Source organism: Bacillus cereus group sp. N31 (assembly GCF_016483245.1).
GTDB lineage: Bacteria > Bacillota > Bacilli > Bacillales > Bacillaceae_G > Bacillus_A > Bacillus_A toyonensis.
Map to the genome: position 1 here is coordinate 1 of NZ_JAEHCH010000025.1, position 86,745 is coordinate 86,745.

Consider the following 86,745-nt stretch of genomic DNA (forward strand, 5'->3'; position numbering starts at 1 on the left):
CATTAGCTCAGTTGGTAGAGCATCTGACTTTTAATCAGAGGGTCGAAGGTTCGAATCCTTCATGGCTCACCATTTTCGCGGAAGTAGTTCAGTGGTAGAATACAACCTTGCCAAGGTTGGGGTCGCGGGTTCGAATCCCGTCTTCCGCTTTATTACTACGGGGCCTTAGCTCAGCTGGGAGAGCGCCTGCCTTGCACGCAGGAGGTCAGCGGTTCGATCCCGCTAGGCTCCATATAAATAGAGAAAGTGTACATCATATGATGTACGCTTTTTTTGTGTTTAAAAAGACAACTTTCATATTTGTCGTTTAAAATGAAGAAAACGTAAAAATAAAGGATGGGGGATAATTGTGAAAGTTGTCATTGCATCTGATTCATACAAAGAAAGTCTAAAGGCTATAGAAGTATGTGAAGCTATTGAAAGAGGTTTTGGAGCAATTTTTCCTAAAGCAGAGTATGTAAAAATACCAATTGGAGATGGTGGTGAAGGAACTGTTGATTCACTTGTTGATGCCACAGGAGGAAGCGTTGTATCACTTTATGTGACAGGACCGCTTAGAGAAGGCGTACAAGCTTTTTATGGCATTTCTACAGATAAAAAGACAGCGTTTATTGAAATGGCATCGGCATCTGGACTACAACTCGTACCGGTTGAAAAGCGAAATCCATTCATTACAACGTCAAAAGGGACAGGAGAGCTTATATTACATGCGCTAGACCAAGGAGTTAAGCATATTATTTTGGGGCTTGGAGGAAGCGCTACAAATGATGGTGGAGCAGGTATGTTATCGGCTTTAGGAGTAAGGTTTATAGATGAAAAGGGTGAAGCAATAGATCCATCTGGAGGAACATTACATTCGATTGTCACGATTGATTTTTCACGAATGGATTCACGCCTAAAGGAGATAACGATAGAAGCGGCGTGTGATGTAAATAATCCATTAGTCGGAATGAGAGGGGCATCTTTCGTATTTGGTGCTCAAAAGGGTGGGGATGTAGAGATGCTGAAAAGGCTAGATGAGAATTTAAAGCATTATGCGACTATTCTTAAACGATATGTATCTTTGGATGTATCTGAAATACCTGGTGCAGGAGCGGCAGGAGGTATGGGAGCAGCTGTTATTGCAGTGTTAAAGGGAAGCTTACGAAAGGGTATTGAAATTGTATTGGATCATACAAATTTTGATAAGCATATAGAAGATGCGGATTTAATTATAACTGGTGAAGGTAGAATAGATGAACAAACAGCATATGGAAAGGCTCCTGTTGGTGTCGCGGGGCGAGCGAAACGTCTTCATATCCCTGTGATTGCTATAGGAGGATCGGTATCTCCAAATTATCCAGTTGTTTACGAAAAGGGAATCGATGCAGTATTTAGTATTACGCCTTTTCCAATGGCACTAGACGAGGCATATAAGATGGCAAAAGAGAATATTGAAATGACAGCAAGAAATATTGCAGCAGTATGGAAAATTGCATCGAAAAAACACTTCTAAATGTAGAAGTGTTTTTTATTATTATCTAATAATAATGATAGCAGTTGTTTCATTAAGTTAACTTTATACATAAAATGGTCTTAAGATTTGGATTTCAACATAAATATAAGTGAATAAATTGTATATCCATACAGAAAAATGTCGAGTTGAGTCAGAGTATATAAAAGATTTAAAATATTTAGTGAAGGCATAAAAGGGGGATACTATCTATGAAAAAAGAAATCTCAGTTATTGGAGTTCCAATGGATTTAGGACAGATGCGTCGTGGAGTTGATATGGGCCCGAGCGCGATCCGTTATGCAGGGGTAATTGAAAGAATTGAAGAAATTGGATATAACGTTAAAGATATGGGAGATATATGTATAGAGAGAGAAAAAGAAGTTGATGAAAATACAAAATTAAGAAACCTTACACAAGTTGCGACTGTATGTAATGAATTGGCAAGTAAGGTGGATCATATTATAGAAGAAGGTCGTTTTCCACTTGTATTAGGTGGTGACCATAGTATCGCAATTGGTACACTAGCTGGTGTGGCAAAACATTATAAAAATTTAGGTGTTATTTGGTATGATGCACATGGAGATTTAAATACGGAGGAAACTTCACCATCTGGTAATATTCATGGAATGTCACTTGCAGCAAGTTTAGGCTATGGACATCCCACGCTTGTAGACTTATACGGGGCATATCCAAAGGTGAAAAAAGAGAACGTTGTAATTATCGGTGCACGTGCATTGGATGAAGGAGAAAAAGACTTTATTCGCAATGAAGGTATTAAAGTATTCTCAATGCATGAAATTGATCGTATGGGTATGACGGCTGTTATGGAAGAAACAATTGCTTATTTATCTCATACTGATGGTGTACATCTATCATTAGATTTAGATGGTCTTGATCCTCATGATGCACCGGGAGTTGGAACGCCTGTAATTGGTGGTCTATCGTATCGTGAAAGTCATTTAGCGATGGAAATGTTAGCGGAAGCTGATATTGTTACATCTGCTGAGTTTGTTGAAGTAAATACGATTTTAGATGAGAGAAATAGAACGGCAACAACCGCGGTTGCTTTAATGGGTTCTTTATTCGGTGAAAAACTAAAATAAATGTAAGAAAAGCAACTGAGAAGTTGCTTTTTTTATTTGAAAATAGACGTATAATAATGATTTATATTATACTGTACGATAAGATTGTTTGACATCTTACCAATTTGATCTAAAGGGGGTTGTTTGTAATTGTCGTTTGTTTCATGTATGGTATAATTAACTAGTTGTTGGAAATACATACAGATAGAGCATAAAACAATATTTCAATATATGGATAGAATTGCTCGTAAGTAGGAGGAAGGGTTAGCATGCCTTTTGAAGATACGACCATTTTGAAATATCTTAGTACGGTATTAGATATTGCCGTTGTATGGTTTATTATATATAAGCTAATTCTTATAATCCGAGGGACAAAAGCTGTTCAACTTTTAAAGGGGATTACAGTTATTATTGTCGTTCGGATGATTAGTATTTTCCTTGAATTGCATACGCTTTATTGGCTAACGGAACAAGTATTAACGTGGGGATTTTTAGCCGTTATTATTATCTTCCAGCCAGAATTGCGAAGAGCACTTGAGCAGCTAGGACGCGGAAGTTTATTTTCGCGTGTTGGAACTCAGGAGGATGATGAACCTGAAATTGTTGCAACATCGATAGCAAAAGCAACGGAATATATGGGAAAACGTAGAATTGGTGCATTAATTACGTTGTCAAAAGAGACCGGAATGGGTGATTATGTGGAAACGGGTATTCCGTTAAATGCAAATGTATCATCGGAGTTACTCATTAATATTTTCATTCCAAATACGCCTCTTCACGACGGAGCCGTAATTATGCAAGGAAGTACAATTAAAGCAGCGGCTTGTTATCTTCCATTATCAGAAAGCCCCTTTATTTCTAAAGAGTTAGGAACAAGGCATCGTGCTGCAATGGGAGTTAGTGAAGTCACTGATAGTATTACGGTAGTTGTATCTGAAGAAACAGGCCAAATTTCTTTAACGAAAAATGGTAAGTTGCATCGTGATTTGAAGACAGAACAACTGAAGGATATGTTATTAGCAGAATTTAGTGGGAACGAAAAAACGACTTCTTCGTCTTTATGGAATTGGAGGAGAAAGCGTCATGGATAAGTTAATGGAGAATCATTGGTTTTTAAAAGGAATCTCATTACTATTGGCGTGTATGCTTTTTATGTCCGCAACTTTAACTGAAAAGAATACGACATCGGGTATATTACCTTTCGCAAATGATACGAAAGAAACATTAACTAATCATGCTATTAACCTTAAGTATGATGAAGATAAATATATTGTAAGTGGTATTCCGGCAGAGGGCGTTAAGGTGAAGTTAGAAGGCCCAAAAGCAGCAGTTGCTACAGCAAAAGCAAAAAAACAATTTGATATAACGGTTGATTTGCGAGATAGTCCAAAAGGGACTTATGAAGTTTCTTTGAAAACGAACGGGCTTCCAGATGATGTGAAGGGAACAGTTCAGCCATCAACAATTAAAGTTACTCTTCATGAAAAAGCGAGAAAATATGTTCATGTAGACTTAAAGTTATCAAATGAGGATCAGATGCCAGCGGGTGCTACTCTCGAAAAATCAAACATTAAACCTGATACTGTTGAGGTAGTTGGGACGAAAGAAGAAATCGAAAGTATTTCATCTGCTAAGGCGTATATTGATTTAAAAGGTGTTAATAAAACTGTTACAAAAACAGCTGAAGTTACATTATACAATAAAGAAGGAAAACGTTTAAATGTAAGAACAAGTCCATCTAAAATTAGTGTAACGTTGAATGTGGCGACGCAAGCTACGGCCAATAATACGGAAAAAACTGTTCCTGTAACGTATACGAAAAAGGGGAGTTTACCAGAAGGATTGGCCGTTACAAATATTAGCGTTGAACCGAGAGAAGTAACGATAGCGGGTCCAAAAGATATTTTGGATAATATACAATCGATAGAGGGGGTCGAAGTAGATCTTAGTCAATTGACTGAGTCTACAACATTCGATACCTCTGTTTTATTGCCAAAGGGTGTAACGAGTTCTAAACCAAATCAAGTGAAGGTTTCCGTAGGGGTACAAAAAGTAAAACAAACGAAAACTAGAACAATTGAAGGTGTCTCGATTCAAAAAAATGGAGTTTCTAAAGATGTCACTGCTCAGCTACTTTCGCCACAGGATGGAAAGATAAGCGTTGATATTTCAGGAGAAGCAAGTATAGTAGATAAAATAACAGCTGCTCAAATAACAGCGGTAATTAATTTGCAAAATGTATCGCCAGGGACGAAGGATGTTTCGATTCAAGTGAGCGGTCCTGGTAATATTTCAATAGAGCCAAAACAAAAAAGTGCTAAAGTTACTATTGTGAAGAAAGAAAAGCCAGATCAAGAAGTACAGGGTAATGGTGAACAACCAGATTCAAATAATAATCAAGATAATCAAACTGAAAAACCAAAAGATCCTGAAACTAATCCAGAAAAAGACCAGGACAAAGAAAAAGAAAAAGACAAAGATAAAGATAAAGAACTTAGTCAAGAACCAACAGTAGATAATCAAAAAGAGCAAGAAAAAGGAGCGAATCATAATGGGTAAATATTTTGGTACAGATGGAGTACGTGGAGTTGCGAATGAGGAACTAACACCTGAATTAGCTTTCAAAATTGGACGTTTTGGTGGTTATGTATTAACAAAAGATACAGATCGTCCAAAAGTAATTATCGGTCGTGATACACGTGTATCTGGTCATATGTTAGAAGGAGCTTTAGTAGCAGGTCTATTATCAACTGGAGCAGAAGTAATGCGCCTTGGTGTTATTTCTACACCGGGTGTTGCTTATTTAACAAAGGCGTTAGGTGCACAAGCGGGTGTGATGATTTCTGCATCTCATAATCCGGTACAAGATAACGGAATTAAATTCTTCGGTTCAGACGGTTTTAAATTAACAGATGAGCAAGAAGCAGAAATCGAAGCTTTATTAGACAAAGAAGTTGATGAATTGCCACGTCCAACAGGTACTAACCTTGGACAAGTGAGCGATTACTTTGAAGGTGGACAAAAATATTTACAATACATTAAACAAACTGTAGAAGAAGATTTCTCTGGTTTACATATCGCTTTAGATTGTGCACATGGTGCAACGTCTTCTTTAGCGCCGTACTTATTTGCGGATTTAGAAGCTGATATTTCAACAATGGGAACTTCACCGAATGGTATGAATATTAACGCTGGAGTAGGTTCTACGCATCCTGAAGGCCTAGCAGAATTAGTGAAAGAAAAAGGTGCTGATATCGGTCTTGCTTTTGATGGTGATGGTGACCGTTTAATCGCTGTAGATGAAAAAGGAAACATCGTTGATGGCGATCAAATTATGTTTATTTGTGCGAAGTACATGAAAGAAACTGGCCAACTAAAGCACAATACAGTTGTTTCAACTGTTATGAGTAACTTAGGTTTCTACAAAGCACTTGAAGCAAACAATATTACAAGTGACAAAACTGCAGTTGGTGATCGCTACGTAATGGAAGAAATGAAACGCGGTGGTTACAACTTAGGCGGAGAACAATCAGGTCACATTATCTTACTTGATTACATTACAACTGGTGATGGAATGTTAAGTGCACTTCAACTTGTAAACATCATGAAAATGACGAAAAAGCCATTATCTGAGCTTGCAGGAGAAATGACTAAATTCCCACAATTACTAGTAAATGTTCGTGTAACAGATAAAAAATTAGCATTAGAAAATGAAAAAATTAAAGAAATTATTCGTGTTGTAGAAGAAGAAATGAACGGTGATGGCCGCATTCTTGTTCGTCCATCTGGAACAGAACCGCTTATTCGTGTAATGGCAGAAGCACCGACACAAGAAGTTTGTAATGCATATGTACATCGTATTGTAGAAGTTGTTAAAGCTGAAGTTGGCGCTTAATAATTTGTTGAATTTATTTTAAAAGGAGCACAAGAAGTGCTCCTTTTTCATATGTTTTAAAGACGATGAAAAAAATTTCATTGACGGTTTATAATGTTTGTTATAAGATTGTCTTGTTCTTTTTCTCAAAGTAAATGTTGTAAATTATAAAAGCGCCAGAACTACAAGTAGTGTAGTTGACGAGGTGGAGTTTTATCGAGATTTCGGCGGATGACTCCCGGTTGTTCATCATAACCGCAAGCTTTTACTTAAATCATTAAGGTGACTTAATGGACAAAGGTGAAAGTGTGATGAGAGAAAAGGAACGGATGAAAACTAGCTGTATAAGTATATACGGACTTAAACCCAATCGAGAGGAAGGTGAAAGCCGTTACAAGCTTACAGGGCTAGCAATATGTAATCCGTTTTTTAGTATAAATAAAAATGGTATCGGACTATGTCGTTACATGTTCGCAGAGCAGTGTAAGCATTTGTAACGGCGACTAAACATGTGTGGAATCGTAGGATTTATTGGAGAACAAGATGCAAAGGAAATTTTATTAAAAGGTTTAGAAAAACTAGAATATCGTGGATATGATTCAGCAGGTATTGCAGTACAAGCAGAGAACGGTGTTGTTGTGTACAAAGAAAAAGGCCGTATTGCAAAACTTCGCGAAATCGTAGATGAGAACGTAGCAGCAAGCGTAGGTATCGGACATACACGCTGGGCTACACACGGTGTTCCAAGTAAGGTAAACGCGCATCCGCATCAAAGTACATCAAAGCGCTTTACACTAGTTCATAACGGTGTAATTGAAAACTATGAATTAGTGAAAAAGGAATATTTACAAGATGTAACGTTCGTAAGTGAAACAGATACAGAAATTATCGTACAGCTTATGGAACAACAAGTGAGCACAGGATTAAGTGTAGAAGAAGCGTTCCGTAATACGCTATCTCTTTTACATGGCTCTTATGCAATCGGATTACTTGATGCTGAAAATCCAAACATGATTTATGTTGCTAAAAACAAAAGCCCGCTATTAGTAGGTGTTGGTGACAACTTTAATGTTGTGGCGAGCGACGCTATGGCGATGTTACAAGTTACAGATCAATTTATTGAGTTAATGGATAAAGAAATCGTAATCGTAACGAAAGAAAGCATTACAATTAAAAACTTACAAGGTGAAACGATTGAACGTGCACCGTTTACAGCGGAATTAGATGCAAGTGACATTGAAAAGGGAACATACCCTCATTTCATGCTTAAAGAAATTGATGAGCAACCACTTGTAATCCGTAATATTATTCAAAAGTATCAAGATGAAAATGGCGAAATTGAATTAGATCAAGATATCCGCAACGCGATTTTAGATAGCGATCGTATTTACATCATTGCATGTGGAACGAGTTATCATGCAGGTCTTGTTGGAAAACAATTTATCGAGAAGTTTGCAAAAACACCAGTTGAAGTACACGTAGCAAGTGAATTCTCTTACAACATGCCATTATTAACAGAAAGACCATTCTTCATTTACATTTCACAAAGTGGTGAAACAGCTGATAGCCGTGCAGTACTTGTGCAAACAAATGAAATGGGTCATAAAGCATTAACAATTACAAACGTACCTGGTTCTACGCTTTCTCGTGAAGCTGACTATACACTTCCACTATACGCTGGACCAGAAATTGCGGTTGCATCAACGAAAGCTTACACAGCACAACTTGCAGTACTTTCAATCTTAGCGGCTGACATTGCTAAAGCAAAAGGTGAAGTTCTTGATTTCGACTTAACACACGAACTAGGAATTGTAGCAAATGCAATGATAGAACTTTGTGATCAAAAAGAAGAAATGGACGCATTAGCAAAACAATTTTTAGCAACAACGCGTAACTGTTTCTTCATCGGACGTAGCGTAGACTTCTACGTAGGATTAGAAGGTGCGTTAAAACTAAAAGAAATCTCTTACATCCAAGCAGAAGGATTTGCTGGAGGAGAATTAAAACACGGTACAATCGCTTTAATCGAAAATGGTACACCAGTTATCGCACTTGCTACACAAGAGCACGTAAACCTTGGAATTCGCGGTAACGTGAAAGAAGTAGTAGCACGCGGAGCTAACCCATGTATCATCTCAATGAAAGGCTTAGAAATGGAAGGAGACAGCTTCGTATTACCAGCTGTACACGAAGCACTAGCACCGCTAGTAGCAGTTATTCCATTACAACTTATCTCATACTACGCAGCACTTCACCGCGAGTGTGACGTTGATAAGCCACGTAACTTAGCTAAATCTGTTACGGTTGAGTAGAAGGTTGGTAGATTTGAAATAAATTTGTGAAGCCTCACCCCTTTGGATATTTTTATCTAAAGGGGTGTTTTTGTGTCCAAAAGAAAGAGAACATTTAAAATCGATAAGTGGATTAAAGAGGAGCGAGGAACTAGCAGTGGGAATGGACAGAAGCCCTACTGATTAAAGGTTCACTTTATCGGATTTGGAACGAAATCACTTTTGTTTATCTGAATTTTCTAGTAATATTTTAAGTATTCATGAACAGTTTTCTTTATTACTACAAGAAAAGACGATTGTTATTGCTGAAGAGCTTGGGATGAAACACCTAGCTGATCCAATTGAACGGGAATCTTGGGAGTGTAGATGCATTAATTGACTAGACATGACGAGGGGTGTTTATTAATGAAAGTGAAAGAAAAAACATATTTAAGTATAGAAGAGATTATTTCATTACCGGCCTTATCAAGTACAAATATAAGTGATGATGGCAAAAATGTAGCGTTTGTTAAAAAGACAGCTAACTGGAAAGACAATACATATAGAAATCATGTATGGATATATGAAAAGGAAAAGGGGAAGAGTTACCCATTAACAATTGGAGATATAGATAGTACACATCCATTATGGTCTCCAGATTCTAAGGGTATCGCATATCTTAGCCCTGTTGGAGATGGGAAAAATCAGATCTTTTTTAAGTCACTAGACGGCTATAGTGAGGTTCAAATTACTGATGAGAAAGAAGGAGTCAGTAATTTCAAATGGGAGCCTACTGGTAAAGGTTTTTATTATATTGCACAGTCAAAAGAATGTGAGGAAATAAAGAAACGTAAGGAACGATATGGAGATTTCCATCATGTAGGTAAGGAACATTGGAATAATTGTTTATACTACATTGAAATAGAAAAAGTGAAACAAAATGATAAACAGGAACGGAAGGTTAGCGGTGTTTATCAACTAACGGACGGTAAGGATTTTTATATACATAACTTTGATATTTCAAATGATGAGAAAAAGGTTGTATGTATGGTTACACCAAACTTAAACGATTATATGAATGGTGATCTATATATATTAGATGTTGAAGCTGAGGAACTGCAAAAGATGAATGTAGATAAGTTGTTGGGCGGGAGCGTTTGCTTTTCTCCTGAGGGCGATAAAATATGTTACTCAGCAAGCATAAGAGAGAAGGATTACTATAGAAATCATATACAAGATAATACATTAGAGATATATGATATGAATACTGGAGAGGTAATTCAACCTTTAACAAATTTTGATAGTACGGTTATGCCATTACAGTGGACAGCTAAAGGAATTTTAATTAGATGGCAGGATAAAACGAATTACCTTATTGGCTTGCTATGTGAGGATGGCACTGTGGAAATGTTAAGTGAAACAGTAGATGGGTTTATAATGGATGCCTCTATAACAAGAGATGGCAATCATATAACCTATAATAAGGCTATAACAAATGAAACCTTTGAAATCTATTTGGATGATAAAAAAATAACGAATGAAAATAGCTTTTTCGAAGGGAAACTTAAAAGTAACAGGGAAATCATCTCATGGCAAAGTTGCGATGGTCTTGAAATAGAGGGTGTGTTATCAACACCAGTAGGGTTTGACTCAAATAAAAAATATCCTTTATTATTAGTAATTCATGGTGGTCCGGCTTGGGCATCATTTCCGATATTTTCAGACTGCTTCAATGAGAAATATCCGATTGAACAGTTTATCGAAAAAGGCTTTATCGTTTTAGAACCAAACTATAGAGGAAGTTCTGGTTATGGCAATGAATTTTTAAAAGCAAACTATAGAAAACAGGGAATTGCTGATTATGATGATGTTATATCTGGAGTAGATGCACTAGTTGAAAAAGGGATTGTAGATAAAGATAGAGTAGGAGTTATGGGATGGAGTAACGGAGGATATATATCAGCTTTCTGTTCTACATTTAGTAGTAGATTTAAAGCTATTTCAGTTGGAGGTGGAATTACGAACTGGAGTACTCATTATGTAAATACAGATATCCCTTACTTTATTAGAATGTATTTAGGAAATACTCCATGGAATGATCCAGAGATATATAAGAAGACATCACCAATGACATATATTAAATCAGCCTGTACGCCTACCTTAATTCAACATGGGGAAAAGGATGTAAGGATTCCAATTACAAATGCATATGAGCTATATGAAGGGTTAAGAGATATGGAAGTTGATACAGAGTTAATTATATTTAAAGGAATGGCATATAGTCCTAATCAGCCAGGAGTGAATGTAGCTATTATGAAGCAGAACTTGATGTGGTTTTCACATTATATTCTTGGGGAAAGTATGGATGGATTTCGTACTATATAATGGATATTCATACAGGGATTTTTCGTTGTGCAATCGGGTCATATTGTTGAAAAAGAGATACAACAAATTATATAATTTGTTGTAAACTGCATGCAAACCATTATGATTATAAGGAAATGTAATTCGGAGGACTAATATGACAGAAAATAAAAATGTGTTACCAGTAGAACAGCGTGAAGAATTATTCAAAGTATTGAAAGCTCGTTTTGAGAAGAATATGAATCGTCATGAAGGTCTTGAATGGGCTAAAGTTGAAGCGAAGCTGGATGTTAATGCTGAGAAATTATGGTCACTTAATGAAATGGAAGTAACTGGCGGTGAGCCGGATGTTGTTGGTTATGATAAAGAGAAGGACGAGTATACTTTCTATGATTGTTCAAAGGAGAGTCCTAAAGGCCGCAGAAGTCTTTGTTATGATCTTGAAGCGTTAGAGTCAAGAAAAAAACATAAACCAGAAAATAATGTCATTGATGTGGCAACTGCTATGGGCATTGAATTATTAACTGAAGAACAATATCGAGATTTGCAACAAATTGGGGATTTCGATATGAAATCATCAAGCTGGGTACAAACGCCTTCAGATATTCGCGAACTCGGTGGCGCTCTATTTTGCGATTATCGCTTTGGACACGTTTTTGTGTACCACAATGGAGCAGATTCCTATTATGCTGCTAGAGGGTTTCGCGGTTCGTTAAGAATTTAAATTTAGAGTAAGTAAGAAAAGAGCCTATACTTAGGCTCTTTTCTTACTTATATTTTAAAAGTAAACTGTTACTACGCAGTTTTACTTAATTTATATGTTTCGTGGTTGTTTTTCCGGAAAAGTTTAGGGAAAACATAACCGTCTAATCCAATACGTCCAGCATTATGACCTGCAACTAAAATGAACATAGTTAAAACAAGCATGTTTGGGTTTACACTAACAGTTCCACTTAATAAGAATGAAAGATTCATTATGATTCCAAAGAATGCAGCAGTTTTTGTTAATCCACCTAAAATTAAACCTAAACCTACTAAGATTTCTCCCCATTGTACGAAAAAGCTAAATAAGTCTGCGTGTGGAAGAACAAAGTTTTGAAGGAAATCCGCCCACCAGCCTTGTACTGCGGGGTGATCGCCTGATGCTTGGGCGATGGCGCCTTTGAGGAAACCGCTGGCATCAAAAGATTGTCCTAAAACTTTGCCTATTCCAGCAGTAATCCAAGAATATCCTATGTAAAGACGTAAAAGTAATAATATGAAAGTAGCACGTTTATCAGTTCTTAAAAAATTGATAACCATTGAAATCCCTCCAATATTGTATTTACATGTTTATTATATATCCATTGTGAATAAATTCACAATGGAGGAAATGTGAACGAATATATGTTGTGAGTAATTGTTTTATTTTTTGTAACATTTCATCTTTTTTGATAGACTAATAATAGAGATATATCAAAAGGAGGCAAAGACTAGATATGTGGATGAACTTGTAATGATTAGCAATTGGATAGATTATTTTTCTCTCATAAGTGAGGGTTTATTTAGCTATCTGTAAATCATTCAAGGACTGCATATTTGGCGTAGTCATTCCTTCGGTAAGGATAGGCCTATTATGTATCTATCTTTTTTGTGGGGAAATTTATATCTCTCATATAAAATATGCGTCCTTTAAAATTGGAGGAGTATATGATGAATCAATTAAAAAATAAAGTAGCAGTTGTTACAGGTGTAAGTCGTCTAGACGGTATAGGAGCAGCTATTTGTAAAGAATTAGCTGAGGCTGGATACGATATATTTTTTACGTATTGGACAGAGTATGATAAAGAGATGCCTTGGGGCGTTGAGCAAAGTGAACAAATACAATTAAAAGAAGAGTTACTACAAAACGGTGTCAAAGTATCGAGCATGGAGTTAGATTTAACTCAAAATGATGCACCGAAAGAGCTTATAAATAGGGTTACTGAACAACTAGGCTACCCTCATATATTAATTAATAATGCAGCATATTCTACGAATAATGATTTCTCTAATTTGTCTGCTGAAGAGCTGGATAAGCATTACATGGTAAATGTTCGTGCGACTACATTGTTAAGTAGTCAATTTGCCCGAGGATTTGATAAGAAATTTGGTGGTAGAATTGTGAATATGACTTCGGGGCAATTTCAAGGGCCTATGGCAGGAGAACTGGCGTATGCAACAACGAAAGGAGCTATTGATGCTCTTACTAGTACGTTGTCAGCAGAAGTAGCCCATTTAGGAATAACAGTGAATGCAATTAACCCAGGTCCAACTAGTACAGGATGGATGACTGAAGAGATAAAGCAAGGATTAAAGCCGATGTTTCCTTTTGGCAGGATTGGTGAGCCAAAGGATGCAGCTAGACTCATAAAGTTTTTAGTAAGTGAAGAAGCAGAGTGGATTACGGGGCAAGTGATTCATTCGGAAGGTGGATTTAAAAGGTAAAAAGAAGGCATCTCCTTCCGGTGAGATGCCTTCTTTCTAATCTTTCTTCAATCTTCGTGCAACACCATTCCCTAAAGATTGTAATCCTTGAACGAGGATAATTAAAATAAAGACGGTTGCATACATTACTTCAGGTTCATAGCGTAAATGTCCGAAGCGATATGCCAAGTCCCCTAGCCCGCCAGCGCCTACAAGACCAGCCATCGCTGTTGCGCCAATTAAGCCGATTGTTGCGATCGTTAATCCGAGCACAAGAGATGGGCGTGCTTCTTTAACCATGACGTGCCAAATAATTTTTATAGTAGAGACTCCCATTGCTTGGTAAGCTTCAATAACACCACGATCCACTTCTAGTAAAGCTGTCTCCATTAAGCGTGCAATATAAGGAGCTGTGAAGACGACAAGTGGTACGATAACACCTTGCACGCCAATGGATGTTCCCATTAGAAACTTCGTAAAAGGTAAAATGAAGAATAATAGAATGATAAATGGAAGAGAGCGAATGACATTAATAACTGTATTAAGAATAGGATAGATAAGTTTATTTTCTCGCTGTCCACCAGGTCTCGTCAAAACAAGTGTAACGCCGAGCGGTAATGCGATAAGGATAGAGATAAGTAATGAAATAGATGTCATTTGAAATGTTTGAATTGTTGCTTCCCATATGACTTTACCCCATTCATCCAAAAAGGACTTGTTTTCCATAGTCTGTTTTCCCTCCCTCTACGATGATACCTTTCTCTTGTAAGAATGCTAAAGCACGGTTTACTTCATTTTTTTCACCTTGCATATGAACGACAAGTTTCCCATATGCCTCATGTTTTAACTGCGTAATATTACCGGATAAAATATTTGGATATACTTGGTAACATTTTGTAGCGACAGCTAGTGCTGGTTCTCCTGAAGAACTTCCTATAAAAGAAAGTGTTACAATTTCACCAGTAGTTTGTAGTTCTTTTTGTACTTCTTCTGGAATTTTAGCTGCAAATGCGCTATTTACAAACTTCTTCGTTGTTACATGTTGTGAGTTTGTGAAAATATCTTTTACAGTCCCGCTTTCGACTACAGATCCATGCTCCATAACGGCAACCTGGTCACAAATACGCTGGATGACATTCATTTCATGTGTAATGAGTAAAATCGTAATTCCAATTTCTTCATTAATTTTTAGTAATAAATCAAGAATAGAATCAGTTGTTTCTGGATCTAATGCACTCGTTGCTTCATCACTTAATAAAACCTCTGGTTCATGTGATAGTGCACGAGCGATGGCAACACGTTGTTTCTGGCCGCCAGAAAGTTCGCTTGGATAAGCATCTTTACGGTTAAAAAGATCCACGATGCATAAATATTTTTCTACTCTTTTTTCAATTTCCTCTTTTGGAATGCCAGCAAGGCGTAACGGCAATGCGATATTTTCATAAACGGTAACAGTTTTAAGTAAATTGAATCCTTGAAAAATCATTCCGATTTTTTGCCTCGCTTTTGCTAGTTCTTTTGTTGATAAAGTGGTTAAGTCTTGGTTGTTTACGATGATGTTTCCTGTCGTTGGTTTTTCTAATAAATTTACACAGCGAATTAATGTGCTTTTACCAGCGCCGCTATACCCAATGATTCCAAATACCTCGCCTTTTTCTACTTTAAGGGAAGTAGACTTAAGAGCCTCAACAGTCCCTTTTTTTGTTGTAAATACTTTGGAGACGTTTTTTAATTCAATCATTATCGTCAGCTCCTACCAAGATGGTAAAACTGAACCATCAAATTTTTTCTCGATAAATTCTTTTACTTCTTTAGATTGATAAGCTTTCTTTAATTTACTTACAACAGCATCATCTTTATTTTCAGTACGAACAACGACCCAGTTCACGTATGGTGAATCTTTTCCTTCGCGGAAAATGGAATCTTTCGCTGGATTTAGTTTTGCACCTAATGCAAAGTTTGTGTTAATTGCAGCTGCTTTCACTTCACTTAATTGCGTTGGTAATTGAGAAGCTTCTAATTCAACAATCTTTAAATTTTTCGGGTTTTCAATTACATCCTTTGCAGTCGCTTTTTCTGTAGCCTTTGGATCAACTTTTAAAACCCCTGCTTTTTCAAATAATTTTAAAGCTCGAAGTTCATTCGTTGGGTCATTTGGTACAGCGATTGCATCGCCCTCTTTTAATTCTTTTACATCTTTTAAGCTTTTAGAATATACGCCCATTGGGAATGTTACTGTTGAAAATACTTCAGTTAATTTCATATTGCGTTCGGTTTTAAATACATCTAAATATGATTTCGTTTGATAGCTATTTACATCAAGACTTTTTTCATCTAACGAAACGTTTGGTGCTACGTAATCATTAAATATTTTTATATCAATGTCGAGACCGTCTTTTGCCGCAACTTCTTTAACCTTCTCAAAAATTTGTTCATGTGGTCCACCTGTTACACCGACAGTAATCTTTTTCTCGTCTAATATTTTTACATCTTTATCTGAATTTGCGCCACATGCGCCTAATAATAATACTGCTCCGCTTACAATGCTCAATAATACTTTCTTCATCTATAATGCCCCCTTAATATACGTTCCAAAATAAAAAGCACCTCTCAAAATAAGAGAGGTGCCGAATAGACGAAATAGGTTCCTCTCTTATCTTCCAAAACGAAAACTCGTTTTGCAGGAATTAGCACCTTAGCTTATACGTTATAAGCTCGGTTGCCGGGCATCATCGGGCCAGTCCCTCCGCCACTCTTGATAAGAGTATGTATATGTAGTTTTTAAATATGGTACTAATAGTAAATCTTACAAAAGGAATTGTCAATGTTATTTTCTGAATATATTTTATTTTAAGGTAATCGAAACGTTTCCTTTCTTATGGCCCATTTCTACATACGTATGGGCTTCTGCAACTTCTTCTAATCGGTAAGTTCTATCAATAACAGGTTTTAGCTTTTCTGTTTCAACTAGTTGTTTTAGTAGGTTCATATCTTCTTTACTGACCTTTGCCATCATTCCGTTAACAGATACATATTTTCCATTAGGCATTAATGCGTCTGTACAAAGAGACTTTTTATACTTTCCAACTGCATCAAATATAATATCGTAGTGCTCGCCCTGCTTAGTAAAATCTTCTTTCGTATAATCAATTACTTTATCAGCCCCTAAAGATTGCACTAGTTTAAAATTTGAATTACTACAAACAGCTGTAACGGTCGCGCCGAAATATTTAGCAAGTTGTACAGCAGCTGTTCCTACTGATCCAGATGCGCCGTATATTAGCACTTGTTGCCCCCTTTTTATCCGGGCCTTTCTTAGGAAATGTAGTGCCGAAGTTCCGCCAAAGGGAATAACTGCTGCTTCCTCATACGTCACATTATTAGGTTTTAATGCTATCAATCCACTTTCATGCACGCATGTGTATTCGGCATAACCACCAAGGTTTAGTTCTGTTAATGCAAAAACCGGGTCTCCTTTTTTAAATTGAGTTACATCTGTTCCAATTTCTTCGATTTCACCAGATAACTCTACGCCGAGTATAGGTTTTCTCGGTTTTCTAAAACCTAATATGATCCGCATAGGAACCCAAAATAAGAGGGGACTATTAAAGCCACGTATTCTACAATCTCCAGTCGATACACTTGTTGCGCGAATTTTAACTAATACTTCGTTCTTTTTAGGTTTAGGTTTTTCTACATTTTGAAGCTGGAGAACGTTTGGTGGTCCATATTGTGTACAAATAATCGCCTTCATAATAACCTCCTGAAATGAGTTGTTATTATTTACATCATATTTAAGATCTTCATTAAACATGTCGCTATATAGAGAATATAGATTAAAAATTATATAGATTTCATAGGAAAAGAGGTGATATTATTTTGGGAAAGGGGGCGACATTATGAAAAAAATTATTTTTGTTTCAAGTTTAGTACTTGCAATCAGTCTAGGGGTAGGGTGTAGTAATGAAAAAACAGCAAAGACGGATGAGCCGAAAAAAGAATCAGTTCAAAAAGAAAAGGAATTAGCAGCGAAGGATGTTTTCAAGAAAACGAACGAAGCTTTTAAAAATGAAGAGCATGTAACGATGACATATGGTGTAGGGGTAAAAGCTGAGGGAACAGAGATGGACATATTAAAGGCTAAGATGCAATTAGAGCCAAAGACAAAAAATTCTCGTTCTGAAATGAATATTTCCGGTACAGATGTTGTAGTGTATACTGTGGATGGTAAAGTTGCTGGTGAGGTAAAAAACCCTAATACAGGAGAAGTTATAACCGTACCAGAGGAGCAATTAAACGCTGGTGGAATGAAAGCGACTCAAGATATTATAGATAAGTTAGAAGTACCGGAAGTAGTTTTAGATAAAATGAAGATGGAGAAAAGCGGAGATAAATATAAACTGAAATTTACATTAAAAGGGCAAGAAACAGAAAGTATGTTAACTAGCATGGATGAAACGCAGAAGAAAATGTTACAAGCACAAAATGCGAAGATAGAAGAAGTGGATGCAGAATATATCATTACAAAAGATTTTAAATATGAATCAGCAAAGATAGACATGATTATGAGTAGTAATGGCAAGGATAAAGCACACATTATTACGAACGCAAAATATACGTCGTACGAAAAGTTTGACCCAATAAAATTGCCAGCAGCAAAGTAATAGTTTCGATGAGGGGGGACCTAAAATAAGGACCCTCTTTTTTGTATACTTTCTTCATAGGAAAATAGGTACAATATGAAGAGGAAAAGATGTAGAAGAGGAGAGTGTCATTTGAAAAAAAGAAAGATGACGGTGGTCATTGTAGCTTATACAGTGTTGCTTGCAACATCTGTAAATACATATAAAGAGCAACTAAAGCACCCTATTATGAGCGATGTAGGAAAGTTGCTTCCAACGAAAATTAAACGTGTTGAACATGCTGAGGATGAACGTTCATTAAAACAGGTGGTGAAAGATGCAAATACTTCCGGAGAGAAAATTTCCATTGCAGGTATGCAACATAGCCAAGGCGGACAGACGTACTATCCGAACGGTACGATGCTTGATATGAAAGAGTATAATAAAATATTAGCATTCGATCCAGAGAAGAAGCGGATTACAGTTCAAAGTGGTGTCACGTGGAATGATATCCAGAAGAAAATTAATCCATACGGTCTTGCAGTTCAAGTGATGCAATCTCAAAACATTTTTACTGTTGGTGGTTCATTAAGTGTAAATGTACATGGGCGTGATATTCGTCATGAAGCATTGATTGATACAGTAGAGTCATTTAGATTGTTAATGGCAGATGGCACGGTACGTAATATAAGTAGAGAAGAAAATGCAGAGTTATTTCCATATGTCATAGGTGGTTACGGGTTATTTGGTGTCATTTTAGATGTGACATTAAAGCTAACTGATGATGAATTATATGAAATGCATACGAGAATGATAGACTATAAAGAATACACGTCTTACTTCAAAGAGAAAGTGAAAAAAGAAGAAAATGTTCGTATGCACTTAGCACGTATTTCTGTTGCTCCAAACTCATTTTTAAAAGAGATGTATGTGACGGATTATGCATTGACACAAAATCAAAATATGAGAGAAGAGTACAGTGAATTAAAAGAAGAAAATATTATAGCTGCGCCGAAATTTTTGCTTGGATTATCACGTTATAGTGATTGGGGAAAGAATACATTTTGGGATATACAAAGAAGTTATTTTGAACGTACAGATGGACAGTTTGAGACGCGGAATAATGTTATGAGATCAGATAGTACTTTTATGGAATATGAAAATCCGAACCTTACAGAAGTGCTACAAGAATACTTTGTGCCTATAGATTCCTTCACGGAATATATAGATGATTTACGTGCCGTATTAAGTGAAGAAGAACTGAACTTGCTCAATATTACGATTCGTTACGTGGAAAAGAATGAAAATGCAGTTTTATCCTATGCAAAAGATGATATGTTTGCACTGGTGCTTTTAATTAACCAAGGACGCTCCGAGAGTGAGGTGAAGAAAACAGAGGATGTCATTCGGAAGATGATTGATGTTACTTTAAAACATAACGGTAGTTATTATTTACCGTATTATTCTTATCCAACGAAAGAACAGCTAAAGAAAGCATATCCTCGTATAGAAGAATTTCTTCAGAAGAAGAAGGAAGTGGATCCAGAAGAGAGATTTGTGAATTTATTTTATAGGGAGTATACGAAATGACATATAGAAGATTTGTAGCCTCACAAAGCATCATTATGATGGCAGGAAGTATGGTATTTCCTTTTTACATTTTATTGCTTCGGAATGTTGGAAATAGCTTCTCACAGTTTGGGTGGGCTTATGGCTTATTTGCATTAACTTCAGCACTTGTATATCCGTTAGTAGGGAAGGCGTCTGATAGAGTAGGTGATCAAAAATTATTAATAATATACGCTTGGTCCATGGCGATATTAATGCTTTGTTTTCCAATTGCAACGGAAGTCTGGCATGTGTATATTCTTCAAGTTGTAATGGGAGTTTTAGGTGCTGTGCAGCGTAATACTGAGAAAACGTCGTTAGCACGAAAGGTTGTGCAGGAAAAGGCTGGTTATGAGATTGGAAAATACCATGTGTGGACATCAATTGGAGGCGCAGTAGCGATTATTGTAACGGGGTATTTAGTAGATTTCTTTACGATTGGTACGATTTTTTATATTGCATCTATCTTATATGTAGTAAGTGGAGTTGTATTAAGTAGTAAAAAAATATAACCATTCCTATTTTTACCTAAATACCCTTTGTTTGTTATACTAAAAGGGAAGACAAAAGAAAAGGGGACATTGCCTTTGATGAAATTTTTAGTTTTAGCTATTCTCACTTTGTTTTTGATTCCATGGACAAGAAGCGGTAGTAAACTTCGAGCAGTGGATAAGAAGGGGGATGAGAAGGTTGTAAAGGGTAAGAAATCATCCATTTTAGTTATTCCTGTTTTATTTTGGATAGGTATTGCAATCTATGAATATTTTTGGCTAATTGATGATCGAGCAGATTCGATTCTTACTCATTATTCTGTTGCAGTAGCAATTTTAATTGGGCTTGTTTTATTTTCACAAGATCAGATAGGGAAATTAGAAGGTACATTAAAAGGTCTTCTAATGTTTGTTTTACTTGCAAGTTACGGCTATTTTGGTTATTTGCACGATATAGTAATCACGCAAAAGAAATATGATTCTGTTGTTAAGGTAGAGAAAGATATTTCAGAGCCATTTACTGAAAATGATCAGCCGTTTACAGTGCCGCCAAAGACAGCGGAGAATAAGATGAAAAAAGTATTTGGGGATATTCCGAAAGTAGCTTATTTTGAGCTAGGAGAATTAACGCCACAAATGGTAAACGGTGAGGCTTTATATGTAGCGCCGATTGAAGTTTCAGGGTTTTTTAAAGCACGTAAAGCTGAAACAATTCCAGGGTACGTAACGATGTCAGGTACGAACCCTGATGCCGAAGCGAAACTGCATCTCGGTTATAAGATGAAATACGTGCCAAGCATGTTTTTCGGGAATAATTTAGAGCGTGTCGTACGAAATTCCGAACCAAATTTAATCTTTAAGGGGAAACCTAAATTTGAAGTTGATGATAAAGGGAAACCGTATTATACAATGACATATGGTGAATTTATTTCAGGGAGATCTGGATTTGAGGTAGAGGGTGTTGTTGTAGTAGATGCACAAACAGGTGAAGTGAAAAGATATGATAAAGGAAAGGCACCTAAATTTGTTGATGGTGTATTGAATCATGAGACCGCATCTACATTAAATACGTATTTCGGTAAATATATTCACGGATTTTGGAATACAAAATTCTCGCAAACTGATATGAAGATTCCGACTGAGTGGGGGACGAAAGAAGGAGTGACACCAATCTTCGGTAAGGATGGAACGCTATATTACTTTACTGATTTCACCTCTCCAAAAGAAGGAGTAGATTCTGCGTTAGGTTATTCACTTATTGATGCACGTACAGGTAAGTTGTATTACTATAACGGAAAAGAAGTAAAGGGAATTATGGATGGTTCAGCTGCTTCAGAAGTGGTGGATAATTCCTTTAAAAGAGAGAAATGGCATGGAACGATGCCGGTTATTTATAACGTGTACGGTAAACCTTCTTGGATTGTACCTGTTATTGATGACGGGGGATTAGTACGTGCTCATACTGTCATCTATGCTTCTAATGCAAAAATATTTGCAACAGGTTCGACGCAAAAAGAAGCTCTTGAGAATTATAAAAATGCGCTAAGCGGGAGTGGAGATTCATTTAGACCAACTTCGAGTGGAAAAGAAGCGCAAAAAGAAGGTATTGTACAGCGAGTATATAAAGAAAAATCAGGTGAAAATACAATTGTGTACGTACTGTTAGAAAATGAACAAAAAGTATTTATGATACCTGCGAAAAAATTCCCATATGCTATGTTTACAGAAGTGGGAGATCCAATTCAAATCACATACTTAGATACAGGAGAAGCGATGTCTTCCGTATCTAAATTTACAAATAGCAACTTGAAAAAGTAAAGCGATAGAATTTCTATCGCTTTTTTTTTACATTATGAAAGAGGAAAATGCGCTATACTTGACGTATGTTTATGTTGTAACTATAATTGTTACGATTCATTATGTATACGAAAGGGTGAATGGAAAAAGTGAATGAAGTTAATCACGAAATATGTAAACCTGTAAAGATGAACAGGTTATGGATGATTCTTGTATTAGGAACACTTACGGCAATTGGGCCGTTATCTATTGATATGTATTTGCCTTCGTTACCGAAATTAACGGATGATTTACAAACGGGTGCATCCCTTGCGCAGCTTACGTTGACAGCATGTTTACTTGGGCTTTCAGTAGGACAATTATTTGTCGGTTCAATTAGTGATATTTACGGAAGGCGCAAACCTCTTATTATGGCTCTTATTATTTATGTTGCTTCTTCATTACTTTGTGCTGTAGCACCGTCTATTTGGACTTTAGTGCTTTTACGTTTCTTACAAGGCGCTTCGGGCTCTGCTGGTATCGTTATATCCCGTGCAATGGTAAGAGATATGTACTCAGGTTCTGAAATGACGAAGTTTTTCTCATTACTTATGTTAGTAAACGGAGCAGCACCTATTTTGGCCCCGATTATCGGGGGGCAATTATTACAGTTTACAACGTGGCGTGGTGTCTTTATCGTTCTTGGAGCAATTAGTGTATTTATGTTAATCTCGGCTACTTTCGTATTACGTGAAACATTACCTCCTGAAGAAAGAGAGACAGGTGGTTTGTCAGGAACATTGGCGACATACGGAAAGCTTCTGAAAGATCGCTTGTTTATGGGATATGCATTGTCACAAGGATTAGTAACAGCGGCAATGTTTGCCTACATTTCGGGATCACCATTTGTGTTGCAAAATATATACGGGGCATCACCACAGCAGTTTAGTTTATTCTTTGCGATTAACGGTATCGGTATTATTATTGCCAGCCAAGTTACTGGTCGTTTAGCAGGAAAAGTGAATGAGAAAACATTATTTGTTTCCGGTATTATTATCGCCGCTGTTGGTGGCTTATCTCTACTACTTACAATCGTATTAGGAATAGGTTTCATTGGTGTTTTATGCTCGTTATTCCTTGTTGTATCAAGTGTTGGGGTTGTATCGACAACCGGCTTCTCGTTAGCAATGAGAAATCAAAAACAAGCGGCAGGAACAGCATCAGCTTTACTAGGCTTATTACAGTTTATTTCAGGGGCACTTGTTGCACCATTAGTAGGTATTGGTGGAAGTAATACGGCATTGCCGATGGGTATTGTGATAGCTCTTTGTGAAATTGGTGCTGTATTATGTTATCTATTTATGGCCAGAAGAAGTGAAAAGCAGTTTGAACTGCAACAAAGACAAAATTTAGAAGCTTAAATTATAAAAAAGAGTTGATTCAAATATTTTTGAATCAACTCTTTTTTCATTTCTTTGAAATAACTCATACAGCTTTGTAAGGTGATGCAAAAGTTATTTGCATAAAGTGACGATACTGTGACAAAAATGTTGGTATATATATTAAGGTATCCTCTTAAGTGTAAAAAGTAGGGCGTTCTCGGTATAATAACAAGTGGAGATAAAAGAAACTATAGATAGAAGTAGATGTAGATAAAAGGAGAAAAAGAGATGAAGAAGGTTTTGGGTATTGCTGTAATGGGAAGTATGATTCTGCTAGCGGGGTGTAATGGAAATAAAGATACGAAAGAACCGAAAGAGAAGGTAGAGCAATCTACAGAACAAACAGAAGAGATGAAAGAATACCTTGCAGTACATGAAAAATATGATATAAAAATGAATAAAGAAATCAATAAAGCACTGCAGTTATTTGAAGTGGCAAAGGAAAAGGGCGGTAAGGAAATAACGAATGCTACATATAAAGAAGATGTGCAAAAAGTAACAACGAGCATGTTAGAAGATATTGATAATATACGTAAAGAAATTCATGTTCCGAAGTCGAAAGAGCAAGAACATGAGGTATATGTTGGTTTCTTGAATGAATCGGAACAAGCGATGAAAAAATTACAGAAGTTAGCTAAAGAAGAAGATTCATCATTAATTCGTGATATAGAAATTAATTTTGCAACAGCATCGACATACTATAAACGTTTTCAAACAGAAACGAAAAAATAACCTTGCACATGCAAGGTTATTTTTTCTTCTTACCATCACCATCTTCATCTTCGTATACTAACACTTTCTGCTCTTCGTGAAATTCGGAAATAGTTTGTCCGGTAATATTATCGAAGGGTGTGTAAAAAGAAGTAACGCTTTTCTTTTTAATGAAAAGTTTATAAAATCCAATGATAACAAGTATGACAATTGTTAATGGCAGTCCTATAGTTGCTAGAAGTAAGGAATCCATCATATAGCTCCTTTAATATCATTTCTTTATATTATAAACAAAAAACTGCGATTTAGATAAATGGCCTCATTAAAAACTGATTTTTCTAAATATATCCAATTTGATTGACTTTTCATTTTTTCAGAATTATAATTCGAAATATACAATTTGAACCAAATAATAATATAGCAATTTACTTATCCAGAGAGGTAGAGGGACTGGCCCTATGACACCTCAGCAGCGGGTTCTGTAATAGGAACACCGTGCTAATTCCAGCAAGCAAGTCTTGAAAGATAAGTGATGGGCCTTTGTTTATTAAGCCTTGATCTTATTTTTTAAGATCAAGGCTTTTTGTATTCTAAAAAGAGAAAAGGGAGTAATGGAAAAAGTACGTTCATAAAACTAAGTAAATATATATGTTTAGGGGGTTATTGAAGTGTATGTAATTAAAAAATTATCGGTTATGGTGTTCACACTATGGGTTATTACGACAGTAACATTTCTAATTATGCATATCATTCCGGGAGATCCATTTTCATCAGATGCAAAAATCTTTCCTGAAGAAGTGATTCAAAACATGAGAGCGAAGTATCACCTTGATGAACCGTTGTGGAATCAATATGTTGCTTATTTAGACGGTGTAGTTCATTTTGATTTTGGTGAATCTGTTCAATCAACCGGGCAAGGTGTATCAGAAATTATAACAACTGGCTTTGGTCCATCAGCAATTATTGGTCTACAAGCACTTGTTATTTCATTGTTAGTCGGAATTGCTGCAGGTACATTTGCTGCTCTATATCATGGGAAAGTAATTGACTATAGTGTGAGTTTGCTCGCAATTCTCGGTATTTCTATTCCAAGTTTTATTTTAGCACCACTATTTATACAAGTATTCGCTATTCAATTTGAGCTTTTACCAGTAGCGTCTTGGGGAACATTCGAACATACCGTATTACCATCTTTCGCATTGGCGTTAGGTCCAATTGCGGTTATTACAAGGTTTGTTCGTTCTAATATGATCGAAGTATTGCAGAGTGATTATATTAAGCTAGCAAGAGCGAAAGGCATACCAATTAAGAAGATTATTATAAGACATGCTCTTCGAAATGCGATTGTTCCAGTACTTACATTTGTTGGACCGTTAATGGCTGGACTTTTAACAGGGACTTTCGTTATTGAAAAAATCTTTTCAATTCCTGGCCTAGGAAAATATTTTGTAGATAGTATTTTTAACCGAGACTATCCGGTGATTATGGGAACAACAATCTTCTATAGTGCATTATTAATTACTTGTATCTTCATTACAGATATTATTCACCGCATTGTTGATCCGCGTATTCGTTCTATTACATAAGGAGGGGGGATATTTAAATGGGAGCTTATGAAATTAATGAACAGTTATTAACGAAAGAAGAGAAAAAAGAATTAACGATAAATAAAAATCAGCAAACGATTAGCAGAAAGAAAGAAGTGTTTCGTAAGTTTATATCGAATCCAATCGCAGTTTTAGGAACAGTGACGTTATTGCTAATTATTGTTTTCTCGCTTATTGGCGAAAGTTTAACTTCATTTACTGCGAGTGAACAAGTAAAAGAGGCAACAAATTTACCGCCGAGTAGTGAACATTGGTTTGGAACAGATGATCTAGGGAGAGATATTTGGGCACGTACTTGGGCTGGTGGGAAGATTTCACTAACAGTTGGATTAGTAGCAGCTGCCCTCGATATAGGGATTGGTGTACTGATTGGTGGATTTAGTGGATATGTGAGAGGGCGTAATCGCCTTGGAACGTTAATTGATGAGTGGATTATAAGAGGAATTGAAGTATTATATGGCATCCCATATTTACTAATTGTTATTTTACTATTAATTGTTATGAAACCAGGTCTTTTCACCATTATTATCGCCCTTGCATTAACGGGATGGATTGGAATGGCTCGTCTCATTCGAGCACAAGTATTGTCTTTAAAACAACGAGAGTTTGTTATTGCAGCAGAGCGATTAGGTACATCACATATGAAAATTATATATGGGCATTTAATTCCGAATTTAACAGGGATTATTATCGTCAATTTATCATTTACAATTCCAGCAGCTATTTTTTCAGAATCATTTTTAAGCTTTATAGGACTTGGGGTACAATCACCAGCGGCAAGTTGGGGGACGATGACGAATGATGCACTCGGGACATTATTGAGCGGAGAATGGTGGCAGCTATTTTTCCCGGCAATCATGATTGCACTCATTATGTTCGCATTTAATGCAATTGGTGATGGTTTGCAAGATGCAATTGATCCAAAAATCGTAAAACGGAATCGAAAGGAGAAAAAACATGGGACAGCTCTTATCTTTAGAAAACGTAACGTTAGCCGTTGAAAAAGAGAATAGTAAGCAAGCAATTGTGAAACATGTTTCCTTTTCTATTAACGAAGGTGAAATAGTTGCACTTGTAGGAGAAAGTGGTTCAGGAAAAAGTGTTACAGCACAATCCATTATCGGCTTGAATCAAGAATCAATTCATATCGATGATGGAAATGTATCTTTCCAATCAAAGGAATTAACGAATTTACAAGAATTAGAATGGAATCAAATTCGCGGAAAAGATATTTCCTTTATATTTCAAGATCCGCTTTCATCTTTAAACCCAACGATGAAGGTAGGCAAACAAATTACAGAAGTAATTTTGCAACATGGGGAAAAATCGAAAAGAGAAGCAAAGGGAATTGCGATTAACTTGCTAAAAGATTTAGGGATACATGAAGCAGAGAAACGCTTTGAGCAATACCCACATCAATTAAGTGGGGGGATGAGGCAACGTATTTGCTTAGCAATTGCATTTGCTTGTCATCCAAAGCTTGTAATTGCAGACGAGCCGACAACAGCGTTAGATGTAACGATTCAGAAACAAATTATGGGGCTATTAAAAGAAAGAAAAGAAAAACAAAATACGAGTATTTTATTAATTACACATGATTTGGCACTTGTACGTGAAGTAGCTGATCGAGTAGTTGTTATGTACGGGGGACGTGTTGTTGAAAAAGGAACGATACAGGAGGTAATAGGTTCTCCTAAACATCCATATACGAAAAGCTTATTACAAGCAATTCCGAATATGGATGATTCCGAAAAGGTATTACGTGCTATAGAAGGAACGACACCTTCCATTGAAACATTAAATAGCTTTGGTTGTCCTTTTGTAAATCGTTGCCCAGTAGCGATAAAAGAATGTATTCATCGTTTCCCAGAGAGAACAACATATTCTAAGGAGCATAGTTCACATTGTTGGCAGCATGTTCTAGAGCATAATAAAGCGAAATCAAAAGAGAAGGTGAATGCCTCATGACGACAGATTTAATTACTGTAAAGCAAGTAACGAAAACATATGGAAGTAAAAGTAAAGAAATCACAGCGTTAAAAGACATATCACTTTCTATCCCGAAAGGAACAACACTTGGCATTATTGGTGAAAGTGGTTCAGGAAAAACAACACTTGGAAAGCTCATAGCGGGGATTGAGAGTCCAACGTCTGGTGAAATTAATTATAACGGTCAAGTTGTTCACACGCTGAAGTCAGCTCATAAGCGAGATTTTTTACAGAAAGTACAGTTCATTTTTCAAGATTCCACAGCTGCATTAAATCCGCGCTGGAAAGTACGCGATAGTGTAACGGAAGGTTATATTTCATTCGGTTTAGGTGATAAAGGGCTGAAGGATAAAGTAGCAGGTGATGCGCTAGAGCGTGTTGGATTAGATAGAAGATATATTGATCGATATCCGCATGAATTTAGCGGAGGACAACGTCAACGTATCGCTATTGCAAGAGCGTTATTGTGTGAGCCAGAAGCATTGATTCTTGATGAACCAATTTCAGCATTAGACGTTTCATTGCAAATTCAAATTGTACATCTGTTGCAAAAAATTCAAAAGGAACAAGGCTATACATATTTGTTTATCGCACATGATTTACCGATGGTTCACTATTTATGTGAAAAAGTGGCTGTTTTATATAAAGGAGAACTTGTTGAATCTGGAAATACGGACGAAGTATTCCGTAATCCACAACATTCTTATACAAAAACATTATTAGCATCAACACCAAAAATTTTAGGTTAAAGGAGAATGTAGGATGAAGAAGTTTTTACTGTTTATCATTATGACTGTTTTAGCAATTACTTCGGTCGCTTGCGGTAAGAAAGAGACGCAAAAGGCGAGTGCTGGTAAGGGAGAAGGCGATCGATTAGTAACGAATATTAGTAGTGATCCGTATACCCTTGATTCTGCCATTGCGACAGATAGCACGTCAGGTTATATAATTGGGCAGTTGTTTTCAAGTTTATATACGCAAGATAGTGATGGGAAATATCAAAATGAATTAGCAGAGAAAGAAGAAGTAAATGCTGATGGAACTGAATATACAATCCATTTGAAGAAAGATATTAAATGGTCAAATGGTTCTCCTATTACGGCAAATGATTTTGAATTTGCATGGAAGCGATTATTAAATCCGAAAACGGGTTCTATGAATGCGACAGAAATGTATTTTATTAAAGGGGCAGAGGCATATAATACTGGAAAAGGTGAAGAGGGACAAGTTGGTATTCAAGTCGTTGATCCTCAAACATTAAAGGTAACTCTTGAACATCCAGTTGCTTCTATTAAACAAAAATTAGCAAGCTCACTATTTATTCCATTATCTAAAAAGTCAATTGATGATAATAATAAATTAAAAACAGATCCAAAAGAGTTAATTACGAATGGGCCATTCACGTTAAAAGAGTGGAAGCATAACCAGGCAATTACAGTACAAAAAAATAAAGAATTCTACGATAAAAAGGTAACTCTAAAAGAAATTGAGTTTCGTATTATTCCAGACTCTAAAACAGCGTATCAATTATTTAAATCAAAAGAATTAGATTTACTAAGTAGCTTACCACAAGAGATGATTGAAAAAGAAAAAGGAAATAAAGAATATAAGCGTGTTGCAGGATTCTCATCTTATATTTACTCGTTTAACGTAGAAAAAGAGCCGTTTACAAATGCGAAGGTACGTAAAGCATTTTCATTAGCGGTTGATCGCAAATTTATCGTTGAAAAATTGTATAAAAATAATGCGCAAGAAGCATATGCATTCGTTCCAGAAGGAGCAAAAACACAAAGTGGCCGTGATTTCCGTAAAGAAAAAGGTGATTACGTTAAATTTGATCCAGCAGAAGCGAAAAAATTATTAGAAGAAGGTATGAAAGAACAAGGATGGTCTACATTACCTGAAGTAACATTAAAATTCACTACAGATACACAACATAAAAAAGTAGCAGAAGCAATGCAAGAAATGTTTAAGAAAAATCTTGGCGTAGATATTAAATTAGAAAATAAAGAGTGGAAGAGTTACATCGACACATACAAGCAAAGTGATTTCCAATTAGCCTATATGGGGTGGGGCGGCTCTTTATTAGATCCAATTACTAAACTAGATTTATATGCAGGTGATGGTCCGAATAACTATGCAAAATGGCATAATAAAGAATTTGACGCTTTAGTAAAAGAAGCAAAAGTTGAACAAAACGAAGATAAGCGTTTTGACTTATTGCATAAAGCGGAAGATATTATGTTTACAGATTCACCATTAATCCCAATTATTTTCCCAAGTGCTTCATATTTACAAAAACCATCAGTATCCGGTGTCCAATTCATTATCGGTTCTAGTCCAGAACTAAGGTACGCAAAAATTAAAAAATAAAGAAGTAGGCAACCGCCTACTTCTTTATTTTATTTCTCTTTTATATTCTTTTTTCGTTCCATCAGAGAAGACAACTTCTAAATCGAATTTTTGATAGTCTTTATCAAGTTTGAACACGTTCACTACTTGATCGATTACTTCTTGGTCAGCAGTATCTTTATCAAATTTTAATTCTTGTAGAAGTGGGCTTAATTTTGTGATAGCCTCGTCTCCTGTTAATTTTACATCTGCTTTATGATCTTCAATTTTTGCTTCCATTTTCTTATCAGCTGCTACATTTTTATAGTCTGCTTCGTAGTCTTTCTTTGTATCTTGGTAGTCTGCCTTTAAATCGAATTCATTGAAGTTTAGTTTTAAATCTGCAGGAGCCTCATTTTTTGCTTCTTCAGTCGTCTTTTTATTAGAAGTTGTGTCTTCTTTTGCAGGAGCTTTACATCCTGTTAATGCAGGTACTAGCATAAGAGCTAATAAAACTGATAGTAGAATTCTCATTATAAATTCCTCCTTATGTAAATTCGTTCTATACAAGTTTTTCCCAAAAACATGTAATTATGTATGTGTTGAAAATAAATTATTATCCTGCAGTCATAAGGGCTAATCCGCAATTTAAATCAAAAACGATTTGTATGTATATGGTAAATTGAAGTTGTGAGGGAGGGACTAAAATGCATGAAGAATATAAAGAGATAATAAAAAAATCAATTGAATATATAGAGAATCACTTACATGAGGAGCTTACAACAGAAAGAGTGGCATCTCACAGTGCAGTATCGATGTACCATTTTCATCGCATCTTTCAAAGATATGTTGGGATGAGTGTAACGGATTATGTTCGTAAGAGAAGATTAACTCATGCTGCACAAGATTTGGTCTCGACTGAAAGAGCGGTCATTAATATTGCAGTGCAATACGGTTTTTCCTCACAAGAGGCATTTACTAGAGCTTTTAAAAGAATGTTTCAATTACCACCAAAAAAATATCGAAAGTATTTCCAGTCATTTTATATAGAAAGAGAGGGGATTTCAATGGAAAAAGGTATACCGAAAGGATGGGTATTAAGTGGAAGTCATCCCGCTGAATATGAGATGGGTTTAGATTACGAAATTGCTCATCAAGGAAAAGTATCTGCATATATAAAAGCAAAAGAGAACGTTACGCACGGAGGATTTTCAACATTAATGCAAATGTTTCGAGCGGATAACTATGTAGGTAAGAGATTACGTTTAACAGCATTTATTAAGAGTGAGAATGTAAAAGATTGGGCAGGATTGTGGATGCGAGTAGATGGAAAAAATACGGAGCCGATTGCTATGGATAACATGCAAAATCGTCCAATTAAAAATACGAATAACTGGCAATCGTACTCGGTTGTATTAGATATAAAAGAAGAAGCACTTGGTATTGCATTTGGTGTTTTATTATCAGGAGAAGGTTGTGTCTGGCTAGATAGTATTCGATTTGATGAGGTGGATGGAAAAATTCCTGTAACGGATTTGGCAGAAAGTTTTTATAAAACTCTTCTAGAAGAGCCAATGAACCTGCAATTTGAAGAAATGGAAAAAGAATGAGATAAGGAGAAAATGTATGCTCCAATATGTAAAACTAATAAGTATTAGTTTAGTAGCGTCATCTTGTATTATGGGAATTAACTATTTAATTAGCTATCTTTGGTCAGGGCATATACCTTCTTTGACGTGGAAAACATATTTGATATTTGCATTTATATTTATTATGAGTTTTAGTTCAATACAAAAAGATGGGAAAGAGGATTGTTGACAATAGTCTTCTTCGCATTTCTTTAACACAAATGTTTATTCCTATATGTGGGATTATTTCCCGCAACATGCGTAGCGAATGGCTACTACAAAATAATATTTGCCGGAGTTAATTTAGAGAAAATATTATCTCATTATTATTTATTAGACTAGTTACACAATTAGTAGCGGGGCTCACTATAGGTATAAAAGAAATGATAAAGGACAGAGACCTTGTAATTAATGAAGTACACAGTAAAAAGGTATCCTTCAATTGGATACCTTTTTATTAGTACTTATTATTTTGCAACTTCTGCCCACTTGTAGTTAAATTCACCGCCGAAGTCAGTTGTTACAAGTCCTTTAATGAAAGAGCGTTGTAAGTAAGAGCGACCTTGTTGGTACAAAGGAGCGACAGCGCCATCTTGTAATAAGATTTTTTCAGCTTGTTTCATTGCTTCCCAGCGTGCTTTTTCATCGCCAGCTAAATCTGTTTTCACTTTATGAATTAGCTCGTCGTACTCTTTGTTAGAGTATTTATCAAAGTTATAAGCACTATCTGTTGTGAATAAATCTAAGAATGTAATAGGATCAGCGAAGTCAGGACCCCAGCCATCAATTCCGATTTCATAATCACCACTTAATAGTAATTTCAACTGTTGTTTACGTGGTTGTGGCTTTAAATTCACTGTTAATCCATCTAGATTCTTTTCCAGTTCACCTTTTAAATATTCGCCAGTCTTTTTAGCTAAAGCATTATCACTTGTTAATAGTTCAAGTGTTACTTTGTCAGTACTAAGTTCTTGCTTCGCTTTTTTCCAGTTTTCTTTCGCTGATTTCACATCATCTTTGACTAGGTTTCCGTTTTCTTTGCGGAAGTCAGTGCCCTCTGGGCTCTTTGCAAATTTCGCAGGAACCATTCCTTCAGCTGGAACAGCACCGTTATTTAAAATTGTTTCTACGTATGCTTTTTTATTCATTGCGCCGTTAATAGCAAGGCGTGCATGTTGATTTTTTAATACTTCATTTTTTTGATTGAGTCGTAAAAATTGAATGCCGACTTCAGCACGTTCTTTGAAGTTTGGATCGCCCTTATATTTATCAACAAACTCCGCAGTTAAAGCAACACGGTCAATTTGTCCTGAATCATATAAGTTAACTTCTGTAGACTTATCTTTAACGACATTGAAGTTGATTTCTTCTAATTTTACTGTTTTAGCATCCCAATAGTTAGGATTCTTCTTTAATTGGAAGCCTTGTTCGTGCTTCCAGTTATCTAATGTGAAAGCACCGTTGTAGATTAAATGATTTGTTTCTAAACCGTATTTATCACCTTGCGATTTTAAGTAATCTTCATTAATTGGTAAGAATGTTGCAAATGTCGTTAAGCTTAAGAAGTAGGGAACAGGACGGTCTAGTTGTACTTCTAAAGTTTTGTCATCAAGGGCTTTGACACCTAATTGATCAAGTGGTAATTGTTTTTGATTTATTTGTTTTGCATTCTTTATATCGAAGAATAAGAATGCGTATTCGGCAGCTGTTTCAGGATTTACGGCACGTTGCCAAGCGAAGACGAAGTCTTTTGCTGTAACAGGAGTACCGTTTGACCATTTCGAATCACGAAGATGGAATGTATATTTTGTTTTATCAGGACTAACGTCAACCGACTCAGCGACACCAGGAATTGGTTTATTATCTTCGCCCATTGCATATAAACCTTCAAAAACATTTCGCATTACGTTCATGGATTCCCCATCCGTTGCTTTTGCAACATCCATTGTTGGAATTTCTGAAGCGAATGATAAGTTAATTGCTTGTTTATCAGGTACTTTATCGTTTGCTTTCGCTCTGCTTGCATTATCTTTATTTCCCCCGCAAGCAGTTAGTAATAGACTTGCCCCTAAAACAGATGCAACAACAGGTACAACTTTTTTCTTCATTGTTCGTTCCTCCCTAAATGTGTTGTTCGTAACGTCATAATGTCCATGTCTTGAAGTAGCTATAGAAGGAGATAAAACCTATTATAAATATTTGTTTATAGGTAATCAGGTGTTCTATATGTATATACATGTTGAGCTATAATCTATCGTTATATGTTTCAACTTAGTAGACATTATATTTTGATGGTGAAATATTTTGTTTCTTTGATTATTTAGAATATTAACACTGGAAAGAACTATATGTCAATAATAAAAATAGAATGTTAATTTCTTAGAATAATATATTAAAAAAGTATATTCTCTTGTGTGAGAGAACCTACTTTTAATATATTTTGCTAAAAAAACAATTGGTGTGGGCTAATAATAAGTGGGGATGAAGACCCCCCACTTATTAAGGTTTTACTTTATTTTTCAATTTTTGCCCACTTGAAGTTTAATTGACCTGCAAAGTCTACTTGCACAATTCCTTTCACATAAGAACGTTCTAAATAAGATTCGCCTTTTTGGTAAAGAGGAGCGATAACAGAGTCTTTAAATAATATTTTCTCGGATTCTAGTAATGCTTCCCAGCGAGCTTTTTCATCACCAGCTAAAGTTGTTTTCACTTTTGCTATTGTTTCATCGAATTCCTTATTAGAGTAATGATCTAAGTTGTAAGGGTTATTCGTTGTAAACAATTCAAGGAATGTAATTGGATCAGCAAAGTCAGGGCTCCAACCATCAATTCCGATTTCGTAGTCACCTTTTAATAAGAGTGAAACTTGTTGTTTACGTGGTTGCGGTTTTATATTTACTGTTAAGCCCTCTAAATTCTTTTCTAATTGACCTTTTAGAAACTCACCAGTCTTCTTCTCAAGGTCACTGTCACTTGTTAATAATTCTAATGTTATCTTTTCAGAACCTAGTTCTTTTTTTGCTTTTTTCCATAATTCTTGTGCAGATTTCGTATCAACTTTTGTTAAATCGCCGTTTGTAGCACGGAAGTCTTTTCCATCAGGACCTTTTGCAAAGTTTTTTGGCACAAGACCAAAGGTTGGTGTAGAGCCATCATTTAATAACGTATTGACAAAGGACTTTCGATCAATCGTTTGATCAATTGCTTGGCGTGCAGAAACGTTTTGAAGTACTTTGTTTTGTTGATTCATACGTAAAAATTGTACCCCTACGTTCGGACGTTCTTTAAAATTAGCATCCTTTTTATATTTATCAACGAAGTCAGATGTTAGTTTTATACGGTCTAATTGTTTAGATTCGAATAAATTTACTTCTGTTGATTTTTCTTTTACGATGTTGAAATTGATTTCTTCGATTTTGACAGTATCTTTATCCCAGTAGGTAGGGTTTTTCTTAAATTTAAAGCTTTGTTCATGCTTCCAATCACTTAGTGTAAAAGCTCCGTTATACAAAATTGTATTATCTTCTAAAGCGTACTTATCACCTTGTGTTTTAAAGAATTCCTCGCTAATTGGTAGAAATGTTGGGAACGCCGTTAAGCTAATAAAGTACGGAACAGGACGCTCTAATTCTACCTCAAACGTATGGTCATCAACTGCTTTTACACCAAGTTGATCGGCTGGAAGCTCTTTGTTGTTAATTTGTTTTGCGTTTTTAATATCAAAGAATAAAAATGCATATTCAGAGGCTGTTGCTGGGTCAACAGCTCTTTGCCAAGCGAAGACGAAATCTTTCGCTGTAACAGGAGTACCGTTTGACCATTTTGAATCTCGCAGGTGGAATGTGTACTTCGTTTTATCGCCACTTACTTCATGGGATTTTGCAACGCCAGGGACAGGTTTGTTACCTTCACCAAGATTATACAAACCTTCAAATACGTTTCTCATTACTTGACCGGAATCAGTATCTGTAGCACGAGCTGTATCCATTGTTCGTATTTCAGAAGGTGAAGATAAGTTTAAAACCTGTTTACTAGGTGCCTCGTCTTTTGCATTTGCTCCGCTAGCTTCGTTTTTATAACTACCGCAACCAGTTAATAAAATACTTACTCCTACAACTGATGCGATACCGGGTACAAACTTCTTTTTCATTCGATTTTCCTCCTAAATAATTAATAAGATTGGATGATGATGAGGGAAATGAAAAAAAAAAAATCCCTCTTTTCTGATTGAGAAAGAGGGATTTTCACATACAAGTTATGTACCCGTATATAAACGAAGTCCCTCATTCTATCTTTCAAGCATAAAGCTTGCAGGAAGTGGCACAGTATTCAAAATGAACCTGCTGCCGAGGTTTCAAAGGGCCAGTCCCTCCACCTCTCTTGATACAATGAGTAAACGAATAAATTTTATTAATTTTTGTGTTTCTTTGATAATTCAAAATCTTACACCTTGGATAATGAAGTGTCAATCAAACGGAATATAGTTTAAATTTTCAGTTTTCTAAAGTGAAAAAAACCACTGCACATGGCAGTGGTTTTTCTACTAGAAGTTAAAGTTATCTGGATCTGGACCGACGCGATGATTTTCATTCAAAGCTTGAATTGCTTTCATATCATCCGAGCTTAATTCAAAATCGAAGATGTTTGCATTTTCAATAATGCGGTGCTCTTTAATTGATTTAGGAATCGTTACAACTTCATTTTGTAAATCCCAGCGTAAAATAACTTGTGCAGTTGATTTACTATATTTTGTCGCAATTTCTTGTAATGTTGGATGATCCAGTAGTTGCCCTTGCATTAATGGTGACCAAGCCTCGAGCTGGATGTTATGTTTTTTACAGAAAGCATGTAATTCTTCTTGTGCTAAACGAGGGTGGTATTCCACTTGGTTGACCATTGGCTTAATTTCAGCAATTTCAAATACGTCTTGTAAGTGGTGAATGTGGAAATTACTCACACCGATAGCACGAACGCGACCATCTTTATAAAGCTTTTCTAACGCTTTCCATGATTCAGTATATTTCTCTTTTACAGGCCAATGTACTAAATATAAATCTAAATATTCTAGGCCTAATTTCTCTAATGTAGTTTCAAATGCTTGAAGTGTTGTTTCATAACCTTGATCGCTATTCCATACTTTTGAAGTGATAAATAGCTCTTCACGAGGAATACCAGATTCGCGAATTGCTTGACCAACGCCTTCTTCATTTTGATAGATTGCTGCAGTATCGATGCTGCGGTATCCGTTTTTAATAGCTGCTTTTACAGAATCAATTACTTCTGATCCGTCCTCTACTTTAAACACACCTAAACCGAACCAAGGCATTTTTACACCATTATGTAATGTTGTATAGTCTTTTAAACTTGTTAAATTCATATTATTTCCCCCTAGCTTTTTTATTTGTTGCTTCAACTGCTTGTTGAATGACTTCTGAAAAATTATTTTCATATAGAACTTTTAAGCCTTCAGCAGTTGAACCTCCTGGTGTTGTTACTTGTTCTCGGAGCATAGCTGGATCTTCGTTTTGTTGGAGCATAGCGGCAGAACCAGCAATCATTTGAATGACAAGGTGGTTTGCCGTTTTCTCATCAATTCCATAGTTTTTCGTCGCTTCAATTAAACCTTCAGCAAAGTGATAGAGAAAAGCAGGTGCACTACCAGTAATGGCGGTAAGTTGATGAACTTCCTCTTCAGTACAAAACTGTGAGGTACCAATACCTTTTAAAAGGAGTTGTAGCGTTTCTTGATGCGTTTCACCTACGGAATGTCCCGTCGTATATAAGGAGATGGACTTTCCGATTTCGGCAGCTGTATTTGGCATAATCCAGGCAACAGGTGTCCCTTGAGGAAGCCTTTTTTCTAAATAAGATGGTCCAATCCCGGCAGCAACGGTCACAACGAATTGCTCAGTTAGAAGAGGAGATAACTCCTGTAATAACTGTTCATGTGCAGCTGGTGGCATTGCTAAAACAATCGTATCAACGGATGTAATATGCTGCTTCCAGTCTGTAGTGATGGACACATTATATCGCCCTTGTAATTGTTCTAGTTTTTCTATGTTGCTTCGGTTGGAAACGATAATTTCTTCGATATATTCTTTACTCGTTTTAAGTAACCCGGAGAAGATAGCTTCTGCCATACGACCGGCACCAATAAATAAAATTCGATGTTTAGTAAGCATATCCTTTATTCCCTTCTAGTAGAGATATGTTATAAAAAACGATACCATTTTTAAGAGAATTTTGTAAAAAGAAAAGACTTACCGTATATGGAATAGATAATGAGGGGGTTTTTGAATAAGGGAATTCATGATAAAAATAAGAGGAGTTCCTTATACTGGTGATATGGAATTTATTACACATCTGGGGAGAGATAAATATGGTTAGAAGTCCACTTTTTTTACTCATTTCTAGTATTATTTGCGTATTGGTTGGATTTTACATTCAATCGAGTTATATTGAAATTTTCGCATCGGTTATGGGGATTGTTAATGTTTGGTTATTAGCAAGAGAAAAAGTATCCAACTTTTTATTTGGTATGATTACTGTTACGTTATTTCTGTATATTTTCATTATACAAGGTTTATATGCAATGGCAGTATTAGCAGTCTTTCAATTTATATTTAATGTATATGGTTGGTATTATTGGATTGCACGTAGTGGGGAAGAAGAGGTAAAAGCAACTGTTCGTTTAGATTTAAAGGGGTGGACCTTTTATATAATTTTTATTTTAGTTGCTTGGGGCTATTATCAAGTCCGTTATTTAGAATCAACAAGTCCATATTTAGACGCTTTAAATGCTGTATTAGGATTAGTAGCTCAATTTATGCTAAGTCGAAAAATCTTAGAGAACTGGCATTTATGGATTTTGTATAACGTAGTTAACATTGTAATTTATATTTCCACTGGTTTATATGTCATGCTAATATTAGCTGTTATTAATCTCTTTATATGTGTAGCTGGTTTGCTAGAGTGGAAGAAGAACTATAAAGGACAAGTGCGTGTAAATAATTATATTTAGAAAATAATTAAAATCGAAAAAACCCCTGGGACACATATGCCTCAGGGGTTTTTAATAGAATATAAGTTTATGCTTTTGTTAGACCAAGTAATACAGCGCCGCCGATAATTAAAACACTACCTAGTGCAATAAAGATCAATTGACGTTTTGTTTTCTTTTCACCTAAGAAGACAATCGCACCGAATGTCGAGATAACGATTCCAGTTTGAGATAATGGGAAGCTTGTCGCTACTCCGACACGTGGTAATGAAAGAAGTAAGAATAAGTTTCCTGTTCCCCAAAGTAAACCAGATAAAGCATTACGAATTGCATATTTGTTAAATGGCTTATGTTTAGATGTCAGTACAACCGCACCGACAAACATACCAACTGCTTGTGGTAAAATAGCAGACCAACCATCAATGTTATACCAACGAATAATAATTACATATACAAGATAGCCGAAAGTAGAAACAATTAGAGTAAGAAGTCCTTTTTTCAATTGTCCTGGTGGCTGTGCATTTTCTTTATCATCTAATGATGTGAATACAACACCAACTACGATTAATAGGATTGCAATCGTTCCCATAATGATCGTTGTTGTAGTAGTCCACTCGCGGAAAGCGATAACTCCAAAGATAGAAGTTGCAACAAGTTGCATACCAGTAGAAATCGTTACAGTAGTAGAAACACCTAACTTTTCAACTGTTTTTAATTGGTTTACTTGTCCTAAAGCCCAGAATAAACCTGAAATAAAACCAACAATCAAGATTGTCATTGTTAAAGCTGGTTGAGTAAATACATACATAACTGTTGCGAAGAATAGAGCACCGATTGTCATACCTACCGTTTGGCTATATGCACCACCGCCCATTTTTACGCTTACTAATAAGATGTTTCCCCATGCAATTGCAGGAAGAAGCGCTAATAAAATGTCCATTACAAGACTCCCTTCGGTTTGCTATACCAATATAATTACATATCGTTCTAACGATCGGTAATGCCCCACTAATAGAGTAGAAGATTACCGATCGCTAAAACAGGATGAAGAATTCACGATATAAATGCGTTTTCATTTCTTCATTTTTTCAAACACCTCCATATAATAACAGGAAATTGCCTATTTTAGAAAGTAAATTCAAATAGAATGTATATTTAAATAAAAGGTAAAATTCAGTCACTTTATATAGTATTTTTTATTTCCTAAGAAATAAAAAAGCAGCTTTTGTCGAAAGCTGCTTTAAGAATTAGTAATTTTTTTATTAATGAGCTGAATACATAGGAGAAATATGAGTGACATACTGATAGTGATAATTACAAGTGTCCAAGCGAGTTGCATATTACTTGCATCAATGGCCATATAAATTGCTGTTGGGATTGTCTGTGTTTTGCCAGGAATATTCCCAGCAAACATGAGTGTAGCACCAAATTCTCCTAGTGCACGAACAAAGCTTAAGATCATACCGCTTAGTAATGCAGGAAATGCAAGCGGTAGTGTAACGTGTAGAAAAACTTGATATTCACTGGCGCCGAGATCGCGAGCGCCCTCTTCAATTTGTACATTTGCGATCGAAAATCCTGTTTTTGCTGATTGATACATGAGCGGAAATGCGACAACTGTAGAAGCAATGATAGCAGCAGTAGATGTGAACATAATGGACTGCTGAAATAACGATTCTATCCACTTTCCAATGGGGCTGTTATTTCCAAAAATAATAATGAGAAAAAAGCCGATTACAGTTGGCGGAAGTACCATTGGTAATAAGAAAATAGTTTCTAGTATTACTTTATATCTCCATGAGGAGCGTGCTAGTGACCGACCGATAATCGTTCCTAAAATTGTGACGATAATGGTGGCGTATGCAGCTACTCGTAAAGATAAAAAGACAGGTGACAAAATATCATCAAAGTTCATGGCAATTATGATAGGACTGTAAATCCATATTTCTTAAAGATAGATTGTGCATCTGTTGACTGCAAATATTCATAAAATGAATTCGCCTCTTTCTTATGCTTCGATTCTTTTATAACGCCTAAAGGATAATGGATTGGCTCATGAGAAGTAGCTGCTGCCGTCTCGCCAATTTTTACTTTGTCTGAAATGAGAGCATCTGTTTTGTATACAATACCAGCATCGACATTACCTGTTTCTACATATGTTAACACTTGGCGAACATCTTTTGTAAATACGATTTTATTTTGAATGTCATTCCAAAGATTTTCATGTGTGAGAGAAGCCTTTGCATATTTCCCAGCGGGTACAGATTCAGGTGTACCAAGTGCGATTTTTTTGATTTTCTCATCTTTTAAATCTTGAATTTTTGTAAGAGAGCTATCTTTTGGGACGACTAGAACTAGTTCATTTCCAAGAAGGTTTTTTCCTTCTTTTTCATTAATGAATCCTTTTTTAACAAGTGTTTGGAATTTATCTTCTGCTGCAGAGAAGAATAAATCAGCAGGCGCACCTTGTTCGATTTGTTGTTGAAGTGCACCAGAAGCACCGAAGTTAAAAGAAAGTTTAATATTAGGCTTTTTCTCTTTATATTGTTTTTCAATTTCTTTTAATGCATCTTGTAAGCTAGCAGCAGCTGATATAGTCAGTTCGACTGTTTTTCCCTCTTTAGCAACTGACTTCTCTTTCTTTTCCCCGCTTGTACAAGCAGCACTAAATATAAGAAGGAAAGAAAGTATAAGTGCCCCAATAGATCGTAATGTGAATTTGTTCATAAAAAAATCCCCTTTCGTTTTGACATAATTAATTATAACTAAATATAAATAATTATAACTAGTTATAATTGAATATAATTTGAACAATATGGTTGTTTTTAAAAAATAGGAGAAATATTCTTTTCTTTGTTACAATGAAGGAAGAAAGTGAGGAATCGTCTATGGATCATCATTCCTACACAACGGAAGAAGTAGCGAAGCGATTAAAAGTATCAAAACTAACTGTATACGACTTAATTAAAAAAGGAGAACTTCCTTCTTATAGAGTTGGTAGACAGATGCGCATTGATACAGCGGATTTAGAACAATATATAAAGCAAATGAAAACAGGAAAGATACAAGTTACTTCTGTAAAGAATGACGATAGTAGTATCTTGAATACATGCATCATTAGCGGGCAAGAACTAACGTTAGATATGTTGGCAAAACGTATAGAAAATCGATTGCTAAATTCTAATGTATTAAGAGCGTATCAAGGTAGTTTAACAAGTTTAGTGAAGATGTACCAAGGAGAAGGAAGTGTAGTTAGTTTACACTTATTTGATGGTGAAACGGGTACATATAATGTTCCTTACGTAAAACGTATTTTAGTTGGACAACCATGTATTATGATCAATTTATTGGCAAGAAATGTGGGGTTTTATGTTCAAAAAGGAAACCCAAAGAAAATAAAGACATGGGCTGACATATCCGGGTCCTCTATAAAATTTGTAAATCGAGAAAAAGGCTCTGGTATTAGGGTGCTAGTGGATGAACAATTACGAATTCAAAAGTTAAATAAAGAACATATTAGTGGATATGAATGGGAAGAATCGAGTCATCTTGGTGTTGCCACGCAAGTTGCGAACGGAAAAGCTGATGTTGGGGTAGGGTCGGAAAAGGTTTCGCAAATTGTAAATGTAGACTTTATTCCGATAATGAAAGAACAGTATGATTTAGTAATTTTGAAGAATAAAGACAATGAAGAACTTATTGAAGTGATGAAAGACATTCTGCAATCGGAAGAATTTCATAATGAGTTAAAAGCGATTGGCGGATACGATATTATGAAAACAGGCCAAATTATATATGAAACAAACTAAAAAGCTGCTTGTCTATAAGACGAGCAGCTTTTTTTATATATAAAGGGGTTTGGGGAAACGAATTGTTAAATAAGACTTTGAGCAAGTGTGTAAATGAAAGCTGTAAGAAGAGTCGCTCCACTTGCAAGTCCGATAAAGTCTGATTTGTTGAAAGTAATGTTGTTCATTATAATCTCTCCTTATTTGTTTAATGTAGTTGCAACTGCTTTTGCATCGACAAGTGCGGATAGCACCATGCCCATTGTGTTAAAAAAATTGTTTGATTTCATTTTGTTCATCATGCGTATCCGCTCCTTTTCGAATTGTTGTTGCCCTGCTTTATGTCTTAATTATAGGGAAAATGATGAACTACAACTATCGAATTATCTTACGGGAGACTTACACTTTTGTAAGAAAAAAAGACATTCGTGTAAGAATGTCTTTTAAAGCATATTGATGTGATGATGCTCTTCAATTGTTTTTAAAAAGCTACGCATTGAATTGGTCATGTAGCTATCTTTGCGGCGTATGAAAACAGTTGAAATACTACCGTATTTCTCGGGAATCGGATGACAGTGTACTTTACCTGCTGTAGAAAGATGTTGTACCGCGGACTGGGGCACGAGTGTAATCCCAAGACCGAGTGCTACACTATTTAATATTGTTTCTAATATGTTAAATTCCATAATTCTTTTTGGTAGCAAACCTTCATCTTTAAGCCATCGTTCTAGTTTGTAACGGTATCCACACCCTTGATTAAAAACGAGTAAGGGCGTCGTAGTAAATTCTTCTATATGAAAAGCTTTATTTTGTGTCACGAGCATTAATTTTTCTGTACTAACATCGTATTGTTCAATTAGTGGATGCTTAATAGGACCTGATATAAAGGCGCCATCTAATTGATGGTCAAGGACTTCTCTAATAAGTTCTTCAGTTAGACCAGCTTGTAATGATAAATCAACGTTTGGATAGCTTTTATAGTAAGAAGACAAAATGGTAGGCAATGTACTTACTGTTTCGACTGTACCGATTTTTAATATGCCAGAGGGAGTTTCATTATCTAAAAATACTTGTTTTAGCTCGTCAACATCTTGCAAAATTTTATTAACATAAACGAGCATTTTTCTTCCTTCAGCTGTTAAAGTCATGCCTCGTTTATGACGGTAAAAGAGCGGTGTTTTTAGCTCGTTTTCTAATTGTTTAATACGTGCGGTTACATTTGATTGTACATAATTTAATTCCTTTGCTGCGCCGCTTACACTACCGCGATCGGCAACGCTTTGGAAGATTTGTAAGTCTCGTAATTCCATTGTATGCTCCCCCTTGATGTTAACTATCATTATAAATGATAGTTAACATCATTTTGAATCGTTTTACGTGATATGTTTTTTCTTTTACAATTCTCTTTGTGCAAATAGAAAGAAGCGGGGGATTATGGTGAGAAGAGGTCAAATAGTAATAGGAGCTTTGGCATGTTTAATTGCAAGTATGTCATGGGGAGCGATGTTTCCGGTTGCTGATCATGCGCTAGAATACATAGATCCATTTTATTTTTCACTTATTCGTTATGGAGCAGTGGCGATAGTACTGATTGTATTATTGTTAATGAAAGAAGGGAAACAGGCATTTCGTTTAGAAGGAAGGGGAAAGTTACTCGTCTTTTTTGGAACGATGGCGTTTACTGTATATAATGTACTCATATTTTTAGGTCAAATGTTAATGGGAAAATCAGGTGTAATGGTAGCCTCCATTATGGAAGCACTCATGCCGATGATTTCCATTTGTATTTTATGGGGATATAAGCATATAAAACCGAAAAAATATATGATAACGAGCATGATTATCGCTTTTGTAGGAGCTGTGTTTGTTATTACGAAAGGTGATATGAGTTTCTTTTTAACATTGAAAGATAACATGTTTTCACTAGCGTTTATATTTATTGGTGTTGTAGGTTGGGTTATTTATACGATGGGTGGTCAAACGTGTAGCGATTGGTCAACATTACGCTATTCTACATTGACGTGTGTATTTGGTACGACTGTCACAGGAATTATAACTGTAATGATTACGGTGCTTGGGTATGTTCCAGTCCCAAGTATGGGAACAATTTCTATCGTGAAGTATGATTTGTTATTTATGATGACATTACCAGGAATCATAGCGCTACTCGCTTGGAATTACGGTGTGAAAATCTTATCATCGATTAACGGCATTTTATTTATTAATTTTGTACCCATTACGACTTTGATTATTATGATGATACAAGGGTATCAAATAACAATGTTTGATATTGTAGGAACTTTACTTGTTATTGCAGCACTTATTCGCAATAACGTTTGTCAGAGAAAAGAAGAAAATATAAATAAGCAAGTTTTACAAGAAGAGCAATTACGCCAAGCGGTTTAATAGGCAATTGGAGGATTTAACATGTTAGAAAGTTTATTGTTTTTCTTCGCCGTCGGAGTTGCGTGCGAGCTTGCAGCAATTAATCGAAATGGTCGTAAGAAGGTAAAACAACAAGCTGAACTGATACAGCTTTTAAAAGAGTTAAAAGAAAGAAAAATCTAAAAAGACGACCGGGCATAGACGGTCGTCTTTTTCTATATATAAAGGGGAAAGGGGACACAAAGTTTATATAAGCGTAGCAGCGTAAATAAAAGCAGTAAGAAGAAGAGAGCCGCTAGCTAGTCCTAAAAAATCTAATTTGTTAAAAGTGATGTTATTCATAATACACTCTCCTTACTTGTTTAATGTAGAAGCAACAGATTTTGCATCGATAAGAGCGGACAATACCATGCCCATTGTATTCGTAAATTTGTTGTTCTTCATTTTGTTCATCATATCGATCCACTCCTTTGCAAATGGTTGCCCTGTTTCTGACTTAATTGTATAAGATATTGGGGAGAGTCACTATCGAATTAGCTTACAAGAAAATTACACTTTTGTAAGAATTGAAATTTAACAATAAATACTTATTTTTATTACCAACTCCTAAAACTTAGTGTTATAATCATTGTAAGAAAATGATTATACTTCGGATATTTAGAAAGGAACGAAACAAATGTATAAACCAATTACATTTTCGTTGAAATATATATTTAAAATGGCTGGGAAAGTAGAAGTACAAGGGAGAGAGAAATTACCGGAAGGCGGCCCTTACGTTGTTGCGTGTACACATACGAGTTTTATGGACGTTTTAATGTTAGCAACTGGGATGTATCCAACCCAAATTCATTACATGGCCAAAAAAGAATTATTTGAAGGGAAATTCAAAAACTGGTTCTTTAAAAATGTAAATGCATTTCCGGTAGATCGTGCGAATCCAGGGCCGAGCACATTAAAAATTCCATCGCGTTTATTAAAAGAGGGAAAAGTAGTAGGGATTTTCCCAAGTGGAACGAGATCAACAGAAGACGTTTCATTAAAAGCGGGGGCTGTTACGATTGCACTGCGTTCTAACGTTCCATTAGTGCCGGCAGCTTATATTGGTCCATCAAGTGTAAAAGAATTAATAAAAGGAAAAAAAGCGCAATTAGTTTTTGGAGATCCGATTCAAATTGATGCCGGAGAACAAATAGATCGAAAAACGGCTATGAAAATGATGACGGATCAATTAAACGAAAAATTTGAAGAACTAAAGGAAACTTTGCAATCGAAACAAAAGTAAAAAAGACGACCGGGCATAGACGGTCGTCTTTTTCTATATATAAAGGGGAAAGGGGACACAAAGTTTATATAAGCGTAGCAGCGTAAATAAAAGCAGTAAGAAGAAGAGAGCCGCTAGCTAGTCCTAAAAAATCTAATTTGTTAAAAGTGATGTTATTCATAATACACTCTCCTTACTTGTTTAATGTAGAAGCAACAGATTTTGCATCGATAAGAGCGGACAATACCATGCCCATTGTATTCGTAAATTTGTTGTTCTTCATTTTGTTCATCATATTAATCCGCTCCTTTTCGAATAGTTGTTGCCCTGTTTCTGACTTAATTGTATAAGATATTGGGAAGAGTCACTATCGAATTAGCTGACAGGAAAATTACACTTTTGTAAGAAAAACGAATGAAAGTGTAATGATGAGAAGATTTGACATATGTTCATGGAATTCATTAAGTTAAAAGGAGAGGTGAGTGTATGGCTAATATTAAAGATATCGCAAAGATGGCCGGAGTTTCAGTTACGACCGTTTCGAGGGTGCTAAATGATCACCCATATGTAAGTGAAGAAAAAAGGAAAGCGGTTATTGAGATAGTTGAGAAGTTGAATTACTCACAAAACGCAAACGCTGTTCATTTATCCAAAGGGAAGACGAATATTGTTGGTGTAATTTTACCTTACATTAATCATCCGTGTTTTGATGCGATGGTAGGTGGAATGATGGAGGTGGCGTTAGCTCATAATTACAGGGTGTTACTTTGCCAAACGAATTACAATAAAAAAGAAGAAATGAAAAGTTTACATATGCTCAAAACAAAACAATTGGACGGCCTTATTATTTGCTCGCGTGCGAATGATTGGGAAACGATAGAACCGTATGCTTCTTACGGCACAATAATTGCTTGTGAAGATAATGATATTTCAAATATCTCAAGTGTATATACAAATCATTCGGCAGCCTTTCAGTTAGGAATGAATTATCTTATTGAAAAAGGTTATAAAAAAATTGGTTATTGTACGGGAAGGAAGTTAGGGCCAAGTAGTCAAAAACGTTTTGATGTTTATAAACATCAATTACAATCCATAGATGAAGAGGTTAATGAAGAGTGGATTTTTACAGAATGTTTTACATTAGAAGATGGTGTGAGAGCGGCTCATAAGTTAAAGGAGATGCAGGTCCTCCCAGAAGCGTTAATAGTAGCAGGAGATGAAGTTGCGATTGGGATTATGACAGAAGTTGAAAAGTTAGGTATTCAAGTTCCTGAGGATTTGGCGATTATTGGTTTTGATAATCAACCTATTTCACAAGTGTTACAGTTGACAACGATTGATCAAAATTTAAAGGAGATAGGCAAAAACGCTTTTGAAATGTTTTATAGGCAAGTGAGCAACGAGAGTTATAAACAAGAAAAGGTGGAGATTCCGTATGAACTTGTGGAACGCTCTACAGTTTAGTCTTAATCCGTTATGTGTATAATTGCATAACGGATTATTTTTTGAAATGTCTTTGACAGGAAACGCGTTTCATACTTTATAAAAGAGTTAAACCGGTCTGTAATAATCCATGGATTCTTTTCAAGTGTTAAAACAATGAATAGAATTTGGAGGAATATGCATGAATGAACTTTTATCGAGTATGAAAAAATATGTAGAGGATGACGAAAAGATTTTAGCTGTTGTGGTAGGGATATTTGAGAAGGATGATTTTACCGTAGCTTACCGGCATGGGATTTTCGCTGCTACTACTAGACGTCTCCTTTTTTACGGGAAATTTTCGGGCTACCCTGCAATATTTGAAGAGTATCCGTATTTGCATATAGATGACATAGATCTCTGTCCATATTTTGAATTTACTTGTAATCATGAAAGGGTTAGAGCTAGGTATATTCAGAAAGGGAATGTGGAGCGATTTGTTCGTGCAGTTAGAGAAAATATGAATAATTAATCAACCCTTTGTTTAAACATAATATCTCGATCTTTAAGAGGTAAAATGCGGAATAAAAACCACTTCTAAACCTCTAGGAGATAGTGATACAATGTCAAATGGGGGAGGGTATGAATTATGGTTAATCAACGTATAAAGGAAATAACACTAATTACAATTGGTTCATTATTATTCGCAATTGGTATTAATTACTTTGCAATTCCAAACCGTTTATCGGAAGGTGGAATTATTGGTTTAACGGTTGTTACGTACTACTTATTTGATTGGTCACCAGGGATTGTGAACTTTGCTATAAATGCAGTTTTACTAGCTATTGGTTATAAGTTTTTTGATAAAAAAACGATGGTTTATACGATTTTAGGGATTGTAGAAACATCCTTGTTTTTATATGTTACAGAACATATTGAGTATCATGTAAATAGTGATACGCTATTAGCAGCTTTATTTGCTGGTTTGTTTGTAGGTATCGGATTAGGCTGTATGTTCAAAGCTGGAGGTACATCAGGAGGATCGGCAATTTTAGCACAGTTAGCAAATCAATATTTAGGGTGGAGCGTTGGTAAAGGCGTACTTATTATTGATATCGTTGTAATTGCTGGTTCTGTATTTATAATAGGACAAGAAAAAGCGATGTACACACTTGTTGCAGTATTCATCGGTGCGAAAGTGATTGATTTCATTGTAGAAGGAATGGATACAAAAACGGCTGTTACAATCATTTCAAATCAACCAGATTTAATACGTGAGGCTATTACGAAAAACATGACACGCGGTGTCACTGTATTAGAAGGACGCGGCGGATATACTGGAAAAAATAAAGAAGTTTTATATGTTGTTATTAATAAACAAGAGCTTGTTAAGTTAAAGCAAGTTATTAGCCGAGTAGATGAAGATGCTTTCGTTGTTATTCATGATGTGCGTGATGTGCTTGGTGGGGGCTTTAAAGCGAGCTAAAAGGTGAACGAGTAAAATCGTTCACCTTTTTTTATTCTTACAAAAATGTAAGTGTAATGTAATGAGATTCAATAGTAGATTTTATTGCTTCTTTTTAAAATGGATGTATATATATCCTGCAGAGGAGGAATGTTTATTGTGAAGAAAAAAATGATCACTACTATAATAGCGATGCTAGTGATAGTAGTAATGTTACTGCCTACGAAACTTGGACCAGTTATTGATAAATATAATCCGCTTTATAAGACGAAAGAATACTATACGGTTGTGAATACAATTGGTCAGCATGTTGGTGATGAGTGGTATGAATATGAATTTATTGCATTTGACGAACGTGGAAGAGAACAAAAAATAAAGAAGACTGTTAAGCATATGTTAAAGAGAGATGAAGCATTAAAAGTGTACGCAAAAGGACGATACGGCGAGTCAATTGAAGAAATTGAAGCTGTAAATATTCCTATTAATGCGAAGAGTAAACTTTTAGCGATGAGATAGCGAAATATACCCCTGCCTATTTTTTGTCGAAAATCAAAATACTAGGTAGGGGTATTTTGAGGTTCGTAAAAAAGCCTTAGTCCATATGGGCTAAGGCTTTTTTTATTATATAAAGGGGAAGGGGGTACATTGTAGTAGCATGAGTGAAAGGTATAAGAAGAGTAGCTACTAGCAATGTAATTTGGTTATGTGAGCGTTCTTCTTATTTGGCTTACTTTCTAACTGTATTGTACGAAATATAGATATGGAAAACTATCGAATTACATTACGCATAGCTTACAAACATGTAAGCCTTCTGTAATGTAATTCGATAGTTAAAAGATAGTAAATTTAATATAGTATAAGTAGAAAGTCTAATGTATTACTTTCTGTTTGTAATGTAAGGAAGAATGAAAAACCAACTACTTTTTAATAACCCTCATCTGTATGTAGATGGGGCTCTTTTTATAAACCTTACAACATTGTAAGGTTTACGTAAGTTAATTCGATAGTAAATTTGTCATATTTTTTGCATAATAGATACAAATAGATGAAAATAATTAGGGATTTAGTAAGAAGGGAGAAAAATGGGATGCGTAAAGAAGAAGTAGTGAGGTTTCCAATTAAAGATTTCTGTAGCTACTTTACTGTTGCCGTAGTATGTATTGGATTATTTGATATCATAACAAACTTAATTGTTAAATAATATAGATGATAAAACAAGAAGGGGGTTCCTTTCTTGTTTTTTTTATGGAGGAATAAAGATGAAGTGGATTGATAGCCATATACATGTTGATCAATATAAGGATGAAGAGAAAAGTAGATTACTTAAAGATTTGGAAAATAGTAAAGAGGTAAAGGGGCTTATTGCGGTATCTATGAATTATCAATCATGTAAGGAAACTTTATCTTTAGGAAAGAAATTCTCTTTCATACACCCAGCAATAGGATTTCATCCGGAGCAACCGATTCATAAAGAAGAATGTGAGCGCATATTCAAATTAATTGAAGCTCATGCTGAGGAAATCATTGCGATTGGTGAAGTGGGCTTGCCGTATTATTTAACGAAAGAAGATGAAGGGGTTACTATAGATTCATACGTGGCGATATTGAGACGATTTATAGAACTAGCTAGTGAATATGATTTGCCCATTGTATTACACGCAGTTTATGAAGATGCCGATATTGTATGTGATTTACTTGAAGAATATAAAATTTCACGTGCACACTTCCATTGGTTTAAAGGAAATGAAGCGACAATGGGACGGATGGTGAGGAATGGTTATTATATTTCTATCACACCAGATGTTGTACATAAGGAGAAAATTAGAAAGATCGTTTCGTATTATCCACTGGAATATATGATGGTAGAAACGGATGGACCGTGGGAATTTCAAGAGAATACTATAACACACCCTTGTATGATTAAAGATGTATTAGAAGAAGTTAGTGTAATAAAAAAAATTCCAGTAGAGAAAGTTGCAGAACAAATATATAAGAATACAGTTCGCTTTTATCGATTGACTGAATCCTAAAAAACACCAAGCAGCTCGCTTAGTGTTTTTTATTAGGATTCTAATTTTTTCGCACGTCTTAATAATAATAGAAAGACAATAATAACGAACCCAAGTATAAGGAAGAATCCATATTGTTTTATATAATCAATTACGTCATTTGCACTAGTTGGTTTTTCAACGTGGATACCGTCTTTATTAGTAGTAATATGAATATCTTTCATTTTTACTTCATTCGTTTCTTTTTGTAAATCAATCCACTCTATGTTTGGAATACTCTCTAGATCTTTTAATACTTCTTTTAATGGTTTCACACCTAAGTAAGGATGATAGAATGCACCAATAACTCCATCGGATAATTTAGCAACAGATAAAGCACGCTCTTTCATTTGGGCAATAGCTCGTGGTTTATCTTCTTCAATAAATCCAACTGTTTCAGGCATTAATTTCATTCCATGTAGAAATGATGGTGTACTTCTATACGCTGGAGAGTGCATGGATTTCCAAGTTGTATCACTTAACTGCAGTTGACCTACATAAGTTGAAAAGTACTTTGATAAGATTTCATAACCTTTTTGAGACATTGTGTAATGAGGTGCTTCAAATGCGACAGGATATAGTTTAGCATCTACAAGTTCTTGGATACCTTTTTCAATATGATCTGTCGTATATTTTTCTTCAAATGCTTCACCTTTTTTTACATATTGGTTATATGCCTCTATATTTGGGAAATTCTCTTTTGTTTTTGGCTTTTCATGCTTCGGTTGACAAATGGGTTGATCAGTTTTTACGTCCCAAAATTCAAACCCTTCACCAGTTTCACTGTCATAAAATTGGTGAGTATAACCATGCATAATAATTGCTGCACCATCATCTTGCATAGAGCGTAAAAGATCGACTAGTTCGGGTTTATCTTTTAAATGTAGTGTTTCATCTGTCTCTGGATCTGTATATACAGGAATAACAGTTATCATGTAAGGAATCTTTTTCTTCTTTAATAAGTCGGCAATATCCTGTAATTGATTTATATCTGCAGCTGGGTGAACATCCTCGAGGCGTAAATAGGCTAATTTTTTATTAGTTTCAGGTTTTTGTTTAAAATAAGAAAATAAGCTTTCGCCAATATAATAAGATATCCAATCAAAGAGGTTGGAAGTTGCAACGTAATACGAATTGTTTTGCTGTACAATTAATGGATAAGTATTATTGTCTCTTAAGGCATGGGCAAGAATTGTTCCATTTGTATCAAGTTGTTTAACTGATCTCTCTTCCTCTAATGTCTTCTTTAGCTTACGTGTTGGATATTCAATTTTATCAGAGTTTATATCTTCGTTTTTAAGTGTGATGAACGAAAAACGATTAGATAACTGTTCTATGTTTTGACCTAAAACTAGTAGTGGTCCGGGGAAGCTTTCTAGAAATTCTTTTGCTTCAGTAGAAAGTTCTTCTTGTTTTTCACCCATGTAAATAACGTGTGTATACGAAGATTTATCAGTTACTTCAGATAACTGTTTTATATTTTTAATTGTTATATCATTAGTGAAATGTCCTACTTGTGTATTAAGTATTTGGATATCACTTGTAATTTGATCATCATTTGAACTGTATAAAATAAGGACTTTCGACTTTTCGGTTTTTTGTGCGGAAATAGGGACAGGAATTAATAGTAGTAAACTGAATAAGAGTAATAGCCATTTTTTCATATTATTATTCTCCTAGTTTATATTTAGAATTCAATTTACAATTATATACAAAAAATAAGTTATAGTCTATGAAAGTTACATTTTTGCACGTATTTACCAAATGTTTTTTCACAAAATAGGCCTAAAGCATGATGATAATATGTATAGTTATTTGCTATGATAAAAGAGTAAGAGAATGATAGAACATAGGTAATTGTAAAGGGAAGGCTGAAAGGGGACAAATTTCAGCGGAGAAAGAGGTAGAGGTAGTGAAGAAATTCTTTGTAGGATTTTTAGTCGTTCTTGGGGTGTATTTATATTTCCAAGGAAAGTCTGAAGGAATGGATAAGCTAGTGAAAGAGACAAGCTATGTTGATTCAGAAGAAGCAAAACAGATGAAACAAATTATTATAGAGGAAGCAAAGAAAGTAAATCTTCCAGAATGGATACCTCTTACAATTGCCGAACATGAAAGTCGATTGAATCCAAGAAGTATTGGAGACAACGGAACTTCATTCGGATTGTTTCAATTGCACCGTGGTGGTGGACTTGCGCCAGATCATTTAACTGATGAAGAGTTGAAAGACCCACGTACAAATGCACAAATTGCAATGCCGCATTTGGTGAAGGGATATAAGCGCGGGGTGCAAAGAGGTTTGACTGATTTTGCATTATTGAAATATGTAGCGAATACATCGGGATGGCCAGGGAATTTAGGACCAGAGTGGACGGATAATAATATGAAGTATAACGTTGGATTAGAGAACGTATACTATCGAAATAAAGGTGTACTAAAAGAGTAGGTTTTCGATACCTACTCTATTTTTTTATGGATATTTTTGTCTTCCTGCCTTGTGAAGTACTGCGCTAGTTGTATGTTCACTTCTTCTAGTTTTGTAGAAACTTGTGGTATTTTATATCCTACATACAACGGTGAAACGACAAACCTAGGAACAACTTTACAAATAATTTTTCCGTTTAAGTGATAGAAGAATAAGTTATAACTGCTACACCCTTTATGGAAATCTGTCAGTATGTAACGTACAGTTTGCTGAATGTAATTTGCCATTTCATCTATACATGCAATATCATCAATGATTATATTGAATTCAGTAAAACCGATAATAGGACGCTCTGAAATATTGAGTTCAATACGTTCATTTTTTTGAACAATTATCCCTTGGAAATTTTCCTCTTCAATATTCTCGAGATAGTCTACATGTTTCATTCCGATAATTTGCATGTGTGCATGATGCAAACTTCCGCCTGAAAATGGACCATGATTTTTGTATAAAATTACAGATGAAAAGTCTTCGTTTTCCTGTAACTTTAACCAATGTTGAATAGAGAAATGAATTAGTTTTCGCATATGCTCTTCTGTATATGTTGCGATATGATCTTCACAATTATCCGTTTCGATTAACACGGTTTGAAATGTATCTTTTAATGTAGGGAATTTATTTTTCAACCAAATAATTGAGCCCTCAGTTTCTAAAATATCCGTTAAATTTTCTCTATCGCAAAATGGACATGCAGCGCTTCTGTTCCGAATGCTTTCTGGTTTTTGTTTACCGATATCGTTTAAAAAATATAGTTGTTGTGTATCCATTTGTATATACCCCTTTAAAATATGTGTAAAAATCCCGCTTAATACATTCGGGGAAAGGAGGAGGAAATCCTTTAAAGTGAATAGGGAAAAATAAAAGACAAGATATCCTCATTACGATAGGGTATCTTGTCTTTTATTTTTTCTTTTTCTTTAATAATGTGTATGGATAATATAGAGTATTTTCACTATGTTTCGTTTTTCTATTTTTTATTGTGTATAAGGCGATTGCTGTACTTGTGATTATAATAATGGCTTTCTTCATATTCATATACCCCTTTTTATTGTTGGTTTAATTCTTGGCTAACTGCCTTTGCATCGACTAAAGCGTGTAAGATCATTTTCACCATGTTCATCATATTTCTTCACTCCTTTTTATAGTTCATTTAGTTCTTTTACAACTGCTTGTCCGTTCACTAATACCTCAAAGATTGCTTTTACGATTTCTTTCATCATGATTGTTTCCTCCTTTTGTTTGTCTCTCTTGTTTACATCTTTATTGTATAGGGAGGCATCTTTTCGTACTATCGCTTTCCATTACGTGAACATAACAGTTTTGTAAGATTTGATGTCACTTATTGAAATGTTTAGTCTATCTTCATTATTTTCAGAAAAATGACTATTCAAACATAAAATAGGGAAGTATAATAAAGAAGTAAGTATTAAATTCCGTACGAAAGGGGTGAATGAGATGAAACGTTCTTTAGCTGCGCGTGCCAAATTTTTAGATTTTATCTATTTTTGTCGTGCGATTTTTCATGATGTAATTGTTAACGGGATACGTCTGCCCTTTTTTAACAATTGCATAGTAGCTATTGAACGATAGAAATCTCTTCACCCATTTTTAATAAACGTGTGAAAAGGGAGCTATTTAGCTTCCTTTTTCTATGTCGAAAATCATGGGGAATGTTTCTTTCCCATGGTTTTTTTATATTGAAAGGAGTACGGAAAATGACAATTTGTAGTGTAAATAATGTAACGAAATCTTTTGGTGGAAACATCATATTTGAAAATATATCGCTTGAAATAAAGAATGGTGAACGTGTTGGTTTAGTTGGCCGTAACGGTAGTGGGAAGACAACAATCTTTGGTCTTCTAACAGGGATGGAGAATGTGGATGCAGGAGCCGTTCATATGAAGAAAGGTACACGTATTGGTCATGTCGCACAAATTCCAAAGTTTGATGAGGGCATGACTGTATACGATGTATTGGGTTCCGCCTTTAAAGTAGAAAAGGAATTAGAAAAAGAAATGCGTGTTTTAGAAAAAAATATGACGGAGGAACGGGAAGCGTCTGCTTTGCAAAAACTGATGGAGAGGTACGGTGTAATTCAAGAAAAATTTACGTTTCTTGGTGGTTATGAAATAGAGGCAAATATTATGAAGGTAGCAAATGGTCTACAAGTGACGGAACTATTCCTCCGATCATTTCTAGAATTAAGCGGAGGAGAACAGACAAAGGTAAGCCTTGCGTATATGCTATTGCAGAAACCAGATTTACTTCTATTAGATGAACCGACAAATCATTTGGATTTATTTGCAGTCGAATGGTTAGAGCAATTTTTAAAAGAATACACCGGAACAGTTATGGTTATTTCACATGATCGCTATTTCCTTGATGAAGTTGTAACGAAAGTTTTTGATTTAGAAGATGGAGAAATTCACGTGTATCATACGAATTATTCTCAGTTTGTTGAGGAGAAGGAAGAAAGGTTGCTTCATGAGTTTCAGGCTTATCAAGAACAGCAAAAGAAAATAAAGAAAATGAAAGAAGCAATTAAGCGTCTACGTGAATGGGCAAATCAAGCGAATCCGCCGAATGAAGGACTCCATAAGAGAGCGAGAAATATGGAACGTGCGTTAGAACGTATGGAGAAGTTAAAGAGACCGATTTTAGAACGAAAACAGATGGGACTTCAGTTTGAAGGGCAAGAGAGAAGCGGGAAAGATGTTGTTGTAATGAAAGAAGTGAGTAAAGGTTTTTCTGACAAACCTTTATTTGAACAAGCGAATTTACATGTTCGTTTTCAGGAGCGTGCGGCTATCGTTGGTCGTAATGGCACAGGGAAGACTACGCTACTAAAATTACTATTAGAAGAAATAGAGCCAGATGCTGGTGAAATTCGGATGGGTAGTAGTGTCAAAATTGGTTATTTATCGCAGCATGCGTACGGAAATATGAAGAGTAATGTATTGGAAGCTTTCAGAGAGTATGTAGCTGTAACAGAGGGAGAAGCAAGACATATATTAGCTAAGTTTTTATTTTATGGTCCAGCTGTGTTTAAGAATGTAACGCAACTGAGCGGTGGAGAAAAAATGAGGCTAAGACTGGCGCAACTTATGTATCAAGACATCAATTTTTTAATTTTAGATGAGCCGACAAACCATCTTGATATTGAATCAAGGGAAGTTTTAGAGGAAGCTCTTGAGCAATATAATGGAACGATTTTAGCTGTTTCACATGATCGTTATTTTTTAAATAAGTTATTTGAAAAGACGTATTGGATTGATGAACGCAAATTATTTGAGTTTGCAGGGAACTATGCATGGGCTCGTCAAAAGTGGGAGGAAAGGATTGAGAAGCAAGTAATAAAGCAGAAACCTCAAGGGAGAAAAAGTATTGAAACAGTCCCTGTAAAAAAGAAAGAAGCTAGGAATATTGAGGGGATTGAAACCGAGTTAATGCGTGTAGAAGAAGATATATATGCACTTGAATGTAAAATGGAACATGTAGCTGATGTTGAAATGCTTGAACAATTGTATGAAGAAAAAACGAAAAAAGAGTTGTTACGAGCGGAGTTATATAATGAGTTAGATAATATTGTGGGGTAAAGAGTAGAAAGCTAATTCCTTTCAGTTTTGCTGAAGGGATTAGCTTTCTTTTTTTTATAACTATATTTTACTGTAAGAGATAAATGAAAAAGTGTGTTTCACGTGAAACAGTAACTTGGGTAAATCTTTGTTACGCATCTTGCATAGGTTGTGAAACATATGCAATGGTGAGGCAAAATATATATGTTATTAGTAGATTTTCGATAGGATTAATTACGAAAGTAAAGGCTAATTATTTCCCGAGACATAAGTATGTATGATGGAAATCTGAGATTGAAAATAAAAAAGAAAGCAGAGTCACAGCTTTACGCGCTGAACTCTGCTTTCTTTTTGTGTGGTATCTTCTTTTGTTGAAATGATAATAGCGATCCCGAGCATAATAAAAAAAGCTAAAAAGAGGACGAATTTTGGGAAGAAAGGGAATAGTAATAGCGCCCCGACTATCATAATTGTTAATAACACGTAGTGCAGGACATATTGGAATAGGTTGTCCATGTTTTCGCCCCCTTTTTGGTAATTGATTATTAGTATTCTATGTTTCATGCTGAAGGAATAGAAGTAGTTTTTATGTTTTTTAATATAAAATGTGGATGCATAAACTAAAAAACATTAGAAACGATACATATTGAAAACGAAAAGGGACTTATAAAAAAAGCTATAGTAGGGGTTGAGTGAAGATAACTACAACGATATGTAGTTTCCTAAATTAAATAAACAATATTTTTGAAAAAAACCATAAAAATATTTATTTAGAAAGAATTGACAAAATATATTGAAAGTTATAAGCTATTAACCATAAAGTCTACCGGAAAAGTCGGAATAAGATTGTTACCCCTCAAAAACATCTATTTTTTTACGATTAAAACCGACTTTTCCGATTGGCTATAAATGTTGCTGTGGGAGGCATACATAGGGCAAGCAGTTCATAAGGTGTAATTATTAAAAAAAAGTTAGGGTGGGGACAATGAAGAAAAAGACGAAAAAATGGGCTGGTGTATTTTCGGTATTAATGAGTAGTTCGCTTGTGCTATCTGCTTGTGGGGGACAGGAAGATACGGCTTCTACAGAATCGGTTAAACAACAAGATTTAAAAAATATAAAAATTGAAAAGATCGCTGCGACAGATAAAACGAAAGTACCAGATAAAGCGAAGAATAGAAAAGATACGCTAGTAGTTGGTATTAGTAAACCTGGCGGCGTATTTTTACCATATTTCCAACAAAATGGTTGGGATGGAAACGTGACTTCAGTGATTTTTGCATCTCTTGTATCAACGGATAAACAAGGGAAACCAATTCCGGAATTAGCGGAGAAGTGGGACGTTTCTTCTGATCAGTTAACATATACATTCCATTTACGTAAAGACTTAAAATTTAGCGATGGATCGCCATTAACAGCAGATGATGTAGCGTTCACATTGACGCTTTTACATGATAAGGCATATGAAGGTGAAATAGATATCTCTCAATATGCGGTTAAAGGTGGTAAAGAATATAAAGAAGGAAAGGCAACTTCTATTGAAGGTATTCAAGTTGTTGATCCACAAACAATTAAAATTACCACTGAAAAAGTTAATTCACAAGCTATATTTGTTTTAGGTGGTACAGTATTATCAAAAGCTTATTACGGAAAAGATTACAAACAAAATACAAGTTTAGATTACTTAAAAGAGTTATATGGAAAACCGATAGCTGCGGGTCCATATAAATTTGAAAAGTATATCCCGGGGCAAGAAGTTCGATTTGTAGCAAATGAAAATTATTATGCGGGCAAACCCAAAATTCCAAACTTCATTTATAAAATTACTTCTGGCGATACGAAGCTTCAATTATTCCAAACAGGTGAGGTTGACTACACTGGCCTAGGTACTGGTGATGAAATTCTTGAACAGGCTAAGGGTTTAGAATTTGCGAATATCCAAATCGAAACAGCAGCGTCATTTAGTTATATTTATATGAATAATAATAAGCCGTACTTAAAGGATAAAAAGGTTCGCCAAGCACTTATTTACGGATTAGATCGTAAAAAATATGTTGATACAGCATTGAAAGGATACGGTACGGTAGCTAATGTACCAATTCATCCAACTTCTTGGGCTTATACGGAAGAAGGAGTTAATAAATATGAATACGACAAAGAAAAAGCGAAAAAATTATTAGATGAAGCAGGATGGAAAGTTGGTTCGGATGGAGTTCGTGAAAAAGATGGTCAAAAATTAAAGCTTTCTTATTTCGGCCCAAGTTCGGCTAAAGATAGTGATTTATTAATTCCAATTGCGAAAGAGAATTATAAAGAAATAGGTGTAGAATTTAATCCAGAATTTATGGACTTTAATACTATGCTTTCGAAGGTAAATAAAGGTGACTATGATTTAGCTTCTGTTTCGACACCGATTACAAGTGATCCGAGTGAAACAGCTGGTGAATATTTGTCTGGTGTCAATGATAAGAGTCTTGGTTATAAAAATGCGAAAGTAGATGAGTTAATTAAAAAAGGTATTGAGACAGTTGATATTGAAAAACGTAAACCTATTTATAAAGAATTATATAAAGAGTTAAGTGATGACCCACCAGTAATTCTATTAAACTACCGTAGAACAATTACTGGTTATAACGGGAATATAAAAGGAATTGACTCTGAAAAATACAATAGTATTAGCGCAAACTTACCAGTTTTATCATTTGAAAAATAACGATAAGGATGTATAAATAGAAGACATTTTTTCATTCGGTTAGTAATGTACCGCTTTGAAAAAATGTTCTTCTATTTTAGGCATAAGATTGGAGAGAAAAAGGGTGAAAACATATATCGTTCGTAGGTTGTTACAAATGATTCCTACACTGTTCGGAACATCAATTGTTATTTTCTTCCTGTTTGCGCTTCTTCCAGGAGACTATATTGATTCAAATCCAAAGATTACACCTGAAAGGGCAGCTGAACTTAGGGAATTATATGGATTAAATAAGCCAATTGTTGAGCGTTATTTTCATTGGTTAGGTAATGCATTGCAAGGGGATTTTGGTTTTTCGCTTCAATATCAGGAACCTGTAACGTCATTATTAAATAAATTTATTTGGAATTCTTTTAGTGTAGCTGTTATTGCATTGTTTTTTATTTGGCTAATTGCACTTATTATCGGCGTATTCTCAGCGACGAAGCAACATTCTTTATTCGATAAACTTGTAACAATTGGTGTCTTTGCAGCAATGTCATTTCCTTCATTCTTTATCGGTTTGTTTTTAATTAAGGTGTTCGCGGTGGACTTTAAGTTATTACCGATAGGCGGAATGATTGATGTCGGGAGTAATTCGACTGGATTAGCTTACGTAATAGAAGTTGCCAAGCATATGGTTTTACCAGTATTTATTTTGACTCTTCTTGGTGTGGGTTCATTAACTCGTTACTTTAGAACAAGCATGCTAGAGGTTGTAAGGCAAGATTACATACGAACAGCACGGGCGAAAGGTTTAAAGGAGAAGACTGTTATTTATAAGCATGCGTTAAAAAATGCAATATTACCGGCGATTACGTTATTAGCATTTGAATTACCAGGTTTATTTTCGGGAGCAATTATTATTGAACAAATTTTTAACTGGCCAGGGATTGGTAATATTCAATTAGAAGCACTAAATTTTCGTGATTATACAGTATTAATGGCATTTACGATGTTTCTTTCTTGTTTAACAATTATTTCAAACTTTTTCGCTGATATCGTATATGCAGTTGTTGATCCACGTATTCGGTTGAAGTAAGGGGGGATTAGATGGAAACTGTTACAGCAATTACAGAGAAAAAAGAAAAAAAGAGAAGAAATGAATCATCACCATGGCGACAGGCTCTTAAAAAAATAAAGAGAAATAAGATGGCACTCGTGGGGTTTTATGCACTAATGTTTATGTTTTTATTTTGTTTTGTCGGTCCGCTCTTTTCGCCATATGCATCAGGGAAAATACAAGTCGCTTTAATTAACAAACCACCTAGTTTTTCACATTGGCTCGGTACAGATCAATTGGGAAGAGATATTTTAACGAGACTTATGCAAGCAGGACGCATTTCATTAACAATTGGATTAGCTTCAATGGTCTTATCGGTTATACTTGGAGCTTTATTAGGAGCTATTGCAGGTTTTTATCGCGGGATTGTCGACAATATTATTATGCGTCTTGCAGATATTTTAATGTCGATGCCGGGATTGCCGTTGCTTATTATAATGGGAGCTATTTTATCAGAATGGAAAGTACCATCTGATTATCGTCTTTATGTCATTATGATTATTTTAAGTTTAGTAGGTTGGCCAGGACTTGCACGTCTTGTAAGAGGTCAAATTTTATCACTCAGGGAGCAAGCATTTATGCAAGCTGCTGATGTGTTAGGAATAAAAGATTACCGGAAAATTATATATCATTTAATCCCTAATGTTTTACCGATCTTAATTGTTGTATCCACATTAGGTGTTGCAGGCTCTATTTTAGGGGAATCCGCACTAAGCTACTTAGGTCTCGGAGTCGTCCCGCCTACACCATCATGGGGAAATATGATTAGTGCAGCTAACTCATTAATCGATTTCCAAAAGCGTCCGTGGTTATGGATTCCGCCCGGTTTTGCAATTTTTATAACAGTTGTATCAATTAATTTACTTGGTGATGCACTTCGTGATGCGTTAGATCCAAAGATGAGACGGTAGGTGAGGGAATATGAGTAAAGCGGTAGTAGAGCTGAAAGATTTGCAAACACATTTTCAGACAGAAGAAGGAACAGTAAAGGCTGTTAATCATGTTAGCTTTGCAGTTCGAGAAGGTGAAACAGTTTGTGTTGTAGGTGAATCGGGTTGCGGAAAGAGTGTAACGGCGCTATCGATTATGGGACTTATTGCTGAATCAGGAAGTGTAGTAGGTGGAGACATTTTATATGAAGGAAAAAGTCTTTTAGGTATGAAAGAGAAAGAGCTTCGTAGTTTACGAGGAAATGATATTGCGATGATATTCCAAGAGCCGATGACATCACTGAATCCCGTCTTCACTGTAGGAGAACAAATTGTAGAAACGTTAAGAGAGCATGAATTACTTAGTAAAAATGAGGCGTATAAAAAGGCAATCGAATTAATTCGTAAAGTTGGTATAGCTCGTGCGGATGAAATTGTCCATTCGTATCCACATGAACTAAGCGGAGGCATGTTACAACGCATTATGATTGCTGTTGCGCTTAGTTGTAATCCTAAGTTATTAATTGCAGATGAACCGACAACTGCTCTTGATGTTACGATTCAAGCTCAAATATTAGACTTACTAAGACAGATAAAAGAGGAATTTAAAACATCGATTTTATTAATTACACATGATTTAGGCGTTGTAGCAGAAATGGCTGATTACGTTGTCGTTATGTATGGCGGAAAAGTTATTGAGGAAGCTCCAGTACTAGAGATATTCCAAAATCCGAAACATCCGTATACGAAAGGTTTGTTGAAATCAAAACCGGTAATGGGAAAACGAATAGATAAACTATATTCTATTCCAGGGCAAGTTCCGAATTTAGTTGGCTTAGGTGAATTTTGCTATTTTAGTGGTCGTTGTGAGCATTGTATGGAAATATGTAAAGAAGAGGCACCAAATTTGAATGTGCACGATGAGAACCATAAAGTAGCTTGCTGGTTATATGAGGAGCGTGCGGAACAATGAGTGAACCATTATTAGAAGTGAAAAACTTAAAGACGTATTTTCCAATTAAGGGCGGCATATTTAGTAGAACGATTGGACATGTAAAGGCAGTTGATGGAGTAAGTTTTACTATTAATAAAGGTGAAGTGTTTGGCCTAGTTGGAGAATCAGGAAGTGGAAAAACAACGATAGGAAAAACAATTTTACGTCTCGTCCAAAAAACGGAGGGAGAAGTAAAGTTTAAAGGGCACGATGTTTATTCCTTATCCAAGGAGGAATTGAGAAAACATCGCCCTAATATGCAGCTTGTTTTTCAAGATCCATTTAGTTCATTAAACCCAAGAATGAGAATTGGAGAAGCACTTGGTGAGCCGATGTTGGCTCACGGACTAGCGACGAAAGAAAATGTTCGTGCAAAGGTGATAGAAGTATTGGAGTTATGTGGTTTAGCTCCGTATCATATTGACCGGTATCCTCATGAGTTTTCTGGTGGGCAACGTCAGCGTATCGTTATCGCAAGAGCTATGGTATTAAATCCAGAATTCATTGTAGCTGACGAACCTGTGGCAGCACTAGATGTATCTATTCAAGCACAAATCATTAATTTATTTAGTGAGTTACAGGAGAAAAAGGGATTATCTTATTTATTCATTTCACATGATTTAAGTGTTGTGGAACATTTATGTACAAAAATAGGAATTATGTATTTAGGAACGATTGTAGAAACGGCACCGCGTGATGAGTTATTTACGAATCCACTTCATCCGTATACAAAAGCATTGTTATCAGCTGTGCCAATACCAGATCCAACAGTGAAGCGGGAGCGAATTATACTAGAGGGGGATATTCCCAGTCCAGCAAATCCACCTTCAGGTTGTCGTTTTCATACACGCTGCCCGTTTGCGACAGATGTTTGTACACAAACGGTACCAGAGTTTCGTAATGTTGGTGAAGATCATTTTGTTGCTTGTCATCATGTATAAAAGAGAAGGACCCTTTCAGAAGTTGAAAGGGTCTTTTTTTTATTTACTAGATAAAGTTTGTTTTAAAACAAATTGCTCGATTGCATGGGCAACACCATGTTCATTGTTTGTTAATGTTACAACGTCACATAATTTTTTTACATCTTCTTCAGCATTTCCCATTGCAACAGATAAACCAGCAACTTCTAACATTGGTACATCATTAAAATTATCACCAATAGCAATTGTATCTTCAATTGGTATATTAAAATGAGCTGCCATCTGCTGTAGCCCATTTCCTTTATGGCCATTCTTATCCATAATTTCTAAATTAGTAGGAGCAGATGCTGTAACCATAATAGCAGTGTCTTCTTGTAACATACTTAATAACTGGGCGCGATGACCTGCATTGAACGTTAAAATGAAGAATTTAGATATTTCGAGTTCTTGATTGTTTACAACATCTTCGATTTTTTGGAAATCAGTAATTAGGTTTGATTTCTTTTGTTTTTCTGTAATTCTTTCGAGTTCTTCTAATGTAACATCTAGCGCATGCTTGTTTTCTTCGAATGCCTGCATCACTTGATCTTGCCATGTAGAAGGAGAGTAAACCCCTTTATTTGTATATAGCTTATATGGAAAACCTTCAGCTTCTAGTAATTTTGCAAGTTTGTATACTTTATCGTTTTGTAAACAACGCGAGTTAATTACTTTTCCATCCACGTAAACAATTGCCCCATTGCTTGCTCCAACTGGAAGAGATAATTGGTATTCTTCCAATAGTTTTAAAGCATCCTCTTTTGCGCGGCCAGAACAAATCATTACAATATGTCCAGCTTCTTGTGCAGTTTGGATTGCTTGTAAGTTCTCTTTGGAGATTTCAAGATTAGATGATAGTAGTGTACCATCCATATCTAATGCGATTAATTTCAAAATGACCACCTCTTTGTTTTTATTATACATAGTTATATAGAGGAAACATATAAACTTATCTTGGAAAGATAGTATTTTGTCCTATAGTGTACCATCCAGTGAAAACCTAGTAGATTCAACCTTACTTATTAAAGATTCACCTTGATTTGTAACAAAAGTAGAGAGGAATATAGTTATATTTAGGTTTATGACTGTAATGTTACACGAATGTTACAAACGTGAATGTAGTGGAAAATGCATTGAAATAGGGTCTTTAAGGGTGTTTATAAAAAAACGTAAAAAAAATGTAATAAAATTTACGTAATCATATTGCAACGTAATAATAGTTATGTTACATTAATGTTACAAACGTTACGTTATCAAATTCAATGTAACGGTAACATAAAAACTATGAAAAAAACATTTCTTAGAAATTACATATAGAAAACGTATTCAAAGGGAGGATAAATGATATGAAAGAGCAAGTATTACAAGTAACAAAAGGTGACTTCGTAGGATCAGCAAGTGGAGCGGTAGTATTAACAGCATTAATCGTATTTCTATCAAGCGTATTAGTATAATAGAAGTTCTGTAACAAAAGATAAATGAAGGGAGAATGAAAGATATGAAAGAGCAAGTATTACAAGTAACAAAAGGTGACTTCGTAGGATCAGCAAGTGGAGCAGTAGTGTTAACGGCATTAATCGTATTTCTATCAAGCGTATTAGTATAATAAAAGTTTTAAATTGTACAAAATGAAAGGAGAATGAGGAATATGAACAGTGAACAAGTGTTACAAGTAACAAAAACAGATTTATTAGGATCATTAGGCGGAGCAGTAATATTAACATCGTTTATTCTATTCCTTGCAAATATATTAGTATGAGAAATATAAATACAATCATTCAAAAAAAATAAAGACTCTAACGTATTAGTAAGTAGTTAATATGTTGGAGTCTTTTTTGTTTTCCCCTCATATATACTTTCAAGTATGAATATTTTCCCCTTACTTTAAAGAGAAAAAAGTCGAATTTTATATGTAAGAAAAAAAGAGGAATTTGACAGAAAAGATAGAAAATTTTAAAGGTCAGAAATTGTTAGCCTGCTAACTAATTTCTATAAATTGATATTGGAAGCGTTTTCGGTTGGTTTTAAGTATGGACCATTTAATCTATTTACAGGGGGATGAAGATATTATGAAACAAAAATCTATGGATACGCTAGCTGCACAAATGGAGGACTTTTTTCCGGTACGTGATGTAGATCATTTGGAGTTTTACGTAGGGAATGCAAAACAATCGAGTTATTACCTTGCGAGAGCGTTCGGATTCAAAATTGTGGCTTACTCTGGATTAGAAACAGGAAACCGTGAAAAGGTATCTTATGTTCTTGTGCAAAAAAATATGCGTTTTGTTGTGTCCGGGGCCCTAGGTAGCGATAATCGTATCGCAGAGTTTGTAAAAACTCATGGTGATGGTGTAAAAGACGTTGCATTACTTGTCGATGACGTTGATAAGGCTTACTCGGAAGCGGTGAAACGTGGTGCCGTCGCAATTGCTCCACCTGAGGAGTTAACAGATGAGGATGGTACATTGAAAAAAGCAGTTATTGGTACGTATGGTGATACAATTCACACGCTTGTAGAGCGTAAAAATTATAAAGGAACATTTATGCCAGGATTCCAAAAGGTTGAGTTTAATATTCCATTTGAAGAATCAGGTTTAATTGCTGTAGATCATGTAGTTGGTAACGTTGAGAAAATGGAAGAGTGGGTTAGTTATTACGAGAATGTTATGGGCTTTAAACAAATGATCCATTTCGACGATGATGATATTAGTACAGAGTATTCGGCATTAATGTCAAAAGTTATGACGAATGGAAGTCGTATTAAGTTCCCTATTAACGAACCAGCAGATGGAAAGAGAAAATCGCAAATTCAAGAATATCTTGAATTCTATAATGGAGCAGGTGTACAACATCTTGCCTTATTAACGAGTGATATTGTTAAAACAGTTGAAGCGCTTCGTGCAAATGGTGTGGAGTTTTTAGATACACCAGATACGTATTACGATGAGTTAACTGCGCGAGTTGGAAAAATCGATGAGGAAATTGATAAGTTAAAAGAATTAAAGATTTTAGTAGACCGTGATGATGAGGGCTATTTACTGCAAATCTTTACGAAACCAATTGTAGACCGTCCAACTTTATTTATTGAAATCATTCAACGTAAAGGTTCTCGTGGATTTGGTGAAGGGAACTTTAAAGCATTATTCGAATCAATTGAAAGAGAACAAGAGCGTCGCGGAAATTTATAAGATTTGTATCCACCAGCAAGAATTCTTTTGCTGGTGGAAATTTCATTTCCATAGGGAGGAATTATGATGAAATTTGTTACATTTCGTCTTCCTTCGAAAGAAATGCGAGCTGGGTGGCTTGAAGGTGACAAAGTAATCGATATGAATCTTGCTAGTGACGGAAAAGTCCCTTCCTCTATGCTCGCCTTTTTAGAGAAAGCGGATGAGTATGTAGAGTTGCTGCGTAATAGTAAGAATCCAAACAAGGGTATATATTCCTTAGAAGAAGTACAATTGACAGCTGTTATTCCTAATCCGGGTAGCATTCGAGATTTTTATGCATTTGAACAGCATGTAAAAACAGCTCGCGGACGAAGAGGACTAGATGTTGTACCTGAATGGTATGATGTCCCGGTTTTTTATTTTACTAACCATCGTGCTGTTATTGGTCCAGATGATTTTGTAATTGGTCCGAAGAAGTCTAAAAAGCTTGATTATGAATTAGAGATTGCTTGTGTAATCGGAAAAGAAGGAAGGAATATTTCTCGTGAGCAAGCAGAGGAATATATTTTTGGTTATTGTATTATGAACGACTGGAGTGCAAGAGACTTACAAGCAACAGAAATGAAGGTAGGGCTTGGACCAGCAAAAGGAAAAGACTTTGCAACTTCATTAGGAGCGTATCTCGTTACGAAAGAGGAATTAGACATTTATCGTAATGGTAATCGATATGATTTAGAGATGACTGCTCACGTGAATGGGAAACTATTATCAAAGGGAAATTTCCAAGATATTTACTATACGTTTGCTGAAATGATTGAACGTGCTTCACAAGACGTGACCTTATATCCGGGAGATGTGATCGGTTCTGGAACAGTAGGAACAGGATGTATTTTAGAACTTGGTACAGAAGAGTGGCTACAAGATGGAGATGTTGTAGAGCTGTCGATTACTGGTTTAGGTACGTTACGTAATACGGTCAAAAAAGACATGAAAGCAGGTGATGGGCATGTTTTATCGTCACATGGGGGAGCTACCTCATAAACGACATGTACAATTTCGTAAAAAAGATGGAGCGCTTTATCGTGAACAGGTAATGGGAACGAAAGGTTTTTCTGGTACGCAGTCTATTTTGTACCATCATTATATGCCAACGGAAGTAGGTCATGCGGCAGTATCTCATTCTTGTCAGTTGCAGTATGAAGAAGATGTAGCTCTTGCACATCGTCATTTTCGCACGAAAGAAAATAAAAAAACGGGCGATGCAGTAAGCGGAAGAAATTTTATGCTTGGGAATGAGGATTTATTAATTGGAGTAGTGACTCCGACAGAAAAAATGGACTATTTCTATCGTAATGGCGATGGCGATGAAATATTATTTGTTCATTATGGAACAGGAAAAATCGAAACAATGTTCGGAACGATTCACTATAGAAAAGGTGATTATGTAACGATCCCAATTGGAACGATTTATCGTGTTATTCCAGATGAAGGAGAGACTAAGTTTCTTGTTGTAGAGGCGAATAGCCAAATTACAACACCACGTCGCTATCGCAATGAATATGGGCAATTGTTAGAACATAGCCCGTTTTGTGAGAGAGATATTCGTGGCCCGGAAAAATTAGAGACATATGATGAGAAAGGTGAGTTTGTCGTAATGACAAAGTCGAGAGGATATATGCATAAGTATGTTTTAGGGCATCATCCGCTAGATGTTGTTGGGTGGGATGGTTATTTATATCCGTGGGTCTTTAATGTGGAGGATTTTGAACCAATTACAGGCCGTATTCATCAGCCACCACCAGTACATCAAACATTCGAAGGGCATAATTTCGTCATTTGCTCTTTCGTACCGCGTTTATACGATTATCATCCAGAATCTATCCCGGCACCGTATTATCATAGTAACGTGAATAGTGATGAAGTACTGTACTATGTAGAAGGAAACTTTATGAGCCGAAAAGGTGTGGAAGAAGGGTCTATTACACTTCATCCGAGCGGAATTCCTCATGGGCCGCATCCTGGGAAAACAGAGGCAAGTATCGGAAAGAAAGAGACGCTTGAATTAGCCGTTATGATAGATACATTCCGTCCGCTTCGTATTGTAAAACAAGCACATGAAACGGAAGATGAAAAGTATATGTATAGCTGGATTGAAGATGGTTCATATACTGTGAAATAAGCAAAAAGAGGCGTGCTCAATAAAGGAGCACGCCTCTTTAATATGTATAATGACACCAAAATAAGGTGATAGAAAGATTCTCAGAAAGAATAATAAGGATATTGTATATTCCGAAAGATTTCTACTTATTTCGACAAAAGTATTGACGAGAAAAAGTGTTATGAGTAAAATGAAAAAGCGAATTAAAAATTTTCAGAAAATTTAAAACTTGGAGGAGTGGACGATGAAGCAAATTTTTCAAAAGAAGCCTATTGCAAAATTAATGCAAGAAAGTAAGCAAAAAACGTTAGCGAGAACATTGGGCGCACTGGATTTAACTATGCTTGGAATCGGAGCGATTGTTGGAACTGGTATTTTCGTTCTTACAGGCGTAGTGGCAGCAAAACATTCTGGACCAGCTATTATATTATCATTCGCGATAGCCGCATTAGCCTGTGCCTTTGCTGCATTTTGTTATGCTGAATTTGCTTCTTCAGTTCCTGTCTCGGGTAGCGTATATACATATACGTACGCGACGATGGGAGAAGTATTCGCGTTTTTAATTGGTTGGGATTTAATGCTTGAATATTTACTTGCTACATCTGCTGTAGCAAATGGATGGTCCGCTTATTTTCAGTCTTTACTAAAGGGATTTGGGATTCATATTCCGACCATTCTTTCTTCGGCCCCAGGCACAGGAAAAGGTGGAATAATTGATTTGCCTGCAGTCTTAATTATTTTAGTGATGACAGCTCTTTTATCTAGGGGTGTTCGAGAGAGTGCACGTGTAAATAATATTATGGTATTTATTAAAATAGCAGTTGTTCTTATTTTTATCTTTGCTGGTTTTAATTATGTGAAGCCTGAAAACTGGACGCCTTTTATGCCATTTGGTTTAGATGGTGTAATGGCTGGGGCTGCTACAGTATTCTTCGCATTTATAGGATTCGATGCAGTTTCAACAGCTGCGGAAGAAGTGAAACGTCCACAACGTGATTTACCAATCGGCATTATTGCATCGTTATTAATATGTACAGTTCTTTATATCGTTGTTTCACTTATTCTGACAGGAATTGTTCCATACGGACAGCTGAATATATCAGATCCAGTTGCTTTTGCACTTCAATTTATTGGACAAGATGGTTTAGCGGGGGTAATTTCAGTAGGGGCAATCACAGGGATTACAACTGTAATGCTAGTGATGATGTATGGGCAAGTTCGTGTTTCATATGCGATGAGCCGTGATGGGTTATTGCCAAAGCGTCTGGCTAAGGTTCACCCGAAATTTAAAACACCGTTTTTAAATACATGGACAACGGGTATTATTGCAGCATTGATTTCAGGATTAATAGATTTAAATGTATTGGCACACCTTGTAAACATGGGGACATTGTCAGCCTTTGCACTCGTAGCTGTTGCGGTTATTGTGATGAGAAAGACTCATCCGGATTTACCAAGAGCATTTAAGGCGCCACTCGTACCATTTTTACCAGCGTTAACAGTAATTTTCTGTTTATACTTAATGCTTCAATTATCAGGGACAGCGTGGATTAGTTTTGGAGTATGGATGGTTATCGGTATAGCGGTTTACTTCTTATATAGTCGAAAACATAGTGTTTTAAATAATAGTAAAAAAGAAGATGATGTAGCGAATTTATAAGTGGAAAAATCCATTCTAATTCTGTTAGAATGGATTTTTTTATTTGAAAATTTACATTTTTCTGAATCTATTATAAGATAATTGTTGGTCAACTAAAGGGGTGAAAATATGAAAAATACATGGCGTGAGCTAAGGGAAATGGATCGTAACGTATGGATTCGATTTATCGGTGAGACATTGAATGGAATTGCGATGATGATGTTAATGCCTTTTTTCGCATTATATTTAAAGGATAAGGTAGATTCTTTATTACAGGTTGGAGTTATTATGGCGCTTTCTCCAATTGCTGCAAGCTTTGGATCGCTTATAGGTGGAAGAATTGCTGATATATATGGAAGAAAGCCGATTATGATATTTTCAATGGCAAGTAATGCATTATTAATGCTCGGTTTTTTATTTATAGAAGGGTTTATTTCATATGCAATTTTATCTGTTTTTTTAGGATTAAGTAATTCTTTATTTCATCCAGCTGCATCAGCGATGGTTGCAGATGTGACCGCGCCAGAAAAAAGAACCGAAGCATATGGTTTATTGCGAATGGGACACAATATAGGTGCTGCAATCGGTCCAATAATGGGTGCATCAGTAGTGGTGTTGTCAAAGAATCTTGTGTTTATTATTGCCTCTTCTACGATGCTATTTTATGCATTACTTGTACTAATTCTTATCCAGGAGACAATGCCAAAAGCAGCAGATAAAAAAGAAGAGAATGCAGAGAAGGAATCAGGTGCAGTTTGGAAAGTTTTAATGAGAGATAAGGCGTTAATGATTTATTTGTTAGCAGGTATCATTATTTCTATGGGATTTTCTCAAACAGAAGGCATGTTACCACTTCACTTTGATAATGAAATGAAGGACATTTTTGGAGTTAACAATCCATACCCGTATTTAATGGCGCTAAATGGACTATTAGTTGTGTTGTTCCAGTTTCAAATTTCAAAATGGGCGACAGATAAACCTGTCGGAAAGACGATGTTATACGGGGCGTGTTTGTTTGGAATTGGTTTGTTTTTTATAGGGTGGTTACCGAAGTGGTTTGGAGAATTTAATACAAATGCTACAATTATTTTAGTGACGTTAATGTTCGTGTATGCCATATATACGTTAGGCGAGATGATTATGTCGCCTGTACAGATGACGTTTGTAGCGAATTTGGCCCCTGAGCATTTGAGAGGAACTTATATGGGAGCAGCGAGTTTGCAGTGGATTACGGGAAGTGCATTTGGTCCACTTCTTGGAGGTTTTTTATTAGATAGATTACTCGGACATTTCTTATTTACAATTTTAGGTGTAGGATGTTTAGTTGCAGGTATTGTATACGTTTCTTTAGATCGCCTCGTGGAACAAAGGCAAAAGGACACACTAACCAAGCAATCTTCTTAATAAAATAGGTGACATACACAAAAAGGGGATTTCTACATATTTTAGGTACATAACTAGATTAGGTTGCCATTTCATTTTGTGTAGTTGTGAAGAAAATGAAATAGAAAAGTGTAGAAATCCAATAAGTGGTGTCATTTAATTATTTGTGGAAGTTACATTTTATTTCAAATAGGAACTACCTATTTTTATAAAAAGTGCTAAAATAGAAAAATGAAAACAATTGGTTAGGGTGATTTAATTGACGAAAATTAAATTAGGTTTATTATATGGTGGAAAATCAGCTGAGCATCAAGTTTCGTTACAGACGGCTCTTGCTGCTATTAAAGCGTTAAATCAAGATAAATTCGAGATTCATCCGATTTATATTACAGAGCAAGGTCAATGGGTACGCGGTGAGCGTATTGAAGGTGAAGTAACGGATGTTGAAGCTTTAAAAATGAGCGGTGCAGAAAATTCGATTTCTCCGTTATCATTAAGCACGGAAATTATTCCATCTGCAACTTCTGAGGAAGATGCTATCGACGTTATTTTTCCATTACTACATGGACCAAATGGTGAAGATGGAACGGTTCAAGGGTTATTAGAATTAATGAACATTCCTTATGTAGGAAATGGTGTTCTAGCATCATCTGCCGGTATGGATAAAGTTGTTATGAAAAATATCTTTGCAGAAGCTGGTTTGAAACAAGCGAAATATGCATCTTTCATTCGTAGTGCATGGGAAAAAAATCGCGAAGAAGCTTATGACAAAGTAGAAGAGAAGTTAGGGTATCCTTGCTTCGTAAAACCAGCAAACCTTGGTTCAAGTGTTGGTATTAATAAATGTAAAAATCGTGAAGAACTTGAGAGTGCATTTGAAGAGGCATTCCAATTCGACCGCAAAATTATTGTAGAAGAAAATATCGTAGGTCGTGAAGTAGAAGTTGGTGTACTAGGTAACGATGAACCGAAATGTTCAGTTGTAGGTGAAATCGTACCGAAAAAGGACTTTTATGATTATAAGTCGAAGTACATCGATGGTGATACAGCGTTAATTATTCCAGCTGAAATGACAGAAGAAGAGTCTAATGTAATTAAGCGAGATGCAATTGTTGCATTCCAATCTTTAGATGGTGCAGGCTTAACACGAGCTGATTTCTTCTTAACGAAAGACGGAGAAGTATATATTAACGAAGTAAACACAATGCCAGGATTTACGCCGTTTAGTATGTTCCCTCTATTATGGCAACATACTGGATTACCATATCCAGAATTAATCGAAGAGCTAATTCGTTTAGCGATTGAACGTCACGAAGAAAAACAAAAAATTAAATATACAATATAACAAAAAAGGAGGAAGCACTATTCGAAGGAATAGTGCTTCCTCTATGTAAGGAGTGTTTTCATGATTAATCGAACGTTAAAACAAGTAGAACAGATGATAAATGGTACGGGATTAGCAGAGCAGTATGAGGGAATTACTATACAGGGAGTGTCTATTGATACGAGAAAAATCGAAAAAGGAAATTTATATGTTCCGATTCAAGGTGAACGTTTCGATGGACATGCTTTTGTAGATAAAGCTGTTGAAAATGGAGCTGTTGCTACATTATGGATGAAAGATGTAGCAAATCCGCCTGAGAATCTTCCAGTTATTTTTGTAGAAGATACACTATTGGCATTACAAATGTTAGCGAAAAACTATCGCGATCAATTGGATGTTAAAGTTATTGGTGTGACAGGTAGTAACGGTAAAACATCTACGAAAGATATTGTAACAAGCCTTCTTGCGACTAAATTCAAAGTTCAAAAAACAGAAGGTAATTTCAATAACCATATCGGTTTACCTCTTACTATTTTAAACCTAGAAGAAAATACGGAAGTTGCTGTATTAGAAATGGGTATGTCAAGCCGAGGAGAAATTGAATTCTTATCTAAGTTAGCTCGTCCTAATGCAGCTATCATTACGAACATTGGTGAGGCGCATTTAATGGATTTAGGCTCTCGTGAGGCAATTGCAGAAGCGAAATTAGAAATTGTGGCAGGATTACAAGAAGGCGGAGTGTTCGTATATAACGGAGATGAGCCATTATTAACAAATCGTGTTCCTGAAATGAATTTAGCGACGGAAACAGTAACATTTGGTGATGCGAGAGCAAACGATTACTATCCAACGACTGTAACATTACAGGCAACTGGCACACATTTTAAAATGAATAGAGAAGAAAACATTTCATTCTATATACCAGTGTTAGGGAAACATAATGTGTATAATACACTTGCTTCCATGGCGATTGCGAAACATTTTGGTGTGACATGGGAAGAAATGAAACAAGGTTTAGTAACACTTCAAATGACAGGTATGCGCATGGAGATTGTAAAAAAGGATAGTGGGTTAACAATTATCAATGATGCTTACAATGCAAGTCCGACAGCTATGGAAGCAGCATTCCATTTAATGAATGGTTTAGATGGTTTTTCTCAAAAAATCGTCGTGCTTGGTGATATGTTAGAGCTTGGAGACCAAGAGGTTCAATTTCATTATGAAGTAGGTAAATTAATTGACCCAGCAAAAATCTCATATGTATTCACATATGGTAGATTAGGGGCTCAAATTGCTGAGGGAGCGGAAATTAATTTCCCTGGTGAACGTGTAAAGGCATATCATAATAAAGAAGAGCTTGTAAAAGATTTACAGGTGGTAGTTGGTAATAACGATGTTGTATTAGTTAAAGCATCTCGTGGTATGAAATTAGAAGAAGTTATTACGATGTTGAAATAATTGGTGAATATAAATAGGGATGATAGTCACGAAAATAGAAGAAACTTATAATAAGCGCTTACAGAGGATGTTAAAAAATAAAAGTGAAGAAAAAAAGTCCTGAATATGAAAATAAGGTAACAGTTGGGTTTGCTTTTTGCACATACAAAACTTATAATTGATAAAGTGTAATAACGTTTAAAAGTATTTTCGTGTAGAAATACGCCCGTTTATATACGTGAGCATTCAGGAAAAGGGCTTTTCCGCCAATTCGGAAAATGCCTTTTTTTAAATGATAAGTATAGGATAGAAAAGGAGAAGTAACATTGACAACATTTCGAGAATTAGGATTAAGTGAATCTTTATTGCAATCTGTTGAAAGTATGGGCTTTGAAGAGGCTACGCCGATTCAAGCTGAAACAATCCCACATGCATTGCAAGGTAAAGATATTATTGGGCAAGCGCAGACAGGTACAGGGAAAACAGCAGCATTTGGATTACCGCTATTAGATAAAGTAGATACTCGTAAAGAAGCAGTTCAAGGTATTGTTATCGCGCCAACGCGTGAATTAGCAATTCAAGTTGGAGAAGAGCTATACAAAATTGGTAAACATAAACGCGTTCGTATTTTACCAATTTATGGTGGTCAAGATATTAACCGCCAAATTCGTGCTCTAAAAAAACACCCACACATTATTGTTGGTACGCCGGGTCGTATTTTAGATCATATTAACCGTAAAACACTTCGCCTACAAAACGTTGAGACTGTTGTTCTTGATGAAGCGGATGAAATGTTAAACATGGGCTTCATTGAAGATATTGAAGCAATTTTAACAGATGTGCCAGAAACACATCAAACATTATTATTCTCAGCGACAATGCCAGATCCAATCCGTCGTATTGCTGAGCGTTTCATGACTGAGCCTCAACACATTAAAGTAAAAGCAAAAGAAGTAACAATGCCAAACATTCAGCAGTTCTATTTAGAAGTGCAAGAAAAGAAAAAGTTTGACGTATTAACGCGCTTACTAGATATTCAATCTCCAGAGCTTGCGATCGTATTCGGTCGTACAAAGCGTCGTGTTGATGAATTATCAGAAGCATTAAACTTACGTGGTTATGCAGCAGAAGGTATTCATGGTGACTTAACACAAGCGAAACGTATGTCTGTATTACGTAAATTTAAAGAAGGTGCTATTGAAGTTCTTGTTGCAACAGATGTTGCTGCGCGTGGTCTTGATATTTCAGGCGTAACACACGTATACAACTTCGATATCCCACAAGATCCAGAATCATACGTTCACCGTATCGGTCGTACTGGCCGTGCAGGTAAAAAAGGTATTGCAATGTTATTTGTAACACCACGTGAATCAGGACAATTAAAAAATATCGAGCGTACGACAAAACGTAAGGTTGACCGTATGGAAGCACCGACACTTGACGAGGCACTAGAAGGTCAACAACGTTTAATCGCTGAAAAACTTCAAAGCACAATTGAAAATGATAACTTATCATACTACAAGCGTATTGCAGAAGAAATGTTAGAAGAGAACGACTCTGTAACAGTAGTAGCTGCTGCTTTAAAAATGATGACAAAAGAGCCAGATACAACACCAATCGCTTTAACATCAGAACCACCAGTTGTTTCAAGAGGTGGCGGTTCTAAAAAACGCGGTGGTAACGGAGGCGGATACCGTGATGGTAACCGTAATCGTAGTCGTGATGGACGCAGTGGCGATGGTCGTAACCGTGACCGTAACCGTGATGGACGCAGTGGCGATGGTCGTAACCGTGATCGCAATCGTGATGGTGGCCGTGATGGTAACCGTGGTCGTAGAGGTGAAGGTCAAGGTCGCCCTGGATCTTCTTCAAATGGACGCGGCGAAAGAAAACATCATAGCCGTCCACAAGCTTAATAAAAAAAGAGAATGCCCTTTGTTGGCATTCTCTTTTTTTATTTCTAAAATTGTACATACTACATAATAACTCATGTAGAAAAGAGGTACGATATGCTTGTAAGGCTTGGGTATGTTGCGATGAGTGTGCATTTGAAGAACGCATCTCCATCTCAAACGATGACATATGCACAGTTTCAACGGATTGATGATCGAGAGGCTGCGATTCGTAAACTTGAAAGAATCGCTAATTCGAATTTGGAAAATTGCTTGCGGTTATTAAAGCATAATAAGGGGCATGATATATCTTTCTTTCGACTTAGTTCTAAGCTTATTCCTTTAGCGAATCATGAGGAGTTGTTAGAGTGGAACTATATTCGTCCATTAAAAGAAAGTTTAAAAGTGCTAGGTGAATACGCAATTCGTATGAATATGCGTATTGATTTCCATCCGGATCACTTTGTTGTACTAAATTCACCGGAGGAAAGTATTTTTAAACAGTCAGTAAAAACTTTGCAGATGCACAAAAAAATGTTAAAAGGTATGGGGATTGAACATAAGCAACGATGTGTATTACATGTTGGAGGAGGTTATAAAGATAAAGAGCTCGCATTAGAACGCTTTATAGAAAATTGGTCTAACGTTCCAAGGGGTATTCAAGAAATGATCATGTTAGAAAATGATGATACAACCTTCACGCTAGCGGAAACATTGTATTTAGGAGAAAAATTAGACATTCCGGTCGTGTTTGATTTGCATCATCATACGATGAACAATGAACGAGAAGATTGGCATGAAGATTGGGCGCGTGTTGTTCATACGTGGGAAACATCTTTGTTACCAGTTAAAATGCATATCTCCAGTCCTAGAGATGAGAAAGACCCGAGGGCACACGCTGATTTTATTGATGTTGATGCATTCTTATCTTTTTTAAGAAGGATTAAGGGAAGTGTTGGGCAAATTGATTGTATGATTGAGGCGAAGAAGAAGGATGAGTCTTTATTTCAACTCATGAGAGACTTAAGTAAACAAATAGATGTGGAAATTATCGATGGTGCGAGCTTTTACATTAAATAAGCTCAGCACCATCGAATTTTTTTGTTAAAAAAGGAGTTAAAATACCACCGGTTATTAATCCTGCTAAATGGCTTATAGGATTGGCGAAAGGATTAAAGAAAGTAAATAATAGTAATATAAGTATCATGATTGAGAAAATAGCAATTTCTTTTGAGTGTGAAGGGCGGTATCGATTGTACAATAAAAATAGTTGGGCGCCTAGTAACCCGAAAATACCACCAGATGCTCCTGCATGAATGTATTCAGGAGGCATAATGATATAAGAAGCGATATTTCCGGAAATACCGGGAAAGAAAAATAGAATGATAAAAGAAATGTGTCCGAGTTGTTTTTCGATAGAAGAGCCAAGAATAAATAAGCAAATACTATTAGAAAGAAAATGTTGTAAGTCCACGTGTACGAGCAGAGAAGTTATGACACGCCACCATTCTCCTTTAGTGATATATTCATTGTTAGCTGCCATTGGAAAGAGAAAGAAGTCGTCTAACATCATCATGACTAGTTGAATAAGAAGTAAAGAGAGGATGATTGGATTTAAGGAAATGCGAGTGGGTCGTATTAGCATGTTGGTAGTATCACTCCTTTTGCATCAGAATGATTCTCTGTTATTCTTACAATATGAAAGAAGAAAGTTAAATAGAAGAAGGGGATTTCGAAATGATTATAGGGATTGGAATAGATATTATTGAATTAAATCGAATTGAAAAAATGCTAGATGGAAAGCTTAAATTTATGGAACGTATTTTAACTGAAAGTGAACGTAATGTTGCTATGGAACTGAAAGGGAGTCGCCTTATAGAGTTTGTAGCGGGAAGATTTGCAGCGAAAGAGGCGTATTCAAAAGCGGTAGGCACTGGTATCGGGAAAGAAGTGAGTTTTTTAGATATTGAAGTGAAAAATGATGATAGAGGTAAGCCGCTTCTTATTGCAAATACAGAGCATATTGTTCATTTATCAATTAGTCATAGTAAGGAATTTGCTGTTGCACAAGTTGTTTTAGAAAGCTCGTCACGCTAGTCTGCATATTTCATATCCTTGTCTCATATATTTGAGGTAGCGATAAGGAAGGTACACCTTCCATTCATTTATAGGGGCAAAGGGGCTGAAGTGATGAAAAGGCGTCTGTTTTTAGTTCTTGTCGGTTTATTGACCGTTTTTGTGTTGGCGGGCTGTATGGAAAAGAAACAAGATGATGTCGTGAGAGATTTAGAAGCGAAAGTGAAAGGGATGAAAAGTTATCAAGCTGAAGCGAAATTAACTATTAAAACAGGGAATGAGCCTCAGGAGTATAACGTGGAAATTTGGCATAAAGAACCTTCTTTTTATCGTGTGAATTTACAGAATGCAAAAAAAGATCAGAGCCAAATTATTTTAAGAAATGAAGAAGGGGTATTTGTATTAACGCCAGCGCTTAATAAGAGTTTCCGTTTTCAAAGTGATTGGCCGCAAAATAGTAGCCAGGCCTATTTATATGAATCACTTGTAAGAGATATTTTGCAGGATAAGAAAAACCTTACTTTCGAGAAAACAGATAAATATTATATTTTCAAAACAAAAACAAACTATCAACATCAAAATATGTTACCGAAACAAGAGATTGCATTGAAGAAAAGCGATTTAACACCAGTTTCGGTGAAATTAATGGATAATGATCAAAATGTTCTTGTGAAAGTAGATTTCTCTAAAGTGAAATTCGATGCGAAATTTGATAAAGGTGCATTTGATACGAAACAAAATATGTCTAGAGCGCAAGTAGATGTTCAAACAACAGCGAAAGAAGACAAACCATTTGCTATTTTGTATCCGCGTGATACGCCGCAAGGCATGACTCTGAAAGACGAAAAAGAGTTGAAGACAGACAGTGGCAAGCGTGCGATACTCACATACACTGGAAATAAGAAATCCTTTACCTTAATACAAGAAAAGGCAAAAGTTGCAGAGGCTTCGTCAGCGGTAAGTGTAAGTGGAGAGCCGGTTGATCTTGGGTTTACGATTGGTGCATTGACGAAAGAATCTGTAACGTGGTCACATAACGGAGTAGAATATATGCTCGTGTCTAAAGGTTTAGAGCCGAATGAGTTGTTAATGGTAGCTCGTTCAGTTACAGCGAAGCAGGTGAAGTAAACTTCTTAGACGTGGTGATATATGTGCACCACGTCTTTTCTTAGTTTGAAGGTGGATTTCATAAAAGAAGCATATAAAAGAATAAGCTTCGCATATCGTGTATAAGGAAGTGTATTTATGGAAGAAGCGTCATTTTACCGTGATACTTGGGTGGAAGTGGATTTAGATGCGATTTATAACAATGTTACGCATATTAAAGAGTTCATTCCGAGTAATGTTGAGATTTTTGCTGTAGTTAAAGCGAATGCATATGGGCACGATTATGTACCGGTGGCTAAAACGGCATTAGAAGCAGGTGCAACAAGATTAGCAGTTGCTTTTTTAGATGAAGCCTTAGTTCTTAGAAGGGCTGGTATTACCGTACCAATTTTAGTGCTAGGTCCTTCCCCGCCTCGAGATATAAATGTAGCTGCTGAAAATGATGTAGCATTAACTGTTTTTCAAAAAGAATGGGTGGAAGAAGCCATCAAACTATGGGATGGTTCATCTATAATGAAATTCCATATTAATTTTGATAGTGGTATGGGGAGAATTGGAATACGCGAACGCAAAGAATTAAAAGAATTCTTAAAGAGTTTAGAAGGTGCACCATTTTTAGAGTTAGAAGGGGTATATACGCATTTTGCAACAGCAGATGAGGTTGAGACTTCGTATTTTGATAAGCAATATAACACGTTCTTGCAGCAGTTAAGTTGGTTGAAGGAATTCGGAGTGGATCCTAAATTTGTCCATACAGCTAATAGTGCTGCAACTTTACGTTTTCAAGGAATTACATTTAATGCAGTACGAATTGGTATTGCGATGTATGGATTATCCCCATCTGTAGAAATACGTCCTTTTCTACCATTTAAATTAGAACCGGCGTTATCATTGCATACGAAAGTTGCTCATATTAAACAGGTGATTAAAGGGGATGGAATTAGTTATAACGTCACTTACCGAACAAAAACTGAAGAATGGATTGCAACTGTTGCGATTGGATATGCAGATGGCTGGCTTAGAAGATTACAAGGATTTGAAGTGCTTGTGGATGGTAAAAGAGTACCGATTGTAGGGAGAGTAACAATGGATCAATTCATGATTCATCTTCCTTGTGAAGTCCCGCTTGGTACGAAAGTTACACTCATTGGACGACAAGGTGATGAATATATTAGCGCTACAGAGGTTGCTGAATATTCCGGGACTATTAATTATGAAATTATTGCAACGATTAGTTTCCGTGTGCCGAGAATATTTATACGACATGGTAAAGTTGTAGAAATCATCAATTATTTGAATAATATATAGAAGATCATCTAATTTGCTTCTTGTCATTTAAGTGAGCTTTTTATTGATGGAGAATATGCTCTTTTTTGATGAGAAGCTTTTACTTATAATCACTTTTAATATAAGTTTTGCAGAGGAATTCTTTTGTTCCTTGTTTAAAATAAGATGAAAAATAATAGAAGATGAATGTTTTTCCTGTGAATTGGAAAACATAAGCAAGGAATAAGGAAGTCTTTGCAACAGGCTCCATACAATGGTATTATTACAATAGGTGTCATATATATATTTGGGTGTGTAGTTGACGGTGGAGGTGTATTTTTGTGTCCGAATCAAGTGTAACTACTGAAATCGTGGTTCGGTTGCCAAAGCAAATGGTAACGGAATTGGACGGAATTGGAAAACAAGAGAATAAGAATCGCCATGAACTAATTTGCCAGGCAACACAACTGTTATTGCGTCAACATAAGACGAAGAAACGCTACCAACATGAATCAATGCGACGTGGGTACATTGAAATGGGAAAAATTAATCTTGGTATTGCATCTGAAGCTTTCTTAGCAGAGTATGAAGCAGCTCATACGGTAGAACGCTTAGTAAGCGGGGGGTAATATTTTGATTGTAAAACGCGGCGACGTGTATTTTGCAGACCTTTCCCCAGTTGTTGGTTCTGAGCAAGGAGGCGTTCGTCCGGTTCTTGTCATTCAAAATGACATCGGAAATCGTTTTAGTCCAACGGTGATTGTAGCGGCTATTACTGCACAGATTCAAAAAGCGAAATTACCCACTCATGTGGAAATTGATGCGAAAAAGTATGGATTTGAGAGAGATTCTGTTATTTTACTTGAGCAGATTCGAACAATCGATAAGCAACGCTTAACGGACAAAATCACTCATTTGGATGAAGTGATGATGATTCGTGTAGATGAAGCGTTACAAATTAGTTTAGGACTAATAGATTTTTAAATCGGCAGTTTAAGTTGCTCTCTTTGAAGGGCAACTTTTTTTATTATAGAGGAGGTTACGGTTGTATATGGAAATGGTAGATAATCGACAAGCGTTAATGAAAATGTTAGTGAAAGAATTAGGCTTTACCGAAAAGCAAGTTCGTCATGTTATTCAATTAACAGAAGAAGGTAACACAGTTCCATTTATTGCTCGTTACCGAAAAGAATGGACAGGCTCTTTAGATGAGGTGCAAATTCGTGCAATCTTAGAGAGATGGCAATATATGATGCAGCTTGAAGATAGGAAAGAAGAGGTTCTTCGTCTTATTGGTGAAAAGGGTAAGCTAACCGAAGAGTTGCGCCGTCATATTGTTGCCGCAACGAAACTACAGGAAGTAGAAGATTTATATCGTCCTTATAAAGAGAAAAGAAGAACGAAAGCGACGATTGCAAAAGAAAAAGGATTAGAACCGCTAGCTGAATGGTTATTGTTATATAAAAAAGAAGATCCGGCTAAAAAGGCTATGGAATTTGTTAATGCAGAAAAAGAAGTGGAATCTGCAGAAGAGGCGTTGCAAGGTGCGCAAGACATTATTGCAGAAATCGTTTCAGATGAAGCTGCGTATCGTAGTTGGATTCGGAATGTTACTTTTAGAAAAGGTGTTATGTCTTCGGTTGTAAAAGACGAAGAAAAAGATGAAAAGAATATATATGAAATGTATTACAGTTATGAAGAACCGTTGCAGAAAGTAGTACCGCATCGTGTATTAGCGATGAATCGCGGTGAGAAAGAAGATATATTGAGAGTTTCTGTTGTTCCACCAGTAGATGAGATAATAACTTTCTTATATAAGAAAGTAATCCGTGATAACGATTCAAAAAGTGCGCATTATGTACAATTAGCGATTGAGGATGGTTATAAACGATTAATTCAATCTTCGATTGAAAGAGAAATTCGAAAAGAATTAACAGAAACAGCTGAAGAACAAGCGATACATATTTTCTCTGAGAACTTACGTAATTTATTATTACAACCTCCAATGAAAGGGAAGGTTGTGCTAGCCGTAGACCCTGCATATAGAACTGGTTGTAAATTAGCTGTAGTAGATGATACGGGGAAAGTTCTATATATCGATGTTATTTATCCGCATCCACCTGTTCGTAAATATGATGATGCAAAAAAGAAAGTTCTTTCTATTGTAGATAAATATCAAGTTGAAATGATTGCAATTGGGAACGGCACAGCTTCTAGAGAAACGGAAGAGTTTATAGTAGATGTATTACAAAGTGTGAAACAGGATGTTTTTTATATTATTGTAAATGAAGCAGGGGCAAGTGTGTATTCGGCTTCCGATTTAGCTCGTGAGGAATTCCCTGATTTCCAAGTTGAAGAAAGAAGCGCGGTTTCAATTGGAAGACGCCTGCAAGATCCACTTGCTGAGCTCGTGAAAATTGACCCTAAATCGGTAGGGGTGGGGCAATATCAACATGATGTAACTCAAAAGAGATTAAATGAATCGTTAACATTTGTGGTAGAGACAGCAGTTAACCAAGTTGGTGTGAATGTAAATACAGCTTCAGTTGCATTGTTACAATATGTTTCGGGGTTATCAAAAACAGTTGCGAAAAATATTGTAGCTAAGCGTGAGGAAGATGGGAAATTTACGAAGCGTACTGAATTAAAGAAAATCCCTCGTTTAGGCGCGAAAACATATGAACAGTGTATTGGGTTTTTACGTATATTAGAAGGCGCGAATCCGTTAGATCGTACAGGGATCCATCCAGAACAATATAAAAATGTCGAATTGCTACTAAAGAGTCTAGGGTTATCGAAGAATGATGTAGGGAAACCGAACTTGCAGGAGAGTTTAGAGGGAGTGGATGTTTCTAAATTATCTCAAGAGACGGAGATCGGTGAGCCGACATTGGTTGATATTATTGATGCCTTAATTAGTCCAGAGCGAGACATGAGGGATGAATTGCCAAAACCACTTCTGAAAAAAGGGATTTTGAAATTAGAAGATTTACAGCGTGGTATGGAACTGGAAGGGACAGTTCGTAACGTTGTTGATTTTGGTGCTTTTGTTGACATTGGTGTAAAACAAGATGGTTTAGTGCATATTTCTAAATTAAGCAAACAGTTTGTAAAGCATCCATTAGATGTTGTATCTGTAGGGCAAATCGTAAAAGTATGGGTAGATGATATTGATACAAAAAAAGGTCGTGTTGCATTATCTATGTTACCGATTGAATAGTAAGAAAAGAGAGCAGATAAAACTGCTCTTTTTTTTATGGAGTAGAAAATGTAATGGATCATGAGCTTTGATGTATTTTGCTATAATAAAACCAGCATTCATTTAGCAATTTAATTTGATACCGGTTTTTTTCAAAATATGCACGTTGCATTTGTTTTTTTAGCCATGTAGGCATAGGAATCCCTCCTTGTATAATCCTACTCTCAAAAATTTACCTTTGTAGTTAAGGTACTATTGACGAGAGGTTGGTGAGTGGATTTCTATTAATGTCGTATTTTTAGAAACCACGCTTCTTAAATGAGGATGGGTATATGTACTATTTAATATATGTATAGGAAGGGAGAAAAGTGTAAAAATATTTTTTTGTTTAGGAGGAATGAGAATGCATGAGAAAGAAATTCAGCAGCTAGTGGAAGAAGTATCCCTACGATACTTCGGGATGCCATTCTTACATAAAGCGATGTTTAATAATAGATTACGTACAACTGGTGGACGTTATCTATTGAAGAGTCACAATATCGAACTGAATTATCGATATTATGAAATGTATGGTAAAGAAGAATTAGTCGGGATTATTAAACATGAACTTTGTCATTATCACTTGCATATTACAGGGAGAGGATATAAGCATCGGGATAGGGATTTTCGTGAACTATTAAAAAAGGTAGGTGCACCACGTTTTTGTAAGCGAATGATTAATGAAGAGAAGGAAAAGAAGGTTTATATGTATGAATGTATGGAGTGTTCGCTTCAATATGTAAGAAGACGTCAAATAAATACAAAAAGATATGTCTGTGGAAAGTGTAAGGGAAAACTAAAACCGGTAGCGAAAACATCTTGACAGTGAAAACGCAATCCAGTATATTATAAACATGTCACGTTTGTGCAAGATATTGTTAAAAAACATCTTGACTTACGATGAGAAGTTTTATAAGATACAAATTGTCTTCATTATTCCGCAGTAGCTCAGTGGTAGAGCTATCGGCTGTTAACCGATCGGTCGTAGGTTCGAGTCCTACCTGCGGAGCCATACAGAGAAGTACCCAAGTGGCTCAAGGGGCTCCCCTGCTAAGGGAGTAGATCGCTAACGCGGTGCGAGGGTTCGAATCCCTTCTTCTCTGCCATACATATTGGCCCGTTGGTCAAGTGGTTAAGACACCGCCCTTTCACGGCGGTAACACGGGTTCGAATCCCGTACGGGTCACCACTTTGGAGGATTAGCTCAGCTGGGAGAGCACCTGCCTTACAAGCAGGGGGTCGGCGGTTCGATCCCGTCATCCTCCACCATATAAATTTATATGAATAGTATTATCGCGGGGTGGAGCAGCACGGTAGCTCGTCGGGCTCATAACCCGAAGGTCGCAGGTTCAAATCCTGTCCCCGCAACCAAATGGTCCCGTGGTGTAGTGGTTAACATGCCTGCCTGTCACGCAGGAGATCGCCGGTTCGACCCCGGTCGGGACCGCCATTTTAACTTCTGCTACATAGCAGTTGTTTTTTATTGGACATTATGGTACAATAACATTTGTCTTTAAAAAGAAGATAACTATTTCATTGGGCTATAGCCAAGCGGTAAGGCAACGGACTTTGACTCCGTCATGCGCTGGTTCGAATCCAGCTAGCCCAGCCATTTACGAGCCATTAGCTCAGTTGGTAGAGCATCTGACTTTTAATCAGAGGGTCGAAGGTTCGAATCCTTCATGGCTCACTTTTGTTTTTTTCGCGCGGTCGTGGCGGAACGGCAGACGCGCTAGGTTGAGGGCCTAGTGGGGGAAACCCCGTGGAGGTTCAAGTCCTCTCGGCCGCATCGGAAAAAATCTTAAAAAAGTACTTGCATTTGAAAGTGTAGTATGATAAGATGATTGAGTCGCCAAAAGACAACGACGAAAAAACATCATGAATAAGCGCCCGTAGCTCAATTGGATAGAGCGTTTGACTACGGATCAAGAGGTTAGGGGTTCGACTCCTCTCGGGCGCGCCAATTACGGGAAGTGGCTCAGCTTGGTAGAGCACCTGGTTTGGGACCAGGGGGTCGCAGGTTCAAATCCTGTCTTCCCGACCACGCGGGTGTAGTTTAGTGGTAAAACAAGAGCCTTCCAAGCTCTGGTCGAGAGTTCGATTCTCTTCACCCGCTTTTAGTTCTTTGAAAACTGAACGAAACAAACAACGTGAAACGTCAATTTTTATTTTTAGATGCTAGACAAACTAACTTTATTGGAGAGTTTGATCC

85 protein-coding genes, 14 tRNA genes, 1 pseudogene and 3 riboswitches are annotated in these 86,745 nt (G+C 36.0%); of the genes and pseudogenes, 75 read left to right on the forward strand and 25 right to left on the reverse strand.

Translation table 11 applies throughout. The annotated features are described in order from the left end of the window. Positions 1-77: 77 nt before the first annotated feature. The 11 genes from JDS81_RS23845 (at position 78) to JDS81_RS23895 (ending at position 11,809) form a co-directional block, all read left to right on the forward strand. Positions 78-149, forward strand: a tRNA-Gly gene (locus JDS81_RS23845). Positions 150-159: 10 nt separating this feature from the next. Continuing rightward, positions 160-232 (forward strand) — tRNA-Ala (locus JDS81_RS23850). Positions 233-349: 117 nt separating this feature from the next. Then, positions 350-1,495: a glycerate kinase gene (locus tag JDS81_RS23855; RefSeq protein ID WP_097953608.1), complete on the forward strand. Its 1,146-nt coding sequence runs from the start codon at positions 350-352 to the stop codon at positions 1,493-1,495. A gap of 209 nt (positions 1,496-1,704) precedes the next feature. Further along, a complete protein-coding gene (gene rocF / locus JDS81_RS23860) occupies positions 1,705-2,598 on the forward strand; it encodes an arginase (RefSeq protein WP_000711579.1) in 894 nt (297 codons plus the stop codon). Between the two features lie 248 nt (positions 2,599-2,846). Next, positions 2,847-3,668 carry a diadenylate cyclase CdaA gene (cdaA, locus tag JDS81_RS23865; RefSeq protein WP_001115710.1) on the forward strand — a complete coding sequence of 274 codons (822 nt, stop codon included), beginning with the start codon at positions 2,847-2,849 and terminating at the stop codon, positions 3,666-3,668. After that, on the forward strand, positions 3,661-5,136 hold the full coding sequence (locus JDS81_RS23870) for a CdaR family protein (RefSeq protein ID WP_000359587.1): 1,476 nt from the start codon (positions 3,661-3,663) through the stop codon (positions 5,134-5,136). The genes cdaA and JDS81_RS23870 overlap by 8 nt, the downstream gene beginning before the upstream one ends. Beyond that, on the forward strand, positions 5,129-6,472 hold the full coding sequence (gene glmM, locus JDS81_RS23875; RefSeq protein ID WP_000521472.1) for a phosphoglucosamine mutase: 1,344 nt from the start codon (positions 5,129-5,131) through the stop codon (positions 6,470-6,472). Before JDS81_RS23870 ends, glmM begins: the two co-directional genes overlap by 8 nt. A gap of 290 nt (positions 6,473-6,762) precedes the next feature. Beyond that, on the forward strand, positions 6,763-6,948 hold the full coding sequence (locus JDS81_RS23880) for a hypothetical protein (RefSeq protein WP_033659100.1): 186 nt from the start codon (positions 6,763-6,765) through the stop codon (positions 6,946-6,948). A 12-nt stretch (positions 6,949-6,960) separates the two neighbouring features. Further along, entirely contained in the window at positions 6,961-8,763 is a 1,803-nt protein-coding gene (glmS, locus tag JDS81_RS23885; protein ID WP_000334150.1) for a glutamine--fructose-6-phosphate transaminase (isomerizing), read from the forward strand. A 384-nt stretch (positions 8,764-9,147) separates the two neighbouring features. Beyond that, on the forward strand, positions 9,148-11,106 hold the full coding sequence (locus JDS81_RS23890; RefSeq protein WP_097953607.1) for a S9 family peptidase: 1,959 nt from the start codon (positions 9,148-9,150) through the stop codon (positions 11,104-11,106). Between the two features lie 136 nt (positions 11,107-11,242). Next, positions 11,243-11,809 carry a DUF4256 domain-containing protein gene (locus JDS81_RS23895; RefSeq protein WP_097953606.1) on the forward strand — a complete coding sequence of 189 codons (567 nt, stop codon included), beginning with the start codon at positions 11,243-11,245 and terminating at the stop codon, positions 11,807-11,809. 71 nt (positions 11,810-11,880) lie between these two features. Here the strand turns inward: JDS81_RS23895 and JDS81_RS23900 are convergent, their stop codons facing one another. Next, entirely contained in the window at positions 11,881-12,387 is a 507-nt protein-coding gene (locus tag JDS81_RS23900) for a DoxX family membrane protein (protein ID WP_097953605.1), read from the reverse strand. Between the two features lie 387 nt (positions 12,388-12,774). Between JDS81_RS23900 and JDS81_RS23905 the strand changes: the two genes are divergently transcribed. Then, a complete protein-coding gene (locus tag JDS81_RS23905) occupies positions 12,775-13,551 on the forward strand; it encodes an SDR family oxidoreductase (protein ID WP_142312864.1) in 777 nt (258 codons plus the stop codon). Between the two features lie 36 nt (positions 13,552-13,587). On the opposite strand, the gene JDS81_RS23910 is transcribed toward JDS81_RS23905, so the two are convergent. The 4 genes from JDS81_RS23910 to JDS81_RS23925 all read right to left on the reverse strand — a co-directional run bounded on the left by JDS81_RS23910 (position 13,588) and on the right by JDS81_RS23925 (position 17,284). Then, positions 13,588-14,256 carry a methionine ABC transporter permease gene (locus JDS81_RS23910; RefSeq protein WP_087971118.1) on the reverse strand — a complete coding sequence of 223 codons (669 nt, stop codon included), beginning with the start codon at positions 14,254-14,256 and terminating at the stop codon, positions 13,588-13,590. Beyond that, positions 14,231-15,271: a methionine ABC transporter ATP-binding protein gene (locus JDS81_RS23915; RefSeq protein WP_097953603.1), complete on the reverse strand. Its 1,041-nt coding sequence runs from the start codon at positions 15,269-15,271 to the stop codon at positions 14,231-14,233. Before JDS81_RS23915 ends, JDS81_RS23910 begins: the two co-directional genes overlap by 26 nt. A 12-nt stretch (positions 15,272-15,283) precedes the next feature. Next, a complete protein-coding gene (locus JDS81_RS23920; protein WP_097953602.1) occupies positions 15,284-16,096 on the reverse strand; it encodes a MetQ/NlpA family ABC transporter substrate-binding protein in 813 nt (270 codons plus the stop codon). A gap of 84 nt (positions 16,097-16,180) precedes the next feature. Continuing rightward, a riboswitch (SAM riboswitch) is annotated at positions 16,181-16,295 on the reverse strand. Between the two features lie 80 nt (positions 16,296-16,375). Continuing rightward, positions 16,376-17,284, reverse strand: a complete 909-nt coding sequence (locus JDS81_RS23925) for an NAD(P)-dependent alcohol dehydrogenase (RefSeq protein WP_097953601.1) — start codon at positions 17,282-17,284, stop codon at positions 16,376-16,378. A gap of 145 nt (positions 17,285-17,429) precedes the next feature. Between JDS81_RS23925 and JDS81_RS23930 the strand changes: the two genes are divergently transcribed. From JDS81_RS23930 to JDS81_RS23955, 6 genes are all read left to right on the forward strand, one after another. Next, positions 17,430-18,194, forward strand: a complete 765-nt coding sequence (locus tag JDS81_RS23930; RefSeq protein WP_000720091.1) for a DUF6612 family protein — start codon at positions 17,430-17,432, stop codon at positions 18,192-18,194. Positions 18,195-18,305: 111 nt separating this feature from the next. After that, on the forward strand, positions 18,306-19,742 hold the full coding sequence (locus JDS81_RS23935; RefSeq protein WP_141499389.1) for an FAD-binding oxidoreductase: 1,437 nt from the start codon (positions 18,306-18,308) through the stop codon (positions 19,740-19,742). Next, the gene (locus tag JDS81_RS23940; protein ID WP_000222357.1) at positions 19,739-20,272 is read left to right on the forward strand and encodes an MFS transporter; all 534 of its coding nucleotides are present in this window, start codon (positions 19,739-19,741) and stop codon (positions 20,270-20,272) included. Before JDS81_RS23935 ends, JDS81_RS23940 begins: the two co-directional genes overlap by 4 nt. Before the next feature lie 78 nt (positions 20,273-20,350). Continuing rightward, entirely contained in the window at positions 20,351-22,069 is a 1,719-nt protein-coding gene (locus JDS81_RS23945) for a DUF3981 domain-containing protein (RefSeq protein ID WP_097953600.1), read from the forward strand. A gap of 119 nt (positions 22,070-22,188) precedes the next feature. Beyond that, a complete protein-coding gene (locus tag JDS81_RS23950; RefSeq protein ID WP_142311511.1) occupies positions 22,189-23,448 on the forward strand; it encodes a multidrug effflux MFS transporter in 1,260 nt (419 codons plus the stop codon). Between the two features lie 249 nt (positions 23,449-23,697). Beyond that, positions 23,698-24,201: a hypothetical protein gene (locus tag JDS81_RS23955; protein ID WP_000756524.1), complete on the forward strand. Its 504-nt coding sequence runs from the start codon at positions 23,698-23,700 to the stop codon at positions 24,199-24,201. A 16-nt stretch (positions 24,202-24,217) separates the two neighbouring features. Here JDS81_RS23955 and JDS81_RS23960 read toward each other — a convergent pair whose 3' ends face one another. After that, entirely contained in the window at positions 24,218-24,433 is a 216-nt protein-coding gene (locus tag JDS81_RS23960; protein WP_097953599.1) for a DUF3951 domain-containing protein, read from the reverse strand. Positions 24,434-24,606: 173 nt separating this feature from the next. Beyond that, a riboswitch (SAM riboswitch) is annotated at positions 24,607-24,712 on the forward strand. A gap of 136 nt (positions 24,713-24,848) precedes the next feature. Between JDS81_RS23960 and JDS81_RS23965 the strand changes: the two genes are divergently transcribed. The 5 genes from JDS81_RS23965 to JDS81_RS23985 are packed head-to-tail and all read left to right on the forward strand — an operon-like array spanning position 24,849 to position 30,149. Then, positions 24,849-25,766 (forward strand): ABC transporter permease, encoded by a 918-nt coding sequence (locus JDS81_RS23965; protein WP_000289322.1) that lies wholly within the window; start codon positions 24,849-24,851, stop codon positions 25,764-25,766. Between the two features lie 17 nt (positions 25,767-25,783). Beyond that, positions 25,784-26,788: an ABC transporter permease gene (locus JDS81_RS23970; RefSeq protein WP_097953598.1), complete on the forward strand. Its 1,005-nt coding sequence runs from the start codon at positions 25,784-25,786 to the stop codon at positions 26,786-26,788. Then, entirely contained in the window at positions 26,745-27,755 is a 1,011-nt protein-coding gene (locus tag JDS81_RS23975) for an ABC transporter ATP-binding protein (protein WP_097953597.1), read from the forward strand. Before JDS81_RS23970 ends, JDS81_RS23975 begins: the two co-directional genes overlap by 44 nt. After that, positions 27,752-28,525 carry an ABC transporter ATP-binding protein gene (locus tag JDS81_RS23980; protein WP_097953596.1) on the forward strand — a complete coding sequence of 258 codons (774 nt, stop codon included), beginning with the start codon at positions 27,752-27,754 and terminating at the stop codon, positions 28,523-28,525. Before JDS81_RS23975 ends, JDS81_RS23980 begins: the two co-directional genes overlap by 4 nt. 13 nt (positions 28,526-28,538) lie before the next feature. Continuing rightward, the gene (locus JDS81_RS23985) at positions 28,539-30,149 is read left to right on the forward strand and encodes a peptide ABC transporter substrate-binding protein (RefSeq protein ID WP_097953595.1); all 1,611 of its coding nucleotides are present in this window, start codon (positions 28,539-28,541) and stop codon (positions 30,147-30,149) included. Positions 30,150-30,173: 24 nt separating this feature from the next. Here the strand turns inward: JDS81_RS23985 and JDS81_RS23990 are convergent, their stop codons facing one another. Then, positions 30,174-30,641: a YusW family protein gene (locus JDS81_RS23990; protein WP_001221551.1), complete on the reverse strand. Its 468-nt coding sequence runs from the start codon at positions 30,639-30,641 to the stop codon at positions 30,174-30,176. A 173-nt stretch (positions 30,642-30,814) separates the two neighbouring features. Here JDS81_RS23990 and JDS81_RS23995 point away from each other — a divergent pair, with 173 nt between their 5' ends. The 3 genes and pseudogenes from JDS81_RS23995 (at position 30,815) to JDS81_RS30565 (ending at position 32,196) form a co-directional block, all read left to right on the forward strand. After that, a complete protein-coding gene (locus JDS81_RS23995) occupies positions 30,815-31,717 on the forward strand; it encodes a helix-turn-helix transcriptional regulator (protein ID WP_097953594.1) in 903 nt (300 codons plus the stop codon). A gap of 16 nt (positions 31,718-31,733) precedes the next feature. Further along, on the forward strand, positions 31,734-31,925 hold the full coding sequence (locus JDS81_RS24000) for a hypothetical protein (RefSeq protein ID WP_000942528.1): 192 nt from the start codon (positions 31,734-31,736) through the stop codon (positions 31,923-31,925). Continuing rightward, positions 31,919-32,196 (forward strand): annotated as a pseudogene (locus tag JDS81_RS30565) (hypothetical protein). Before JDS81_RS24000 ends, JDS81_RS30565 begins: the two are co-directional and overlap by 7 nt. 6 nt (positions 32,197-32,202) lie before the next feature. On the opposite strand, the gene JDS81_RS24005 reads toward JDS81_RS30565, so the two are convergent. From JDS81_RS24005 to proC, 4 genes are all read right to left on the reverse strand, one after another. After that, positions 32,203-33,843 (reverse strand): peptide ABC transporter substrate-binding protein, encoded by a 1,641-nt coding sequence (locus JDS81_RS24005; RefSeq protein ID WP_097953593.1) that lies wholly within the window; start codon positions 33,841-33,843, stop codon positions 32,203-32,205. Positions 33,844-34,247: 404 nt separating this feature from the next. Then, positions 34,248-35,888 (reverse strand): peptide ABC transporter substrate-binding protein, encoded by a 1,641-nt coding sequence (locus JDS81_RS24010; RefSeq protein WP_097953592.1) that lies wholly within the window; start codon positions 35,886-35,888, stop codon positions 34,248-34,250. 135 nt (positions 35,889-36,023) lie between these two features. Then, positions 36,024-36,128: riboswitch (SAM riboswitch) on the reverse strand. A 153-nt stretch (positions 36,129-36,281) separates the two neighbouring features. After that, on the reverse strand, positions 36,282-37,115 hold the full coding sequence (locus tag JDS81_RS24015; RefSeq protein WP_097953591.1) for an aldo/keto reductase: 834 nt from the start codon (positions 37,113-37,115) through the stop codon (positions 36,282-36,284). Between the two features lies 1 nt (position 37,116). Beyond that, entirely contained in the window at positions 37,117-37,920 is an 804-nt protein-coding gene (gene proC / locus JDS81_RS24020) for a pyrroline-5-carboxylate reductase (protein ID WP_000956243.1), read from the reverse strand. Between the two features lie 197 nt (positions 37,921-38,117). Between proC and pnuC the strand changes: the two genes are divergently transcribed. Then, positions 38,118-38,759, forward strand: a complete 642-nt coding sequence (pnuC, locus tag JDS81_RS24025) for a nicotinamide riboside transporter PnuC (protein ID WP_199688629.1) — start codon at positions 38,118-38,120, stop codon at positions 38,757-38,759. Between the two features lie 67 nt (positions 38,760-38,826). Here pnuC and JDS81_RS24030 read toward each other — a convergent pair whose 3' ends face one another. The 3 genes from JDS81_RS24030 to modA form a co-directional block, all read right to left on the reverse strand. Next, the gene (locus JDS81_RS24030) at positions 38,827-39,678 is read right to left on the reverse strand and encodes a GRP family sugar transporter (protein ID WP_000353551.1); all 852 of its coding nucleotides are present in this window, start codon (positions 39,676-39,678) and stop codon (positions 38,827-38,829) included. 300 nt (positions 39,679-39,978) lie between these two features. Continuing rightward, positions 39,979-40,653: a molybdate ABC transporter permease subunit gene (gene modB / locus JDS81_RS24035; RefSeq protein ID WP_097953589.1), complete on the reverse strand. Its 675-nt coding sequence runs from the start codon at positions 40,651-40,653 to the stop codon at positions 39,979-39,981. A 5-nt stretch (positions 40,654-40,658) separates the two neighbouring features. Next, positions 40,659-41,465, reverse strand: a complete 807-nt coding sequence (modA, locus tag JDS81_RS24040) for a molybdate ABC transporter substrate-binding protein (RefSeq protein WP_097953588.1) — start codon at positions 41,463-41,465, stop codon at positions 40,659-40,661. A 134-nt stretch (positions 41,466-41,599) separates the two neighbouring features. Here modA and JDS81_RS24045 point away from each other — a divergent pair, with 134 nt between their 5' ends. Continuing rightward, positions 41,600-42,547: a helix-turn-helix transcriptional regulator gene (locus JDS81_RS24045; RefSeq protein WP_000657124.1), complete on the forward strand. Its 948-nt coding sequence runs from the start codon at positions 41,600-41,602 to the stop codon at positions 42,545-42,547. Between the two features lie 65 nt (positions 42,548-42,612). Here the strand turns inward: JDS81_RS24045 and JDS81_RS24050 are convergent, their stop codons facing one another. Beyond that, positions 42,613-42,714 carry a DUF3948 family protein gene (locus tag JDS81_RS24050; protein WP_001060019.1) on the reverse strand — a complete coding sequence of 34 codons (102 nt, stop codon included), beginning with the start codon at positions 42,712-42,714 and terminating at the stop codon, positions 42,613-42,615. Positions 42,715-42,969: 255 nt separating this feature from the next. Next, positions 42,970-43,836: a LysR family transcriptional regulator gene (locus JDS81_RS24055; protein WP_097953587.1), complete on the reverse strand. Its 867-nt coding sequence runs from the start codon at positions 43,834-43,836 to the stop codon at positions 42,970-42,972. 127 nt (positions 43,837-43,963) lie between these two features. Here JDS81_RS24055 and JDS81_RS24060 point away from each other — a divergent pair, with 127 nt between their 5' ends. Together JDS81_RS24060 and JDS81_RS24065 are read left to right on the forward strand one after the other, a co-directional pair. After that, the gene (locus JDS81_RS24060) at positions 43,964-44,932 is read left to right on the forward strand and encodes a DMT family transporter (RefSeq protein WP_001252498.1); all 969 of its coding nucleotides are present in this window, start codon (positions 43,964-43,966) and stop codon (positions 44,930-44,932) included. Between the two features lie 21 nt (positions 44,933-44,953). Continuing rightward, the gene (locus JDS81_RS24065; RefSeq protein WP_000894071.1) at positions 44,954-45,094 is read left to right on the forward strand and encodes a YrzO family protein; all 141 of its coding nucleotides are present in this window, start codon (positions 44,954-44,956) and stop codon (positions 45,092-45,094) included. 63 nt (positions 45,095-45,157) lie between these two features. Here JDS81_RS24065 and JDS81_RS24070 read toward each other — a convergent pair whose 3' ends face one another. After that, entirely contained in the window at positions 45,158-45,253 is a 96-nt protein-coding gene (locus JDS81_RS24070) for a DUF3948 family protein (RefSeq protein ID WP_001060006.1), read from the reverse strand. Positions 45,254-45,587: 334 nt separating this feature from the next. On the opposite strand from JDS81_RS24070, the gene JDS81_RS24075 reads away from it, so the two are divergent. Next, positions 45,588-46,193: a lysophospholipid acyltransferase family protein gene (locus JDS81_RS24075; RefSeq protein ID WP_000277795.1), complete on the forward strand. Its 606-nt coding sequence runs from the start codon at positions 45,588-45,590 to the stop codon at positions 46,191-46,193. Between the two features lie 64 nt (positions 46,194-46,257). Here the strand turns inward: JDS81_RS24075 and JDS81_RS24080 are convergent, their stop codons facing one another. Next, complete coding sequence (locus JDS81_RS24080; RefSeq protein ID WP_001060006.1) at positions 46,258-46,353, reverse strand: DUF3948 family protein; 96 nt, start codon at positions 46,351-46,353, stop codon at positions 46,258-46,260. Between the two features lie 305 nt (positions 46,354-46,658). Here JDS81_RS24080 and JDS81_RS24085 point away from each other — a divergent pair, with 305 nt between their 5' ends. From JDS81_RS24085 to JDS81_RS24105, 5 genes are all read left to right on the forward strand, one after another. Next, positions 46,659-47,636, forward strand: coding sequence for a LacI family DNA-binding transcriptional regulator (locus JDS81_RS24085; protein ID WP_001273894.1), 978 nt, complete (start codon positions 46,659-46,661; stop codon positions 47,634-47,636). Between the two features lie 160 nt (positions 47,637-47,796). Further along, entirely contained in the window at positions 47,797-48,126 is a 330-nt protein-coding gene (locus tag JDS81_RS24090) for a PH domain-containing protein (protein WP_001004254.1), read from the forward strand. Positions 48,127-48,243: 117 nt separating this feature from the next. Next, entirely contained in the window at positions 48,244-49,080 is an 837-nt protein-coding gene (locus JDS81_RS24095; RefSeq protein WP_000248049.1) for a YitT family protein, read from the forward strand. A 138-nt stretch (positions 49,081-49,218) separates the two neighbouring features. Further along, entirely contained in the window at positions 49,219-49,575 is a 357-nt protein-coding gene (locus tag JDS81_RS24100; protein ID WP_000728436.1) for a YxeA family protein, read from the forward strand. A gap of 743 nt (positions 49,576-50,318) precedes the next feature. Further along, on the forward strand, positions 50,319-51,089 hold the full coding sequence (locus JDS81_RS24105; protein ID WP_097953585.1) for a TatD family hydrolase: 771 nt from the start codon (positions 50,319-50,321) through the stop codon (positions 51,087-51,089). A gap of 32 nt (positions 51,090-51,121) precedes the next feature. Here the strand turns inward: JDS81_RS24105 and JDS81_RS24110 are convergent, their stop codons facing one another. After that, the gene (locus JDS81_RS24110; RefSeq protein ID WP_097953584.1) at positions 51,122-52,771 is read right to left on the reverse strand and encodes a DUF2334 domain-containing protein; all 1,650 of its coding nucleotides are present in this window, start codon (positions 52,769-52,771) and stop codon (positions 51,122-51,124) included. Between the two features lie 248 nt (positions 52,772-53,019). On the opposite strand from JDS81_RS24110, the gene JDS81_RS24115 reads away from it, so the two are divergent. Continuing rightward, on the forward strand, positions 53,020-53,553 hold the full coding sequence (locus JDS81_RS24115) for a transglycosylase SLT domain-containing protein (protein ID WP_000713241.1): 534 nt from the start codon (positions 53,020-53,022) through the stop codon (positions 53,551-53,553). 11 nt (positions 53,554-53,564) lie between these two features. On the opposite strand, the gene JDS81_RS24120 is transcribed toward JDS81_RS24115, so the two are convergent. Both JDS81_RS24120 and JDS81_RS24125 read right to left on the reverse strand, forming a co-directional pair. Beyond that, positions 53,565-54,359 carry a DUF4931 domain-containing protein gene (locus tag JDS81_RS24120; RefSeq protein ID WP_002059171.1) on the reverse strand — a complete coding sequence of 265 codons (795 nt, stop codon included), beginning with the start codon at positions 54,357-54,359 and terminating at the stop codon, positions 53,565-53,567. Between the two features lie 133 nt (positions 54,360-54,492). After that, the gene (locus JDS81_RS24125) at positions 54,493-54,627 is read right to left on the reverse strand and encodes a spore coat protein B (protein WP_097953583.1); all 135 of its coding nucleotides are present in this window, start codon (positions 54,625-54,627) and stop codon (positions 54,493-54,495) included. Between the two features lie 420 nt (positions 54,628-55,047). On the opposite strand from JDS81_RS24125, the gene JDS81_RS30780 reads away from it, so the two are divergent. Both JDS81_RS30780 and abc-f read left to right on the forward strand, forming a co-directional pair. After that, complete coding sequence (locus JDS81_RS30780) at positions 55,048-55,182, forward strand: RAxF-45 family protein (protein ID WP_000830640.1); 135 nt, start codon at positions 55,048-55,050, stop codon at positions 55,180-55,182. A 125-nt stretch (positions 55,183-55,307) separates the two neighbouring features. Further along, the gene (abc-f, locus tag JDS81_RS24130) at positions 55,308-57,188 is read left to right on the forward strand and encodes a ribosomal protection-like ABC-F family protein (protein ID WP_085451141.1); all 1,881 of its coding nucleotides are present in this window, start codon (positions 55,308-55,310) and stop codon (positions 57,186-57,188) included. Positions 57,189-57,485: 297 nt separating this feature from the next. Here abc-f and JDS81_RS24135 read toward each other — a convergent pair whose 3' ends face one another. Beyond that, complete coding sequence (locus JDS81_RS24135; RefSeq protein WP_000369250.1) at positions 57,486-57,683, reverse strand: hypothetical protein; 198 nt, start codon at positions 57,681-57,683, stop codon at positions 57,486-57,488. A gap of 469 nt (positions 57,684-58,152) precedes the next feature. Here JDS81_RS24135 and JDS81_RS24140 point away from each other — a divergent pair, with 469 nt between their 5' ends. The 5 genes from JDS81_RS24140 to JDS81_RS24160 all read left to right on the forward strand — a co-directional run bounded on the left by JDS81_RS24140 (position 58,153) and on the right by JDS81_RS24160 (position 63,825). Next, complete coding sequence (locus JDS81_RS24140; protein WP_097854982.1) at positions 58,153-59,880, forward strand: ABC transporter substrate-binding protein; 1,728 nt, start codon at positions 58,153-58,155, stop codon at positions 59,878-59,880. Positions 59,881-59,983: 103 nt separating this feature from the next. After that, positions 59,984-60,940, forward strand: a complete 957-nt coding sequence (locus JDS81_RS24145) for an ABC transporter permease (RefSeq protein ID WP_142311416.1) — start codon at positions 59,984-59,986, stop codon at positions 60,938-60,940. Between the two features lie 11 nt (positions 60,941-60,951). After that, a complete protein-coding gene (gene opp4C, locus JDS81_RS24150) occupies positions 60,952-61,872 on the forward strand; it encodes an oligopeptide ABC transporter permease (RefSeq protein ID WP_000451062.1) in 921 nt (306 codons plus the stop codon). Between the two features lie 10 nt (positions 61,873-61,882). After that, positions 61,883-62,863, forward strand: a complete 981-nt coding sequence (locus tag JDS81_RS24155) for an ABC transporter ATP-binding protein (RefSeq protein ID WP_000030774.1) — start codon at positions 61,883-61,885, stop codon at positions 62,861-62,863. Further along, positions 62,860-63,825: an ABC transporter ATP-binding protein gene (locus tag JDS81_RS24160; RefSeq protein WP_001294496.1), complete on the forward strand. Its 966-nt coding sequence runs from the start codon at positions 62,860-62,862 to the stop codon at positions 63,823-63,825. Before JDS81_RS24155 ends, JDS81_RS24160 begins: the two co-directional genes overlap by 4 nt. Positions 63,826-63,864: 39 nt before the next feature. Here the strand turns inward: JDS81_RS24160 and JDS81_RS24165 are convergent, their stop codons facing one another. Then, positions 63,865-64,737, reverse strand: a complete 873-nt coding sequence (locus JDS81_RS24165) for a Cof-type HAD-IIB family hydrolase (RefSeq protein ID WP_000766432.1) — start codon at positions 64,735-64,737, stop codon at positions 63,865-63,867. A gap of 452 nt (positions 64,738-65,189) precedes the next feature. On the opposite strand from JDS81_RS24165, the gene JDS81_RS24170 reads away from it, so the two are divergent. The 12 genes from JDS81_RS24170 (at position 65,190) to uvsE (ending at position 77,926) form a co-directional block, all read left to right on the forward strand. Beyond that, positions 65,190-65,297: a DUF3948 family protein gene (locus tag JDS81_RS24170; RefSeq protein WP_000664237.1), complete on the forward strand. Its 108-nt coding sequence runs from the start codon at positions 65,190-65,192 to the stop codon at positions 65,295-65,297. A gap of 35 nt (positions 65,298-65,332) precedes the next feature. Next, positions 65,333-65,449, forward strand: coding sequence for a DUF3948 family protein (locus tag JDS81_RS24175; protein WP_000654250.1), 117 nt, complete (start codon positions 65,333-65,335; stop codon positions 65,447-65,449). Between the two features lie 42 nt (positions 65,450-65,491). Beyond that, the gene (locus JDS81_RS24180; protein ID WP_001083697.1) at positions 65,492-65,602 is read left to right on the forward strand and encodes a DUF3948 family protein; all 111 of its coding nucleotides are present in this window, start codon (positions 65,492-65,494) and stop codon (positions 65,600-65,602) included. A 310-nt stretch (positions 65,603-65,912) separates the two neighbouring features. Continuing rightward, positions 65,913-67,031, forward strand: a complete 1,119-nt coding sequence (hppD, locus tag JDS81_RS24185) for a 4-hydroxyphenylpyruvate dioxygenase (RefSeq protein ID WP_000810910.1) — start codon at positions 65,913-65,915, stop codon at positions 67,029-67,031. A gap of 66 nt (positions 67,032-67,097) precedes the next feature. Continuing rightward, positions 67,098-68,054, forward strand: coding sequence for a fumarylacetoacetate hydrolase family protein (locus JDS81_RS24190; protein WP_000674026.1), 957 nt, complete (start codon positions 67,098-67,100; stop codon positions 68,052-68,054). Then, positions 68,020-69,192 carry a homogentisate 1,2-dioxygenase gene (locus tag JDS81_RS24195; protein ID WP_097953582.1) on the forward strand — a complete coding sequence of 391 codons (1,173 nt, stop codon included), beginning with the start codon at positions 68,020-68,022 and terminating at the stop codon, positions 69,190-69,192. The genes JDS81_RS24190 and JDS81_RS24195 overlap by 35 nt, the downstream gene beginning before the upstream one ends. A gap of 223 nt (positions 69,193-69,415) precedes the next feature. Beyond that, on the forward strand, positions 69,416-70,831 hold the full coding sequence (locus JDS81_RS24200) for a branched-chain amino acid transporter BcaP (protein WP_000809353.1): 1,416 nt from the start codon (positions 69,416-69,418) through the stop codon (positions 70,829-70,831). A gap of 108 nt (positions 70,832-70,939) precedes the next feature. Then, on the forward strand, positions 70,940-72,214 hold the full coding sequence (locus tag JDS81_RS24205) for an MDR family MFS transporter (protein ID WP_000799751.1): 1,275 nt from the start codon (positions 70,940-70,942) through the stop codon (positions 72,212-72,214). A gap of 238 nt (positions 72,215-72,452) precedes the next feature. Further along, positions 72,453-73,538: a D-alanine--D-alanine ligase gene (locus JDS81_RS24210; protein WP_000161430.1), complete on the forward strand. Its 1,086-nt coding sequence runs from the start codon at positions 72,453-72,455 to the stop codon at positions 73,536-73,538. Positions 73,539-73,598: 60 nt separating this feature from the next. After that, positions 73,599-74,975, forward strand: coding sequence for a UDP-N-acetylmuramoyl-tripeptide--D-alanyl-D-alanine ligase (murF, locus tag JDS81_RS24215; protein WP_097953581.1), 1,377 nt, complete (start codon positions 73,599-73,601; stop codon positions 74,973-74,975). 305 nt (positions 74,976-75,280) lie between these two features. Next, complete coding sequence (gene cshA, locus JDS81_RS24220) at positions 75,281-76,870, forward strand: degradosome RNA helicase CshA (protein ID WP_000206605.1); 1,590 nt, start codon at positions 75,281-75,283, stop codon at positions 76,868-76,870. A gap of 93 nt (positions 76,871-76,963) precedes the next feature. Then, positions 76,964-77,926, forward strand: a complete 963-nt coding sequence (gene uvsE / locus JDS81_RS24225; RefSeq protein ID WP_087971138.1) for a UV DNA damage repair endonuclease UvsE — start codon at positions 76,964-76,966, stop codon at positions 77,924-77,926. Here the strand turns inward: uvsE and JDS81_RS24230 are convergent. Next, a complete protein-coding gene (locus JDS81_RS24230; protein WP_097953580.1) occupies positions 77,919-78,491 on the reverse strand; it encodes a rhomboid family intramembrane serine protease in 573 nt (190 codons plus the stop codon). The genes uvsE and JDS81_RS24230 overlap by 8 nt on opposite strands. 92 nt (positions 78,492-78,583) lie before the next feature. Between JDS81_RS24230 and acpS the strand changes: the two genes are divergently transcribed. From acpS to JDS81_RS24260, 6 genes are all read left to right on the forward strand, one after another. Then, on the forward strand, positions 78,584-78,943 hold the full coding sequence (acpS, locus tag JDS81_RS24235) for a holo-ACP synthase (protein ID WP_000583421.1): 360 nt from the start codon (positions 78,584-78,586) through the stop codon (positions 78,941-78,943). Positions 78,944-79,099: 156 nt separating this feature from the next. Further along, positions 79,100-80,050 (forward strand): LolA family protein, encoded by a 951-nt coding sequence (locus JDS81_RS24240; RefSeq protein WP_002059179.1) that lies wholly within the window; start codon positions 79,100-79,102, stop codon positions 80,048-80,050. A 117-nt stretch (positions 80,051-80,167) separates the two neighbouring features. Next, positions 80,168-81,337 carry an alanine racemase gene (gene alr / locus JDS81_RS24245; protein WP_097953579.1) on the forward strand — a complete coding sequence of 390 codons (1,170 nt, stop codon included), beginning with the start codon at positions 80,168-80,170 and terminating at the stop codon, positions 81,335-81,337. 299 nt (positions 81,338-81,636) lie between these two features. Next, positions 81,637-81,924, forward strand: a complete 288-nt coding sequence (locus JDS81_RS24250; RefSeq protein ID WP_000004570.1) for an antitoxin EndoAI — start codon at positions 81,637-81,639, stop codon at positions 81,922-81,924. A gap of 4 nt (positions 81,925-81,928) precedes the next feature. After that, positions 81,929-82,279, forward strand: coding sequence for a type II toxin-antitoxin system endoribonuclease NdoA (ndoA, locus tag JDS81_RS24255; protein ID WP_000635963.1), 351 nt, complete (start codon positions 81,929-81,931; stop codon positions 82,277-82,279). A gap of 67 nt (positions 82,280-82,346) precedes the next feature. Further along, positions 82,347-84,515, forward strand: a complete 2,169-nt coding sequence (locus tag JDS81_RS24260) for a Tex family protein (protein WP_142312932.1) — start codon at positions 82,347-82,349, stop codon at positions 84,513-84,515. 58 nt (positions 84,516-84,573) lie between these two features. Here the strand turns inward: JDS81_RS24260 and cmpA are convergent, their stop codons facing one another. Further along, entirely contained in the window at positions 84,574-84,690 is a 117-nt protein-coding gene (cmpA, locus tag JDS81_RS24265) for a cortex morphogenetic protein CmpA (RefSeq protein ID WP_001143642.1), read from the reverse strand. A gap of 207 nt (positions 84,691-84,897) precedes the next feature. Between cmpA and JDS81_RS24270 the strand changes: the two genes are divergently transcribed. The 13 genes from JDS81_RS24270 (at position 84,898) to JDS81_RS24330 (ending at position 86,649) form a co-directional block, all read left to right on the forward strand. Continuing rightward, positions 84,898-85,356, forward strand: a complete 459-nt coding sequence (locus tag JDS81_RS24270) for a SprT family protein (protein WP_000544526.1) — start codon at positions 84,898-84,900, stop codon at positions 85,354-85,356. A 114-nt stretch (positions 85,357-85,470) separates the two neighbouring features. Continuing rightward, positions 85,471-85,545: transfer RNA gene (locus JDS81_RS24275), tRNA-Asn, on the forward strand. Between the two features lie 3 nt (positions 85,546-85,548). Beyond that, a tRNA-Ser gene (locus tag JDS81_RS24280) sits at positions 85,549-85,639 on the forward strand. Between the two features lie 8 nt (positions 85,640-85,647). Then, positions 85,648-85,722 (forward strand) — tRNA-Glu (locus tag JDS81_RS24285). Positions 85,723-85,726: 4 nt separating this feature from the next. Continuing rightward, a tRNA-Val gene (locus JDS81_RS24290) sits at positions 85,727-85,802 on the forward strand. Positions 85,803-85,827: 25 nt separating this feature from the next. Further along, a tRNA-Met gene (locus JDS81_RS24295) sits at positions 85,828-85,904 on the forward strand. A 3-nt stretch (positions 85,905-85,907) separates the two neighbouring features. Further along, a tRNA-Asp gene (locus tag JDS81_RS24300) sits at positions 85,908-85,983 on the forward strand. An 87-nt stretch (positions 85,984-86,070) separates the two neighbouring features. Further along, positions 86,071-86,145: transfer RNA gene (locus JDS81_RS24305), tRNA-Gln, on the forward strand. Positions 86,146-86,150: 5 nt separating this feature from the next. Continuing rightward, positions 86,151-86,223: transfer RNA gene (locus tag JDS81_RS24310), tRNA-Lys, on the forward strand. 16 nt (positions 86,224-86,239) lie between these two features. Further along, positions 86,240-86,322 (forward strand) — tRNA-Leu (locus JDS81_RS24315). Between the two features lie 97 nt (positions 86,323-86,419). Then, positions 86,420-86,496: transfer RNA gene (locus JDS81_RS24320), tRNA-Arg, on the forward strand. 4 nt (positions 86,497-86,500) lie between these two features. Next, positions 86,501-86,577: transfer RNA gene (locus JDS81_RS24325), tRNA-Pro, on the forward strand. A gap of 1 nt (position 86,578) precedes the next feature. Continuing rightward, positions 86,579-86,649, forward strand: a tRNA-Gly gene (locus JDS81_RS24330). Positions 86,650-86,745 lie beyond the last annotated feature (96 nt).

Excerpts from the sequence above, each read along its gene's own strand:
- JDS81_RS24015 (WP_097953591.1), bottom strand. The coding sequence starts at position 37,115 with ATGAATTTAACAAGTTTAAAAGACTATACAACATTACATAATGGTGTA.
- JDS81_RS24160 (WP_001294496.1), top strand. The coding sequence starts at position 62,860 with ATGAGTGAACCATTATTAGAAGTGAAAAACTTAAAGACGTATTTTCCA.
- JDS81_RS24240 (WP_002059179.1), top strand. The coding sequence starts at position 79,100 with ATGGAAAAGAAACAAGATGATGTCGTGAGAGATTTAGAAGCGAAAGTG.
- JDS81_RS23985 (WP_097953595.1), top strand. The coding sequence starts at position 28,539 with ATGAAGAAGTTTTTACTGTTTATCATTATGACTGTTTTAGCAATTACT.
- JDS81_RS24005 (WP_097953593.1), bottom strand. The coding sequence starts at position 33,843 with ATGAAGAAAAAAGTTGTACCTGTTGTTGCATCTGTTTTAGGGGCAAGT.
- modA (WP_097953588.1), bottom strand. The coding sequence starts at position 41,465 with ATGAACAAATTCACATTACGATCTATTGGGGCACTTATACTTTCTTTC.
- murF (WP_097953581.1), top strand. The coding sequence starts at position 73,599 with ATGATTAATCGAACGTTAAAACAAGTAGAACAGATGATAAATGGTACG.
- JDS81_RS23900 (WP_097953605.1), bottom strand. The coding sequence starts at position 12,387 with ATGGTTATCAATTTTTTAAGAACTGATAAACGTGCTACTTTCATATTA.
- hppD (WP_000810910.1), top strand. The coding sequence starts at position 65,913 with ATGAAACAAAAATCTATGGATACGCTAGCTGCACAAATGGAGGACTTT.
- modB (WP_097953589.1), bottom strand. The coding sequence starts at position 40,653 with ATGAACTTTGATGATATTTTGTCACCTGTCTTTTTATCTTTACGAGTA.
- acpS (WP_000583421.1), top strand. The coding sequence starts at position 78,584 with ATGATTATAGGGATTGGAATAGATATTATTGAATTAAATCGAATTGAA.
- glmM (WP_000521472.1), top strand. The coding sequence starts at position 5,129 with ATGGGTAAATATTTTGGTACAGATGGAGTACGTGGAGTTGCGAATGAG.
- opp4C (WP_000451062.1), top strand. The coding sequence starts at position 60,952 with ATGGAAACTGTTACAGCAATTACAGAGAAAAAAGAAAAAAAGAGAAGA.
- JDS81_RS24230 (WP_097953580.1), bottom strand. The coding sequence starts at position 78,491 with ATGCTAATACGACCCACTCGCATTTCCTTAAATCCAATCATCCTCTCT.
- JDS81_RS24195 (WP_097953582.1), top strand. The coding sequence starts at position 68,020 with ATGTTTTATCGTCACATGGGGGAGCTACCTCATAAACGACATGTACAA.
- JDS81_RS23930 (WP_000720091.1), top strand. The coding sequence starts at position 17,430 with ATGAAAAAAATTATTTTTGTTTCAAGTTTAGTACTTGCAATCAGTCTA.
- JDS81_RS24055 (WP_097953587.1), bottom strand. The coding sequence starts at position 43,836 with ATGGAATTACGAGACTTACAAATCTTCCAAAGCGTTGCCGATCGCGGT.
- JDS81_RS23910 (WP_087971118.1), bottom strand. The coding sequence starts at position 14,256 with ATGGAAAACAAGTCCTTTTTGGATGAATGGGGTAAAGTCATATGGGAA.
- JDS81_RS24030 (WP_000353551.1), bottom strand. The coding sequence starts at position 39,678 with ATGGACATTTTATTAGCGCTTCTTCCTGCAATTGCATGGGGAAACATC.
- JDS81_RS23975 (WP_097953597.1), top strand. The coding sequence starts at position 26,745 with ATGGGACAGCTCTTATCTTTAGAAAACGTAACGTTAGCCGTTGAAAAA.
- JDS81_RS24135 (WP_000369250.1), bottom strand. The coding sequence starts at position 57,683 with ATGGACAACCTATTCCAATATGTCCTGCACTACGTGTTATTAACAATT.
- JDS81_RS24095 (WP_000248049.1), top strand. The coding sequence starts at position 48,244 with ATGGTTAATCAACGTATAAAGGAAATAACACTAATTACAATTGGTTCA.
- JDS81_RS24080 (WP_001060006.1), bottom strand. The coding sequence starts at position 46,353 with ATGAATAACATCACTTTTAACAAATTAGATTTTTTAGGACTAGCTAGC.
- JDS81_RS23960 (WP_097953599.1), bottom strand. The coding sequence starts at position 24,433 with ATGGATTCCTTACTTCTAGCAACTATAGGACTGCCATTAACAATTGTC.
- JDS81_RS24260 (WP_142312932.1), top strand. The coding sequence starts at position 82,347 with ATGGAAATGGTAGATAATCGACAAGCGTTAATGAAAATGTTAGTGAAA.
- JDS81_RS24270 (WP_000544526.1), top strand. The coding sequence starts at position 84,898 with ATGCATGAGAAAGAAATTCAGCAGCTAGTGGAAGAAGTATCCCTACGA.
- JDS81_RS23895 (WP_097953606.1), top strand. The coding sequence starts at position 11,243 with ATGACAGAAAATAAAAATGTGTTACCAGTAGAACAGCGTGAAGAATTA.
- JDS81_RS23915 (WP_097953603.1), bottom strand. The coding sequence starts at position 15,271 with ATGATTGAATTAAAAAACGTCTCCAAAGTATTTACAACAAAAAAAGGG.
- pnuC (WP_199688629.1), top strand. The coding sequence starts at position 38,118 with ATGGTTAGAAGTCCACTTTTTTTACTCATTTCTAGTATTATTTGCGTA.
- JDS81_RS23870 (WP_000359587.1), top strand. The coding sequence starts at position 3,661 with ATGGATAAGTTAATGGAGAATCATTGGTTTTTAAAAGGAATCTCATTA.
- JDS81_RS24010 (WP_097953592.1), bottom strand. The coding sequence starts at position 35,888 with ATGAAAAAGAAGTTTGTACCCGGTATCGCATCAGTTGTAGGAGTAAGT.
- JDS81_RS23925 (WP_097953601.1), bottom strand. The coding sequence starts at position 17,284 with ATGAAGGCGATTATTTGTACACAATATGGACCACCAAACGTTCTCCAG.
- proC (WP_000956243.1), bottom strand. The coding sequence starts at position 37,920 with ATGCTTACTAAACATCGAATTTTATTTATTGGTGCCGGTCGTATGGCA.
- JDS81_RS23920 (WP_097953602.1), bottom strand. The coding sequence starts at position 16,096 with ATGAAGAAAGTATTATTGAGCATTGTAAGCGGAGCAGTATTATTATTA.
- glmS (WP_000334150.1), top strand. The coding sequence starts at position 6,961 with ATGTGTGGAATCGTAGGATTTATTGGAGAACAAGATGCAAAGGAAATT.
- JDS81_RS24200 (WP_000809353.1), top strand. The coding sequence starts at position 69,416 with ATGAAGCAAATTTTTCAAAAGAAGCCTATTGCAAAATTAATGCAAGAA.
- JDS81_RS30780 (WP_000830640.1), top strand. The coding sequence starts at position 55,048 with ATGAAACGTTCTTTAGCTGCGCGTGCCAAATTTTTAGATTTTATCTAT.
- JDS81_RS23880 (WP_033659100.1), top strand. The coding sequence starts at position 6,763 with ATGAGAGAAAAGGAACGGATGAAAACTAGCTGTATAAGTATATACGGA.
- JDS81_RS24050 (WP_001060019.1), bottom strand. The coding sequence starts at position 42,714 with ATGAACAACATTACTTTCAACAAATCAGACTTTATCGGACTTGCAAGT.
- JDS81_RS24175 (WP_000654250.1), top strand. The coding sequence starts at position 65,333 with ATGAAAGATATGAAAGAGCAAGTATTACAAGTAACAAAAGGTGACTTC.
- JDS81_RS24090 (WP_001004254.1), top strand. The coding sequence starts at position 47,797 with ATGAATGAACTTTTATCGAGTATGAAAAAATATGTAGAGGATGACGAA.
- JDS81_RS23890 (WP_097953607.1), top strand. The coding sequence starts at position 9,148 with ATGAAAGTGAAAGAAAAAACATATTTAAGTATAGAAGAGATTATTTCA.
- JDS81_RS24105 (WP_097953585.1), top strand. The coding sequence starts at position 50,319 with ATGAAGTGGATTGATAGCCATATACATGTTGATCAATATAAGGATGAA.
- JDS81_RS23905 (WP_142312864.1), top strand. The coding sequence starts at position 12,775 with ATGATGAATCAATTAAAAAATAAAGTAGCAGTTGTTACAGGTGTAAGT.
- JDS81_RS24190 (WP_000674026.1), top strand. The coding sequence starts at position 67,098 with ATGAAATTTGTTACATTTCGTCTTCCTTCGAAAGAAATGCGAGCTGGG.
- JDS81_RS24070 (WP_001060006.1), bottom strand. The coding sequence starts at position 45,253 with ATGAATAACATCACTTTTAACAAATTAGATTTTTTAGGACTAGCTAGC.
- JDS81_RS23940 (WP_000222357.1), top strand. The coding sequence starts at position 19,739 with ATGACATATAGAAGATTTGTAGCCTCACAAAGCATCATTATGATGGCA.
- JDS81_RS24120 (WP_002059171.1), bottom strand. The coding sequence starts at position 54,359 with ATGGATACACAACAACTATATTTTTTAAACGATATCGGTAAACAAAAA.
- JDS81_RS24170 (WP_000664237.1), top strand. The coding sequence starts at position 65,190 with ATGAAAGAGCAAGTATTACAAGTAACAAAAGGTGACTTCGTAGGATCA.
- cdaA (WP_001115710.1), top strand. The coding sequence starts at position 2,847 with ATGCCTTTTGAAGATACGACCATTTTGAAATATCTTAGTACGGTATTA.
- JDS81_RS24045 (WP_000657124.1), top strand. The coding sequence starts at position 41,600 with ATGAAGGAAGAAAGTGAGGAATCGTCTATGGATCATCATTCCTACACA.
- JDS81_RS24000 (WP_000942528.1), top strand. The coding sequence starts at position 31,734 with ATGCTCCAATATGTAAAACTAATAAGTATTAGTTTAGTAGCGTCATCT.
- JDS81_RS24065 (WP_000894071.1), top strand. The coding sequence starts at position 44,954 with ATGTTAGAAAGTTTATTGTTTTTCTTCGCCGTCGGAGTTGCGTGCGAG.
- alr (WP_097953579.1), top strand. The coding sequence starts at position 80,168 with ATGGAAGAAGCGTCATTTTACCGTGATACTTGGGTGGAAGTGGATTTA.
- JDS81_RS23945 (WP_097953600.1), top strand. The coding sequence starts at position 20,351 with ATGAAATTTTTAGTTTTAGCTATTCTCACTTTGTTTTTGATTCCATGG.
- JDS81_RS24205 (WP_000799751.1), top strand. The coding sequence starts at position 70,940 with ATGAAAAATACATGGCGTGAGCTAAGGGAAATGGATCGTAACGTATGG.
- uvsE (WP_087971138.1), top strand. The coding sequence starts at position 76,964 with ATGCTTGTAAGGCTTGGGTATGTTGCGATGAGTGTGCATTTGAAGAAC.
- cmpA (WP_001143642.1), bottom strand. The coding sequence starts at position 84,690 with ATGCCTACATGGCTAAAAAAACAAATGCAACGTGCATATTTTGAAAAA.
- JDS81_RS24085 (WP_001273894.1), top strand. The coding sequence starts at position 46,659 with ATGGCTAATATTAAAGATATCGCAAAGATGGCCGGAGTTTCAGTTACG.
- JDS81_RS24075 (WP_000277795.1), top strand. The coding sequence starts at position 45,588 with ATGTATAAACCAATTACATTTTCGTTGAAATATATATTTAAAATGGCT.
- rocF (WP_000711579.1), top strand. The coding sequence starts at position 1,705 with ATGAAAAAAGAAATCTCAGTTATTGGAGTTCCAATGGATTTAGGACAG.
- JDS81_RS24140 (WP_097854982.1), top strand. The coding sequence starts at position 58,153 with ATGAAGAAAAAGACGAAAAAATGGGCTGGTGTATTTTCGGTATTAATG.
- JDS81_RS23995 (WP_097953594.1), top strand. The coding sequence starts at position 30,815 with ATGCATGAAGAATATAAAGAGATAATAAAAAAATCAATTGAATATATA.
- abc-f (WP_085451141.1), top strand. The coding sequence starts at position 55,308 with ATGACAATTTGTAGTGTAAATAATGTAACGAAATCTTTTGGTGGAAAC.
- JDS81_RS23955 (WP_000756524.1), top strand. The coding sequence starts at position 23,698 with ATGAAGAAGGTTTTGGGTATTGCTGTAATGGGAAGTATGATTCTGCTA.
- JDS81_RS24155 (WP_000030774.1), top strand. The coding sequence starts at position 61,883 with ATGAGTAAAGCGGTAGTAGAGCTGAAAGATTTGCAAACACATTTTCAG.
- JDS81_RS24110 (WP_097953584.1), bottom strand. The coding sequence starts at position 52,771 with ATGAAAAAATGGCTATTACTCTTATTCAGTTTACTACTATTAATTCCT.
- JDS81_RS23990 (WP_001221551.1), bottom strand. The coding sequence starts at position 30,641 with ATGAGAATTCTACTATCAGTTTTATTAGCTCTTATGCTAGTACCTGCA.
- JDS81_RS23970 (WP_097953598.1), top strand. The coding sequence starts at position 25,784 with ATGGGAGCTTATGAAATTAATGAACAGTTATTAACGAAAGAAGAGAAA.
- JDS81_RS23950 (WP_142311511.1), top strand. The coding sequence starts at position 22,189 with ATGGAAAAAGTGAATGAAGTTAATCACGAAATATGTAAACCTGTAAAG.
- JDS81_RS24180 (WP_001083697.1), top strand. The coding sequence starts at position 65,492 with ATGAACAGTGAACAAGTGTTACAAGTAACAAAAACAGATTTATTAGGA.
- JDS81_RS23980 (WP_097953596.1), top strand. The coding sequence starts at position 27,752 with ATGACGACAGATTTAATTACTGTAAAGCAAGTAACGAAAACATATGGA.
- JDS81_RS24125 (WP_097953583.1), bottom strand. The coding sequence starts at position 54,627 with ATGAATATGAAGAAAGCCATTATTATAATCACAAGTACAGCAATCGCC.